Below are 115343 nucleotides of genomic sequence, written 5' to 3'. Positions count from 1 at the left end.
CCGCCGGCCGTTTTCTGCCACTCGTAAAAGCCGTCGGCCGGAATCAGGCATCTCTTTCGCTCAAAAGGGATGCGATAAGCGGGCTTGTCCAACAGCGTTTCGCCGCGGGCATTGATCATCCGGCTTCCTATCCCGGGATCTTTGGCCCAGGACGGGACCAAACCCCATTTCAGCTCGCCGAGCCGAAGGCGGGTCCCGTCATGGATAATGGATAAAACCATTTGCGTCGGCGCAATATTATACTGCGGCCGGTGGTAAGCCACGGCATATCCGGGATCGAGCTCATATCTGAGCAGCAGCTCCTCCAGCGATACGACCAGCGTAAATCGTCCGCACATAGGGCATCTCTCCTCATTAACGCCGGCCCCCTTCGGTGCTGCCGAAAGCAGAGGAAGGGGGGGCGGCATACCTTTCCTTTAGTTTACCGCTACACGTCCGATTCCGCCACCGCACCGATGATTTGGTCCAAAGGAATCCATTGGGGGTAATCGTCTTCGTGTTCTTTTATCCGGATTTGCCGCCGGACGGGATCGATCCGAAGCACCCGGCCCGTAAGCCGGATATCTTGCGGATCGCCAAAAAGCGTAATCGTCACGCGTGAGCCGCCGTATAACGCCCCCGTCAACACCGCGGCCATTTCCTCGGCGGCCTGCGGGTCGATCAGCGGGGGCGTCCGGCGCACGAGCCGCTGCTGGTGCCGGATATACGCTTCCCGGTGTTCCGGCAGCATCATCCGGGACGACTCGAATAACCCGTTGCCTTGAAGTTTTTTGCTCATTTGTAATGTCCTCCAATCCGAAGCGAGCGATCCTGCGCCTGGCCGGCCGCTTGAAGCGAGGAGGCGCGGAGGATCGCGGTTTCGCCGAACCTGCTTTTGATCCCGTCCGTCGCGCGTTCCAAATTCCGCTTCCGGTCCCGGTCTCCGAACAGCGTCAGCTGGGTCAGGGAGTCCGGGCGAAGATCGGTTAAAGAGATCCCGATTTTGCGGACGGGAAGGCCGTTCCAATGGCGCTGGAACAGCAGGCAGGCGGCATCGTAAATTTCGTCGGTAATGTTCGTCGGGTCCGAAAGCTTCATCTGCCTTGAAAAACCGGTGGGACGGTCAAAGTCCGCCCCTTGACAGCCCACGCTGACGACAAAACCCATCAGCCCCTTTTCCCGGCAGCGCCGGCCGACCGCTTCGCATAACTCGAGCAGCACCACCCGAAGCTCTTTCCAGTCCGCGTAATCGCGCGGAAGCGTCATTTGATGGCCGACGCCCTTTTGCTGCTGCAGCTGGCTATGGGGCGTGACCGGGGAAGAATCCATGCCGCGCGCGATGCGCCACAGCACTTCGCCGTTGACGCCCCAACGTTTCGTAAGCCGGGGCAAAGGCGTTTGGGCCAGATCCCCGATCGTATGGATGCCCATTTTGTACAAATGGCGGGTCATCCGCGAACCGACCATGAACATTTCGTGCACCGGTTTGGGCCACAGCGTTTCGGGCAGTTCCTCGCGCTTCAGCGTGAAGATGCCTCCCGGGTTCTTTTTGGCGAACAGATCGCAGGCCATTTTGCTGAGCACCTTGCAATCGCTGATGCCGACCCGCACGTACACCCCGGTTTCCTGCATCACCTGGTTTTGGATCCGCTGGGCAATCTGCTCGGGGCTGCCGAACAGCCGGAGGCTGCCGGTCACGTCCAAATGCTGTTCATCGATGCTGTACGGCTCCACCAGATCGGTAAAAGATTGATAAATCTCGGTAATATGCAGGGACACGCGGATATATTCCGCCATGCGCGGGCGAACGACGACGAGATCCGGGCATTTTCGAAGCGCGTCCCCGAGCCGCTCGGCGGTCGTGACGCCGTATTTCTTGGCAAGCGGGCAGGCGGCGAGGATAATGCCGGACCGGCGGGCCGGATCCCCGGATACGACCAAAGGCTTGTCTTTGTATTCGGGGTGGGCCGCTTTTTCGACACTTGCGTAAAAGGACTGGCAGTCGGCCAGCATAATGACGCGTTTTTTGGACTCGTTCATGGGACTCGCTCCTTATCCTTTGGAACTACACAGGAACACATGTTCTTATTTTATAACAATAACGGAGAATTATGCGCTTTTCAACCGGAATTATTTGCAAAAATCTTCTTCGCTTTCATTACATTTCAACTTCAACCCCTCATGTTTTCCTAGTCAAAAAGAAGCGAAAACGCCGTTTCGGCATCCCCAAAAATAACCGGATAGTCATACCAGTTATTTCCGTTATTATCCATTTCAAAGACGAATTGGGACCCGCGGTCCCGCCCGGGACTCGTTTCTTATTTTCAAAAATACGCTGTTTTCCAAAAATGTTGTCGTGGCGCGGGTTTGCGGCCGACGCTTTATCGGACTAAGGTATCAATTTTGTAATCTTTATGGATAAAGATGTTAAAACGACCACAACTTTAGCAATTTTTCAACGTATACATAACCACTCGCCGCTTGGAGCCGGGAATCCTGCAGCCGTTTCGCGATCGAATGGCGCACCGCCGCAACCGATCGGCAGCCGCGGAATTTTTTGCCCGGCCGCAAGGCGGGATAGGTCGCCAGGTTATGAAAATTCCTTCCAGCAGCCTAGTTTACAGATCGGAAAACTTCGTTAAGAATTGAATTATGACAAAAATTGAGAATGCCGGGCCAAGAAAAAGGTCAAAGAAATCGAGGTGGGAATTTTCAGGCGATGATCACACGCAGAACGCTATTCATCTGGATCACGGCAGCCGCCGTTCTCATTGCCGGCGTTTTGGTTGCCGGATTTGCGGCCACCAAAACGCCGGCCATGGCATACAAGGATCAGGATGGAACCCGATTCACGTTTAAAACCGACGGCGACCGTTTTATGCGATACGAAAAGGATGGCGGCTGGAAGGAAATGTTCGTGAAGGGCGTCAACCTGGGCGCGACCGTCCCGGGCCATTTTCCGGGAGAGCTTCCGGCCACGGAGGAAGATTACCTTCGCTGGTTCAAGCAGATCGACGAGATGGGAGCCAACGTCATCCGCATCTATACGGTGCACCAGCCCGTGTTTTATTCGGCGCTTGTGAAATACAACAAAGACAAAGGCAGCGATCCTTTGTATTTCATCCAGGGGATCTGGTCCCCGGAAGAACAGCTGATCGAACGGCAGGACGCCTACGCGGACGATATCGGAAAACAGTTCAAGGACGAGATCAAAAAGGCGGTGGCAGCCGTATACGGCGACGTGGCCGTTTCGCCCAAGTACGGAGCTTCCAGCGGGGAGTATACCGCGAACGCCGGCAAATATTTGATGGCCTGGCATGTCGGAACCGAATGGGACCCGGGAATGGTCAAAAACACCAACGAAAAGCACGGCGGCGTCCCGGTGTACCAAGGCAGCTACTTTGCCGGAACGAAAGACGCCTCGCCTTTTGAAAGCTGGCTGGCGGAACTGCTTGACTATACCGCCGAGCAGGAAAAGCAGTATGGATGGGAGCATCCGGTGACGTTCACCAACTGGGTCACGACCGATGTGCTCAGCCATCCGGGGGAACCTCTTTTCGAGGAGGACATGGTGAGCGTGGACGCGAGACACATTCAGCCTACCGGATGGAAAGGAGGCTATTTTGCCGCATATCACGCTTATCCGTATTACCCGGATTTTTTCCGGACCGATGCCTCGCTGCAGACAATCAAAGACCAGCAGGGGAACTTCAACACGTACAAAGCTTATCTGCGTAAACTGAAGGCCCAATTCAAGGACATGCCGGTCATGATTACCGAATACGGGGTGCCGTCGTCGTTAGGAGTGTCCCATTTCGGGGCCGGCGGCCGGGACCAGGGAGGACATAACGAGCGGGAGCAGGGAGAAATCGACGCTTCGCTCACCCGGGATATTTACGACGAAGGTTATGCCGGAGCCATTTTGTTTATGTGGCAGGACGAGTGGTTTAAAAAAACGTGGAATACGATGCCTTTCGAAATTCCGGCCGACCGGCGGGCATATTGGATCAACGTGCTGACGAACGAAAAAATGTTCGGCTTGCTGGGCATGGTTCCGGGCAAGGAGAAACAGATCGTGATCGACGGCAGCTTAAGCGACTGGGACGGGCTCCCGCAAGGCGAAGTGAAGCATTGGCAGGGCAAGATGGAAGGAATCCGGGACATGCGGATCACGCATGACGAAGGCTATCTTTATCTTGGCATCCGGCTGGACAAAAACTTCGATCCGGCAACGACCAAACTTTATATCGGCTCGGATACGATCGCGGGCGGAAACGAACCTTCCGCAGCGCAGCTTCCCGGCAAAAAGCTGGAGGGAGGCGCGCCGGAAACGCTGATCGAAATCGGAAAAGACGGCGAGTCGCAGGTGGAGATCGCGGCCGACTATGATTTTCATGCCAGGTTGTACGGCAAGGAAGGCTACTGGATGCTGCCGGAGACGAAACCCGGACAGGACAAGCCGTTCCATCCATGGAAGCTTGCGATCAGCCTCCAGATGAACCCGCCGGATACGCGGTTTGCGCATCCGTTTATCGACCAGACCATCGGAATGCTGAGAAGGGGGACGACCGACCGCGGCAAGGCCGAGTTCGATTCGTTGACTTCGTGGCAGTACCGCGGCAACGAAATAGAGATGCGTATCCCTTGGATGCTTCTCGGCTTCGCCGACCCGAGCTCCCTGCAGGTGATCGATTACCGTCCGCTTAAAGACAGACGTGCCTTCAGCACCGTTACGACGGAGGGCATCCGGCTCATTCCGTGGCTCGTCGAGCAGGGCGGGAGCAAGGTCAGCTGGCCGGGCGGCGCGGCGAAGACGCTGAACGTCCGGGACATTGCCCCATATACCTGGAAGCCTTGGGACACGGTGCATTACAGCGAGCAGCTGAAGCAAAGCTACGACGCGATGAAAAAAGTATACGCCGAGCTTGGCGGCAAAAAATGAGCGAAGCGCGGAAGGAGCGTTTACTTAGAGAAAAGCCGAGTGGAGAAGCTGTCTTGCCAACCATGCGGCGGCAAATGGGATAGGATGAAATCAATGGAGGAGGAGGACCCGTAAACATGTTCTCGCATTTATTCGTCGCATATGTGTTTATCTACGTATGCCTCGGGCTGATCGGCCTCGGAATCATGCTGCTGGTTCAGATGAAAATCTCTCATAACAGGGAACAGCAGCGAAGGGAATATTACGAGCAAAAACATCACGATTATTTCGTCTACGTCCAGGCCCATCTTGGGGACGATGCGGAATTGAAGCTGCCTCCCGGCAAGTTGAAGCCGCTGGAGAGGAGCGTGATCCAGGACAAGTTCATCGAATGGATCGAGCAGTTCAAAGGCGATTACCGGAACCGGCTCATCCGGCTTTGCAGGGAAGCCGGATTCGTCGAAGCGGATCTGAAGGCGCTCGGCAGCTTCCGGTACGGCCGCAGGCTTGCGGCGGCTTACCGCCTCGGAGGCATGCGTGCCGAAGAAGCGGTGCCGGGACTGCTGAAAATGCTGCAAAAAGGCAAATACAATTCGATTTCGATCATTATCGCGCGTTCGATCGCCAAAGCCGCCAACCGGCCGGAGGACCTGCTCGACATGCTGCGCAGCCTGCTTTCGCACGGCAAGCCGATTCACCACCTGGCCGCCGACATCCTGCTGGAAACGAAACTCGATGCCGGCAGCATCCTGTTGAAGCTGCTCGACGATCCCGATCCGGGCCTTGTGAAGGTTGGACTGGTCGCGATGTGGGGGCAGGCGGTTCCCGAAGTCATGCCGGTGCTCGGCAGGCTGGTCGGCGCGAAGGAAAAGGATGTGCGCGCCGAAGCCGTCAAGCTGTATCTCAGCACGAATCCTGCGCTTAAGGATGAAACGATCGTGCAGCTGATGACGGACCGCGATTGGGAAGTCCGGGCGGAAGCGGCCAAGGCGCTGGGGCAGCTGCATGCCGCGGGCAGCATCCCGCTGCTGGTCAAAGCGCTCCAGGACGCCAGCTGGAAGGTGCGGCACAACAGCGCAGAAAGCCTTGCGGCTCTAGGCGAAGCCGGATTCGAAGCGCTTTGCCAGGCGGCCGTCACCGGAACGGGAATCCAGCGCGAGGCCGCGCTGCACCGGATCGGGCTGGTGATGGAAGCCGAGCAGAAACACGGGGCGATCGAGCAGATGGTGGCGTACAACAAGAAGCGGCTCATCCACGACCGTTACTTCGGCGTGAAGCAGCCGGTCAAACGAGTGACGGGCGTAGCCGCGGTAGGAGGGGATTACACTGCTTAGAGATACGTTGCTGGTCTACGGCACGGTAGCGATTTATTATGTCATGTTCGTCAATATTTTGTACTTCGCGATTATGGGATTATCCTACCGGAGCATCGGAACCATCGCCAAAAGGGCCAAATATTCGAGTTACCAAACGCTGTCCGGCTCCGAGCTGGTGCCGTCGGTATCGCTGCTCGTCCCGGCCTATAACGAAGAGCTGACGATCATCGAAAACGTCTACTGCCTCATGACGCTGAATTATCCGACGTACGAGGTCATCGTCATCAACGACGGATCGAGCGACGACACGCTATCGGTCCTGATCAAGGAATTCAAGCTCGAAAAGATGCATAATCCGGAGATCCGGGGGACGATCGAAACGCAAAACGTGAGAGGCATTTACCATAATCCCGATTATCCGCATCTCTTTATTATAGATAAGGAGAACGGGGGCAAAGCCGACTCGCTCAACGCCGGCATCAATTTCTCGCATTATCCGCTTATTTCTTCGATCGACGCCGATTCGCTGCTTGAAAAGGACGCTTTGATCCGGATGGCGCGCATGTACATGGAAAATCCGGAGGAGACCGTGGCCATCGGCGGCGACGTCCGCATCGCCAACGGCTGCCTGATCGAAAACGGAGCGGTAAAACGAGTGTCGCTGCCGCGAAAAATATGGCCGATGTTCCAATCCATCGAATATTTGAAGGCATTCCTCGGCGGACGGATCGGCTGGAGCCGGATGAACGGATTGATCATCGTCTCCGGCGCGTTCGGCCTGTTCCGAAAGGACTATGTCATCGCCGTCGGCGGCTACCGGGGCGGTTATCCGGGTGAAGACATGAACATCATCATCAAGCTTCACCGGTACATGCTAAGCCACAAAATTCCTTACAAAGTGGCGTTTTGCCCCGAGGCGGTCTGCTGGACGCAGGCGCCGGACACGTACAAAATCATCTCCAACCAGCGCATGCGCTGGGGACGGGGAAATCTCAAAAACATGATCGAAAACCGCGGGATGTTTTTGAACCCGAAATACAAAATCATGGGTCTCATCACGATTCCTTATAACGTGTTGTTCGAAACCCTAAACCCTTATTTCAGAATCACGGGCCTGCTGGCTCTTGCGGGATATACGCTTTTGGACATGACGCATTGGCGCATACTGCTGACTTTCATGCTTTTGAATTTTCTGAGCGGGTATTTGCTGAGCGTAGGGGCTGTCATTTTGGAGGAAATAGCCTTCCGCCGTTACAAGAAGCTTTCCGACCTGTGGAAAATGCTCCTGTTTTCGGCCCTCAAATTTGTCGGCTACCATCAGCTTGGCGTGCTGTGGCGCGTTCAGGGGCATATCCAGTACCTCCGGAAAAACAATTCCTGGGGCACGATGACAAGGCAAAGCTGGAAGGAAGAAAGCGAAACGGCCTCAACCGCGTGATTCGGGCAATACCCAAACGCTTCCGTTTTTCTCAAATGATTAAGAAAGGTGGTCATCGATAATGCCGGAGTCCTTAACATTAGAACGAAAACAGCAAGAGGGTCTGTATCACAACCTCGAAGAGCGTCTCAACAAAACTTTCCCGGAGCTGTGCGGCGTGATGTTCCTGTATTGCCCCGGTCCTCCGCAGCTGGAGAGTTTGGTGAGTGAATTTTTGCGGCAGGAGACGGGAAGCGATATCGAAGTGCTGAAAGACGCCTCCACGTCCACGCTGGCGGTTTTGCTGCCGGGATCGACCCTGAATCAGGCCCACTATCAGGCGCTGCTGCTTAAGCGGCATTTGGAGGAAACGGTGCCGGAGGCGGATCCGAGGATCACGCTTACCGTGTTTCCGGGACAGGTAGACCCGACGCCGGGCGTGCTCAAGCAGATGGCCGAGTCCGCAAGGCTCGGCCCATCGTCCGATATTCATATTTTTACGAAAGAGGAAGCCGCTTCGGAGCCCGGGCGCATTCTCATCGTCGATAACGACGATACCATCCGCGAGTTTCTGACGATTCGCCTCAACATGCAGGGGTACGAAACGCTGGAGGCGCTCGACGGCACGTCGGCGCTGGAGCTGATCGAAAAATGGGAGCCGGACCTCGTGCTGACGGAGCTGAACCTGTACGGCATCGACGGCCTGCCCTTCATTAACCAAATCCAGAAGCTGCCCGTGGAAAACACGCCGAAAATCGTCGTGCTGACGGAGCAGCGCGTGGAACGGACGATCAGCCAATGTTTCCAGCATGGAGTCGACGATTACATTACCAAGCCATTTTCCCCGGTCGAGCTCGATGCCCGCATACACCGGTGTTTTCAATAAATGGGGGACGATGACAAGGACAAGCCGTTTTTGCATCGTTCAATAAAGATTTTAAGCATGACGAAAATTACATCATATGGAGGTTGAATGCTAGTGAATCAGGAATATGAGCAACTGTTGAACGCGATCGAAAACAAAAAGGCCGTGCTTGGCGTCGTTGGTTTGGGTTACGTCGGGCTTCCGCTCGCCGTCGAAATGGTCAAGCAAGGGTTTACGGTCATCGGCATTGACGTCGACCCGTCCAAAATCGAAAAGATCTACCACGGGGAATCCTACATTACCGACATCTCTTCGGAAGATTTGAAGGCATGCGTCGCCAGCGGCCGCTTCAAGCCGACGACCGATTACAGCATGATCACGGTGATCGATGCGCTCAGCATTTGCGTTCCGACGCCGCTCAGCGAAAATCAGGATCCGGATACGTCCTACATTACGAGCGTGGTCGACCAGATCAAGCTGCATATGAAAAAAGGATTGCTGATCACGCTGGAGAGCACGACCTACCCGGGAACGACCGAAGAGCTGATCCAATACGAAATCGAAGCGCTCGGCTATCGCGTGGGCGAGGACTTTTTCCTCTGCTTCTCGCCGGAACGCGTCGATCCGTCCAATACGCGCTTTAACACGTTTAATACGCCGAAAGTCATCGGCGGAACGACCGAGGCCTGCCTGACGCTCGGCACCGCCCTGTATTCCAAATACGTGCAGCAGGTCGTGCCGGTCTCGACGCCGAAAGTGGCGGAGATGTCCAAACTGCTCGAAAATACCTTCCGCAGCGTCAACATCGCGTTTATCAACGAAATGGCGATGATGTGCGACCGGATGGGCATCGACATCTGGGAAGTCATCGACGCGGCCGCGACCAAGCCGTTCGGATTCATGCCGTTTTATCCGGGTCCGGGCATCGGCGGCCACTGCATCCCGCTGGATCCGATGTACCTGTCCTGGAAAGCGAAAGGTTTCCGGTTCTACAGCAAATTCATCGAGCTGGCGCAATCCACGAACGACAACATGCCGTATTACGTCATCAGCAAAACGTCGACCATCCTGAACGAATACGCCAAGTCGATCAAAAAATCGAACATCCTGGTGCTCGGCATGGCCTACAAGCCGGACATCAGCGACCTGCGCGAATCGCCGGGACTCGAGGTGTACGAGCTGTACAAGGAAAGCGGGGCCAACGTCGAATATTACGATCCGTTTGCGACCAGCTTCCGCGACAAGCATGGAGAGACGGTCCATAGCGTCGCGTACGATCTCGAAAAGTTCAGAAGTTATGACTGCATCGTGCTGATCACGAACCACAGCGGCTTGAATTACGGCGATATCGCGTCCCTGGGCGTGCCGATTCTCGATACCCGCAACGCGTTCAAAAACTTCAGCGAACCTCATATCTACAAAATCGGACATTCCGTCCAGCATGTCCAAGAGCCGGATATGGCTTTGATCGTGTAATGACAAAGGAGGGGAGGATGGGAGAACAGTTCCATGCAAAAGCGAAACCTCGGATCGTCCTGGTCGTCTGCTTCTTGCTGCTCCTGCCCTTCCTGTTTACATCGTCTGCGATGGAAGAACAAAAAGCAACCTGGTTGTGGGACGCGTCATTGATCGAACATCCGGAGCCGATCCTGGACTTCTGCCGGGAGCAGGGAGTCGGCGTGATCTTTTTGCAGATCCAAAAAAACGTGAAGGATGAGCGGTACGGCCGTTTTATCGCCGCTGCCCGCGAGGCCGATATTTCGGTGCATGCCTTGGACGGCAGGCCGGAGTGGGCCTACGAAAAGCAGGGCGGGGAAGCGGAAAAATTCATTGACTGGGTTCTCGACTACAACCGCCATGCTCCGGCGGAAGAACGGTTCGCGGGCATTCAATTCGACGTGGAGCCGTATCAACTGAAGCGCTGGGAGCGGGATCAGGCCGGCGTCGTGGAAGAGTGGAGCCGAAACATGCAGGAATGGACGGACAAAGCACGCGAAGGCGGGCTTTACATGAGCGCGGCGGTGCCGTTTTGGCTCGGGAAAATCGAGACGGAAGACGGCAGGGGGTTAAGCCGGTGGATGCTGGAGCGTTTTGACGCCTTGGCCGTGATGTCCTACCGCGACAGCGGCACCCAAATGGTGGATCTTTCCCGCGGGATGCTGAACGAGGCCGACAGGCTCGGGAAATCCGTCTGGATCGGCATGGAGCTGGGAGAGACGAAGGAAGGGGATCACGTAAGTTTTTTCCGGAAGCCGGTGACGGTCATGGAGGAAGAAATGAAAAACGCCTACCGTCTCAGCGAAGTCCATACCTCGTTTGCGGGACTGGCCATTCATCACTACGAAGCTTGGATCGAAAAAATCGCCGCGGCGAACCCGAAGCGGGAGCCGGGCAGCAGCATGGGCAATTGACATCAGGACAACAGGAAAAAGCGTATTCTGTGGCACGTTCATAGGATACGCTTTTTTGCATGTTGCGTTTATTCGTCGGGATGCTCCCGGCTTATTTTTTGCAGGAGATGGACGAGCTGATCTTCTTCTTCCGGGGTCAGATGATAGGCGATCTTCCGGTTGTGTTCATCCAAAATGGATTGGAGCACGGGCAGCAGCTCCTTCGCTTTGGCTGTCGGGAACAGGAAATGCGAGCGCCGGTCTTTAGGATCGGGCTGGCGCGTAATATATCCGGACTGTTCCAATTGCTTAATGGAGCGGGCCGTCGTGGCTTTATCGAATTTCAGCTGATGGGTCAGCTGGTCCTGGGTGATGCCGGGATGATGCAGAATCGACTTGAGGAAGCTGTGTTGCCCGCCGCTGCCGATGCCGTACGGAGCCAGTTCCTTGGCAAGCCTTTTCTGGTTTTGCCGGTAAAGGTATGAAATTAGCTTGCCGATCGGTTCTTTCATAAGCGGCACCTCTTCCTGATGAGATCCATTCCTGAAAGTTAGTGTATCAAAAACCTGTTGCGCACGCAACTAATATGGGGTACACTGGTACTGTCAATTAGTTGCGTGCGCAATTAATTGACGCAGATGACGACCAGGAGGGCGCATATGGGTTCATTGGAACGTACGTACCAAGAGGATGCGAACATCCAGAAGAGACGCTGGATCATCCTTATTGTTCTTAATTTGTTTACTTTTATGTCCACGCTGGACGGGAGCATCGTGAACATTGCGCTGCCCGTCCTCTCGAAGGAGATGGGTCTGCCGATCGCCCAGATCGAATGGGTAACGACGGGTTACCTGATGGCAATTTGCTGCTTCATCCTCTTTTTCGGAAAACTGGGGGATATCGCCGGCAAAATTCGCATATTTAAAATCGGAACGATCATATTTATCGTCGGGTCGTTGTTATGCGGACTCAGCCATACGCTGCCGTTACTGATCATTTCACGGGTCGTTCAGGCTTTGGGCGCTTCCATGACGATGGCGAACAGCCAAGGCATACTGACCGATATTTTTCCGGCGAAGGAGCGGGGCAGGGCGCTCGGACTCATCGGTACCTTCGTGTCCCTCGGAAGCATTGCGGGACCAAGCCTCGGGGGAATCATCATTTCCTCTTTAGGCTGGGAATATATTTTTTGGGTGAACGTGCCGGTCGGGCTCATCGCGATTGGGATGGAAGGTGCTTCCGGCCGATCTGATCCGGGTCAAAGCGAAAATCGACGCACCCGGCAGCTCGTTGTTCGCCATGTTTATTATAACGCTGTTTGCCGGCCTTTTGCTCGGGCAACAGGCGGGGTACGGCAATTTGTGGATCATCGTTTTGCTTGCAGCCGCGTTGATCGCATTGGTATGGTTTATACGGGCCGAGCTGAATCGCCCGAACGGGCTGGTGGATCTGTCGTTGTTCAAAAATCCGCTGTTCTCGGTCAGCATTTTATGCGGATTCCTCGTATTTACGGCGAATTTCTGTTTTAATATCATCGCGCCGTTTTATACCCAGAACATGCTGAATCTGTCGCCTTCTTCGGCGGGTTTCATGATGATGTTGTTCCCGATATGCATGGTGATCGTGGCGCCTCTCAGCGGCGCCTTATCCGATAAAATCGGCTCCGAGCTGTTGACCTTTGCCGGACTGGTCGTGATGGTCGTGGCCCAGTTCGGGCTCGCCTGGCTTCACGAAGGCAGCTCGCTTGTCATTGTCGGCGTCTGGATCGCCATGCTTGGCATCGGCAGCGGTTTGTTCCAATCGCCAAACAATTCCCTGATCATGTCCCAGGTGCCGCGCACCCAGCTCGGCTCTGCAGGGAGCGTCAACTCGCTTGTCCGGAACGTGGGCATGGTCGTCGGCATTACGGTGGCGACGACGATATTGTTCCATGTCATGAGCGCCAAGGCCGGGCATCGCGTGACCGGGCTTGTTCCCGGGCGTCCGGACATTTTCCTCCACGGAATGCACGCCGTGTTTATCACTTCAGCTAGTATTTGTCTCGTTGCCGCCGTATTGACCGGCTGGCGAATGTTCCAGGCGAAAACGGCCAAACAGGCGAAACAACCGGCTGCCAAGCATTAAATCCGAAGCGGCGCTTCCGGGCATGCGGATTTCGGGACGCTGCCGCGGGTGGAACGGGCGTCCAGCGGAACTTGCGTGCAGCTTATGCTAAATGGGGCGAGCCCCCCGGTTTAACTTAAAAGCCCCTGCGGTTGCAGGAGCTTTTTTTCTTTCGCCTGAACAAATCTTTTCCCCTCGGCGGTCGAGAAGCCGGTTGGCCAGTTCGGCTCCGAAGCCGTATTGCCGGAGGATGATCCTGCCGTTATCCCGGCTCGGGGCCGATCCCCAAATAAACGCATAGCTCGCAAGCCGTTTCCGCTTTGACGTAAGACCACAGCATAAAAAAGCGCCGCTGGTATCCCCGGCACAAATAGAGGGCTTCCATTCCTTTTTCGTTCCGGGTTTCCTCGTATACCCGAATGCCGCGGGCCCGCATCGCCTTGCGGATCTCCGCCAGCCGTCGCACCGCTTTTTGCTGAACGCCCGACAAACCGCGGATATACACCTCCGGCAGCTTGAGGGCGAGCGTCTTCAGCGTCCGGATGTCCCGTTCCAGCACATCCAGCAAAACGACGTGCAGCATATAGCTTTTGACAAGTACCGAATCTTCTTCGTCCGGCACGGGGGGGAGAGCGGATGCTTTCATGAGAGCACTTCCTTGCATCACGAATAGGAACGCATGTTCTATTTATATTCATGTTACGCGAAAAGGATGCATTCCGGCAACAACCAAATCTTTGAAATGAGGCCGGATTTTTTTTGGTATAATAATACCCATTGGCAGTCCGGGCCAGAAGCTATCCATTACGAAACCGGGGAGGATGACATCTTATGATTTTGCATAAAGGGGAAGTATTATTCCATCAGGGGGACAGCGGCGAATATTTGTACCATATCAAAAGCGGGCTTTTTAAAGTGACGCGCCTGCACAAAAACGGGAACATGGTGCTTTTTAACATCTTGTATCCCGGGGAAACGGTGCCGCATCATTCCCTCATTACCCCGAAAGAAACCCACGGATCGGCCATTGCCCTTATGGACAGCGAGGTAGAGCGGATCGTGGCGGAGGATTGGTACCGCGAATTGCGGGAGCATCCGGAAAAAGCGCTGGAAATCGCGCTGCTGCTTCAGGAAAAGGTGCGGTTCATGCAAAAAAGGCTGGACCACCTGACGGTAGGGACGCCGGCGGAGCGGCTGGCGCTATTGACCGAATGGCTGAACGATTATTCGCACGGCGTGCATTTCACCGACCTGCTGACGCAGGAGGAAATCGGGCAGCTGATCGGGGTTCGGCGGGAGACGATCAACCGTTTGTTAAGGGGGCATTAGCGGATGCTGCATCACGTGGAAATCAATGTATCGGAGTTGGGGCGGAGCCGGGAATTTTGGGAATGGTTTTTGACGCGGCTCGGTTACGAGCTTTATCAGGATTGGGATCAGGGGTTCAGCTTCAAGCACGGGAAAACGTATCTCGTATTCGTGCAAACGGAGGAGCGGTTTTTGGACGCCCCGTACCACAGAAAAGCGACAGGGCTCAACCATCTGGCTTTTCATGCGGAATCCCGCGCCGAGGTCGACGAGATGGCTTCTTTGCTGAAACAAAAGGGCGTCAAGCTGCTGTACGAGGACCGTTATCCCTACGCAGGGGGGCCGGAGCACTACGCGGTTTTTTTCGAAGATCCGGACCGGATCAAGGTGGAGTTTGCGTGCTAAAGGATGAAGACGCCTGGCGTTTGAGGGACCTCACAAAATCCGAACCGGGCACATATACTGGGGTAACCGGATGTGCAGAAAGGAGATCGCTCCCATGGGTTACCCCCCGTATCGGGCATGGTATGCGCCTTATCCGTATCCCCGCCCGGCCCGCGTCTGGGCCCGCGAATATCCGCAGGTCAAAACGGAAATTTTGAACCGGTCCCTGCAACACACCTACGGGCTGATGGAGGACGGTTACAAGGTTTTGAACAAGCTGTCCGAACATTCCTTTGCGGTTCAGGTCATGAGGGCCGCCCAAACGGGAAATAAGCAGGAGGTCGACCGGCTGATGAAGTCGATCGGCGCGTCGAACCCCGTGCAGACCGATTTTTCCCCGAGCGGGATCGGTATTACGCTGGGTTCGCCCCAGCCGACCGCCTGCTGCAAATTAGCCGTATTTTTGAAGTGGGGAGAAGGCTAAAAAAGAAAGGGATATTTGCCCTCCTGGAGGAGCAAATATCCCTTTTCGTTTTACAGCGTGCCGGCCGGGCCGAAAAATTCGTAGTGGATCCGTTCTTCCGGTACGCCCCACTCTTTCAGCGCCTTGTTCACCGCGCTCATGAACGGAACCGGTCCGCAGAAATAGAAGTCCGAATTTTGCGATACAATTTCCTGAAGCCAAGGCAGGTCGATGTATCCGGTTTTGTGGCAGAAGCCCTGGCCAAGCGGTTTTTCGTAGCAAATGTAGGATTTCAGGTTGTCGTGCGAAGCATCCAGCTGCTCGATATGCTCCCTCATGGCGTGGAAGCTTTCGTTGATGGCCGCATGAATGAACGTTACCTTTCGTTCAGGCTGCTCTTTCAGAACCGTCTCCAGCATGCTGACCATCGGGGTCAGGCCGACGCCGCCGCTGATCAGCACAAGCGGGATCGTCTGGGTCATATCCAGCGTAAACGTGCCTGCAGGCGCGCTGATTTCGAGCACGTCGCCTTCCTTCACTTGATCATGCAGGTAAGTGGAAACAACGCCTTCGGGTTTTCCCGGCGCTCCGCCTTCCCGTTTCACCGAAATCCGGTACGCGTCTCCGCCCGGAGCGGCGGACAGGCTGTAATGGCGGATTTGCGCGTAAGGCTGATGTTCAGGCTTCACGCGCACGGTAATGTATTGTCCGGGAAGATAGCCGGAAATCGCCCCGCCGTCCTGCGGCTTCAAATAGAAGGAGGTGATGACGTCGCTTTCCTTCACTCTGCGTTCGACGACGAACGGACGGAATCCGGCCCAGCCGCCAGGAGCGTTTTCGGCCTCGCGGTACATTTCGGCTTCGACGCCGATAAAGGCATCGGCGATGACGCCGTACGCTTCGGCCCAAGCATTCATGATCTCAGGCGTGGCCGCATCGCCCAGCACCTTTTTGATGGCTGCAAGCAAGTTTTCGCCGACGATCGGGTAATGCTCGGGTTTTACGTTGAGCGCCCGGTGTTTTTGCGCGATCTGTTTTACGGCAGGCAGGATGTCTTCCAAACGGTCGATATGCGCCGCGGCCGCATACACGGCGTTGGCCAGCGCCGTTTGCTGTTTTCCTTCCCGCTGGTTCGCGTGGTTGAATATGTTGAGCAGTTCGGGATGGTTTTCGAACAGCAGTTGGTAAAAGGCGGTCGTAATGGCTTTTCCGTGCACTTCCAAGACCGGAACGGTCGATTTGATGATGTCGATGGTTTGTTTCGTCAGCATAACGAATTCCTCTTTTCTTGATTATGTGTCGTGCTTTCTTCTTAAGTATAGGAAAGGCGAAACAGGCGAATGGTGATTCTGGTCACATCAAACATTGACAATGTGTGAACATCGGAACAAGAGAAAAAGGAGGAAAAAGTGGAAGTTATATGGAAATTTCGAACGATTTACTTACCCGGCTGTTTAGCAACGGTCCGAAATGTGTTATAATAAAAATGTAACCAAACAAAAAAAGAAAGGATCAGGATACCATGTGTCCCCGAAGGAACCATCCCCAAAGGACGATTTGGAAACGTTATGATCTCTCTTACACGTAGCTCCCTTTCGTAGAGAAAAGTCACCTGGACAACCAAGGACGAATGACAAACTCTGCGAAAGAAGGAACTTCACATGCGAAGGACCAAGTCCCGCAGGTCCCGTACTTATCGCAGAGGTTTGCCAGACTCCTGACTAACCTACGACGATAAGAGGGAACCTGTATGAGAAAGAAAGACCATTTGATTTCTAAGTTTTCATCCATTGCAATGATGCTTTTCGGAACTTTTTTGCTGGCTTTTGCGTATTTTCACATCAATTTTCAAAATCATCTATCGGAAGGCGGATTTGTCGGCTTGTCCTTGCTCGGCAAATACGTGCTTGGGGTCAATCCGGCGCTGAGCACGCTGCTGCTGGACATCCCGGTCATTTTGATCGCCATGTTTTTGAAAGGCCGCAAGTTCGTCATGAACACGCTGCTTGCGACGTTATCGTTTTCTATTTTTTACGAACTTTTCGAACGTTATTCGACGCTGGTCATCGACCTGCGCGATAATCTGCTGCTGGCGGCGCTGTTGTCCGGACTGGTCACGGGGTTTGCCACAGGACTGGTTCTCCGATTTGGGGGAGCTACCGGCGGAGATGATATTTTGTCGCTGCTCATTAGCCGCTGGAGCGGGCTTAAGGTAGGTACCGTATTTATTCTATTGGATGCCGCCGTATTGCTGCTGTCCCTGTTTTACATGCCGCTGAAGGAAACGCTGTTTACGATTTTGGCGGTAGGCATCGCCGGGCAGACGATCACGCTGACGGTTTCGTTCCGCAAGGGAAAAACGGTCGATCCCGTCGTTCCCGAACCGGCTGCTGCAACGCCCAAAAAGGCAACCAAGCCCGTTCATGCGGTGCGGAGTGCTCACTGACGGATAACCGTCCGATTCTTGAAACAAGGATCGGGCGGTTTTTTGTGTTTTTTAAACGAAACGGTGATCAACGGGCAAAAACTTTTTCCCTGATGCCGATCGACATTCGGCTGGAAAGAGTTGTGCCCGCAGGAATCGTGGGTTGGCCAGCTCGGGGCCGGGTGATGGAGTCATTCCGCAGTTAGTGATTTGTTTGACCATGAACGAATCCGTGGTATGGCACGCAACATGACCCAATTCATTAGGGGATTCTTTATGGTGAATCGTTTCAACATCGTCTTGGATGCTTCCACTTCACGAAAGGCATACTTGCTCATCTCCTCTTGGTAAGAAGCGACGGCCTTCTCAAGCGGCGTGCCTTCGATTGCGGCAGTTTTCAGCTTTTCGGCGAGTAGGGCCGCATCGCGCAAAGCGGTGTTGCCTCCGTGCGATCCAGTGGGGGGCATGACATGTACCGCGTCTCCCATAAAGGCGAGTCGGGAGACCGGCCACGCAGCCGGCTTTTTTGCCGCTTTAATGGTTACCGCCATGGTGTAATCGAGGTCGGATTGCTCCACGAAACGGCGCAGCACGGGGTGAAAGTCTTGGGCAGCCTTCAATGCAAGTTGTTGCAGCATCTCCGAGCGAGGTTTTCCTTGAGGTTCCGGAAATTGCTCTTTTGGCAAGAGAAGTGCCCACATCACATAATCGTCGGTAATTGGCGGTATTTGATCCATTCCAAAGCGTGGAAAAGCAGTCTGCGGAGACTCGCGGAAGTTCATCGTGGTAAAGAAGAAGCCGCGACTCGAGGGGCCGATGGCAAATACTCCGCTGGTTTTCAGCGGGCGGGGAACGATCGAGCGGCCGTTTTGGAAAAGCAGCGTGCGGCCGTAAATCGCCCAACGATCGGTATCCTCCGGTTCGCAGTCCGGCAAAAAGGATTGGCGCAAAGCTGAATTTACGCCATCGGCACCGACCACGAGCGAAGCATGGACACGGCTTCCGTCCGAAAAGTGAAGCGTTGCCCCATCGGATGTCGTCTCGGCACGGACCGCCGCTTTGCCGTAGTGCACCCGATCCCGAAGCCCTTCGAGCATAATGGTGCGAAGCGTTTGGCGATCGGCTTGCCGCGGTGTTCGCAAATCCGTGCCGCTCGGATCACCTTGAAAAGCGAAACGGAATACCTCGCCAAGGTTCTGATTGGTTATCCGCATGTATCCAATCTCGGCGGTAGGCGAAGTGGTGGCCAGAAACAGCTGGAATAAATGAGGAGGCAGGCAGCGCTGAAGTCCCGCGATTCCGTGTTCGTCAAGAGTGATCCGGTATCCTTGGCGGCGGGCATGCGGCGCCGGATCACGTTCATAAATCTGCACGTCGAATCCGGCTCGAAGCAATGAATGGGCCAAGCACAAGCCGCTTATGCCAGCGCCGGCGATGGCTACTGAAATTTTGGACATGTTCGTACATCCCCTTTTTAATTTTGCTTTTCAGCAAATGAATGATAAAATAGTATTGAATCATTTATTTTATCTCATGAGATAAAATAATATTAAACGGAGGATGATACGAATGTCAAGAAATCAAATCATACATATTCTTTCGGAAGAACTGCGCGATAACAGTACGGCAACGATCCTGTTTCATGAGGCCATTGCCGCGAAGCTGGGGCTAAATTCCACCGACCACAAATGCTTGGACGTCATATTGAAAAACCAGCCCCTCACGGCGGGGCAGCTTTCCGCTTTGACCGGATTGACGACGGGTGCCGTCACAGGGGTATTGAACAGGCTGGAGCAGGCGGGATACGTCTCCCGAGTGCAAGATCCCCAAGACAAAAGACGTGTCGTTATTTGCATCGACCAGGAGAAGGCGGCAAAAGATATTGTTCCGCTCTTTGAGTCCTTCGGAAAAGATTTGGATCAAATGTTATCGAGATACGATGATGCGGAACTTGAAAACATTCTCGATTTTATCAGACAATGCAATTTCTTGTTGAAGGATTTCACGAAAAAAATGAATATATGATGTGCAGATGCCTTATGCCGGAAGTCGGGAAGAATGGTCGGGGGATAATCAAAGGAAGGGGCTTTCATAAAAAATGGATAGGGAGAGGCATGTGCCGTCCTACCCTATCCATGCGTGATTTATTCAAACAATACCTTATATTCCCCGTAACCCTGCTCCTCGAGTTCTTCCTTCGGAACAAAGCGCAGCGCCGCGGAGTTGATGCAGTAGCGAAGGCCTTCGGGGCCCGGACCGTCGTCGAATACGTGACCGAGATGCGAATCGGAGCTTTTGCTGCGGACCTCGGTGCGAACCATCATATGGCTCAGGTCGAGCTTTTCCTTGATGCTGTAATCGCGGATCGGGCGCGTGAAGCTCGGCCAGCCGCAGCCGGAATCGTATTTGTCCCGCGAGCTGAACAGCGGCTCGCCGGATACGATGTCGACATAAATGCCTTCGCCGTGGTGATCCCAAAACTCGTTTTGGAACGGGGGTTCGGTCGCGTTGTTTTGCGTCACTTCGTATTGCAGCGGCGTCAGGCGCTGCTTCAAATCGGTTTTGTCTGTTTTCGGGGCCCATACCTTTTCCAAAAAGTCTTCCCGCCCGGAGCCTTTGCGGTAACGTTTGTAATGTCCCGGGTTCTTTTTGTGGTAATTCTGATGGTATTCCTCGGCCGCATAAAACGGTTTGGCCGGCAGGATCGGCGTCACGATCGGCTTGTCGAAGCGTCCGCTTGCCGCCAAAGCCGCTTTGGACGCCTCGGCCAACTGGCGCTGCTCCTCCGTATGATAAAAAATCGCCGTTTGGTAAGATTGCCCGCGGTCATGGAATTGGCCGCCCGCATCGGTAGGGTCGATTTGCTGCCAATACAGCTCCAGCAGTTTTTCGTAAGGGAAAATGTCCGGGTTGTACGTAATCTGCACCGCCTCGACATGTCCCGTCGTATCCGAGCATACCTCTTCATAGGTAGGGTTCTCTTTATGTCCGCCCGTATAACCCGATACAACCTCGACGATGCCGGGCAGATCTTCAAACGGGGCTACCATGCACCAAAAGCATCCGCCTGCGAAGGTCGCTTTTTCCTGATGTGCCGCTTGTATTTCGCTCATGATATCACTCCGCTTTCATCTATTTTTCGTAAATCCAATCGTATTGAAACAATAACCTTATACAATGATTATAATCGATATGGCGCACGAAAACCAAGGACCCCCTTTAAGCGGATGGGAGCTTTTTGCGTTTGCGGTAAAGGTGCAGCATCAGTCCAAGCAGCAGCACGTAACCCGCGAACACGAGGACGGAGCCGAGCGGGTGTTTGGTCCCATTGCCGCCCAGAAACGCATAAACCAAAATGCCGGGAAGTTTGCCGAGGCCGGAAGCGGCCGTATACGTCCAAAAAGGGATCGAGGCGACGCCTGCGAACACGTTTACGGCCATTTGCGGAAGGACCGGGATCAGCCGTCCGGCGGCCACGCTCATGAAAGGATGGGCTTCAACCCAGGCGGTAAACGACTGCAGCATGCCGAATTTGTTCAGGTATGTCCTGGCCTGCTCGCGCAGCACCGTCCTCGAAAGGGCGTAAATGACGCTCCCTGCGATCATCGTCCCGAGCCAGCTCACGGCGGCGGCCCAGAACGTGCCGAAGGAAAAGCCGAGGGCGGCAATGACCAGTTTGTAAGGGATGACCGGAAACAGGGCGACCAAGGCCGAAAGGCAGACGAGCACAGGAAAGGAGCCGTGCTTCTGCATGTAATTTACGATGTCGCTCCGGTAGATCAAGGCGATCACAAGAACCGCCGCGTACAGGGCGGCAAGCAGCCATTTTTTCATCGGTTTCCTCGCTTTTAGGGATTCGTTTCATCCATCATATCAAATGTGGAAAGAAAATATAAAACAAACTATAGCCATGTTCCAAACCGTCTGCTATAATGATCTCAACAAATGAATAGTTCCCAAAGGGGAGTAGCTCATGCAATAAAGTCGTCATTACGGGATAAGGATCCCCGGCTTTATTGGCAACATAACGTTGTTTTGCGAGACCTTTGCCTGATTTTCATTAGGTAAAGGTCTTTTTTGGTGAAAAAAAAAAGCGCCGTTTGCCTAATGAAGGTAAGGGCGCTTTTTTCATGCGGCGGACTAGTCATAGCAATCATTTTATTCGGGGAAAGGCATTTCCCTACAAAAAGAAAGGTGGAAGGAAAATGGAATTGTTAACCATGGCTTTTTGGACGGCGCTGCTGTCCATCGTCATCATTGACCTGGTGCTGGCCGGAGACAATGCCATCGTCATCGGTCTTGCCGCGCGCAACGTTAGAAAAGAAGATCAAAAGAAAGTGATCGTGTGGGGGACGGTCGGAGCGATCATCATCCGGGTCATCGCCACGCTGCTGGTCGTTCAATTGCTTTTGATCCCGGGCCTGCGGCTCGTCGGCGGGCTGGCGCTCGTCTGGATCGCTTATAAGCTCCTGATCGACGAGAAAAAGCATGATATTTCGGCGGGCAACCAGATGTGGGCGGCGATTCGCACGATCATCATCGCGGACGCCATGATGGGGCTGGACAACGTGCTGGCCGTTGCCGGCGCCGCGCACGGGGATTTCCTGCTCGTCATTATCGGTCTGGCCATTTCGGTGCCGATCATGGTGTGGGGAAGCACGCTGATCGTGAAGCTGACGGAACGTTTCCCGGTGATCATCACGATCGGGTCGGCCATTCTCGCCTGGACCGCTTCGAAAATGCTGGTGGAAGAACCGCTGGTCCACGATCTTTTCGCGAATGCGGTGCTGAAGTACGGTTTCGAGCTGGTGGTGGTTGCCGCGGTCGTGCTGCTGGGACTCTGGTCGAAAAAGAAAAAAGCGGAGGCTGCCAAAGGCCGGGCGGTCGGCATGAGCTGAATCGTCTTTCCTGTTCAGTTTCTTTCAACGAAAAGGTATAATGTGTAACGATCCTTGTTTTGCTAAAATCGCAAGAAGGACGTTGCGCATGCGTAAAACTACCGCTTAGCGGCGGGTTACCGCAAGGGGCGTCCAAAAGGCGCAGGACCGGTAATCCCGCCGCTTTTGCCGTCATGGAGGATAACGAAAGGCTTACGGCCTGGCGGCTTGGATAAAAACGAAGGGGAAATGCAAAAAATGAACGAATACCGCAAACAGGTTGAAGAAGGCATCGTGGAAAGCTACCGTCAGGACGAGGATATGATGATCCTTGTGTTCGCGCAGTGGTGCGTCAATGAAGGTCTCGATCCGGAAGAGCTGTACGGAAAAGCTTATCCGCAGCAGCAGAGCAATGAACGGCTGAAGCGGGTCCTGGAGCTGACGGTGCCGAAGGAGGAGGCCGGCCCCATCCCGGACGAAACCGTCCTTGGCGTGTTATCGCTGTTCGGCAACGAGGATTTGGCTTTCGTCGTATCCGAGGCGATCTCGAACCGACCGCCGCGAAAATGAATCGAAGCGGCGTCGCCGCCTAGACGGGCCTATGTTAAAATTGGTAAAAGCGGACTGTGAATAATCGATAAAAGCGGGGATGCAAAAATGAAAATCATTGTTGTGGGAGCAAACGGCACGCTGGGGAAGGCCATCTGCGATGAGCTTTCTCCGAAGCATGAGATCATTTCCGCCGGCCGGAGCGCGGGCGACGTGACGGTCGACATCACTTCGCCCCAAAGCATCCGGGCGATGTACGAACAAACCGGACGCGTCGATGCCGTCATCTGCGCCGCGGGCGATGCATATTTCGGACGTTTGGAGGAACTGACGCCGGAACGCAACGAAATCGCCATTCTGAGCAAGCTGAAAGGGCAGATCAACTTGGTGCTGCTCGGGCAGGATTACGTGAACGACCGCGGCAGCTTTACGCTGACCACCGGCATCATTATGGATGACCCGATCGTCGGCGGGGTTTCTTCGGCAATGGCGGGAGGAGCGGTCCGGGCATTCGTTCAGGCCGCTGCCATCGAGCTGCCGCGGGGGATCCGGATCAACAACGTAAGCCCGAACGTGCTTGAAGAATCGATGGACAGCTACGGGCCGTTTTTCCCGGGTTTTGAACCGGTTCCGGCGGCACGGGCCGCCAAAGCATACCGCAAAAGCGTCGAAGGCGCGCAAACCGGACAAACCTATAGGGTGTATTAATCAGGGTCATGTTTTGAAACGAATCCACTGAGCGGGTATAATAAAATTCATCGACTGGGCGGATAGAGCACCCAAAGAGTCATTTCAAAGAAGAAGCAATCTCCCTGCTTGGCGAGGGCGAGGAGATTGCTTTTTTTACTATTTTATGCCGAAACAGCCTTCATGTCCCTGCGCTTCGGACGTACTGCAGCCGCGGAAAGAACCCTCCAGGTTCATGCATAAAGCGGCGGCGGATCCCATGCAAACGAAGCGTGGAAACCTTCGGAGATCGAAGCATCGCCGGGATAAAGAAATAGGTTGTGAACTTGTGCTACACTGTAAACAGGAGGGATTCATATGATATGTAACCGGAGCGCCCCGATCGGTCCGCCGCGTTTCGGCACTGCCGTGCATGCCCTGATCTTGCTGGCCAAATGCGAAGGAATGCTTTCCAGCGCGGCCATTGCCTGCGATGTCCAGTCGCATGCGACGTTCCTCCGCAGGGTATTGGCGCAGCTCACGCATGCCGGTATCGTCGAAGCGAGGGAAGGACGGAACGGGGGATACTATCTGAAGCGCCGTTCGGATCAAATTACGCTGGCGGATATTTTTTTGGCTGTCCAATCGGATTGCACCGAGCAAGAGGTCCGAGAGGAATGCGCACCGGGCCGGCAAAAGCTCGAAGCCATTATGGAAGAAGTGCAGAAGCAGACCGTCGAACTGCTTAAACAGCATACGTTAGCCGATTTGATGCAAGAATAATTAAAGGATTGCAATGTGAGCCGAAACGTTATATACTGTTGTCATTAAAGTTGCAGTTGGAAAGTTCGACTGCATTTTATTTTAAGATATACTGTGCCTGTACTGAGCACAGTAACAATGAGGAGGAGAGAAGCATGTCCGTTTCACCATCGACCCAAACGGTAGAGCAGCAGCAGTTTTTCAACGTTATTCAGGATCGGCGGTCCGTCCGCAGCTATGATCCCCAAGCCAAAATTTCGCGGGAGGAAATGAACGAAATCCTGCAGCAAGCCACGCTGGCTCCTTCGGCCGCCAACCTGCAGCCGTGGCGGTTTCTCGTCATCGACTCGCAGGAGTTGAAGCAAAAACTGCTTCCGATCGCCAACGACCAGCAGCAAGTGATCGAGGCTTCGGCCGTCATTGCGGTGCTTGGGGATTTGGAGGGCTATAAGTTGGCCGATAAAATTTACGGCATGGCGGTCGATGCGGGTTACATGCCTGCAGAGACGGCTACATCGTTCGTGGAGCGCTATCAAGGGCTGTTTAAGAGCATGCCCCGGGAGACGGTTCGCCAAAAAATATCCATTGACGCCGGATTGGTATCCATGCAGCTTATGCTGGTCGCTCGCGCTAAAGGGTATGATACGGTCCCGATGGGCGGCTATGACCAGGCTAAATTCGTAGAAGCGTTCGATATTCCGGAGAGATACGCTCCCATTATGCTGATCGCCATCGGCAAGGCGGCGAAGCCGGGACACCCGACGGTAAGATTGCCGATTGAGGACGTCGCTTTCTTCAACGAAATGCCTAAGGAATAACAAAATACAACTATCAGCCATTGGAATCCAATGCCTTTGTAAATAAAGCTCCCCTGCCTACTGCCGGGGAGCTTTCCTGCTTGAGCAAAATTTCCTTTTTCTTCTGAACGGTCGAATCCGCCTTCAAATCTGCTCGCGGCTTTCCATCCGGTATTCCTTCGGCGATTTCCCGAACCGGGAACGGAATACGCGGTGGAAATACGTATAATTCGCAAAGCCCGAAGTTTCGGCGATATTTTCGAGGGACATCGGGCTGAAAATGATTTTCTCGCGGGCCATGTCGAGCCTGACGTCAAGCGTATATTGCATAATGCTTTTGCCGAACGCCTCCTTGAACAGGTGCACCGCGCGCGATACGCTGATCCCGACGTGGGCCGCGACATCCTCCAGCTTAAACGATGAAGAGGCGTTTTCCTCGATGTAGTGCTTGATCCGGTGAGCCAGGTACGTTTTCGGGGTCGTGGATGGATGCTCCCGCAGAAGGCGGTCCGTCTCCAGACATAAAATGCGCATGTAATACCCCGAGATTTCGGGAAAAGGATTGGAGATTTTGCGCTGCTCCAGCACGATTTGCCTGAAAAGGCCGATGATCGTTTCGTTGAGGGGGACCCGGATTTTCGTCGGGCGTTTTTGCCGGTTCCACCATTCCTCGATCCAGCTGCCTCCGAAAAAGATATGGTAATCCCCGCTTTCGACCGCAAGCTCGTTTTGGGCGTTCAGCTCCTCGTCGATTTTCAGCTCATACGGCTCGTCCGGCGAAAAAAGGAGCAGATCCCCGGCCTCGACGGGCACCATCTCCCCGCCGACGCGGGCCCGGCATCTTCCGTCCGTCTGCAGGCGCATCAAATAATTTTTGACCCCGTTCATTTCGCTCATGTAAAAGGGTTTGTGGTGGAATGAAAATCCTGCCGTATAGATATGAACCGATTGATCCGTAGACATAAAACTAACTCCTATAGCGTAAGTGGCTTGTCCGCAGGGAACCGCCGATTTTGGTTCGGGAAAAATCCCGGTCAAAAAAATAATGACCAGATTGTTCATGTTTTAATCATATTATTCATTTTAATATAAACGAATTCGGAATACCATGGGTACTAGATTGTTGATTCAACCTTCTACCTCATGAAGGAGTGTGAAGCATGGACACCAAAATGAAAGCAGGCATCGTCGGCTGCGGCAACATCAGCGCCATTTACCTGGAGAACCTGAAAAAAAGCCCCGTTGTCGACGTGGTGGCCTGCGCCGACGTGGTGCTTGAACGCGCCGCGGCCCGGGCGGAGGAATACGGGATTGCAAACGCATACACGGCAGCCGAACTGCTGGCCGACCCGGAGATCGAGCTGGTCATTAACCTGACCGTTCCGGGGAGCCATGCCGAAATCGATATCGCCGCGCTGGAAGCGGGCAAACACGTGTATGCCGAAAAACCGCTGGCCGTCTCGCTGGAGGATGGTAAGCGCATACTTCAGACCGCCGATAGCAAAGGTCTCCGCGTCGGCAGCGCGCCGGACACGTTCCTCGGATCGGGGATTCAAACGGCCAAGGCGGCCATCGAAGGCGGCATGATCGGCAAGCCGGTGGCGGCCGCAGCCTTTATGATGAGCGGCGGGCCGGAGGGCTGGCATCCGGATCCCGAATTTTTTTACGCCCCCGGCGGCGGGCCGATGTTCGACATGGGGCCGTATTATTTGACGGCGCTGGCGGAGCTGCTGGGTCCGATGGACCGGATCAGTTCTTCGGCCGGCGCTCCGAGCGCGACGCGAACGATCGGTTCGGGACCGAAGGCCGGCCAGCAAATCCCGGTGCTTACGCCGACGCATCTGGCCGGAACGATCGATTTCAGGCAGGGCGCCATCGCCACCGTGATTACAAGCTTTGACGTCAAAGGCGGCGCAAGCCTGCCTTGGCTCGAAATATACGGCACGGAAGGGACGCTCATCCTTCCCGATCCGAATTTCTTCGACGGGGACGTCAAGCTCCGCCGCAGCGGATCGACCGAGACCGAAACGCTGGCTCCGGCATTCGAATGCGGAAGAAACGAGCGGGGGCTTGGCGTGAACGACATGGTTGCGTCGATCCGGGAAGGCCGCGGCCATCGGGCGAGCGGAATGCTCGCTTACCATGTGCTTGAAGCCATGCATGCATTCCATACCTCTTCCTTGAAGGGCGAGCATGTAAAGCTGGAAAGCACCCTGCCTTGAAAAATAAAAAACAGGAGTGAGGCAAACATGTTGAAGCTGGGCTTGCAACTTTATACGGTTCGTGAGCAAATGGAGCAGGATTTTGAAGGGACGCTGAAGAAAGTAGCAGAGCTCGGATATCAAGGCGTGGAATTCCATACCTTTTTCGGGCGCCCCGCGTCCGAGGTGAAAGCGCTTCTCGACCAGTACGGCCTGGTCGCGCTCGGCACGCATACGGGTTACGACCGCATGCTGAATGCCCTCGACGAGGAAATCGCCTACAACAAAGAAATCGGCAATACCCGCCTGATCGTCCCGTATCTCGGAGCCGAAGACCGCCATTGGGATGAAGTTTTTGCGAACCTGGAACGCATCGGACAGCGGTGCGCCGAGCAGCAGGTTACGCTGCTGTACCATAACCACGACTTTGAATTCACCGAGAAGATCGGGGACCAAACGGTATTCGACGCGATGTACGAAAACGTTCCCGAATCATTGCTCCAGATCGAGCTGGACAGCTGCTGGGTGCACTTTGCCGGCTACGACCCCGTCCGCTACATCGAATCTTATGCGGGACGCCTTCCGGTGGTGCATTGGAAGGATGTCCGCAGACAAGAGGACGGTTCCCCGCTGACGGTGGAGCTGGGCCAAGGCGAAGTGGACTTGAAGGCCGTGGCCGAAGCCGCGGACAAAGCGGGCGCGGAATGGATCGTGGTAGAGCAGGATTTCTGCCAAAATCCGCCGCTCGAAGCCATTGCGAAAAGCATGGAATGGATTAAAAACTACGCAAAAAATGGAGGACCTGTTCATGTCTAACACAACCCAAACCTTAAAAATCGCAATCATCGGCTGCGGAGGGATCGCAAACGGAAAACATATGCCGAGCCTCGCGAAGCAGCCGCAAGCGCAAATGGTGGCCTTCTGCGACATCGTGAAGGAACGCGCGGAAAAAGCGGCCAAGGAGTTCGGCACCGAAGACGCGAAAGTGTATACCGACTTCCGTGAGCTGCTCAAAGACGAAAGCATCGACGTCGTTCATGTATGTACGCCAAACGATTCCCACTCGGTCATCACCGTAGCGGCCCTGGAATCCGGCAAACATGTTATGTGCGAAAAGCCGATGGCCAAAACCGTGGCGCAAGCCCAGGAAATGCTGGACGCGGCGCGCCGCACGGGCAAAAAGCTGACGATCGGCTACCAAAACCGCTACCGTGCCGACAGCCTGTATTTGAAGCAGCTTTGCGAAGCCGGCGAACTCGGCGACATCTACCTGGGCAAAGCGTTGGCGATCCGCCGCCGCGCGGTTCCGACTTGGGGCGTCTTTTTGGACGAGGAAAAGCAAGGCGGAGGCCCGCTTATCGATATCGGTACGCATGCGCTTGACCTGACGCTGTGGATGATGGACAACTACAAACCGAAAAGCGTGCTCGGTTCCTCGTTCCATAAGCTCGGACAGCGCAAGGACGCGGCCAACGCCTGGGGACCATGGGATCCGGAGCAATTCAAGGTGGAAGACTCCGCTTTCGGCTTCATCACGATGGAAAACGGCGCAACGATCATTTTGGAATCCAGCTGGGCGCTTAACGTCGTGGAAACGGGCGAAGCCAAAACGATCCTTGCAGGCACCGAAGGCGGCGCGGACATGAAGGACGGTCTCCGCATCAACGGAGAAAAGCTGGGACGTTTGTACGACACCAACATCGATTTGCAGGCAGGAGGCGTGGCGTTCTACTCCGGCACGGCCGAAAGCGAGTCGGATCTGGAGCAAAGACTGTGGATCGAGGCGATCCTGGAAGACAAGGAGCCGATCGTTAAACCTGAGCAGGCTTTTGTCGTAACGCAAATTCTGGAAGCGATCTACGAGTCCGCCAAAACGGGTAAAGCCGTATATTTCGAGTAATCTTCAGAGGTTCATTCATACATCTCGACTCACCGTTCCCCATGCAGACGACCTGCCTGGGGTTCGGGCTTCGTTTTACGCAAGTTGAAAAGCTTTTCAAAACCGGAAGTTATTGAGGCAACCTTAATTTGAAACCCAACGCATAAGGAGGAGTTTACTTTGAAACTAGGCGTATTTATGGTATTGTTCGGCGGTCGCAAGCTGGAGGATGCGCTCGATTACGTGGCGTCCAAAGGTCTGAAGATGGTAGAGATCGGAACGGGCGGAAATCCCGGCAAAGCGCATTGCAATCCGGCCGAGCTGCTCGAAAACGAAGCGAAGCTGAAAGAGTTCAAACATGCGGTCGAATCCCGCGGCCTGACGATCAGCGCGCTCAGCTGCCACGGCAACCCGCTTCATCCGCAAAAGCATCTTGCCCAAGCGGATCATGAGGATTTCGTCAATTCGGTGAAACTGGCGGAGAAATTGGGCGTGCAGGTCGTCAATACGTTCTCCGGCTGCCCGGGGGACCATGAAAACGCGAAATACCCGAACTGGCCGGTCGCTCCTTGGCCAAACGATTTTCAGGAAATTTTGGCTTGGCAGTGGGAAAACAAGGTCATTCCGTATTGGACGGAACAAGCGAAATTTGCCGCCGACCATAACGTAAAAATCGGTTTGGAACTGCACGGCGGATTTTCGGTGCATACGCCGGCAACGCTGCTTCGTCTGCGCGAAGCCGCAGGCGAGGCGATCGGCGCCAACCTTGATCCGAGCCACATGTGGTGGCAGGGCATCGATCCGGTTCAGGCGATCCACATTTTGGGCCGCGCCGGCGCGATCCACCATTTCCACGCCAAAGACACCGTCATCGATCCGGTCAACGTCAACCGTTTCGGTTTAACGGATATGCAGCCGTACACGAACATGCTGGACCGCGCTTGGCAATTCCGCAGCGTAGGTTACGGCCACGACGTCAAAACCTGGGCGGACATCATCAGCGCGCTGCGTCTCGTCGGATACGATTACGCGGTCAGCATCGAGCATGAAGACGGCCTGATGTCCATCGAAGAAGGTTTCTCCAAAGCGGTGGCCAATTTGCAGCAGGTATTGATCGAAGAGTCGCTTGGCGACATGTGGTGGGTATAAGGAGGAAAACAACATGATCAACGTAACCATTTGGAACGAGTTCGTCCACGAAAAAATTCACGATGCCGTCAAAGCCGTTTACCCAAACGGCATCCACACGGCGCTTGCCCAAGGCATCCAGCAGGACGGTTTTGCCATTGAGACCGCCACGCTGGAGGAACCGGAGCACGGATTGACCGAAGAAGTGCTGAACCGGACGGACGTGCTGATTTGGTGGGGACATATGGCCCATGACAAGGTCAGCGACGACATCGTGGCGCGCGTCAAACAGCGCGTTTTGGACGGCATGGGATTGGTCGTGCTGCATTCCGGGCATTTCTCCAAAATCTTCAAGGCTTTGATGGGTACGTCCTGCGATTTGAAATGGCGCGAAGCGGAGGAGCAGGAAATCATCTGGAACGTGAATCCGTCCCATCCGATCGCCGAAGGCATCGGCGAAAAGATCATCCTCGACCATGAAGAGATGTACGGCGAATATTTCGACATCCCTACGCCGGACGAAATCGTGTTCATCAGCAATTTCGAAGGCGGCGAAGTATTCCGGAGCGGATGCACCTTCCGTCGCGGGCGCGGAAAAATTTTCTACTTCCGTCCCGGACACGAAACGCATCCGACCTATTTCCATCCCGGGGTTTTGAAAGTGATCGCCAACGGCGTCAAATGGGCGGCTCCGGCTCCCGGCGAAGCGTTGCGTTTCGGCCATTCCCCGCAGCCGGTAAGAGAGTTCGCGAAAGGGTCCGTGGTGTAGCATACGGAAGGCGACGTCTCACAAGGCGGAAGAAAACGGCGGCAGCTGATGCTGCCGTTTTTTCGTTGGCGGGCGGCGGCCGATCCTGCGATTTGGGAAGGATTTTCAAGCCTGGATTCGGATCTGCGAGTTTTCTTTTGCAGGCGAATGTGGTAAAATTGATACATACTAACTTAATGTAAGCTTTCATGAGACATTAACTGTTTGCATGGATCCTGTAAAGAGGTGAGAACATGAAGGATCAGGATTTCAGTATGTGTCCGCGGTTTGAAACGGCTTTTTCCGTATTGGGAAAGCGTTGGAACGGGCTCATTATCTATTCGCTGATGAACGGACCGAAACGGTTCAAGGATATATCGCATATCATTCCATCCATGAGCGACAAAATGCTGTCCGAACGTATGAAAGACTTGGAAAATGAGGGCATCTTGGAACGCCATGTTTATCCCGAAACGCCGGTTCGGATCGAATACGAACTGACCGAAAAAGGAAAAGCGCTGCAGCCGGTAATGGACCAGGTTCAACATTGGGCCGAACAATGGGTCAAACTGGATTGAGCTGCCTAATCTCAACCGTGACGATAAACCTTCTCTAAATTTTAGAGGAGGTTTTTGGCGTTGGACAGGCGTTTGGCGTCGTGTCGATATTTCGCGAAACCTGGATTTTTATGTTATTTTTAGGTTAAGACTTGCACCTTCCGGCGGCATCTGTAGTATAATTGGTAAATAAACTGCCTTTTCGGCGCTTAAGGAGGCGGAGAACGATGAGAAAAATAGTACTTTCCCAAGCGATAAGGTATGGAAAAGAGGATGTCAACGAACTTGAAAGCGCTTCTATTAAAGTGCGAAAGATTTACGATAAAACGATCTCGATGCTGGCGCAGCATGTACCGGATTCCGTGCGGAAGTATTGGGCCTGCCCGAGGCCTGCTCAGGAACCGTACTCCGAAGGCGGAGAACATGGCGGCACGGTGTTTCAAAAGTGGATTCAGAGCCCGTCCGGCTGGAAGTGCATCGGCTGCGAGCGCCATTACGTAGAAAGCCTGGATGCTCCGGGAGGGAAGGAGCGGCAGGGCAAACGCGAATACGTTTTTCATAACGGCAGTCTTCAAAGCATGATGCTGCAGCTCCTCATTTGGTCGCAATTCGAAGAAATATCGTTGTTCCATCCCGTTTTAGGCGATGCCCCCTTTTACGACGACGAAGAGATGGAGGTCATCTCTGCTTATTTCGTGCCCACGTACGTCACCCCGATTCCTTTCGAACAATCCGGCAAACCTTTCAAAAAACACAATACGCGGATTCCGGTCTATCAGGAACTGATTTCCGCGCCTCCGTTGCTGCTTCATCTGGACGGCGAAGTTCTGGAGGGGACGTGGATGACGGGCGTTTATGTCGACCGCGGCCATTTCCTCGGTTTAGGGCCTTATTTGAAAAATACGGATGGGACGAGAACGTTCATGCAGGCGCTGATCCATTGAATTTTTGGTCTAAACCTGTCTAACCCCTGTCGAAAACGCTCGCTTGACTATGTTAAAATAGAGTTCTCAGGATGAGGACTCTATTTTGGTTCATAGAAGCCAACGACGTTAATGCACCATGCAATGAATAAACAAAGGTGGTGCCCGGAATGGGGAACAGCTTCAAAAAGGCAATCGTTTTCATCGCCGTCCTGTCGGTGATCCTGGCGGGATGCGATGGCAGCAAATCCAAAGATTCGGCGGGCGTGGCATCCGGAGAAGCCTTTTCGCCGATATTGATTTCCGAAAAAGACGATTTTTTCTCTCCGGACACGATCCGCGACATCGAAAAATATTTGGAGCAGGGAATCTCGATCCGGGAATGCTTGAAAAAAAGCGGGATCGTGACCTTCGCGGAGGACGGAAGCATCCTTTCGATCAGCCAGGTCTCGCTGTCTTCGGCCTTCGCGTGGGGGATCGAGCTCAACGACAAAAAGCTTGGAAAGGACAAGCTGGATACGGTGCTCAAGGAAAACGACGAGCTTGGCATTTCCATCGAACCGACGGATCCCAAAGCGAAGGAAGTCAAATATTCCGTGCTGAAAATCAACGGCGGAACCATACAGCCGTCGATTTCGCATACGTACATCCTGCCGTACGCCGAAAACGAAAATGTGCGCGACATACTGATGGGGACCGATTTCGTCGAACTGACGGTCAACAAACGGATGGTTCATTCCGTGAAGGGCTACGTATCCAAATCGGTGGAAAAATGGGTGATCAAAGTCAACGGCAAGGAACTTGCCGAGGACGGTTTCGACATGAAGCTGTCGCCGCGGGACGAAGTGGAAATCAAGCTGGACCGGGCCTAGCGGCGGCTTCATCGGCGCGTCCGGTCGGTGCTGCAACAAATACATAAACGTGGGACGGGGGTGTTGCGAACATGCTGATGAACGAAAAAATCAAGGCGACGGAGGTGGAGCTGACGGGGCTAAACGGAGAACCCCTCGGCATTATGCCCACCTCCGAAGCGCTGGCCATGGCCAAAAAGCTTAAAGTCGACTTGGTCTGCACCTCTTTGATGAGCAGTCCTCCCCCGTGCAAGCTGATCGGGGCGGGAGACGCCAAAAGGGAAAAACAGCAGGCGAAAGCGGCGGAACGCGGGATGAAGGTCAAAGAGATCCGGCTGACGCCCCAGATCGAAGAGCATGACTACGAAACGAAGCTGCGGCAGGCGGAAAAAACGTTGAAGTCCGGCAATGCCGTTCTGTTCGTCATCCGGATCAAAGGCAAGGAAGGGGCGGCCGCGAAGGAGCTTCTGGAGCAGCTGATCACGGATCTGAAGGAGGCGGGAACCAAAACGTCGGGAATCCAGCTGAGCGGAAAACAGGCTTCCGTGCAGCTCAATCCGCGCTAAAACGGATTACCCGCAAAGGGTTCGCGCCCAGTTGTTCATGGCCGAAACGTCGGACCGGACAAAGGGTCGTCAAAAGACATGCCGTCATAAAAAGGGATGTACGCAAGCGGGAACTGGTCATAGCCCCGTCAAGTAGACAATAAAAAAAGAGAAATTTTCATTAAGCGGCGACTTTTTCCCGAAATTCAATCGGGGAGAGGTTGCCGAGTTTGTTTTGGAAACGTTCCTTGTTGTAAAACGAAATGTACTCCGTAATTTGGACCCTTGCTTCCTCTAAATTTTGAGGCTTCTCCAGATACAACTTTTCGGTTTTAAGATGAGAAAAGAAAGACTCGACACAAGCGTTGTCAAAGCAGTTCCCACGTCGGGAATGGCTCCCTGTGAGTCCTTTCTCTTCCAGCAGTTTGGCATAGCTTTGTGTCGTGTATTGAAACCCTTGGTCTGAATGGAGTAAGGCAGGTCCACACTGGAGTCTCTTCACGGTATCCGTGACCAGTTTTAAATCATTGCGCTCGGAGAGTTCCCAGGACACAATTTCGTTGTTGTACAAATCCATGACAACCGAGAGGTAGGCAAACTCATGTCCGATCCGGACATAGGTAATATCAGTCACGAGCTTCTTCTGAGCAGCCCCGGACGTGAAATCCCGATTTAAGACATTACGAAACAGCACGGACGGTTTTCGGCCAGCAAATGGACGTTTTTTGCGAATCACGGAACGAATATGAAGTTCTCTCATCAAGCGTCGAACTTTCTTGTGATTCACCACAAACCCTTCTTTAGCTAGAGCCGTGCGCATCCGTTTGTAGCCGAAATACGGACGAAGTCGATGAATGCTCAGGATATGTGCCTTTAGATCTGCATCTTGATCTGCCCGTTTCACTCTGAGGACAATATTCTTCTTCCATTTATAGTAGCCTGCACGTGAAATTTCAGCGATTCTGCACAGCCAAGTCACGGGAGCCCACTTGCTTACTTCTCGAATGGACTGGCACCGGGCTTCGAAATCCAACTTCCCTCCCCGTGCAAATTCGGATTGAGCTTTTTTAGATATTCTACCTGCGCTTTCAAATACGCATTTTCTTCTTCTGCGCTACTAAAATGCTTCTTCGTCCAACGTCCTCGGTAATCCTTAAAGCTCTCTCCGTTTTGGCTTTTACGAACCCAAGTGATGATTTGGGTCTCACTCTTGATTCCGAATTTCTCCATGATTTGACTGTACGTCCAGCCTTCTTCGACTCGCAGACGGACGGCTTCTTTCTTTGTTTCTTCACTATATCGATTAAAGGTTTGCCCTTTCTTCGCTGGCATACAAAAATCCCCTCCGGTTTCCAGTGTTTGAGTTCATTGTAACATGATCTCTTTTTTCACTGTCTACCATGAGGGGATGATACCAAACGAAAACCGGCGCACATCCCTTTTATTATTGTTTCATCTCCCGCCAGCCGTCGAAATCGTGAACGGCGATGCCGGCGTAGGAAGGATGGTTTTTAATCATGTCGTGAAGTTTGGCGATCTGCTCGTTCATCGCGTCGGCTCCTTCCTCATGGAACGTCAGGAAATCGCCTTCGCGGCTGGGGTTGGTTTCGACGGCGGCCAAGGCCGTTTTGCCGAGGGCGGCTGCCTCCTTGAACGTGTCTTCGGCGATGCCGGCGATGGCTTGGGCCGTGTCGCGGTAAGACATGACCGTGACCGAGTCGAACTGCCCGATCATAAAGCGGTCGAGCGGCGTCTTGCCGTCCGAAGCCGTGCCGTTGCCGAGCCAGAACGGGATATCGGCTGAAAGCGGCAGCTTCATGCGGTCCGCTTCGGTTCGAAGGTATTGCACGTTGCTTTCCCACTGCTTGATGACGTCGGGGCGGTTTGTTTTCCACTCCGGAAGCAGATGAGGTTCGATGTCGACGTGAATGCCGCGAAATCGTTCGCCAGCTTCCGCCGCTTGTTGGTAAGTTTGCACCCAGGCCACAAAATCCGCGATCTCTTGCCGCTTCCACGCAAGTCCCCATTCCGGGGCGCCGCCCAGCGCATCCACTTCGATGCCGAGGCCGGCCGCTTGCTTGATGAATCTCTGATAATCAGAGGCGGGGATGTCGGGGTTCACTTGCAAATAAACGAGGTTCACGCCATGTTCGCCGAGAAACGACAACACCTCCCGCGGGTCCCGCCGGATCCAGTCGGTAGTCCACAGCCAGGTGGCTTTTTGGTGCATCGGCTGCGCCGCAGCCTCCGGAGCGATTCCGGGAGGAGACGACAAAGCCGTGCTTTGCGCCGTACCCGATGCCATCGAACCTATGAAGGTAATGACCATCAAAATCCGCCGAATCCATGTTTCTGCCATCATGTTATTCACTCCTTATCCGACCTGTAGGCCCAATCCTCGATGTTTCCTTTCGTTTTTGAAGGGATAAGAGGATTCGGGCCTGTAAGTTCAGCGCCGGAACCTGCGGGATAGTCCTTCCGGGGCAGATTCGGTTCTCCGGTCCTTCAGGCGCCGAACGATGATCGGTTGATGTTGTAGGAAGATATGCGCAAGTAAAATAAGACTTAAGAAATGCGCAACATGATGTTCATCGGTTCTTTTATCTGAAAGATTTATAGGTCTTTAGGATTAAAAACGGGGATGAGGAGCCCTTGTGATGACATATTTAGCCGTTTTGAGGAAAGGAAGCTAAACAGGCTCAGACATGATTCAGTTAGGAGACATATGGGTCGTTTTGCATATGGAAAAGCCTCCGGAGACCCGACGCGGTCCCGGAAGCTTGGAGATGACGTATCGCGGATATCGGCTGCCGCCTGCCGGTCAAATGCGGCAAATTTCTTTCGGGCACAGCTCGCAATGGCAAATATCCTGCAGCATTTCAAGATCTTTGATGACGATCAGGCCGTTTTCATACTCGATTGCGTTTTTTTTGCGGAGATCGCCGAGCAGGCGGTTGACGCTTTCGCGCGTCGAACCGATCATGTTGGAAAGATCCGTATGGGTGATTTTTTTGTTGATCAAAATGCCGTCGCCACGCTCTTCGCCGTACGTGTTGCTGAGCCGGATCAGCGTCGAGCAGAGCGCGCCCGGCTTGCCGTACATCATCAGATCGCGGAATTTGGTCTGGGTCAGCCGGTGATGGATGCCCATCCATTTCATGAAATCGAGCGCAAAGTCGCAGTGCTGGCAGATCAGCGATTCCAGGTCTTTGTGATCGATGACGCCGACGACGCTTTCTTCCATCACTTCGGCGGTATAGGTTTGCTTATGGCTGAAAAAGGGGTCGGCATGGCCAACGATGTCCCCCGCCTGGTACATGTACAATATCAGCTCTTTGCCTTCATCCGTGGATTTGGTCAGCTGGACGCGTCCGCTTTTGACGTAATAGAGCTTATCCGAGCTGTCGCCTTCCCAAAACAGATGGGAGCCTTCGGGTACGGTACGGTCATGCATGACAGCCATCAGCCGATCCAGGTTTTGTTCGGAGAAGCAGCTTGCATTCCCGCGGGTTTCGATCACGTTCAGTTGGTTGCTCATACTCGTTATCCCCTTTATCTCTTTCATTTTTAAAATAAATTTTAAGTAAATTATAACCTGAAAAATTTGGTTTTTGGGGGTTTTGAAGCCCGAAAAAGTGTCGAAATTCCGAATTTGTGATTATTTTCACTTTATCGTGTGAAAAACATCACCTCCGGGCCTTACCCGGTTTTGTTATGATCGGGCCAGAGAGAAAAGTTTTCAAAAAACCCCGGAAGGATGAGAGACATGGCTGTTAAAAAAGAACCCGCAGCAACACCGAAACCGGCGCCGGAAGCGTATATCCAGACTCTGATCGACAGAGCCAACGAGGCGCAGCAAAGTTTCATGGACATGACGCAGGAGCAGGTGGACGAGGTCGTTCAGGCGATGGCCCTGGCGGGGCTCGACCAGCATATGCGGCTGGCCCGGATGGCCGTCGACGAAACCGGCAGAGGCGTATATGAAGACAAAATCACTAAAAACATGTTTTCCACCGAATACATTTACCACAGTATCAAATATGAAAAAACGGTAGGCGTCATCGAAGATAACCCGTATGAAAGCTATCAAAAAATCGCCGAACCCGTCGGCATCATCATGGGGATCACGCCGGTGACCAACCCGACGTCCACGACGATGTTTAAGGCGCTGATTTCGATCAAAACCCGCAACCCGATCATTTTCGGCTTCCACCCGTCGGCGCAGCAGTGCAGCCGAGAAGCGGCGAAAATCATGCTGGAGGCGGCGGTAAAGCACGGAGCCCCGGCCGGCTGCATCCAGTGGATCGAAGAGCCGAGCATGGACAAAACGAACGCGCTGATGAACCATCCCGACGTGGCGCTCATTTTGGCGACGGGAGGTTCGGGCATGGTGCGCGCCGCCTACAGCTGCGGCAAACCGGCTCTTGGGGTCGGTCCGGGCAACGTGCCTTGCTTCATCGAAAAATCGGCGGATATCGACCAGGCGGTCACCGACCTCATTTTGTCCAAGTCGTTCGACAACGGGATGATTTGCGCATCGGAGCAGGCGGTCATCATCGAGGAACCGATTTTTGAGGCCGTCAAAAAGAAAATGGTCGCAAACGGCTGCTACTTCGTCAATAAGGAAGAAACCGCTAAGCTGACGGCTGGCGCCATCACCCCGGAAAAATGCGCGGTCAACCCGGCCATCGTCGGCCAATCCGCCGTGAAGATCGCGGAAATATGCGGTTTTAGCGTGCCGGCAGGCACGAAAATTTTGGTGGCCGAAATCGAAGGCGTCGGTCCGAAGTACCCGCTGTCCGCGGAAAAACTCAGCCCGGTGCTGGCCTGCTACAAAGTCAAAAACGCGGAGGAGGGCATCCGGCGTGCGGCGGAGGTCGTCGCGTTCGGCGGCATGGGACACTCGTCGGTCATTCACTCGCATAACGAGGAAGTGATATCGGCGTTCGCGGACCGGCTGCAGACCGGACGGATCATCGTCAATTCGCCGTCGACCCACGGGGCGATCGGGGACATTTACAACACGAACCTGCCTTCGCTGACGCTCGGCTGCGGGTCGTACGGCCGGAATTCGACGTCTTCGAACGTCACCGCGGTCAATCTCATCAACATTAAAAGGGTGGCGCGCCGTACCGTGAATATGCAATGGTTCAAAGTACCGGATAAAATTTATTTTGAAAAAGGGGCAACGCAATATTTGGCCAAGATGCCGGACATCAGCCGGATCGCGATCGTGACCGACGAGATGATGGTGAAGCTGGGATATGTCGAAAGGGTCGAATATTTCCTGCGCCAGCGCCAAAATCCGGTCGTCATCGAAGTGTTTTCGGAAGTGGAGCCCGATCCGTCGACGGCGACGGTGGACAGGGGCACCGAGATGATGAGACGGTTCCAGCCGGACTGCATCATCGCGCTCGGCGGGGGCTCGCCGATGGACGCGGCCAAAGCGATGTGGCTGTTCTACGAATATCCGGACACCGATTTTTCGAACCTGAAACAGAAGTTCATGGACATCCGCAAACGGATCTACAAATATCCGCGCCTCGGGCAAAAGGCCAAATTCGTCGCCATTCCGACGACCTCGGGCACGGGATCGGAAGTCACCTCGTTTGCCGTCATCACGGACAAAAACCAAGGAAACACGAAATACCCGCTTGCGGACTACGAGTTGACGCCGGACGTCGCGATCGTCGATCCGGAGTTCGTGTACACGCTGCCGAAAACGGCGGTGGCCGATACGGGCATGGACGTGCTCACGCATGCGATCGAAGCGTATGTCTCGGTGATGGCTAGCGATTATACGGACGGCCTGGCGATCAAAGCGATCCAGCTCGTCTTCCAGTACCTTGAAAAGTCCGCGCTGACCGGCGACAAGATCGCCCGGGAGAAAATGCACAATGCCTCGACGCTGGCCGGCATGGCTTTCGCCAACGCGTTCCTGGGCATCAACCACAGCCTGGCGCATAAATGGGGCGGGGAATACCATACGGCCCACGGCCGGACCAATGCGATCCTGATGCCGCATGTCATCCGCTACAACGCGAAAAAACCGAGCAAGTTCGCGTCGTTCCCGAAATATTCGCATTTCGTCGCCGACGAGCGGTACGCGGAAATCGCGCGCATTTTGGGATTGCCTGCCCGCACGACGGAAGAAGGCGTAAACAGCCTGATTCAGGCCATACGGAAGTTGAACAAGGCGCTTGGCATTGAGGAATCGTTCCAGGAGCTCGGATTTGACGCCAAAGCGTTCGAAGCAAAGGTCGATTATTTGGCGGACCGCGCCTTCGAGGACCAATGCACGACGGCGAATCCGAAGCTGCCGCTCGTGTCGGAGCTGGCGGACATTTACCGGAACGCGTTTTACGGGCGGTTCGAAGAATAAGCGAAGCGGGAGCCGGCGGCGGATCGGGGAAGCGGGACGTATTTGCTTGATGACCGCGCCGCCCGCCTATCCCCGAACAGGCTGCCGCCCAATGCGGCCCGCATCCTTTGCAGGCGCGTCGAATCGACCTTCCCCTTAGGAGGACCGCCTGCAAAGTGATGTTTATCACAGCCGTTTTGCCGGAAGTTTTTTACACTGGACTTGTAAACGGGGATTTTGTCAAACATCCGAAAAAACGACTTTCGGTCCGCGATTTGATTTATGGAAGCGAAATCGTTTCGTTCCATAAAATGTACCCGGAAGCGGCTGCCATCGGATGCTGCAAAATCCTGAAGCAAGACCGCCGCATCGAGGAGAGCAAGCAGCATAAAAGCAGGATCAGATAGAGCAAGACAATAGCAAGATCAAATTTTCAATTAAGTGAAATAAATCACAAAAATTCCATCGATGCGGCATTTATATCCTCAAAAACGGAGGGATTCCAATGTCTGTGCTGGAACAAGACGTACACACCATGCCAACGGGCTGGCGGGGGTTCAAAAAAGGGAACTGGATGCGCAAAGTCAACGTGAACGACTTTATCGAGCGGAATATCCGCCCGTACCTGGGGGACGAGGGATTTTTGCAGGGGCCGACGGACGATACGACCGAGCTGTGGAAGATCGTCTCCGATCTGACGAAAAAGGAGAGGGAAAACGGCGGCGTCCTGGACGTCGACGTCCATACGCCTTCCACGATCCTGTCCCACGGGCCGGGATATTTGGACAAAGACAAGGAGCAAATCGTCGGCGTCCAGACCGACGCTCCGTTCAAGCGGTCCATTCAGCCGTTCGGCGGCATCCGCATGATGGTGGATGCATGCAAAGCGTACGGGTTTGAACTTCCGCAAGAGCTGATCGACCTATTCACGAACATCCGCAAAACCCATAACCAGGGCGTCTTTGACGCATACACGACCGAGATGCGGGCTGCGCGCAAAGCGGGCATCATCACGGGCTTGCCCGATGCTTACGGCCGCGGCCGGATTATCGGCGACTACCGCCGCGTTGCCTTGTACGGCGTCGATTTCCTCGTTGCGCAGAAAAAACAGGAGCTGCTCGAGCTTGAGGTGGACGCCATGGAAGAAGACGTCATTCGCCTGCGGGAGGAATTGTCCGAACAAATTCGCGCCCTCGGCGAGCTGAAGCGGATGGCCGAAATGCACGGATACGACATTTCCAAACCGGCGCAAAACGCCAAAGAAGCTTTCCAGTGGCTGTATTTCGGTTATTTGGCTGCCATCAAGGAGCAAAACGGCGCCGCGATGTCGCTTGGCCGCGTATCTTCGTTCCTCGATATTTACATCGAACGGGATCTGGAGGAAGGCACGCTGACCGAAACGCAGGCGCAGGAGCTCGTCGACCATTTCGTCATGAAGCTTCGCATCGTGAAATTTCTCCGGACGCCGGACTACAACGAGCTGTTCAGCGGCGACCCGACCTGGGTGACGGAATCGATCGGCGGGATGTCGGTCAACGGCCAAACCCGGGTGACGAAAAACAGCTTCCGTTTCCTGCATACGCTGTACAATTTGGGACCCGCGCCCGAACCGAACCTGACGGTATTATGGTCGGAGAAGCTGCCGGAAGCCTTCAAAAAATATTGCGCGAAGGTATCGATCGAGACCAGCTCCATCCAATATGAAAACGACGATCTGATGCGCCCGATCTACGGCGACGACTACGGAATCGCCTGCTGCGTATCCGCGATGCGGATCGGCAAGCAAATGCAGTTTTTCGGGGCGCGGGCCAACCTGGCGAAATGTTTGCTGTACGCCATCAACGGCGGCGTCGACGAAAAGTCCGGCGCGCAGGTCGGACCGGAATATCCGGCGATCACCTCCGAGGTCCTCTCGTACGACGAAGTGGTCAAACGGCTGAAGCCGATGATGGAATGGCTGGCAAAACTGTACATGAACTCGCTGAACGTCATCCATTACATGCATGACAAATATTGCTACGAACGCATCGAGATGGCGCTGCACGACCGGGACATCCTCCGTACGATGGCCTGCGGCATCGCAGGGTTGTCCGTGGCGGCCGATTCGCTGAGCGCGATCAAACACGCCAAGGTCCGGCCGGTCCGCAACGAACAGGGCATCGCCGTCGATTTCGAAATCGAAGGGGAATACCCATGCTACGGCAACAACGACGACCGGGTGGACCAAATCGCCGTCTGGCTGGTGGAAACGTTCATGAGCATGATCCGCAAACATAAAGCGTACCGGAACGCGCTGCCGACCCAATCGATTCTCACCATCACGTCGAATGTCGTATACGGCAAAAAAACCGGAACGACGCCGGACGGCCGAAAAGCGGGCGAGCCGTTTGCGCCTGGCGCCAATCCGATGCACGGACGGGACAAAAAAGGGGCGCTCGCTTCCCTCAGCTCGGTAGCCAAACTGCCTTACGAGGAAAGCCTGGACGGCATCTCCAACACGTTTTCCATCGTGCCGAAAGCGCTCGGCAAAGAGCCGGAGACCCGCAAATCGAACCTCGTATCGATGCTTGACGGATATTTCGGCAGCAAGGCGCATCATTTGAACGTCAACGTATTCGACCGCGAGCAGCTCATCGACGCGATGGAACATCCGGAAAATTATCCGCAGCTGACGATTCGCGTGTCGGGTTACGCCGTCAACTTCGTGAAGCTGACCCGGGAGCAGCAGCTTGACGTGATCAACCGCACGTTCCACGGATCCATGTAAGAAACGGGATAACAGGCGGGCTCCGGGCCTGCCGGAACCGATAGCGGATGCGGAAAGGGTGACTTCAATGATCAAGGGACATATCCACTCCATGGAAACCTTCGGGACCGTCGACGGGCCGGGCATCCGCTTTGTTCTTTTCATGCAAGGCTGCCTGCTGAAATGCCAATATTGCCATAACCCGGATACGTGGGCGCTGGACGGCGGCAAAGAAATGACGGTGGAAGAAGCGTTGTCCGAAATCGAGCCGTATTTGCCGTATTACCGGGCATCCGGCGGAGGCCTCACGGTTTCCGGCGGCGAACCTACGCTGCAGTCGCATTTTGTGGCGGAACTGTTTCAGGAAGCGAAAAAACGCTGGAACCTGCACACCGTGCTGGACAGCAACGGATTTAACGAAGCGGAGCGAATCCGCCGGCTGCTGGACGTCACGGACCTGGTGTTGCTGGACATCAAGCATATCGATGACGCCAAGCATATCCGGCTGACGGGCAAATCCAACGAACGAACGCTGCAGACGGCGAAGTGGCTGTCGGAGCACGGGCGCAGCATGTGGATCAGGCATGTATACGTTCCCGGCATCCACGACGACGAGGAGGATTTGCTCCGGCTCGGCCGTTTCATCGGCACGCTCCGCGGCGTCGAAAAGTTCGAAATCCTTCCTTACCACCAGATGGGCGTCTACAAATGGGAGGCGCTTGGCAAAACTTATCCTTTGCATGGTGTCCCGAGCCCTACCGACGATGAGGTCGAGCGGGCCTACCGCTTGATCGAAGCGGGGCGCAAGCAAACCGGAATCGGTTAACCGGGCCGGACCTGAAGAGCTCTTTTCTGCAAAAGAAAAGGGCTCTTTGTTCGATTTCTGCCGGGGGCAAGGCATTCGAGGAGGGGGCATTTTTGCGAAATTTCAAGCCCAGTAGAGATTTTTATCCCCAAAATAGCAGATTGTTGCACTAACCTTGATGTATACTCATTCTTATAATGAGAATTGAGAGATTTAAGGGGGATCAACGATGAAGGTCAAGAGAAGCTTGATTCTTTTGATATCGCTGTGCTTCGCTGCTTCATTCGTGTTGACGGCCTGCGAGAACGGAAGCTCGCCCGCGAATGAAAACGCATCCAACGGCAAGGGGGCCAAAACCGAAAAAAAGGCCGAACCCTTCGATCTGACGCTCCGTCACACCCAGGTCGGCAAAGACAAAGAGAAACGGTTTGCCATCCTGAACGACGTGGTCAAAAAGGTGGAGGCCGAAGTCGATGGGCTGACCTTCAGGCTGGACGGCGTCGATTCCGACGTGAACCGCAAGGAAAAACTTCGCGGCGAGATGGCGGCAGGCAATCCTCCCGATATTTTCGACCTGTTCGGCAGCCCCGATTCCGCGATGTACGCCAAACAGGGGAAGCTGCTGGATTTGACGCCCATCATCGAAGAATTGGGCATCAAGGACAAATTTTCTTCGCTGGACGCCTTTACGTACGAGGGAAGGGTGTACGGCCTGCCCATCGGCGGATCGGGCGAAGGTTTTTATTACAACAAGGCCTATTTCCAAAAAAAGGGCTGGAAACCGCCGGCCACGTTCGCGGAGCTGGAACGCATGCTGGCCGAGATCAAACGGGACGGCAAAACCCCGATCGCTGCCGCGTCCAAAGCCGGCTGGATTCCGCTGATGATCACCAACCATCTCTGGTCCCGTTACGCCGGCCCGGACATCACCGCGAAGTTTGCCACCGGAGAAGCCAAGTGGACCGACCCGAACGTCGTGAAGGCATTCGCCAAGCATAAGGAATGGAAGGACAAAGGTTACTTTACCGAAGGCGAGCTTGGTTTGGAGTATCCCGAATATACGGCCCAGTTTACGAGCGGCCAAGCGATTCTGATGTACGACGGCACCTGGAAATCGTCCGTGTTCAAGCAGGGGGAATCGGGGGCCGCGATGTTCGGGAAGGTGGGATTTTTTAATATGCCTCCGGTGGAGGGCGGCGTCGGGGACCAAACCGCGCTGATGCTGAATTTCAACAACGGTTACGGCTTTTCGGCCGCCGTCGCCAAGGATCCCCGCAAAATCGCCGCCGTAAAGTCCTTCATCAAAAACATGTTCAACGAAGACATGCAAATCCGCGGGCTCGTCGAAGACGGCGTGCTGCCGGCGATGAAGCTGGATGCGGCCGTGCTGGCTTCAAGCATCAACGACAATCTGATGAAGGAGATCGTTGACGTGATCGAAAAAGCCGATACGAAGTTCCCTGCGTTCGACGCCCTCGTTCAAGCCGACGTCACCTCGGAAATCAGCAACGTGCAAATCCAGAAGCTGATCAGCGGCCAAACGACGCCGGAGAAAATGGCCGAAGCGCTGCAGAAGGTGCAGGATGACGCCAATCAGGCGGCGGAATCCGCCAGGTAAAGGACCGTTTTTGCGGTTTGCCGGCACCGGCGTTGTCAGCGGCATGCCATGCCGCAGCGATCAAGTTACAGACTGCTGATTTTTGCAAAATACCGGATTTTGCAAATCTTGAGAAATGGAAGAGTGTCCATGAATTTGCGCAACAAGTTGTTTACGGCATTCGTCGTATTGATCATCGTGCCGTTATGCATACTGGGCGTCGTCACGTATATCGTATCGTCGCATTCGATCGAGGAAAAATACAGCCGCCAAACCGAATATTCGCTCAAATCGATCAGCTACAGCATCGGCACGGTGCTGCGGCAGATGGACAACGTGACCGACAACGGCATCGCCACCTCCGTTTTCCATATGGCGCTGGCCGCCAAAGACCCGTCCAAACAGGATTTGAACGAGGAGCAGCTCAGCCTGAACAACAGCCAGCGGAATTTCCGCAACCTGCTGTATAACCATCCCGCGATCAGCTACGCTTTTCTGTACAATTTGCACGGCGCCGTCGTGTCCGTGTTCACCAAGGAAAACTTCAAGACCATGCCTTTCGAGGATTTCAAAAAGCAGCCCTTGTACCGGGAAGTGTTGGAACTGAACGGGGTGCCCAAATGGATCGCGCCGCACGAGTATCCGGAATTGACCGGAACCGAACCGGTTTTTACGCAGATTCGCCTCGTCAAAGAGCTGAGTTATTTCAAAAACATCGGCATTCTGGTCGTGCAAATCAAAAACTGGGACATCGAGTCGATCTTCCGCAATTTGTCGCCGACGCAAAACATGCAGTCCACCCAGTTCCTGCTCGTCAACGACGACGGCCTCATTTTGTACGACCCGAACAAAACGCTGGAAGGAAAGCCGATCTCCTCCGTCATGAAAAAAACGGTCCGGTTCGGCTCCGGGTACCAGAGCTTCAAAACGGATTTCAACGATGAAAAAAGCATCGTTTCGATCTACCATATGGAGGATTATTCCTGGAACGTGGTCGCGGTGACGTCCTGGGCTTCCTTATCCAAGGAAACGCTCGTGTTTGCCCAGTGGTTCATCGGAATTACGCTGCTTTGCCTTCTGGCAGCCATCACGTTCAACATGGTGTTCATGAGAAGGATTACCGGCTCCATCGGGGTGATCGTCCGTTTCATGAGAAAGGTCGAAGGCGGCGATTTCAACGTTCAGGTCGAGGACCGGGGCAAGGATGAGCTGCATATTTTGGCAAAAGGCTTCAATGATCTGGTCGGCCAAATCAACAGCCTGTTCAAGCAGATCAAAACCGAGCAAAAGCAGAAAACGCAGGCCGAGCTGCGCGTGCTTCAGGCCCAGATCAAGCCGCATTTCCTGTTTAACACGCTGGAGTCGATCAACGTGCTCGCGATCCAGAACGAGGGCGTCAAGGTCAGCGAAATGGTGCACAGGCTGGGCAATATTTTGCGGATCAGCATTCAGGATAAGGAGGAAATTCCGCTCGACCAGGAAATCGAGCATTTGCGGAGTTATTTGGAAATCCAGAAGTTCCGGTTCGACGACCTGTTCGATTACGAGCTGGACATTCCGCCGGAACTCAGCCGGCGCAGCGTGCTTAAGCTCACCCTTCAGCCGCTCGTGGAAAACTGCATCCAGCACGGCTTCGAAGGCATTGCCTATAAAGGCCATATCCATGTTTCCTGCTGGACGGACCGGGGCCGCTTCATTTTGCAGGTACAGGACAACGGCATCGGCATGAGTCCGGAGCAGCTTCGGAAATTCGTTTACATGAAGAACGACAAGGAAGAGGAATCCGGCCGCAACGGCGATCAGGATCGGCATATCAATGAAGAGCGGAGGGGGCTGGGCGTAAGGAGCGTGGCCGACCGGATCCGGATTCATTACGGGGAGTACTACGGATTGTTCATTTGTTCCTCGCTTTTGACGGGAACGATCATTCAGTGCGTTTTGCCTGATGCCGAATGGAGGGAAAAAGATGATCCTTAACGTCATGCTTGTCGATGACGAGGCGCCGATCCTCAACAATTTGAAAAGCATCATTCCATGGAAGGAAATGAACATGCAGGTGCTGGCCGCCCGCAGCGGCAAAGAAGCTTTGGAGCTGTTCGACATCCACAACCCGGACATTATTTTATGCGACATCCGCATGCCGGTCATGGACGGATTGACCCTGATCGGGGAACTCCGGGAGAGGGGCTCCAAAGCGGAGATCATTTTGCTTACGGGTTACCAGGAGTTCGAATACGCCAGGGCCGGGATCAAATACAAGGTCCGCGACTACATCTGCAAGCCGATCCATTACAAAGAGCTCGAAAACACCATCCGGGCCGTCGGGGAGCAAATCGTTCAGCAGCGGTTGAAGGATCCTTTCCAGCAGACGGTATCCCGCATCGAGGAGACGGAAGGGCAGCAGAGCGCGAGGAAAAACCCGCAGCAGCTCATGGCCGAAGCCGTGGCGTACATTGCAAGCAAGCTGGATACGGATTTGGGGATCGAAGAGCTTGCCGGGCATCTGGGAATCAGCTGCAGTTATTTCAGCCTCCTGTTCAAAAACCATCTGGGCATGACCTTTGTGGAATACGTTACCGGAAAACGCATCGAGGCCGCGAAATATTTGCTGCTCCACAGCGACAAAAGCATCACGCAGATCGGCGCCGGCATCGGCTACCATGAGCGGCGGTATTTTACGAAGGTGTTTCAGCGGCATACCGGCATGACGCCGTCGGAATTCCGCGATCAGGCCAGAAGTATCCCCATGGGCTGATTTCCGTTATGATAGAAATGTTGGAAAAGCAAGGATTGCATCAAAGCGTTTGGTTGGAACTTATTTTTACGTTAATCAAAGGGAGTGCAGAGAAAAATGGATCTATCTACAATGACGCTGGAGCAAAAAATCGGCCAAATGTTCATCTGCGGATTTCATTCGTTGGTACCGGACGACCAGATCAAGAAGCTGATTCAGGAGCACCATTTGGGGGGAGTCATCTATTTTCGCCGGAATATCGGCGACCCCGAGCAGGTAGCGAACCTTTCGGCTTCGCTGCAAAAGCTTTCCGCGGATCAAGGGAACCTGCCCTTGTGGATCGCCATCGACCAGGAAGGCGGCATGGTGGCGCGGATCGACCATAAGAGAGTGAGCCGGATTCCCGGCAACATGGCGCTGGGAGCCACGGGCAACCCCGATTACAGCTATGAGGTATCGCGGGTCAGCGCCGAGGAACTGCTTCAGCTTGGCATCAACATGAACTTTGCCCCGTGCCTCGACGTCAACAACAATGCCCGCAATCCGGTCATCGGCGTCCGGTCCTTCGGGGAAGATCCGGAGCGGGTCGCCGAACACGGGGTGGCCGTCATCAAGGCGTTTCAGGAAAAGGGGCTGTCCGCAGCCGCCAAGCATTTTCCGGGGCACGGGGACACCAACGTCGACAGCCATATGGGACTGGCAACGGTTGAGCATGATTTGGACCGTTTGCAGCAGGTTGAGCTGAAGCCGTTCATCGAAGCGATCCGAGCAGGGGTCGACGTGATCATGACCGCCCACGTCATTTTCCCGGCCATCGAACCGGAGCGAATCCCGGCCACGTTGTCCAGATCGGTGCTGACCGGACTGCTGCGCGAGGATTTGGCCTACGACGGCATTATCGTGACCGATTGCCTGGAAATGCATGCGATCGCCAAATTTTTCGGCATCGGGGAAGGAGCGGTCAAAGCGATCGAGGCCGGAGCGGACGTCGTGCTCGTCAGCCATACGCTGAACGATCAGATCGAAGCGATCGAAGCCATCAAACATGCCGTGCGGACGGGAAGAATCAGCGAAAAAACGATCGACGCCGCCGTGACGCGCATTTTGGCGCTCAAAAACAAACGGCTGGCCGGCCTGAAAACTTCGGATGCGCCCGCACCGGCGGTATTTGTCGAGAGACACGAAAAACCCGAAGTGGACCGCCTTTTAAAGGAAATTTCCCTGAAGAGCGTAACGCTCGTCAAAGATCGCGGGCAGCTGCCGCTTCAAGCCGAAGCGCCGGTACTGGTCATTTGGCCCGAATTGCGGTCCGAGACGCAGGTCGACGAGCCATGGACGGAGTTCGTCACCCTTGGGGACGCATTATCCAGCCATCTGGAGCAAGTTCAGGAAATCGTCGTCAGCGCCGAGCCGGATGAGCAGGAGATCGAACGGGCCCTTTCCGCCGCGGCGGGCTTCAGCCAAGTGGTTCTGGTGACGTATACGGCGGGAAGCGCGCTGCCCGAAGGGCAACGCCTGCTGGCCGAGAAGCTGATGGAGCAGAAACATGACAAGCTGGTGGCCGCTTCCACCCGGAATCCGTATGATCTGAACGAAATTCCGTCCATGCCGGCTTATCTGTGCTGCTACGAAAACACGCCTTATTTCATGGAAGCGCTGGCGTCCGTGTTGGCGGGAAAAAGCAAAGCCGAAGGCAAACTTCCGGTCAGCCTGGATTTGCAGGGCGCTCACTAAAGCAACCGACAATACTTTAATAGTAGTCATGGACATGATTGACGGAGGGTTCCTTCATTCCGGGAATCTTCCGTTTCGTTTTTTGGGAACCCTGCGTCTTGTATTGTTTTTAACAAGTTGAGCAGGATATTTTTGCGGAAAATTGGCCATAAAACGAGAATTGTCCTATTTGAAAGATAAGCCGTTTGACATTTTTCTTATTTTGCTTGAAAACGGTTAGAAACTTTTTAACGGAAACTGCGTCTAATACTATGTCTGTTTGAGGGCGAGATAGAAAAATGGGAGTGTAAAGGAGTCTCTGTACATGAATTTCAAGAAACTGACAATGATTGCTGTGTTAGCTGCGGCGCAAACGGCGCTTGTCGTTCCGGCCGCCGGCGCGGAAGGAGCGGGCACAGGTTCAATCGAAACGGTTCAAAACTTCACCATGAATGCAGCTGACGGCGCGTCTGGCGTCCAGCAGGACGGCGGCCAAGCAGCAGGAATGGCAAGCAATTCCCTCAGCGGGGATCAGAAAAACGAAGTTGCAGGAAAAGAACAAGCAGTAACGGAAGGAACAACAAACCAGGCAACAACAAATCAAGGAACGACAAACCAGGGTACGACAAACCAAGGGGCAACCGGCCAGAGCACGCCGGGCACGACGAACGGAACTCCGGCGGATAACTCCGGCAAAACGGAAGATGCCCAAACAGGCAATGTTCAACCAGGGGATGCCCAAACCGATCCGGCGTCGCAGAACGGAAGCAAGAATGCTTCGGACCCGACCGGAGAGCAGGGTGACGATAAATCGACCGGTGACGTGAACGGCCAAACCGGAACCGTAACGGATCAAGGCCAATCCGGGGGAACTCCGGTAACGTTCTCCGATCCGCTGCAAGCAGGTCCCGATCAGCTGATTCTGATGATGAACAGCAACAAAATGTACCAGAACGGAAAGCTGTATCTTGCAGGCCAACCGATGGCCGTCAAAAACGGGGTTTCCTACGTGGCCATCCGGGCTATGGTAGAGCGTGCAGGACTTAAGCTTACATACGACAACAAAACAAAAGAAACGATTATCATGAAAGACGGGAAGGAACTCCGCTTCAAAACGAACAGCAACGTGTATCGCGTTGACGGCGTTCCTACGAATATGAAAGGCCCGGCGTATCAGCAAAAAAACGTGTTTATGGTTCCGTTGACCTCCATTACTCAAGCGCTGAACATTCCATATACGGTCGATCAGCCGAATAAGAGAGTCATTTTGACGTTGTCCTCGAAGCCGGTTGCCGCGTTTACCGTATCGCCTAAGGATATTTTCGCGGGAGAAACGACGGTGACGTACACGACCCAAACGAAAGTTGCGGACGGACGGGAAATCGTGGATGAACGTTGGGAAGGCAAGGAGGACGTATTCCAGGAGCCGGGTCAACACACGATTACGCACTACGTGCAAGACTCGAGCGGACAATGGAGCGAACCTTACACGGTTACCGTCAACGTCCTGAAGCCGAACGAACCGCCGGTCGCCAACTTTACGACCGATAAAGAAGAATATAAGATGGGCGAAAAAGTAACGATCACCGATCTGAGCACCGATGACGAGGATGCGATCGTAAGCCGCGAGTGGCTGAACGGCCGCAAGGCATTTTTTACGCCGGGTCCGGTGACCATCCGCTTGATCGTGACCGACAAACATGGCGCGACCAGCGAGTTCCAGAAAACGATCAACATTACGAACGAAACGCTGTATACCGAAGATCAGTTCAACAAGCTGTTTACGGACGTAGGGGACAAATTTACGTTTGACGGCTCCCAAGTTCCGTCATGGAAAAACCTGCAGTACCAGATTTCCTCGGAAGCGTCGACCCTGATCCGCAGCAACAGTCCGGAAACCGTATATCAGGAAGGAATCCTGTATCGCGAAACCGGCCTTGGCGCTACCCGTTTCATGATTCACCACGTCAATTCGACCGGTAAAAACATGAAGCTGTACGTGATCGCGACCAACACCTATACGGATGCGCCTGCGCAATTGACGTTTGAGAATTTCGGCATGGGCGGTCCTAACCCGTATCCGACGTTGACCGGCAAGGTTTCGACGGAGCGTTATTTCCAAACGATGCAAAACCAATCGGCCCGTCAGGTCGTCACCCTGGCGCCGGGCGAAAGCAAGGTCATCATGCCGGACATCAGCAAAATCAAAATGAAGCAAGGGGATACCATTTCCGTGCTTTCCGATGCATTCAGCGATCTTCCGATCCAGTACACGTTCATCATGATCGACGAAAACAAGGATCCGCTGAAAACACTGCCGTTTTTGACGAACCTGGAGCGGGACGTTCATAACCGCGGAACCTATCCGGACTCCACCCGTTTGATCCGGTATGACGATGTTGTCGGCGATACTCCGTCCCGTCTGGTGCTCGGGGATGACAATCAGGATCCAAACCTGAGAGGTCTGGATGGCATCTATGGAACGGAAGCCTCGAACGCGGGCAACTTCGGCGTCTTGTATAAAATCACGTTAAGCCGGGTAGCTCCGCATACGTTGATCACGCTGAATCCGCGCGGAGGTTTGTACACGGGCGTGGTGCTGGTGAACGGCCAGCCTGTACAGGTTGCCAAAAACGTGTCCGTCAATGCGCCGCATGAAGCCAGCGTATTGTACCGCACGGGTAACGGCGAAGAAAACGTGGAAATTTGGTATACCGCTGCCTCGGGCAGCAACCTGCCGATCAACTTGCTGTTTACGCCGCTGCCTGAAGTCAAAACGCCTTAAGGCGTATAGTTGGTCAATTCAACGAAATCCGATCATTTCAGATGAAACCGAAAACTGCCTTTATATCCGATGATATAGAGGCAGTTTTTGCAATCAAGGGGATCGTGTATCCCTAACCTAAACAGGATCGATTTAAGCGTCGATATGGATCAGAGGAACGGGGGAAGACGTATGAAACGGTTGATCGTTATGTCCGGCGTTTTGGCCATTGCTTTTTTGTTAACGGCGGCGGCCGTACGTGCCGACGAACACGGTTCAGGGAACCGGAAAATCCCGGGAGAAGAAGTCGCATCCGTTAAGCTGGTGGGCGGAAAACCCGGGGATGAACTGCGGGGAACGATTTGGACGAAGGATGACCCGATCATCGCCCAAATGACGGGGTGGCTTCAAGCAGCCGAACCTGTCCCGGGTCAAACGGAATATGGGCGGCACGGTTACCCGATGGCTGCCGAGCTTACGACCGAACATCAACAAAAGATGAGGGTTGAGCCGGCGTATGATTGCGTTTCGGTTACGAATCCGGACGGCAGCGGCATGAAGACCTGCACGCCGGCGGAAAACGAAATCGTCGTCAGCCGCGGCCAAGAAAAACAAAGGGTCATTTCCCCGGAAATGTACGAATGGCTGCTTGCCGGATATCAATACGAACATCGCGCCGCCGAATAGATAAAATCCCCAAGGTCATTTTTGAAAATTCACAAAAAAGCCTTCCCGTCATGTAATGGGAAGGCTTTCGTGCATTTAAAAAGGTTGCTTTTTAAGAAATCGTAGCCGGATCATTCAAGGCTGAAGGCGATTTAGCCTTATGAGCTTCGGCTTCGCCACAGCAAATAAATGAAAAACGGAGCGCCCACCGCCGAAGTGAAAACGCCGACCGGAATGTCGAGCGGGGGGACAAGGTTCCGGGCCAGCAAATCGGCGAGAACGACGATCAAGGCCCCGCATAAGGCGCTTGCCGGAAGCAGCGAGCCGTAGGAAGATCCGATCAGTTTCCGGGCGATATGCGGCGACAGCAGCGCAACAAAGCCGATGGCCCCGCCGACGGAAATGCCTGCCCCCGCCAAACCAACCGCAATAAAGATGAGCATCGTCCGGTCTTTTTCGACGCTGCTCCCCGCGCCGGCCGCAAGGTCGTCGCCAAGCTGGAGCATGTTGATGCGGCGGGATAACGCCAGGCTTAACAGGCCTAACACGATAAACCACGGCAGCAGCATGTTGACGTGCTTCCAGGAGCTGCCGTATACGCTGCCCAGCAGCCAGTTAAAAGCTTTTTGCGCGACGTCAGTCGGGCCGGTCACCAGAAGCATGGTCGACAGCGACGAAGCGACGGCCCCGATTCCGACCCCGACAAGCACCAGCATCAAAGGGTTGACTCCTTTTTTCCACGACAGGAAATAAATGAGCAGGGTCGTCAAGGTCGCTCCGATGAAGGCTGCCGGAGGCAGCCAAAAGATGCTTGCCGAAGGAACCAGGGTAATGATGGCCGTTGCCGCAAGCGAAGCGCCGCTGGTTACCCCCATGACGTCCGGGGAAGCGAGCGGATTGCGGATCAACCCCTGCGTGATGGCGCCGGACATGGCCAGGCATGCTCCGACCATGGCTCCGACCAACACCCGCGGCAGGCGCAGCTTCTGCACGACCACGACGTCCAATGCATTGCCTTGTCCGAAAATGCCCTGCACGACGGCCCAAGGGTTTACGTATTTCGTGCCAAAGCCGATGCTTACGATGACGGCAAGCAATAGCAAAACGGCGAGGCTGGTCAAGACGGTTATTTGTTTTCGGCTGGTCAGAAAGGAAATCCGGCTGCCCCTCATCCGAATGGCGATCGGTTCTTTGGATTTATCGGAACGGCTCATTTTTTTAACAGCCCCTTTCTGGCAGCGTGAATAAAGAAAGGAACGCCGATGATGGCAGTCATGACGCCGATCGGGATTTCCCGAGGCATGGCGATGAAACGTGCCGCGATGTCGGCGAGAAGCAATAAGATGCCGCCCATCGCCGCGCTGTACGGAATCAGCCAGCGGATGTCCTTGCCGACGACGGTTCGCGCGATGTGGGGGATGACGAGACCGAGAAAACCGATCGGGCCGGCCACGGCAACGGAGCTGCCTGCCAGGACAACGATCAGCACGCCCATCGTAAGCTTGAGCAGCGCGGTTTTTTGCCCAAGGCTTTTGGCGACGTCGTCGCCCAGCATCAGCGTGTTGACCGAAGAGCTGATCAGGATGGAAACCACCCATGCAGCAAGCATATACGGAAGCAGGCGAAGCAATATATCCAGGCTTCTGCCTTCGACCGATCCGGACATCCAGAAGAGGACCTCTTCCATCGCGCGCCCGCTAATGATGAGCATGCCGTTGGTCATGGAACTGCAAAACGCGGTGATGGCCGCGCCGGCCAGCGTAATTTTCAGCGGCGTGAGCCCTTGCCGCCCGGCGGAGCCGAGCACGAAAACGAACAGGCAGCTGACGCCCGCGCCCATGAAGGCGATCCAAGTAAAAGAAGTGAGCGAGCTGACCCCAAAAAGCACGAAAGAAGCGACCACGAACAGGGAAGCTCCCGCATTGATGCCGAAAATGCCCGAGTCGGCCAGCGGGTTTTTGGTCAAGGATTGCAGCAGCACCCCGCAAATGCCGAGGCTGCCTCCGACAAACGCCGCGATCAACGCCCTGGGCACCCGGACTTCGCGCACGATCAGATGCTCCGTGCTTCCGTTGTAGGACGTGAATGCCTCCCATACTTGACGCCAAGCGGTGGCATGGACGCCGAACAGGATGCTGGCCGCGACGCAGAGCAGCAGGAGGATGATCCCGGCGACCAATCCGATCCATTTATATGTAGTTTTTTGCAGCCAAACCGTCTGCAAGGCAGATCCCTCATTCCTATCAGGCAAATAAACAACATCTAAAAGTGTAAGGGGAGGGATGAAACTTGTCAATGAATATCATTCTCATTTGAGGCAGGCAATGAAAGGGGATTCGCATACGGAAGTCCGATGTTTTCTCTCCGTTGTTGACAAGCCAAAGCGTTATCGATTAGGATAAGATTCGATACTGATAATCATTATCAGAGAATTCGAAGGGGAGACATAGATCATATGAAAAAGTGGAACGGAATCATACTTATGCTTCTGGCAGCGGTACTCGTTTTGTCCGCCTGCGGCAGCGGCAGCGGAAATACCGCGGGCACGGGAAGCGAAAGCGGAAATAAAGAGGCGGAGCAAAGCACGGACAATGCGAAACGCACCGTCGAGACGATCATGGGCAAGGTCGAAGTGCCGGCTCACCCGCAGCGTGTCGTCGTTCTGACCAACGAAGGCACCGAAGCCCTTTTGTCGCTTGGGATCAAACCCGTCGGAGCCGTTAAATCCTGGACCGGGGATCCATGGTATCCGCATATCAAGGACCAGATGCAGGGCGTAGAAAACCTGGGCGAAGAAGGCCAGCCGAACGTGGAGGCCATCGCCGCATTGAAGCCGGACCTCATTCTGGGCACGAAAATGCGCCAGGAAAAAATCTATGACCAGCTGTCCGCGATCGCGCCGACCGTCTTCTCCGAGACGCTGCGCGGCGAGTGGAAGGAAAACTTCAAGCTGTGGGCGGATGCCGTCAATATGAAGGACAAAGGCGACGAAGTCCTGGCCGCATACGACAAGCACGTGGCCGACCTGAAGGCGGAACTCGGCGACAAGCTGAAAACGAAAGTGTCCATGGTCCGTTTTATGCCGGGCAAAGCCCGTATTTATTACAGCGACACGTTCTCGGGAATCATCCTGAATGAGCTTGGGTTCGCCCGTCCGAAAGCCCAGGAAAAACAAGGTTTCGCCGACGACGTAGGCAAAGAGCGCATCCCGGAAATGGACGGCGACATTCTGTTCTATTTCACGTATGAAACCGGCGACGGCAAAGGAAGCGAAATGGAAAAAGAATGGACCAACGATAATCTGTGGAAAAACCTCGATGTCGTGAAAAAGGGCAATGCCCATAAAGTCGACGACGTCATCTGGAACACGGCAGGCGGCGTTCTCGCGGCAAACCTGATGCTGGATCAGCTGAAAACTTATTTCGTAAAATAAAGAAAAAAACATTCAGAAAGTCGACAAAAAGAGGCTTTCCCGAAGAGCAAGCCGCAGCTTGCCGCGGGGGAGCTTCTTTTTTTTGTTGCGGGACGGATCCTGCTTCAAACGTTCTTGCTTGGGCAGCGGAAGCAGGTGCTTCGATTGACTGTCATGCCGTTTTGAGGCATTATTAAAAGTATTAACATGCCGCAAAATTCGATCGATTTTGAGGAAAGCGGCAAAAGCGAAGACAATGCTTTTTGCGTTGATCTCGACGGGAGGATGAGCGTAATGCTTTCGACGGACCAGATCATTAACGCCATGTCGGAACAGGGACTGCGCATTACCGACCAGCGGAAGACGCTCGCCGGATTGTTTGGCGAACATGCGGGGTATTTGTCGGCCAAGGACGTTTATGAGTATATGTGCAAAAAATATAGCGGTTTAAGCTTTGATACGGTATACCGGAACCTCAGGGTCATGCAGGAGCTTGGCGTCCTGGAGCAGGTCGTCTTTGAAGACGGCATCAAATTCAAGGCCAGCTGCAGCGAGGATCACCATCATCACCACATGATCTGCCTGCAGTGCCAGCGGACGTATCCGATCCATTTCTGCCCCGTGCAATTTACGGATGCTCCCGAACAATTTCAAGTCGTGACGCATAAATTCGAAGTGTTCGGATATTGTAAGGACTGCCAGCATGCCGTGCCGGACGAGGCGGGCTCCGGTGCCTCCAAAACCGCCGGAGGGCGATAAGATGGGCATTTCCCGGAAAGCGGTTCAAGGCCCGATCCGGTTCTACCGCAAATTCATTTCGCCGCTCAAGCCGCCGACCTGCAGGTTTTATCCGACCTGCTCGGCTTACGCCTTGGAAGCGATCGAAGTGCACGGGGCCTTAAAAGGCTCCTGGCTGGCGGCCAAACGGATCGCCAAATGCCAGCCGTTTCACCCCGGTGGACTGGATCCGGTCCCGCCGCGCAAGGAAAAAGGCGGCAATCACGGGAGCAGCGCCGGACGCCTCACTTGACTTTGGCAGGTTCGGTTCAGTATATTAAGGAATATATGGCATTTCCGACGAACGGATGAGTAAGAAAATGTCCGCTTAGCTCAGAGAGCCGGGGGAGCTGCAAACCGGTCTAGGCGATTTTCCGAAGATGGTCCCGGAGGAACTGCTTTCGAGCGGAGCGGACGTTGACGTCCGGCTGCGTAAGGATGCGGCGTGTTCCAGCGTTAATGGATGGTCACTGGCGGCTGCCGGGAACCGATGGAGCCTGTCTTCCGGGAGGAAGCGGGGAAATTGGGTGGTAACACGTGAGAGAACTCTCGTCCCATAGCGGGGCGGGATTTTTTTGTTTTACAGGGATTTTGCGAAATCCAAAAAGCGACTTTGCCAAATCCTGATTCAGGAAAATATCAGTATGTGGAGGATGACAAACCTATGTCCGAAAAAAAGACGTTTTATTTGACGACGCCGATCTATTACCCGAGCGACAAGCTGCATATCGGCCATGCCTACACGACGGTGGCCGGCGATGCCATGGTCCGTTACAAAAAGCTTCGCGGCTATGACGTGCGTTATTTGACGGGAACCGACGAGCACGGGCAAAAAATCGAACGCAAAGCAGCCGAAGCGGGCAAAACGCCGCAGCAGTTCGTCGACGATATCGTGGCGGGCATCAAGGAGCTGTGGAAAAAACTCGACATCTCCAACGACGATTTTATCCGCACGACCGAACCGCGCCATACGAAAGTCGTGCAGGAAGTGTTTGAACGCCTGCTTGCGCAAGGCGACATCTACAAAGGCGAATACGAAGGCTGGTATTGCACGCCGGACGAGTCCTTTTTCCTGGAAAGACAGCTCGTGGACGGCAAATGTCCGGACTGCGGACGTCCCGTGGAGCGCGTAAAAGAGGAAAGCTACTTCTTCCGCATGAGCAAATACGTCGATCGTCTGCTTCAGTACTACGAAGAGCATCCGGATTTCATTCAGCCGGTTTCCCGCAAAAACGAAATGATCAACAATTTCATCAAGCCGGGTCTTGAAGATTTGGCCGTTTCCCGGACGACCTACGAATGGGGCGTCAAAGTCAAAAGCGATCCGAAGCATGTCGTTTACGTATGGATCGATGCCCTGCTGAACTATGTCACGGCGCTCGGCTACGGCTCGGAGGATACGTCGTTGTTCGATAAATATTGGCCTGCGGACGTCCATCTCATGAGCAAGGAGATCGTCCGTTTCCATACGATTTATTGGCCGATCATTTTGATGGCGCTGGATCTGCCGCTGCCGAAAAAAGTGTTTGCGCACGGCTGGCTTTTGATGAAGGACGGCAAAATGTCGAAATCCAAAGGCAACGTCGTGGACCCGGTGACGCTCATCGACCGCTACGGCCTGGACACGCTGCGTTATTACCTGCTTCGCGAAGTGCCGTTTGGCGCGGACGGAACCTTTACGCCCGAAAGTTTTGTGGAACGCGTCAATTCCGATTTGGCGAACGACCTCGGCAACCTGCTGAACCGTACCGTTGCGATGGTCGACAAATATTTCGACGGGCGGGTGCCTGAGTACAAATCCGGCGTCACCGCATTCGACGGCGAGCTTGAAGATGCAGCAAAAGCCGTATATCAAAAGGTCGAAGAAGCCATGGAAAACATGGAGTTTAGCGTCGCTTTGACGGCGATCAGCCAGTTCATCAGCCGCAGCAACAAATACATCGACGAAACCCAGCCTTGGGCGCTCGCAAAAGACGAAAGCAAACGCGGCGAATTGGCTTCGGTCATGACGCATTTGGTCGAAAGCCTGCGCATTGCCTCGATTCTGCTGCAGCCGTTCCTGACCCAGGCGCCGCGCAAAATTTGGGAGCAGCTGGGCATTCAAGAAGGCGAACTGACCGCGTGGGACAGCGGAAAAACATTCGGTTTGATTCCGGCCGGCACGCAGCTGGTCAAAGGCAATCCGATCTTCCCGCGGCTGGATGCGGAGCAGGAAATCGCCTATATTAAGGAAGCGATGACCGGCGGCGCGCCTGCCGCAAGCGAAGCGGAAACGGCTAAAGCCGAAACGCCGGCCGCGGCGGAAGCGCCGGAGCTCAAAGAAGAGATCGGCATCGAGGACTTCGCCAAAGTCGAGCTGCGCGTCGCGCAGGTCATCGCCGCCGAACCCGTCAAAAAAGCCGACAAATTGCTGAAGCTCCAGCTCGACCTTGGCTTCGAACAACGCCAGGTCGTTTCCGGCATCGCCAAATTTTATAAGCCGGATGAGCTGGTCGGACGGAAGGTCATCTGCGTGACGAACCTGAAGCCGGTCAAGCTGCGGGGCGAGCTGTCGCAAGGCATGATTTTGGCGGCCTCCCAAGGCGACCAACTGACCTTGGCCACCGTGCCTGACGGCATGCCGAACGGAGCCGTAGTCAAGTAATCGGCCCCAAACGGTCTGAACAAGAGTATATCTAGGGAATAATAAGACGGAGTACCTTTGCAGCCATAAGGTATTCCGTCTTTTTTTGCCTGGGTGTTGACAAGTTTTCAAAGCCCATTCTATAATTTGTTAGTAAAAATTACGATTAAGGAAGGTTTTAGTCAGGTGAAAAAAACATGGAGGCTTAGAAGCGGGGCGGTCGGGCTGATCGTGCTGATCGTCATGCTGGCGGCAGGCTGCGGTCCGCAGAGCCAAGGGAAAATCGTTGAAGGCAAGGTCAATGTGGTGACTACCTTTTACCCGATATACGAATTTGCGAAAGCGATCGGCGGCGAAGACGCCAACGTCATCAATTTGCTGCCGGCGGGCGTCGAACCCCATGATTGGACGCCGCGAAGCCAGGACATCGTCAATACGTCGAAAGCGCAGCTGTTTTTTTATAACGGCGCCGGACTGGAAGGATGGGTTCCGCAGTTTTTGAAGGGGCTGAACCGGGACAGCCAGGTGAAGGCTTACGAGGTCAGCCGGGGCATCAAGCTGATCGAAGCAAACGAAGAGGACGAGCATGAACACGAGCATCAGGAAGGCGCAGGGCACAGCCATCAGCATCATGTCGATCCGCACACGTGGGTAAGCCCGAAATCGGCGCTGATCATGGCGGAAAACATGAAAAACAGTTATATTGAAGCCGATCCGGCCCACAAGGATGCTTATAACGAACGTTATTTGAATTTGAAGAAACGTCTTGAAGAATTGGATCGTGAATTCGCCTCCCAGCTCGGCAAGATGCCGCGCAAGGAGATCGTCGTGTCCCACGAGGCTTTCGGTTATCTGGCGCGGGATTACGGTTTGACGCAGCATGCCATTATGGGCCTTTCTCCCGATGCGGAGCCGCGTTCGCGGGATTTGCTGGAGCTGTCGAACCTCGTGAAGGAAGAAGGAATCCATTATATCTTTTTCGAAGAGCTCGTTTCCGATAAACTGGCCAAAACGCTGGCTTCCGAAACGGGGGCGGAAGTGCTCGTGCTGAACCCGGTCGAAGGTTTGACCGAAGATCAGCTGAAGCGCGGCGACGATTATTTTTCGCTCATGCGCAATAATTTGGCGAATCTGATTTTGGCGCTGCAGGAATAGGAGATTCCGGCAGCGATTCCTATGAGAAAGGTGGAGATCCACTATGTTTACGCCGAACCTCGAAGATTGCCATCAGCCCGTGGTGGAACTGGAGCATGTTTCTTTTTCCTACCGGGGCCAGCAGGTCATCTCCGATTTAAGTTTTTCAGCCAAAGAACGGGATTTCGTCGGCATTATCGGGTCCAACGGCGCGGGCAAATCGACGCTGCTCCGGATGATCGTCGGGCTTTTGCCTGCGGGGGACGGGCAGATCCGGCTGTTCGGCCAGCCGATCCGCAAGTTCAAGGACTGGGAGCGGATCGGTTACGTTCCGCAAAAAAACGCGTTTAATCCTTTATTCCCGGCCACGGTGCGCGAGGTCGTGATGTCGGGCTTGTACAATAACAAAACGCTGTTTAGAAGAGTCGGCAAAAGCCAGCAGCAAAGATGCGACGACGCGATGGAGGTCATGGGCATCGAATCGATCGCCGGCAAAAAGATCGGGGAGCTGTCCGGAGGCCAGCAGCAGCGCGCCTTTCTGGCAAGGGCGATGATCAATCGTCCGGATTTGCTCATTTTGGATGAGCCTACCGTCGGCATCGACGCCAAAACCCAGGCCGACTTTTTCGAGCTCGTCACGCATATGCACCAGCATCACCACATGACGTTCCTGATGGTTTCGCATGATATGGGGATGGTCGAAAGTTACCTGGGCCAAGAGCCCAAACAGCAGAACGGCAGCATCAATTTTTACGTCCGGCATTCCCATGATATTCAAAATTGCGAGGTTCCGGATTTGCAGCATTCGTTGTCTTGACCCGGAGCCGAAAGCAATTTGCGAGAAGGAGTCGTTTGAATGGTTATCGATATTATGCTAAGTGATTTTTTTCAGCGGGCGCTTGCCGGGGGGATCTTGATCGGCATTACCGCTCCGCTGATCGGGATATTTTTGGTGCTGCGCAGGTTATCCATGATCGGTGATACGCTTGCGCACGTCACGATTGCCGGGGTGGCGCTCGGTTTTTTGATCGAGGTGTACCCGCTTGGCGCAGGCCTTGTCTTTGCGGTTGTCGCGTCGTTTGCGATCGAAAAGCTCCGGAAAGCTTATAAAAGCTACGCCGAGCTGTCCATTGCCATCATCATGTCCGGCGGCGTCGCGCTGGCTTCTTTGTTTTTTACGCTCGGTATGGGTTACAATACAGATGTGATGAGTTATTTGTTCGGAAGCATTTATACCTTGGATACGCAGGATTTATACGTGGTCGGTGCCGTTACGGTGGTCGTGGTCGCGGTGGTCGCCCTGTTTTTCAAAGAGTTTTTCCTGCTCAGCTTCGAGGAGGACGCCGCAAGCGTCAATGGGCTGCCGGTGCGTTTGCTTAACATGCTGATCACGGTTTTGACCGCGCTCGTCATCAGCACGGCCATCAAAATCGTCGGGGCGCTGCTCGTGTCGGCTTTGCTGACGATACCGGTCGCCATCAGCCTGCTGATCGCGCGCAGCTTCAAATCCTCCGTCATCTTATCCGTGGTCATTTCCGAAATCGCCGTCATTATCGGGCTCGTCATCGCCGGCATTTGGAATTTGGCGCCTGGGGCCACCATCGTGCTCCTGCTGATTCTGCTTCTCGTGTTAACCATGGCCGGCAAAAAAGGACTTTCGGTTTAACCTAGATTAGGGGGTACGGCCTTGTCGAACTTGAATATCGGTATCGCGTTTTTGGCGGGACTGGCTTCTTTCATTTCTCCTTGCTGTCTGCCGCTATATCCGTCCTATTTGTCTTATATTACGGGCATGTCGGTGCAGCAGCTTAAAACGGAGCAAAACAAAAGGGAAGTCCGGTTCCGGACGATGACGCATACGCTCGCATTTATTTTGGGTTTTTCGGTAGTGTTTTACACCCTTGGGGTGAGTGCAGGTTTTTTAGGCAGCTTTTTTTACAACAATCGGGATCTGATACGCCAGCTTTCCGCCATTTTGATCATTTTGATGGGACTTTTCCTTATCGGTATCTTTCAGCCGAAGTTTTTGATGCGGGACTATAAAATGGATCTGAAATTCAAGCCTGCCGGATACATAGGTTCCTTTATTTTCGGCATCGGGTTTTCCGCCGGATGGTCGCCTTGCGTCGGACCGATTTTAACTGCAATTATTGGGCTTGCCGCAACTCAGCCAGGTTCGTGGTTTTCGCTGATTACGGCTTATTCGCTCGGGTTTGCGATCCCGTTTTTCGTGCTTGCGTTTTTTATCGGGTCGACCCGCTGGATCGTAAAATATTCCGGCATCATGATGAAAATCGGCGGCGCGTTGATGCTGCTGATGGGCGTGCTGCTGTTTACGAACCAGATGACCAAAATCACGATTTGGCTGCAGGCGATCACGCCGGAATGGATGAAATTCTAGCCGAACCATCGTTCGAAGCGGAGGGAAAAACAATACGCTCTGTGCCGAAACCGGCGCAGGGCGTCTTTGTTGTTCCTTCGGGCAATCGGGCATCAAACAGCGCCTGCGGTCAAACGCTTCAGAAGCTTCCTGCAGCCGTTTTTTCAGAGATCATACCCCAACGGTCGGGGCAATGGCGAAACCAGGCGGTAAAGCGGCGCTCGCGCCTTTCAGGCCTTACAACGGGGGAGGTTCTCGTTTCTCTCCGCCATTTCAGGCTTTGGCTTCCTCCATTTTGCATCATGTTGACGTAGACACGCACCGACGCTTGGCCGCCGGCGTAATTTGAAGAGGGGATGGCAGCGCCCGATGATGCTGGAAGGATTCGATTCATTTTTGGGCTTTTGGAATAGTTCGGTGCATCCGGCTAAAAATAAACAAGGCCCAGGCAACGAACGGCTCGGCCTGCGCAGCGTTTTGGCGGCTTCGTGTTCGCTTGGTTCCCTCCGGCATTTTCGGTCCGGGACGGCGTCCGGTTTACGAGGCGTGAAGCGGTTTCGGGGCCGCCATAAGAAAAGCGGCGTTCCCCGGCGGGACTTGCCAAGTGATCTCGGAAACATGTATCATTACAAGAGCAGGTATTTAGTGTCATGCTTAAAAAGAGAAGAGAGGGAAGAAGATGCCAACGCCCAGCATGGAGGATTATTTGGAGCGCATCTACAAGCTGATTGACGAAAAAGGATATGCTCGCGTTTCGGACATTGCCGAAGGCCTGGAGGTTCATCCTTCATCCGTAACCAAAATGATTCAAAAACTGGATAAAGACGAGTATCTCATCTACGAAAAATACCGGGGACTCGTGTTGACCAGCAAAGGCAAAAAAATGGGAAAACGCCTGGTTGACCGCCATAAACTCTTGGAAGAGTTTTTGACCATGATCGGCGTGTCCGATGAGCATATCTACACCGACGTGGAAGGGATCGAGCATCATTTAAGCTGGGATTCCATTACGCACATCGAAACGCTTGTAGAATATTTCCGCCGGGATGAGCAGCGTCTTCAGGAATTGCGGAACATTCATAACGAACTAGTGGGCGATTCGTAAAAAAGGCATCTGTCCCTTCTTAAAGAGACGGATGCCTCTTCGTTTTTGGAAGAAGCCCATACAGCACAAGGCAGACGCCGGCCTTTTCCGGCGCGGTGCTCTATGCCTGCAAATCTATTATTTGTGGAGGATTCGTAGAATGAGGTTTTGGAAGTTTCAACGATGGATGGTTCTGGCACTTGTATTGATCCTGATGTTACCCGTCGCCAACGTTCAAGCAAAATCCTCGAAGCCGCCGATCACGATCACATTGGACGGCAACCCCGTCGCCAGCGACGTAGTGCCTTACATCATACCGAAAGTTTACGTGACGATGGTTCCGCTCGGGGTCATCAGCGAAGGTTTGGGAGCAAACGTCAATTGGGAGCAGACCACGAAAACGGTCACGATCAACCAGAACGGTTCGTCGATGTCGCTCACAAACGGCAAAAAAACGGCGCAGGTCAACGGCGCCGACGTTGCGCTCGATGCTTCCGTCCAAATCAAAAACGGCAGAATCATGGTGCCGCTGCGTTTTATCGGCGAAAACCTGGGACTGCAGGTGTTATGGAACCAAACGGCGCAAAACATCGCCTTGATTTCGGGCGCATACATACCTGATCCGGCCGTTCCCGGCAATGGAGGCGGGCAGCAGGCGACGGATCTGCGCGGGGCATGGATCTCGACCGTGACCAATCTCGATTGGCCGACTGCGAAATCCTATGGAAAAATAGATCAGCAAAAGCAGGAGTTCACCGCGATGCTGGACAAACTGCAAGCGATAGGCATCAACGCCGTGTTCGTTCAGGTTCGTCCTGCAGGCGACGCATTGTACCCATCGGACCTGGTGCCATGGTCCAAATATTTGACGGGAACGCAAGGCACGGACCCCGGCTACGATCCGCTGGGTTTCATGATTGAAGAAGCGCATAAACGCGGCATGCAGTTCCATGCCTGGTTCAACCCGTTCCGGGCGAGCATGGACTCCGCCACAAGCAAGCTGGCGGCGAATCATGTGGCGATCCAGCATCCCGACTGGATCGTGAAATCGAACAATCAGCTGATCATCGATCCCGGCCTTCCGGAAGCCCGGCAGCATGTCATCGACGTCATCATGGAAGTCGTCAATAAATACGACATCGACGGCGTTCACCTCGACGATTATTTCTATCCGACAAGCGGAACGTTTAATGACGATGCCGCATTTGCCGCGTACAACACGGCAGGGCTTTCGAAAGCGGACTGGCGGCGCGGCAACATCAACGATTTCGTCGAGCGGCTCGGCCAATCGATCCATGCGGCGAAACCTGCGGTTTCCTTCGGGATCAGCCCGTTCGGCGTATGGCGCAATAAAGCGAAGGATTCGACCGGTTCGGATACGAATGCAGGCATCACCGCATACGACTCCTATTACGCCGACGTCAGAACCTGGATTCAAAACCGCTGGATCGATTATGTAGCTCCGCAAATCTATTGGAGCATGTCGTTCAAAAACGCCCAATACGACAAGCTCGTCGATTGGTGGTCCCATGAGGTGGCGGGCACCGGGGTTGACCTGTACGTCGGCCATGCCGCCTATAAGCTGGGCACTTCGGAAGCCGGCTGGCAGAGCGCCCAGGAGATCATCAATCAGTTGAAATACAATGCGCAGCACGACGAAGTCAAAGGCAGCATCTTTTTCAGGGCGGCCAACCTGATTAACAACCCGCTCGGACTCGTTCCGGCATTGACCGCGTTTTATCAGCAATAATATCGTTCATATGAAGTCATGAATCGACCCCCGTTCTCATACATTATGTTGAATAGATGAGGACGGGGGTTTTTCCTATGCTCATTAATGCGGTATTTGAGGGCGGCGGCGTCAAAGGAATATCGCTTGCGGGAGCCGTTAAAGCGGCGGAGGACGCGGGAGTGGTTTTTAACCGGGTGGCGGGGACCTCTTCGGGGTCCATCGTGGCGGCCCTGCTTGCCGCCGGGTTTACGGCCGGCGAAATGAGCGAAATCATCAAAACGACCCCTTTCCAATCCTTCCTCCACCGCGCCCCTATTTTCAACGCCAAAATCATCGGTCCGGCCGTCCGCCTCTTGCTGAAGAAAGGGCTTTATTCCGGCGAAGCACTCGAATATTGGATTCATCACATATTAAGATCGAAAGGGATCCGCACGTTTTCGGATCTGCCTGCAGGCAAGCTGATGATCATCGCCTCGGATATCACGAACGGCAAAATTTTGGTCCTCCCCGGCGATCTGGCGAAGCTTGGCATCGATCCGGCCGCGTTCGAAGTGTCCAAAGCGATCCGGATGAGCACCAGCATTCCGTATTTTTTTGATCCGGTCATTTTGCGGATGTGCGGAAAAGCCGCCCGCGGCAAAGCATTCAAGGACCAGTTCGTATATGTCGTCGACGGCGGGCTGCTCAGCAACCTTCCGCTGTGGCTGTTCGACGATTCCGCGGAAAACTTCGGGCAGCCTCCGATCCAAACGATCGGTTTTCAAATGGTGGGACGCAGCTCGGGCAGGCCGCATGTGATCCGGGGACCCATCAGCATGCTGACGGCCATGTTCGAAACGATGTTGTCCGCGCATGACGAGCGGTATATCGAGCAGGTGAACCGTTTTCGGACGATCAAAATTCCGACGCTGGGCGTAGGCACGACGCAGTTCCACATCACCCCGGAGGAAACGATGGAGCTGTACGAATCGGGAGTGCAGGCGGGAACGAAGTTTTTTGCGAGGTTCAAGGGATCGGGATCATAAACCGGCAGAGCCGGGGGCTATCCCAGGGCTGAGAGAGGCATTTAGGGACCTGCCTAAAAATAAAAGGCGTTCATCTTCCTGGGGGGAGGATGAGCGCCTTTTGTTTGCAGTTTCGCGGATGCTCCGCCGTATAACGGAGGGAGTCAATGATATTTGGGCTGCTGGTCATCGTTTTTGCCCTTGGAGCCTTCAATGACCTGAAAAGGATAATGCTTTCTTTTGCCATTCGATTGGGAACGTTTTGCCGCGGCCACCTTTTCCATCGTTCGGGCGGAAGGTTTGACCTTCGGTTTTTTGCGGTAACGGGCAGGGGGAAACTTATACAGCAAAAATACGACGCCTATTACGCACAACGGAACGAGAATGTTGCCAAGGCCGGAGCCGCCGGAAAAAACGATATTGACAATCCCGAGTACGGCCAAACCGATGGCGATCCAAAAAATCAGAGCATGCCTTTTCATTTTATCCTCATCCTTTCAGGGGATCCAAGACTCCTGTTCTGACAGGCTGGTTCGTTTCAGGCGCTTTTTCCATCTGCGCGTCCAGCTCGAGCATCCGTTTGAAGGAAGCGATGGAAACTTCCACTTGATCGTCCTTCGGCTCTTTGGTCGTCAACAGCTGCAGCCACAAGCCAGGGTATCCGAGGTACCGGAGCACCGGCACGTCGCGCAGCGCGTTGGTCAATTTCAAAAATTCAAAAGAGACGGCAATGACGACGGGGAGCAGAATGATCCGCTGCAGCACGCGCTGGGTCATGTTATCCCACGGCACGAGGGAATAAATCAGCACGCCCAGGACGATGGTGAGCATCATGAAGCTGCTTCCGCACCGGTAATGAAGGCGGCTGTGCTTTTGCACGTTCGCCACGGTCAGCTCTTCGCCGGCTTCGTACGTCGTGATCACTTTGTGCTCCGCGCCGTGGTATTGAAACAGCCTTTTGATGACGGGAGTTTGGGAAATTCCCCAAAGATAAGCGAGCAGGAGCAGCAGTTTGATGACTCCTTCTATCAGATTATGCAATATATAGTTCTCGAACATCGCCCCGAACAAAAATTTTTCCAAAAAGACGGGGAGCAGCGTCAGCACCAGCTTGCCGACCACGAAGGAGAGCACGCCCACGGCGGAAACGCCGATAATCATGCCGAGGCTCCATTTGGATTCTTCCTTTTGCTTCAGCTTTTCGCGTTCTTCGGGTTCGAGCGTATCGTCCGCAAAAGCATCCGCCGAATAGTTCAAATGTTTCGTCCCTTTGGCGCTCGAATCTATAATGCTTACGATACCGCGCAAGAGCGGAATTTTGCGCAGCTTCCGGATCCAATCCTTGTCCTGCTTGGGTACTTCCAAAAACGTAATCTCTTGATTTTTCCGACGCACGGCTGTCACATTGACATATTTGCCGCCAAACATCACGCCTTCGATGACAGCTTGGCCGCCGTAGCTGACGGGTTTCGATTGTTGCGACAACCAGTTCACCTTCCCTGGATAGATGGATTCAGGATTTTCATTGCATCCCGTGATTGGCTTCCGACTTCCAAAGCGGGATTCCGCACGAAAGTCGGGGTTGATTATTACCATTGTATCGAATTTCAGGTCCGATTTCTAGTTGGTTTAGGCTCGAGGGAAATGAACCATACTAAGGAAAACAAAAGGAGACAGACGAAGATGGCATCTTATGTTGCACCGTTTCGCCAAAAGTCGCAGGAAGGCCCGACCAACCCGCTTACGTTTGGACTCGAACTCGGATGTTTTGCGGGATTCATCTGGGGCGCGATCCATTGGCTGTTTTATACGCTGAACTTTACGAAGGTGATTCCGGGATTTCTGGGGGGGCCGTTTTTTCACCACGGGTTCCTGAAAAGCGGGGCGGGACAGCTTGCCGGCTGGCTGATGTTCATCGCTCTCTCGGCGATCGCATCCGTCATATACGTGCTGTTGTTCCGCAAACTCAAAGGGCCGTGGCCCGGGATCATCTACGGGATCGTCTGGTGGTGCGTCATTTTTGCCGCCGCCGGGCCGCCGCTACATATGACGAAGCCGCTGAACCAGCTCGGCTGGAATTCCATCGTCAGCGAATTTTGCCTTTTTTTGCTGTGGGGACTGTTCATCGGCTATACGATCGCATTCGAATTTACGGATGAACGCATGCGGGAACCGAAGCGGGCAAAGGCTTAAAGCAACCAAAAAAACTTCTCAAGTAGACATTCCCTATGTTAAAATAGCAGATGGTTATTTGACAGTAAGGGTGGGAATACCATTTTGAGAACCATTTGGGTGATCAACGGACCGAATTTGAACCTGCTGGGGCTCCGGGAGCCCGGCGTGTACGGATCCCAAAGCCTTCAATCGATTGAGGAAGGCCTGAGCCGAAAAGCCGAAGCGCTCGGCGTGACGCTCAGTTTTTACCAATCCAATCATGAAGGCGACATCATCGACCGGATCCACGGAGCCTTGGGGCAAGCCGACGGGATCGTCCTGAATCCGGGGGCGCTGACCCATTACAGCTACGCCGTCCGCGACGCCATCAGCTCTGTCCGGATCCCGACGGTGGAAGTGCATTTGTCGAACATCCACGCCCGGGAGGAATTCCGCCATACATCGGTCATTGCTCCGGTGGCTGTCGGGCAAATCGCCGGATTCGGGGCTGTCAGCTACGAGCTGGGATTGATAGCCTTGCTTCGCCACTTGGAGGGCCAGGGACAATAAGCCGCTTTCCTTTTCCATGGACGAAGCTCGCGAGAGAGAGGAGACGAACGAATGAGCAAAGATCGTGTGCTTAAATTGCGTGAAGCGATGCAGCAAAAAAATGTGGAGGCACTTTTCGTTACGAGTGCGATCAACCGGCGTTATTTGACCGGATTTACGGGCTCCTCGGGCTATTGTTTGATTACGATGAACGATGCTTACCTGCTGACCGACTTCCGTTACATGACGCAGGCGTCCGAACAAACGAAGGATTTCCGGGTCGTCGAACACGGGCAGCGGGTGATGGATACCGTGAAGGAACTGCTGGCTGCCGCAAACGTCGGCAAGCTTGCGTTTGAACAGGATGACGTCACGTTCGCCGCCTACAGCGCTTATGCCGAACAGCTTAAACCTGCGGAGCTGGTGCCGGTTTCCGGCCTGGTCGAGCAGCTTCGCATCATCAAGGATGCCGAAGAGCTGAAGGTGATGCAGCGGGCCGCGGATCTTGCGGACGCGACGTTCAAACACATTTTGGACTTTATCAAACCGGGCATGACCGAACGCGAAGTCGATCTGGAGATGGAATTTTTCATGCGCAAAAACGGCGCGACCAGCTCCTCGTTCGATACGATCGTCGCTTCGGGAGAACGCTCCGCGATGCCGCACGGCGTGGCCAGCGGGCGCGTGATCGCGGGGAACGAGCTGATTACGTTCGATTTCGGCGCGCTGCTGGACGGATATTGCTCCGACTTGACCCGCACGATCGCGATCGGCAAACCGGATCCGAAGCTGAAGGAAATTTACGATATCGTGCTGGAAGCCCAATTGCATGCGGTTGCGAACATCAAACCGGGCATGACCGGGCGGGAAGCCGACGCGCTGGCGCGCGACATCATCGCGAAATACGGCTACGGCGACCAATTCGGCCACAGCACGGGGCATGGACTCGGCATGGAAGTGCATGAAAATCCGCGCCTGTCCAAGCTGAGCGACGATATCCTGAAGCCGGGCATGGTCGTGACCGTCGAACCGGGCATCTACATACCGGGCCTTGGCGGCGTGCGCATTGAAGACGATATTGTGATCACGGAAACGGGAAATGCTGTCTTGACGCATTCGCCGAAAGAATATACCGTATTACCGGCGTGATTGAAGCAATATATACTTAATTTTAGGAGGCATTTTTGTGATTTCAGTAAACGACTTTAAAACAGGACTAACGGTAGAAGTGGATGGCGATATTTTTACCGTTCTTGAATTCCAGCACGTAAAACCGGGCAAAGGCGCGGCGTTCGTCCGCTCCAAACTGAAGAACCTGCGCAACGGCAACACGGTTGAGCGCACGTTCCGCGCCGGCGAAACGATCGGCCGCGCGATGATCGAAAACCGCGCCGTTTCGTACCTGTATGCAAGCGGACAAGACCATGTATTCATGGATAACGAAACGTATGACCAGTTCAGCCTGGACAGCAAACAACTGGAATGGGAACTGAACTTCCTGAAAGAAAACATGATCGTAAACATCGTCAGCTATCAAGGCGAAATCCTCGGGATCAACCTGCCGAACAGCGTCGAGCTGAAAGTGGTTGAAACCGAGCCTGGAATCAAAGGCAACACCGCGACGGGCGCAACCAAAAACGCCAAGGTCGAAACCGGCCTTAACGTTCAGGTGCCTCTGTTCATCAACGAAGGCGACGTGCTTCTGATCGATACCCGCGAAGGCAAATACATTTCCCGCGCGTAACGTTTCGGCAGAAACAAAGAAGCGGTTTAATTACGGATTCCCCTCACGAACGGTGAGGGGGATTTTTATATACGCGGCCGCCGCAAAAAAAGTCTACCTACCCGATGAACTTTCGTATTATACTATGTTAAAGCGTAAAAAGACATTTGCATCAATCCATCTCGGTTTTCATGGGCTGTTTGGGCCGATGACGCCATGGATTGGCTTAAATCGGGATTGTCGCAACACTCGATCTCAATCGACATGATCCGGCATGGATCGGAAGGGCGATCGTTCGGATGTTGCGCGATCCTCAAACGAGTGGGGAGTGAATCGAAGTTGTCACTGTACGTCATGAAATTCGGAGGAAGTTCCGTAGGGGATACGGAGCGAATGAAGCGCGTAGCCAAACGCATCGTCGAAAAACAGGATGAAGGGCATCAATGCGTCGTGGTCGTTTCCGCGATGGGGGATACGACGGACGATCTCATTGACCAGGCAAAGCTGCTGAATCCGAATCCTCCGGCACGGGAAATGGATATGCTGATGACGACGGGGGAGCAGATTTCCATAGCCTTGTTGTCGATGGCCATTCACGATCTGGGGCGGAGCGCCGTTTCGCTGACCGGTTGGCAGGCCGGATTCCGGACCGAACCCGTGCACGGAAAAGCGCGGATTACCGATATTTCGCCGGAGCGGGTCATGTCCGCCCTAAATGAAAACCACATCGTCATCGTTGCGGGCTTCCAAGGGATGACGGAAGACGGGGAAATCACGACGCTGGGCCGCGGCGGTTCGGATACGACCGCGGTTGCGCTGGCTGCGGCGATCAAGGCGGACGTGTGCGAAATATACACGGACGTGGACGGCATTTATTCGACGGATCCTAGGATCGTCAAATGCGCGCGCAAGCTTGCGGAAATTTCCTACGACGAAATGCTGGAGCTTGCCAATTTGGGGGCGGCTGTCCTGCATCCGCGGGCAGTGGAATACGCCAAGCATCACAACGTCCAGCTGGTGGTCAGATCCAGCTTTAACTATAACGAAGGCACAGCGGTTAAGGAGGAAACAAGCGTGGAACAGGGAGTTGTAGTAAGCGGCATCGCGTATGACAAAAACGTGGCAAGAATCAGCATCCTCGGCGTGGAGGACGTTCCGGGCGTGCTGGCCCAAGTATTCGGAGCGCTTGCCGAAGCGCAGATCAACGTCGACATCATCGTGCAAAGCGGCGTGCAGGACGGCAAAGCGGACTTTTCCTTTACGACGTCGCTGGCCGAATGCGATCTTGCGCTGGAGGTCATTCAAGGCCTCAGATCGAAGCTGCCGTACCGTGACGTCACCTCTGAACGCGACCTGGTGAAAGTTTCGATCGTCGGAGCGGGCATGATCAGCCATCCGGGCGTAGCCGCCCAAATGTTCGACGTCATCTCGCAGCAAGGCGTCAGCATCAAGATGGTCAGCACCTCGGAAATCAAAACGTCCTGCGTCATCGAAAACGGCAACCTGGAGCAAGTGGTGCGTGCTCTCCATACCGCTTACAACCTGGATACCGACGCGCAGGTTTACGTCGGCGGACCGCAAGTCAGACGTTAAGGATCGATTCCGTTTTAGGATACTAATGAAGAAAAAATATAGAAAAAAGGCCTGAAGCAGAAGCTTCGGGCCTTTTTTTGTTCTCGGGTCAGCAGGGAGCCTTCGCGTATAACGGCGTCAGAATCAAATCGTTTTTGGCGATGGGAACGACCGGCACGGTATCGATTCCGGTGCAGTATTCCACGTCATGGGCATATCCCAGCTTGACCAGCTGTTTGGCGGACGTTCCCTCCATGACGGTTTCGTACAGATTGGCGCGGCATTGCCTGTAGGCGAGTTTCATGGCCAGCCCCAAATCGTTCAGGCGGAGCGGGCCGTCCACCATGGATTCCATGGCATCGATAATCATGCCTGCGCACAACCCGTCCTCCAGCGAAAACTCGTTTCTGCAGCCCGAGCATAGCAGGATGACGTCGCGGTCGAAGGCCGCGAGCGCCGAAGCGACGGCCGTGCCGTTGATGAAGGAGGCCGCCAGAAGTTTGGCTGCCCGCTGCGATTTGAGAAGCCCCCTTGTTCCGTTCGAGGTCGTCAGAACGACAAGTTTGCCCGCAACTTCTTCCGTCATGTAATCGTGAGGGGAATTGCCTGCCTGAAAGCCGGGAATCTTCTTGTAATATCGTTCTCCGCCGACAAAGGTATGTTCGCTTTTTTTGCTTTGGGCTTGGGGGACGGTTTCAACGGGAAGCAGGCCGCAAGCGCCCTTGGCCAACGCCGTGATCATCGTGCTGGTTGCACGCAGCACATCGATGACGGCAGCGCTTTTCTGAATAAAATCCTCCGATCTGATATCGTCCACATTGGCAATCACATCCACCCGCATGGGTCAAATCCTCCTTAAGCCCTTCACTTTATGTGTCCCAATCTCTATCAGCATGTTTTTGCGCGCAGAGAATTGCAACTTCAAAACTAATATATGCAGCAGGCGCGGAAATGTTCCGAACGCTTTTCTCGCAAAACATAACTAAAAAGAGAGACTGCGGCATATCCATATAAAAGATGAACATTTCAATTCAAGGAGGTTTCCCGATTGGACAAGTTCGTGTTAAGTATGGCTACGCTGCGCATGCTCTCCGGCGGCATCGAAATTGCGGCGGCATTGTTCATGTTGAGGCTCGCCCAGGTTGATAAGGCGCTGGCGATCAATTCGCTCCTGGCTTTCGTAGGGCCGACCGTGCTGATCCTGACCACTTCCATCGGCCTGATCGGCCTTGCCGACAAGCTGTCATGGGGCAAGATCGCCTGGATATTCGTAGGGGTTTCCTGTCTCTTAATCGGAATTTTAAAAAAATGATAGATTCGGTCGTCATAATTTTGAAGTACAAGCATAAACATGTGGTATAAAAAACATCTACTAGTCTATAAACGAAAAGCTCACGGACTTAAGAGAAGACAGCTTGGGGGTGGTCGTATTACGAATCCAAACTGGCTAGAACTGTTTCCCGACCGGATCAAGTCCATCCTGCTAAGATTGCCGAGGGAACTCCTCGGGAAGCTGGAAGAGGTTCGGATCCGCGAAGGTAGGCCGCTGGAGGTGAATGAATCGGGCGGGCACCGCTTCGTCACCGAAGAGGGGCAGCCGACGCTGGACGGGGACAAGGCGTACAGGCCCAGCCGCGACGATAGCCGCAGGTTTCTCGATCTGATCAGCAACCATTCCTTATATACCCTGGAGGAGGAACTGCGGAAAGGTTTTATTACGGTCCCGGGCGGGCACCGCATCGGGCTTGCCGGAAGAACGGTCTTATCCGGAGGGAAAGTGGAGCATATCCGGGACATCAGCGGATTCAACATCCGGATCGCCCGGGAAGTGAGGGGGGCCGCAAACGCCATTCTGCCGTTTCTGTACGACGAAAGGGAGCGAAGAATGAAACACGCGCTGATCCTTTCGCCGCCGCAGCACGGGAAAACGACGCTGCTTCGGGATTTGGCAAGGCAGATCAGCTCCGGCGGCATGGAGGCGCCGATTGCGAAGCCCGCGGGCATGAAGGTCGGCATCATCGACGAACGTTCCGAAATTGCCGGCAGCGTGCACGGGGTGCCAAGCTTCGATGTCGGCCCGCGGACCGACGTGATGGATGCGTGCCCGAAAGCCGAAGGCATGATGATGATGATCCGTTCGATGTCGCCGGATGTCCTCATCGTGGACGAGATCGGCAGGGAAGAAGATGCCGAAGCCGTCACCGAGGCGCTGCATGCGGGCATATCCGTCATCGCTTCGGCTCACGGCAGCGCCCCGGAGGAACTCCAAAACCGCCCGGCGATGAAACGGCTGATGGACAACCGGATGTTCGAAGTTTACGTCCTGCTTCACCGCAGCCGCGGCAAAACGGCATTCCGGATCATGGACCGGCAGATGCGCTTGCTCCAGCTTCAGGCAAAGGGGGAAGCCAACCATGCTTAAGCTTTTCGGGGCCGTGCTGATCCTCCTGGCCGGAACGCTTGCAGGATTTCACCAGGCCGCCCGGTTTGCGGCAAGGCCGAAGCAAATCCGCGAACTCATTCTTGCGATGCAAAGGCTCGAAACCGAAATCTCGTACGGCTTTACGCCGCTTCCCGATGCGTTCCGCAGATTGGCCGGGCAGCTCGGGGAACCGCTGCGGAGCATCTTCAAAAGCGCGGCGAACCATATGGCGTCGGGGAGCGGAAATACGGCTCAGGAAAGCATCCAGCGCTCCCTGCACGACCATTGGAAGCGGACCGCGATGAAAGCGCCGGAGCGCGATATTCTCCATCAGCTCAGCTTTACGCTTGGGACAAGCGACAGGCAGGATCAAATCAAGCATATTGCCTTGGCCGCCCAGCAGCTGAAGCATGAAGAAGCACTGGCAAGAGACGAGCAGGCGAAATACGAAAAGATCAGCCGGAGTCTCGGGCTATTGGTTGGAGCATTGATCGTCATTTTGATCTTTTAGCGAGGTGCCAAGGAATGAACTTTGAAGTGAACGCAATTTTCCAGATTGCGGGAATCGGCATCATCATTGCGATGATTCATACGGTACTCAAGCAAATGGGAAAAGAAGATATGGCTCATTGGGTGACGGTCATCGGCTTTGTCGTGGTGCTGTTCATGGTCGTCCGGCTGCTCGATAACCTGCTGCAGGAGATCAAAACCATTTTTCTGTTCCATTAGGGGTTGCTTATGGAAATTATACAGGTGGTGGGTCTTGGACTCATAGCAACGATTCTGATCCTGATCGTCAAAGAGCAAAAGCCGATGTTTGCTTTTCTGCTGGCCGCCGCGACGGGCGTGCTGATCTTCATGTTCCTGATGGGCAAAATCAGCACCGTCGTTTCGGAGCTGGAGCGGATGGCCAGGTCCTCCGGCGTCGAACTGATCTACCTGAAAACGATCCTGAAAATCATCGGCATCGCCTATATCGCCGAATTCGGAGCTCAGGTCGTGCGTGACGCCGGGCAGGAGAATATCGCCTCAAAAATCGAATTGGCAGGCAAAATGCTGATCATGGTCCTTGCGGTACCGATCATCGGCATCATCATCGAAACCGTGCTGAAATTGCTGCCAGCGTAGGAGAAAGTGGGAATACCCATGCTTTTAAAACCGCGCCGGGATACACGGCATTTGATCCTTTTTTTCATCCTGTTTTTGCTCGCGGGGACAACCCGGGTTTTCGCCGATTCCCCGGCCGAAGAGTGGATCAAGCATCAAGCGGAGTCGCTGCCGAAGGACCAGGTCGAAACCTACTGGGAAAGCCTGATGAAGGATTACGGCGGGTTTTTCCCGGATCAAAAAGTGCCTTCCTTTATGGATATCCTGCTTCCCGGAGGAGAAGGCTTCAGCGTCAAAAGCGTTCTGGCGGCGTTAGGTTCCTTCATGTGGCACGAAGTGCTGTACAACGGGAAGCTGCTCGTCACCATCGTCATGCTGAGCATCATGAGCATGATCCTGGAGACGCTGCAATCGGCGTTCGAACGAAAAACCGTCAGCAAGGTCGCTTACGCATTATGTTACATGGTCATCATCGTCCTGGCGATCAACAGCTTCAACGTGGCGATCGGTTACGCCAAAGAAGCGATCGACCGCATGATCGATTTCATGATGGCCATGGTGCCGCTGCTGTTCGCGCTTTTGGCCTCCATGGGCAACGTCATCACGGTTTCGGTCACGCATCCGCTCATCATTTTTATGATCAACACCGTCGGCACGCTCATCCACACGCTGATCTTCCCGCTTCTGTTCTTTTCGGCGGTGCTTCATTTGGTCAGCTCCCTTTCCGACAAATACAAGCTGACGCAGCTGGCCAACTTGCTTCGCAACATCAGCGTAGGGTTTCTCGGCGTACTGTTGACCATTTTTTTGGGCGTCATTTCGGTTCAGGGCATCACGAGCTCCGTGACGGACGGGGTGACGATCCGGGCGGCCAAATACGTGTCCGGAAGCTTCATCCCGGTGGTGGGGAAAATGTTCGCCGATGCAACGGATACCGTCATCTCGGCTTCGCTGCTCATCAAAAACTCCATCGGTTTGGTCGGCGTCATCATCATCCTGTTCCTGTGCGCGTTTCCGGCAATCAAAATATTGGTGCTCGCGTTGATCTACAAGGTATCCGCTGCCGTCATGCAGCCGCTCGGAGACTCGCCGATCACGACCTGCCTGGAAACGATCGGGAAAAGCATGCTGTACGTGTTTGCCGCGCTGGCCGTCGTCGGACTGATGTTTTTCCTGGCGATCACGATCATGCTTACGGCGGGGAACGTCACCGTCATGATGAGGTAAGGAAGGAGGCGTAAGATGGCCTGGCTGAGCAGTTGGCTGAAAGAAGTGATTATGGTGGTTCTGCTGGCCTCCTTCGTGGATCTCATCCTTCCGAGCCGCTCCATGGAGCGTTACGTCAAGCTGGTGCTGAGCCTGCTGATCCTGCTCACGCTCCTCGGGCCGCTGATCAAAATACTGACCGATGCGGCGGACATCAAGATCGCGGCCGTGTTTAACGGCATGAACCAGAGCCACGAGGCCGGAGGAAAAGGCAGCCTGCAGCAGATCATGGACGAAGCGAAGCAGCTGCAAACCCGGCAGCAGAAGCAGTCCCTCGAATGGGCGGCACGCGAAGTCGCCGCGAAGATGAAAGACCAGATCCGCAAGGAAAGCGGGGAGCAAGGCGCGGACGTGGCGGTGGTCCTGGCGATGCCGGAGGGGACGGCGCAGGACGCGAACCAGAGCCCCTATATCAAAAACGTGACCGTCACGATAAAAGCAGGGCCCGCCTCGGAAGAAACGGCTGCCGCCCCGCCGGCGTCCGGCGAAATCCGAATCGATCCGGTGCTCCCCGTGCAGATCGAAATCGGCGGCCCGCCAAAGGAAAATCCAAGCGGCACGGAATCGGGACAGGAAGCGGCGGCGAGCAGCGAGGAGAACGGCGGCGCGAACGCGGAAGCCATCAAACGAATCATCGGAAGCGAATGGGGAATCGACCCGGAGATCATCGCCGTCCGAAACGGAACAGCCGAAAACGGGAAGCTATAAAAAGAGGTGATAAACGTGGGGAAATGGTTCAAGAAACTGGAGCAGTGGATCGGAGGCGGAGGGCAGGGCAGCGGCAGCAGGATCAACACCTTCCGCTGGCTGATCATCGTCGGCCTGATCGGTGTGGCGATCGTCCTCTTCAATTCCTTCGTCAACGTCAAAAAGCTGGATAACGAAAACATCGGCCGCGAACCGCCGGCGCAACCGACCGTCAACGAAAGCTCCCCGGAGCACGGCGGGGAAAGGAACGCCTTCAGCAGCATCGAAGAAGACGCCGAAAACAAGATGAAGGAGATCCTCGAAAAAATCGTCGGAGTGGGCACCGTTGACGTCCTGGTCAACGTGGATTCGACGGAAGAAGTGGTTTACCAGAAAAACATAAAGGATTCGCAGCAGCAATCGGACGAAAACGACGCGAACGGAGGCAAACGCCGCACGACGCAATATACGCGGGACGGGGAAGTGGTTACATACGAGCAGTCAGGCACCCAGGCCCCGATCGTTACGAAGAGGGTGAAACCGCAAATCCGCGGCGTCCTGGTCGTCGCCAAAGGCGCCGAAAACGAGGTCGTCAAACAGCTGATCGTCGATGCGGTCGAAAAAGGGCTGAACGTTCCGGAATACCGGATCTCGGTCGTTCCGCGCAAACAGGGGTAGGCAGCAATTCAAATAATGAGTTCAAATTTGAGGAGGATTTAACGAATGAACAGTAAAAGACAAACGATTTGGTTGGTGTCCATGCTGAGCTTGATGGTTGTGTTATCCGCTTACTACCTGTTTACGGAGGACTCGGGATCGTCGAAAACGCCGAAAACCCCGGTTGCCGACAGCCAGCAGGTGAGCGGCGCGGATAAGTCGTCCGCCAAGGAAACGGCGTCCAAGACGACGACGGAAAGCGGAGTGGAAGTAACCGAAGTGATCACCGACGGCAAAGTCAACGAGAATGCGGCCGCCGCCAAAACGGACGCAGGAAGCGCGGATGCTTCCAAGGAAGCCGCCAAGGACACGGCCAAGGACACGACGAAAGACGCGGCGAAGGATGCTTCAAAAGAAAGCAGCGACAAAACGACGGCTCAGACGGACGGCAAGGACGCCGCTTCCAAGGATGCGGCCGCAGAGGAAAAAACGGCTTCGAAGGGAAAAACGGATAACGGCAAGGAAGCGCAAGCCGGAAAAAGCGACGATGAAGTGCTGAAGGAAGTGGCTGCCCAAAAAAGCTCCGCCTCCAGCCTGTTCGACTCCTACCTGATGGAACGGGACCAAAAAAACGAGTCCAAATATAACGATCTGCTGGCTGCCATGAACGACATGAGCAAGGATCCCGCTGAAACCGCGAAAGCAAGCGAAGAACTGAACGCGCTGGAAACGAAAACAGAAAAAATCAAGGGCATCGAGGAGGAGCTGGAGCATAAATATTCCTTCGCCAACGCGTTTATCAAAGAAGAAAATGATAAATACCAAGTGCTTGTCCTCAGCGACAAACCGGACGTGAAGCAGGCCGTCAGCATCGTTGAACTGGTGATGAAAGAGCTGAACGTCACCCAGGACAAAGTGAGCGTTCAATACATGGCGCCATAAGATGCGGTAAGCACGGAATATGTCGAAAGAGTCCGGATTTCCCCGGACTCTTTCCATTTTGCTTGTTTATGATATAATACTTATCGTTATGTGTATGTATGTCCGGAAGCTTCCGAAAGCTTCCCTCGAAGGAGTGAATTGTACATGTTGAAGTTAAGCGAGATTAAAGAGTTGATACAATTGGTCGATCAGACCTCTGTACATGAACTGGATATTGAATTGGAAGGAACTCATTTAACGATCCGCAAAGCAAACAAAACCGAGGTTGTTGCAGCGCCGTCCGTACCTGCGCAGTACGTTCAGGTTCCGCAGCAGGCCGCTCCCCAATTCCAGAACCCTGCTGCGGCAGCGGAAGCCGCCCAGCAGCCGGCAGCCGAAGCGAAAGCAGCCGATCCCAACCTACATAAAATCGTATCCCCGATGGTCGGCACGTTCTACAGATCGCCTTCCCCTGAAAAGGGCCCGTTCGTGAACGTAGGGGACAAGGTCAATGAAAAAACGGTCGTCTGCATTCTTGAAGCCATGAAGCTGATGAACGAACTCGAAGCCGAAGTGAAAGGCGAAATCGTCGAAATTCTCGTGGAAAACGGACAATTGGTTGAATACGGGCAGCCTCTGTTTCTGGTGAAAACGGAATAACACCGCATTCGAAAGGGAGGTTATCTGCATGAAATTCCAAAAAATCCTGATCGCCAACCGCGGCGAAATTGCCGTCCGTATCATTCGCGCTTGCCGAGAGCTGGGCATTTCGACGGTTGCGGTCTATTCCGAAGCGGACAAGGATGCGCTTCACGTCCGTCTTGCGGACGAAGCTTACTGTATCGGACCTACCACGTCCAAAGACAGCTACTTGAACATTACGAACATCATGAGCGTGGCGACGTTGACGGAGTGCGACGCGGTACATCCGGGTTACGGATTCCTTGCCGAAAACGCCGACTTCGCCGAAATTTGCGAATCCTGCAACATTACGTTCATCGGCCCGTCGGCGGATGCCATCAACAAGATGGGCGATAAATCGGTCGCCAAGCAAACGATGAAAGCGGCCGGCGTGCCGGTCATCCCCGGCTCGGACGGCTTGGTCGAAAACATCGAGGAGGCCGTGATGATCGGCCGGGATATCGGTTATCCATTGATCATCAAAGCGACGGCCGGCGGCGGGGGCAAAGGCATCCGCATCGCCGAAGACGAAGAAACCCTGATCAAGCAAATCACGGCCGCTCAGCAGGAAGCGCAGAAAGCCTTCGGCAACGCAGGCGTTTACCTGGAGAAGTTCCTCACCGGCATGAAGCACGTCGAAATTCAGGTGATGGCCGACAATTACGGGAACGCGGTCCATTTGGGCGAACGCGATTGTTCCGTGCAGCGCCGCAGACAAAAGCTCGTCGAAGAATCCCCGTGTCCGGTGCTTTCCCCGGAAGTGCGCCAGCGCATGGGCGAAGCGGCCGTTCGCGCCGCGCAGGCCGTAAACTATTCCGGCGCGGGCACGCTCGAGTTTTTGCTCGGACCGGATGGTCAGTTTTACTTCATGGAAATGAATACGCGCATCCAGGTGGAGCATCCGGTGACCGAGATGGTTACGGGCGTGGATTTGATTAAAGAAATGGTTTCGGTGGCGGAGGGCAATCCGCTTTCCTTTAACCAAGACGACGTCGTGATCAGCGGCAGCTCCATCGAATGCCGCATCAACGCCGAAGATCCGGATCGGAACTTTATGCCTGCTGCAGGAAAAATCCAGTTTTACTTGCCGCCGGGAGGACCGGGCGTGCGGGTTGACAGCGCCGCTTATCAGGGGTATACCATTCCTCCGTATTACGATTCGATGATCGCGAAGCTGATCGTATGGGCGCCGACGCGCGACGAAGCGATCGCCAAGATGAAACGCGCGTTATCCGAGTTCGCCGTGGAGGGAATTCACACGACGATTCCTTTCCATATGAAGCTTCTGGATCATCCGACCTTCAACAGAGGCGACTTCGATATCAAATTTTTAGAGGAAAACGAGATATAAGCCTCCGCGGACGTTTGTCACGAATCGCCCCGAATGTTATAGTATGAGTGATTATGCGGCGTCCAGAAAGGTGTGCTTCTTATCCATCTTATCCGAAAGGTGTGTTAAGCCATAATGAGCACGGAACCGAATGAGTTTGAACGTACCGAAATCGGCGAAATCCAGATTGCGCCCGAAGTCATTGAAGTGATTGCGGGACTGGCGACCGTCGAGGTCAAAGGCGTAGCCGGCATGAGCGGCGGTTTTGCCGGAGGCATCGCCGAGCTGCTTGGACGCAAAAACCTGTCCAAAGGCGTAAAGGTGGAAGTCGGGCAGCGCGAAGCGGCCGTTGACGTTTCCGTTATCATCGAATACGGGAACCGGCTGCCTCAAGTCGCTACCGAAATTCAGCGCAACGTCAAACGATCGATCGAAATGATGACCGGCTTGAACGTCGTGGAAGTGAACGTGCATATTCATGACGTTCATTTCAAAAGCGCCGAAAGAACGGAAGAAATCGATTTGACGCAACAACGCGTGAAATAAGAGATGACCGAAGGAATGAGCCCTGGAAACATGCCGTGCTTCCGGGTTCATTCCGTATCCGTAACCCCCGACGAACGTCGAGGGTTTACTCTAATTTAAGGAGGCTGCGCCGTTCGTGGCTAAAATACTGGATAGATTTTTGCTCTTTATTTACAGCTTGAGCATCGGAATCATAAGCGTATTTGCCCTCCTCCGGTTAAGCGGCTTGGTTCCCGGTTTGGGAGAATACATGGATGCGTCCACACTGGAAATCACGCTGCTGGTCATTGCCGCCGTCTTGTTTTTGCTTAGCGTCCGATTTTTCTATATCTCGATCCGCCGAGATCGTACGCAAATTCCTTCGATCGACCAACGCACCGAATACGGGGACATCCAAATATCGGTGGAAACGATCGAGAATTTATGCCTGAAGGCGGCAGCCCGCATCCGGGGAGCCAAAGATTTGAAGGCGCGGATCCGCGTGTCCGAAGCCGGGCTTGAAATCAAGATCCGGGCGGTGGTCGAAGGCGACGTTTCGATTCCGACCATGACGACCGACATTCAAAAGCAGGTACATGATTATCTTCAGGAGACGACGGGCATTCCGGTATCGAATGTGGCGGTATATATCGCGAATGTGGCCCAGTCGACGGCCATGAAGAGCAGAGTGGAATAGGGGTGGTCTTCCATGGCATTCTTGAAGGAAGTATGGGAGAGTCACAGAGGACGGATCGTCGGCATCGCCGGCGGAATTTTCTTTGGTTTTATTTATTTGATCGCGGGATTTTGGGATATGTTGTTCTTTGCATTGGTTGTGTTCATAGGATATGCCGTCGGCAAGCGGAAAGACTTGCGCATGGAGTCCGTTTTTCGCTGGGATGAGATGCGGAAATGGCTTTCCGAGCGCTGGCGCCCTTTTAAATGAACCGTGATATGCTTTCTCCGGAAAAAAGAGCTGCAGCTTCATAACGCCCATTTTCTGGTGAAACGTATCGCGGTTTTTTTGCGGAAATGCTTTGAAAAACCTTTGCCATAGGAGATTGCAACAATCCGCAGTAACCCATAATAAAGATAAGTGCCATAAATGACAGGTTCAGGAGGAACAAAATGAAAAGACGTTTGGCAAGGGAAATCGTCGTGCAAAGTCTGTACCAAATGGAAATGAATGAAGTGGGCAGCGAAGAAGCCGTCAATATGCTGCTGGATGAGGCCGCCGAGGAAAACGATACGGAACGCGTCATCACGAACGGAATCGAGCTGAAAAATTACGTGCTGACTCTGGTCAACGGCGTATGGAGCCAGAAACAAGCCATCGACGGCCTGCTCGAAAATTATTTGAAAGGCTGGCAAATCAGCCGTTTGTCGCGGGTCGACCGGCAAATTTTGCGTTTGGCGGCTTACGAGCTGCTCTATTCGAGCGACGTTCCGGCGAAAGTGGCCGTCAACGAGGCGATCGAGCTGTCCAAACATTTCGGCACCGAGGAATCCGGCAAATTCGTCAACGGCGTGCTGGGGAACATGATCCGCGAAGTGGACAAGCTGAAAAACACCCTTTCCTGACCTTGCCGCTTCCGCTTGGCGTTACCGAAGCCCACATATCGATTTGACCATTCTAATTACGGGGGAGAGAGTAAAATGACAGCAACCATCATCAGCGGAAAACAGGTATCCGAAGAGATCCGGGGCAGCATCGCCGGCGAAGTGCGGGCATTGGCGGCCAAAGGCGTCGTTCCGGGCCTCGCCGTCGTGCTGGTCGGGGAAGATCCGGCATCTCAGGTGTACGTTCGGAACAAGGAAAAAGCTTGCCACGATTTAGGGTTTTACTCCGAGGTTCACCGCCTGCCCGCCGAAACCTCGCAAGCCGATTTGCTTGCTTTGGTGGACCGGCTGAACCGCAAGGGCGACATCGACGGCATCTTGGTGCAGCTGCCCCTGCCCGGACATATCGATGAAAAAGCCGTGATCAACGCGATTGCCGTAGACAAGGACGTCGACGGTTTCCACCCGGTGAACGTCGGGAACCTCGTCATCGGCGACGACAGCCTGCTTCCGTGCACGCCGGCCGGCGTGATCGAGCTTATCAAACGGGCGGGGATCTCTTTGTCCGGCAAACATGCGGTCGTCATCGGACGAAGCAATATCGTCGGCAAACCGGTTTCCCTTCTTCTTCAGCGGGAAAACGCGACCGTGACGATGTGCCATTCCCGTACGGAGCGGATGGCGGAAATCGCGCGCCAAGCCGATGTGCTGGTCGTTGCGATCGGCCGTGCCAATTTCATTGACGCCAGCTACGTGAAACCCGGAGCCGTGGTCATCGACGTGGGCATGAACCGGCTCGAAAACGGCAAGCTTGCGGGAGACGTCGACTTCGAAAGCGTGAAGGAAGTGTCCGGTCCGATTACGCCTGTGCCGGGCGGCGTCGGTCCGATGACCATTACGATGCTCATGCAGAACACCCTCATCGCGGCAAAGCGCCATCACGGGCTTGTGTAAGCGGGGGCATGGCCATGGAACCGCAGCGAATTTTATCGATCAAGGATTTGAACCGGTATATCCGGATGAAGCTCGACTCGGACCGCCTGTTGTCCGACGTGTGGATTCGCGGCGAAATTTCGAATTTCACGCACCATTCGAGCGGGCATATGTACTTTACTTTGAAGGATGAGGGCAGCCGGATTCGCGCCATCATGTTTGCGTCCCATAACCAAAGGCTGCCCTTCAAGCCGAAGGAAGGCGCCAAAGTCATTGCCCGTGGCAACGTCACGGTATACGAACGCGATGGTCAGTACCAGTTTTACGCGACGCATATGCAGCCGGACGGCATCGGCAGTTTGTATTTGGCATTTGAGCAGCTGAAAAAAAAGCTCGAAGAAGAAGGGCTGTTTGCCGCGGAACGCAAAAGGCCGATTCCCGAATTCCCGGAGACGGTCGGCGTCATCACTTCGCCGACGGGCGCGGCCGTACGGGATATCATCATTACGCTCGGACGGCGATATCCCCAAGCGAAGGTGGTGCTCTATCCGGTGCTCGTGCAGGGGAAAGGAGCGGCCGCATCGATCGTTCGCGCCATCCGCAGCATGAACGAGATGGACGAGGCGGACGTGCTGATCGTCGGCCGCGGCGGCGGTTCGCTCGAGGAACTGTGGGCGTTTAACGAGGAGCCGGTGGCACGGGCGATCCGCGAGTCGCGGATCCCGGTCATATCCGCCGTAGGCCACGAAACGGACTTTACGATCGCCGATTTTGCGGCCGATCTCAGGGCCGCGACGCCGACGGCGGCCGCCGAGCTGGCGGTTCCCCATGCGGCCGAGCTGCAGGATCGTTTGCGCCAATTCGAGCGGCTGCTCAAACAACTGCTGCTCGACCGGGTCAAACGCAGCCGCCAGCAGCTTGCGTCGCTGCAGCGTTCCCCGGTGCTCATGCACCCGCGGCGATATTTGCTGCAGCATGCCGAACGCTTGGACATGCTGCATATGCGGTTAAACGGCAGCATGCGCGCGGCGCTGAACCAGAGCCGCGAGAAACGGCTCCGGATTCACCACGGCCTGATGCGGTACCATCCGCAGGAACAGCTTTCCTACGCCAAAAAACGAAACGAGGCGAGCCGCAAACAGCTGGTTGCGCTGATGCAGTCCATTTTGAAGCACAAACAGTCGCAGCTGCGCGAATCGGTGCGCCATCTGGACGCGTTAAGCCCGCTGAAAGTGATGGCGCGGGGATACAGCCTCGTATACGACGAAAAAGAGCAGCATCTCATCAAATCTATAAACGACGTACAGCCTGGGGATTTGGTCCAAATCAAAGTAAGCGACGGTCAGCTTTCATGCCAGGTATGGGGAATGAAGGAGGATGGGCAAATTGACGGAAAAGGAAAATGAATTGAAATTCGAAGACGCCATGATCCAGCTCGAGGATATCGTCGGTGAACTCGAACATGGCGACGTGCCTTTGGAGAAGGCGATCGAGCTGTTCCAGCAGGGAATGAAGCTTTCGCAGCTTTGCAGCCAGAAGCTGGAGCAGGTGGAACGGAAAATCGAAATGATCGTGGAAGAAAACGGCGAATTGCGCAAAAAGCCTTTCGGCAGCCCGCTCGATCCGGATGGCGGTGACTCGATTGACTGAACGTGCCTCCTTCAGGGAATATCATCAGAACATCATCGAGCGGGTCGCGACGCGACTGGAGGAGAGCCTTCCCGCGCAGTGGCAGATCCCGTCTTCGCTGCGGGAGGCGATGCTTTATTCTTTGATGGCCGGCGGTAAGCGGATGCGGCCGCTGCTCGTCATGGCTGCCTGCGAAGCGCTGGACGGCAATGCGGATGCGGCGCTTGACGCCGCGTGCGCGGTCGAGATGGTGCACACCTACTCCCTCATTCACGATGATTTGCCCGCGATGGACAATGACGATTACCGTCGGGGCAAACTGACGAACCATAAAGTATTCGGCGAAGCGGCGGCGATTTTGGCGGGCGATGCGCTGCTTACCCACGCTTTTTATTTGGTGGCCCGGTTGTCACAGGTCCATGGCGTTCCGGCCGAGCAGGTGGTCAACATCACCATGGATTTGGCGGAGCTTGCGGGGCCGAAAGGCATGGTCGGCGGCCAGGCGGCCGATATGGAAGGCGAGCAGGGGCTGACCGAGTTGTCCCAGCTTGAATACATCCATCTTCACAAAACGAGCGATTTGATCACGTTTTCGCTTCTTGCCGGGGGAAGGATCGCCGGGGCGGATGAACAAAAACTCGAAGCGCTCCGCACGTTCGGACAAAAGCTCGGGCTGGCGTTCCAAATTCAGGACGATATCCTCGATATCGTCGGCGACGAGGCGAAACTCGGCAAAAAAACGCAGAGCGACATGAAGCAGGAAAAGGTAACATATCCCTATTTTATCGGGCTTGAAGCTTCGCGGGGCGAGGTCGAAAGATTGACGGCCGAAGCGAAATCGGCGGTGATCGAAGCCGGCTTGGCCGACCCGTCGCGCCTGCTGGAGATCGCCGACTACCTGATGAATCGCGATCATTGACGCCTTGCTTAGGATTGCGTAAAGTTTTGTGATATAATGACGAAAAGAATCGTCTTTCTGCAAGGAAAGCGCTAACCATATATATAATGAAAAGAGGCTTTTTACATGGAAGCCGGACTTGAAGAAATTATTCCATTCTATAGAGGAAAGCGGGGAGATTGTCGTGCTGCTTCCACAAATTAAACAGCCAGAACAAATCAAATCTCTATCGGTTGAACAATTGGGCCTTCTTTCGGCTGAAATCCGTCGATTTCTGATCGAAAAGCTGTCCGTGACGGGAGGTCATCTGGCTTCAAACCTGGGAGTGGTGGAACTCACGCTGGCCCTGCATTACTGTTATGACAGTCCACGTGATAAATTCATTTTCGACGTCGGCCACCAGGCCTACGTCCATAAAATGTTGACAGGGCGCATGGACCAATTCGATACGCTGCGCAAGTACAAAGGATTGTGCGGGTTCGTGAAACGCAATGAAAGCGAGCACGACGTGTGGGAAGCGGGGCATAGCAGCACCTCGCTGTCCGCAGCGATCGGCATGGCCGTCGCCCGCGACTTGAAGGGCGAAAAAAACAAGGTCATCGCCGTCATCGGCGACGGCGCTTTGACGGGCGGCATGGCTTTCGAGGCGTTGAACCATATCGGCCATGAGCAAAAAGATTTGATGGTCGTCTTGAACGACAATGAAATGTCCATCGCACCGAACGTCGGGGCCATGCATAATTATTTGAGCAAAATTCGTTCCGACCGCCATTATTTGCGGGCGAAGGACGAACTCGAGGTGCTGCTCAAAAAAATTCCGGCCATCGGAGGCATGCTGGCTAAAACCGGTTCCCGCCTGAAAGACAGCCTGAAATACATGATGGTGCCGGGCGTGCTGTTCGAGGAGCTCGGGCTTACGTATCTCGGCCCTGTCGACGGGCATGACATCCAGAAGCTGATCGAAACCTTCAAACAGGCAGATAACGTGCGCGGCCCGGTATTTGTCCATGTGTTGACGACCAAGGGCAAAGGCTACAAGCCGGCCGAAGCCGATTCCCATAAATGGCACGGCATTTCGCCGTACAAAATCGAATCCGGAAAAGAGCTGAAGTCCGTCGGCAATCCGATGTACACGGACGTCTTCGGCAAAACGCTCATCGAGCTCGGGGAAAAGGATCCGCGCATCGTGGCGGTGACCCCGGCCATGCCGAAAGGTTCGGGGCTGATCGAATTCAGCGAAAAATTCCCGAGCCGAATGATCGACGTCGGCATCGCCGAACAGCATGCGGCAACGATGTGCGCGGCTCTCGCAATGGAGGGGATGAAGCCGGTGTTCGCCGTCTACTCGACGTTCATGCAGCGGGCGTACGACCAGATCGTCCATGACATTTGCCGCCAAAACGCCAATGTCATGTTCGCCATCGACCGCGCCGGTTTCGTGGGAGCCGACGGCGAAACGCATCAGGGCGTGTTCGACGTGGCTTTCTTGCGCCATATTCCGAATCTCGTGCTGATGATGCCGAAGGATGAAAACGAGCTGCGGCACATGATGAAGACGGCGCTGGATTACGATGACGGACCGATCGCGTACCGCTATCCGCGGATTAACGGGCTGGGCGTTCCTTTGGACGAAAAGCTTGTGCCGATACCGATCGGCTCCTGGGAAACCGTTCGCGAAGGCGAAGGTTACGCCGTTTTGGCATCGGGTCCTATGGTGCAGGTGGCGCTGGAAGCCGCCGAACAGCTGAAGCGGGAAGGCATTAACCTGCGCGTGGTCAACGCGCGTTTCCTCAAGCCGCTTGACGAAGAGATGCTGATCGAACTCGCCGACAGCCACACGAACATGATCGTGCTGGAAGAGGCCAGCGAAAAAGGCAGCCTTGGCAGCGCCGTGCTCGAATTTTACGCTTCCAAGCATATTTTTGATACGAGAGTGTCCTTGATGGGCGTGCCGGACCGTTTTATCGAACACGGCAGCGTCAAAGAACAGCGCCAGGAAACCGGATTGACCGCCGAGAACGTATGCGCGGAGATCAAAAAGCTGATGTCTCTGCATGCATTCGGGATCGGAAAAACCGGGTACTCCTCCTAGGCGGAACGTACAGTCAGGAGATAATCATGAATTCGCCAAAAGAACGGATTGATGTCCTGCTGGTGGAGCAGGGATTTTACGATAGCCGCGAGAAAGCCAAGGCCGCCATCATGGCGGGCCTGGTGCTCGCCAACGAGGAACGCATCGAAAAAGCGGGCATGAAGGTTCCGAGGGACACGGTCATCCGCGTCAAAGGAGCCGTTCATCCGTACGTAAGCCGCGGCGGATTAAAGCTGGAGAAAGCCATTCGGACATTCGGCCTTGATCTGGCGGGCAAAACGATGCTGGACATCGGCTCCTCCACGGGCGGATTTACGGATTGCGCCCTTCAGCACGGGGCCGCATACGTTTACGCGATCGACGTGGGTTCGAACCAGCTGGACTGGTCCCTGCGCAACGACGAGCGCGTCTGCGTGATGGAGAAAACCAATTTCCGTTATATGACGCCTGAAGATTTGAAAGGACCCGCGCCCGATTTTGCGAGCATAGACGTATCCTTCATTTCGCTTCGGATCATTTTGCCTCCGCTAAAGGCGCTGCTGCAGCGCCCCGGGGACGTTGCGGCGCTCATCAAGCCGCAGTTCGAAGCCGGAAGGGAGAAGGTCGGAAAATCGGGCGTCGTCCGGGAGGCGGCCGTTCATCGCGAAGTGCTCGTGAACATTTTGAGCTTTGCCCATGAACTCGGATTCGAGCTGAAGGGGCTGACGTATTCGCCGATCACCGGCGGGGAAGGCAACATCGAATTTTTGGCCCACTGGCATGTGAGCGATCAAGAGGGCGGTGCAAACGAGACATCCACCGAAGAGTTTGAAGCCGTGCTGCAGCCGCTCGTCCATGACATCGTGGCGGAAGCCTCGCATACGTTTACGGGAAACTCATCCAAGGGATGAGTTTCTTTTCGTTCATGACCGAAGATTCGCAAAAAGTGAATTGAGAAGAACGTATGTTTGGTATATAATGGACTTGAAATTGATATTTATGCGGTTCATTCACGGTTATAAAGGATTTTCTTCCGGCTGCCGCGAAATAAACCATCGAGGTGATCGAAATGGAGGAACGGGCGGATTGGCTCGTCATGCTTCTTATTGGATTGCTGTTGTTGGTTTGGATCGCGCACGGGCTTCGGACGTGGCTCTTTAGGCCCCTTCCCGCCCGCGTGCCGGACATGCCCATAAATGAGAATATCCCTGATCATCCGGCGGTGGACATGCTGGAGAATGCAGGTTATGAAGTGCTGGGCGGAAAGATCAAAATCCCGCTGCTGTTCGATGTGGACGGGGAAGATTTTCACAGCCGGCTCTTCATCGATTTTATCGCAAGAAATGACGAGAACGTTCTTTATCTGGTCAAGGTGGCCCGAAGCCGGCTTCCGATGGAATGGACGGGCAGTTCGATCCGGGACAGGCTGCTTCCTTATTTTCTCCTGTATCCGGGCTGCGGCGGCGTGTTATACGTCGACGTGGACAACGACGAGGTTGCCTGCATCCATTTCGACTGGGATGAAGAGGACGCTAATGGATATGATGAATAAATATAAGCTTTTACCAGGAGGTATGTATGAAAGGACAACGACATATTAAAATCCGGGAAATCATTACCCAGCAGGATATCGAAACCCAGGACGAGCTGGTCGCAGCGCTGCGGGCCGCCGGCTTTCAGGTGACCCAGGCGACCGTGTCCCGGGACATCAAAGAGCTGCTGCTCATCAAAGTGCCGATGGACGACGGAAGATACAAATATTCGCTCCCGACCGACCAGCGCTACAATCCGCTCCAAAAGCTGAAACGGGCTCTCGTGGACAATTTCGTGCATATCGATTACACCAACAATTTGGTGGTCATGAAATGTTTGCCCGGGACGGCGAACGCGATTGCGGTTTTGCTCGACAACATGGAATGGAACCAGATCATGGGCACGATTTGCGGCGACGATACGATCTTGATGATTTGCCGCACCAACGAAGACAGCGAAAGCTTGGTCGAATTGATCATGAGTTATATTTCATAAGGGAAACCGGGCAATATTTATGGGGGGATTGAATCCATGCTGCTGACATTAAGTATTCGGAATTTGGCCGTCATCGAATCGGTCGACGTGTCTTTTCATGCGGGCTTTCATGTTCTTTCAGGGGAAACGGGGGCAGGGAAATCGATTGTCATCGATGCGCTGGGGCTCATCGCGGGCGGCCGGGGTTCGGCCGAGCTGATCCGCTACGGCTGCGACAAAGCCGAAATCGAAGCGAGCTTCGAGCTGCAGCACAATCATCCCGTATGGGCGTCGCTCGAGCAGATGGGCGTGCAGGCCGATCCCGAGGAGCATTTGATCATTCGCCGGGAGGTGAACCAGCAGGGGAAAAGCACGGCACGGATCAATGGGCAGCTCGTCAATTTGACGATGCTTCGCGAAATCGGGGAACAGCTGATCAACATCCACGGCCAGCATGAGCATCAAAACCTGATGCGGGCCGACCGCCACTTGCATCTTCTCGATACGTACGGCGAAGCCGTCATCGGTCCGATCAAAAGAACGTATCAGGAGCAATATGCCTCGTTTTCAAAAGTCGAAAAGGAATACAAAGAGCTGATGATGAACAGCCAAAAAACGTATCAGATGCTGGATTTGTACCGTTTTCAGCTGGAGGAAATTTCGGCGGCTGCCTTGAAATCGGGCGAGGATGAATGGCTGATGGAAGAACGGGTCAAGCTATCCCATAGCGAGAAAATGATGGATTCCGTATCGGGCGCATACGACCTCGTTTTCGGCGAGAAGGGACTGGGTGCCGTCAGTACGGCGGTATCGCGCCTCGAGGACGTGGTGCAATACGACGAAAAAGAGCTGAAGCCCATTTTGGAGCAGCTGCAGTCGGCGTATTACCAGCTGGAGGACGTCGCTTTTCAGCTTCGCAACTACCGCGACGACATCGAATTTAATCCCGAACGGCTGGACGAAGTCGAAGAACGGCTGGACTTGATTTCTTCCCTGCGGCGGAAATACGGGGAGAGCGTGGACGAGATCCTGGCTTACTACAACAATATTTTGCAGGAAACCAGCGCGCTGGAAAACAAGGACGAACGTTTGGAGGAACTTAAAACCCGGCGCGACGAATTGCTCGCGGCGCTGATCGCAACGGCCGAGGAGCTCAGCGAAGCCCGCCAAATGTGCGCGGCCGACCTGGCCGGCCAAGTGGAAAAGGAGTTAAAGGACCTTCATATGGAACGGACTTCGCTTCAAGTTCGTTTCGACCGGATCGAGGATCCTAAAGGCGTGGAAGTCGACGGCAGAAGGATCAGGCTGACGCGGCAGGGCATCGATACCGCCGAATTCATGATCTCGCCCAACCCCGGCGAACCGCTGCGGCCGTTAAGCAAAATCGCTTCCGGCGGCGAACTTTCCCGGATGATGCTGGCGATGAAAAGCATTTTTGCAAGGCATGACCGGATTCCGGTGCTTATTTTCGACGAGGTGGACACGGGGGTCAGCGGAAGGGCTGCACAATCGATCGCCGAAAAACTGGACAAACTCGCCGAAAACTGCCAGGTATTCTCCATCACGCATTTGCCGCAGGTCGCTTGCATGGCGGACCATCAATATTTGATCGAAAAAAACATCGAAGGCGAACGGACGATGACGCATGTGGAGGAGCTTTCCGACCAGGGGCGCGTCGAAGAGCTTGCGCGTATGCTTGGAGGCGTCGAAATTACCGAAAAAACGCTCCATCATGCCCAAGAAATGTTGAAGCTGGCGGAGGAACGGAAGGCCGTCAAAACCGCACCAGCGTAATGATTGACAGTAATAAAAGACTTGGGGCAGGGCAATCTTAAAGGTACGCAATTGGCGACCACCTTTTTCGTCAAGCGAAAGAAGCAAAAGGGAGCGTGACAGCCATTGAACTCCAGCCTCAGGAATAAAATGCTCGGTCTTTTCATTGTCTTCTTTCTGGTTTTTTTCAGCACGACAGCACCTGTCAAAAGTTTTGCGTCGATTCCGAACGAAATCAGGATGTTTGCCGGCGATCAAAGCTCCTTTCAGCTGGCGATGCCGGTGGAAGCACAAGCTACGGTGGACCGTCCCGATGTGCTTCAGCTGAACGGTTCCGCCGCTTCATCGCTGAAGGTTTCTCCGCAGCATCCGCTTCAGCTGATGCCCCAACAGAGCGGAAGCGCCAAATTAACGTTGAAGTTGTTCGGCAAAATTCCGTTCAAAACCGTGAATGTCCACGTCATACCCGGTCTGAAAGTGATCCCCGGCGGTCAAACGATCGGCGTTAAAGTCAAATCGGCAGGCATTCTGGTGGTGGGGCATCATCTGGTGCACGTGGATCCGACAACAAGAGTATCCCCCGGCGAAAACGCCGGAATTCAGTTAGGCGATTTAATGACGCATTTTAACGGCGAGCCGTTGAAAGACATGTCAAAAGTCGCCCGAATCGTCGAAGAAGCCGGGATGAGCAAAAAACCTCTGGAAATCACCTTCAAACGGGGCGAAAAGATCATGAAAACGAAATTAACCCCGGCGTTTGACCAGAGCGAGCAAAAATGGAGACTTGGTCTTTATATTCGCGATTCCGCCGCAGGTGTCGGCACTTTAACCTTCTATGCTCCGGAACAGGGTGTTTACGGCGCTTTGGGCCATGTCATCACGGACATGAATACGCAGACCCCAATCACGGTGGGCAGCGGTGAAATTTTGCAATCCAGCGTCACCTCGATTTCCAAATCGCAGGACGGGGAACCTGGAGAAAAAAGAGCTCATTTTTTAAAGGGCGGCAAAGTACTGGGCAACATTGAACGCAATACCCATTTCGGCATTTTCGGAAAGATGAATCAGAATCCTGATTACAGCCTTTATAAAGAAGGAATTCCCGTAGGGTTCGCGCAAGACGTCAAAGAAGGGCCCGCCGAAATTTTAACGGTTGTGGACGGGCAGCAGGTCGAAAAGTTCAAGGTGGATATCGTTCATGTCGCGAAACAGGATGCACCGGCTACCAAAGGGTTGGTCATTCGCATTACCGATCCCAAGCTGATCGAAAAGACGGGGGGGATCGTGCAGGGCATGAGCGGCAGCCCGATCGTTCAGAACGGGAAGCTGGTCGGAGCCGTCACCCACGTCTTCGTTAACGATCCAAAGTCCGGTTACGGATGCTTCATCGAATGGATGCTGCAGGATTCCGGCGTCATACCTCAAAGGGATACAATGAATCTTAAGGCGAGTTAGCCTTAAGATTTTTTGTCGTTTTTGGCAGAAAATGCGTGAATTTTGAATAAAAATATTTATTATAAATCAACTTCAAAAAAAAATAAACAAAAATAATTTTCGACAGAAGGAATTTAAATGGGGATGTCGAAAAGTATTTCAGACGAAAAAAAATTGGATTTTGATTCTAAGGAGGAAGCAGCCAGTGCAAAAAATCGAGGTTTTGTTGGCAGATGACAACCGTGAATTTACGAATTTGCTTGCTGAATACATTACGGAGCAAGAAGATATGATGGTAACTGGAATCGCCTATAACGGCGAGGAAGTCCTGAATATGATCGGTGATTCGCGAAAAATTCCGGACGTACTCATTTTGGATATTATCATGCCTCATCTTGATGGCTTGGGTGTTCTTGAACGATTGCGGGAAATGAATTTGTCTCCACAGCCGAAGATCATTATGCTGACTGCTTTCGGCCAAGAGAACATCACGCAGCGAGCGGTTCAGCTTGGGGCATCGTACTACATTCTTAAACCGTTTGACATGGAGGTTCTCGCAAGCCGGATTCGTCAACTGGTCGGCGGACAAAACGTGACGGCCGGAAACGTAAGCATGGCTTCGACGATCAAATCCAATGTCGTTCCGATGGCCAAAGGCAAAAATTTGGATGCGAACATTACGTCCATCATACATGAAATCGGCGTGCCTGCGCATATTAAAGGATATCAATATTTGCGCGAAGCGATTACGATGGTGTACAACAACATCGAAATTTTGGGCGCCATCACCAAAACGCTTTATCCGGCCATCGCCGAAAAATTCAAAACGACGCCTTCCCGCGTCGAGCGCGCCATTCGCCATGCGATCGAAGTAGCCTGGACGCGCGGCAACATCGATTCCATCAGCCACTTGTTCGGCTACACCATCAACATCAGCAAATCCAAGCCGACCAACAGCGAATTTATCGCCATGGTGGCCGATAAGCTGCGGATTGAGCATAAGGTGAGCTGAAAGGATAACTAAAGACGGATTCCATGTTTCACGGAAATCATATATTTTAGATTTAAAGAGACGCCTTACTTCAGAAAGGGCGTCTTTTTGTGTTTTTTTTTAGCAACATGAAGCGGTGAATCTAGTAAAAATGTTAAAGCGTACGGGGTCGTTTTTTAAATTCTAGGATCCTGTATACATAACCCCTCTTCATATCGTTATTAGAATGGAAAGGAGCGGATCATAATCGATGACGAGTTGATAAGACAACTGCTTCATAGAGGCAAAGTCATTAAACACTATTTGGTGCGGATCGGTGCAAACCCTTCGGATGCGGAGGAAATCGTGCAGGACACATTGCTCAAGGGCATAACGCATATCGATTCCATCAAACCGGCAAAGTTCATGTCCTGGCTTTTTAAAGTCGCGACGCATAAATATTATGACCTGTACAGGAAGGAAACCCGGCGAGGAAAAACGGTATCGTTCGAGCTTTTATCATTCATGGATGAGTCATCACCGGAAGATCGTTATTTGCGAAAGGAAAAAAGCCTGGGGGTAAAGGAATTGCTGAACCGGATTCCGCAAAAGTACAAACAGATGCTGATCCTGAAGTACGATTTGGGTTTGAGCTACGACGAAATCGGCAGATTATTGAACGTAAAAACCGAGCGGGTCAAAACCGACTTATACCGCGCCCGAAACATGTTCAAAAAAATGTATGAAGGAGAACGACAAGATGAGCAATGATTATTCCGAGGCTGTGGAGCAGGACAGTGAGCAGCATTTTCGAAATCTTTTGAAAAAAACGAAAAGGAAATCGATGTTGCGAAATATTATTATTTCCGTCTTGAGTGCGATGGTTGTAATTGTCGGGCTGCTCATTGCGGACAAAATGCTCTTATCACGCAGCGCGAAACAAGCCCTTACCGATCTTTATCACTATCAATTAATTTCGTCTCCTAATGTTCTTCTTGGCGAAAGCCAATCACTTGATAGCGTGTTAGGAGGAACGGCAATCTATCGGACATATAAAGTCATCGAAGGCGTGCCGCTGCCATGGGCCGAGGTGAAAGTCCATTACAATGTTTTTGGCGAATATGGGCAATTTGTCGGCGGATATTCTCCATTAAACGTTAAAGATCCAGACATGGAGAAATTGAATATGGCAAGACCTTATAACGTCATGAACGGACAGAGAGAACTGTTGTTTTTTCACCCGGAAGTGCATTATCCCGATTTGCTGAACGAGTTGAACAAGCTGGATCAGATCGATTCCGGGAAAAAAGTGGAGATGGCTATCTCGCTCGATCATGCCTACACGGCAAACGAAATCCGCGATATGCTTCCTTCCGGTGTACATGCCCGTTGGTTCTGGGTTGATACGTACACGCCCGAATACATCAAATTTATGAACGGCCCGCCGGCCCTGCCTCTCATCAGTCCTAACGTATATGGCTATGCGGCCTACGCCGATCAGGAGGACACATGGGAAAATGATGAGGGCAAATTTATCGAATACATTAAAGAAGGATTGAAGCTGAACGGAAACTATGATTGGGAATACACGCAAATTTTCAATCAATTAAGAGGCGGCAAAAAAGAGCCTGCCAAAGACGATGTGCGTTCTATCGGCGTTGTCGTGACGGGGAGTCCGGAAGCATTGCGGGCTTTACAAGGCAAAAAATACGTACGTGCCGCGGTTCTAGGGGCTATAGCAGAAAATTATTAATGTAGCAACTTAATGGCGGAACATAAGGAACGCTCAACCTGAAGGCATCTTCTTAGGCAGAGCGTTCTTTTTTATGCTCCGGTCGAAGCATCTGATGAGCCATGATTTTGTTCAAGCTGTTCTAAACGTTCCTTAAGTTTTGAAGTTATGATTGGAATCCGCGACGAATCGGGAGGATCTGCGCATTTTCATAGTGGGCTTTGGCTTCTGATATGCGCATCTGGAGCGCAAAAAATAGACAAAGGTGATGTCGCAGAGCGAATCTGCCGATATCATCAAACATTTGACAATAGTTTCGCCGCCTGGCACCAAGGATGTCATTTCGTTTCCCCTTTCCAATGGATGCTGGATCATATATGCTGATCTTACAGCATCGCGGCTCAAATCGAACGGATCATTCATAAGGGGTTGCCGTTCAGGTATTTGCTTTTATTCGAATTTTTTTGGCCTTTTCTGGTATAACTATGTAATCATGAGAAAAGAATCCGAAGGGAGTCTGTATATGAACCGAGTATTTGTCATTTCGGACCATCATTTTGGGCATCAAAAAATCATCGATTTTGAGTCGAGACCGTTTGCATCCGCAGAAGAAATGGATGACTATATGATCCGCCAATGGAATGCGGTCGTCGCCAAAAACGACAGGGTGTTTCACCTCGGCGATTTCTCTTTTTACAATAAAGAAAAAACGAAAGCGATCGTGGAACAACTGAACGGACAAAAATTCCTCATTCTGGGCAACCATGACCGGGGGCGGAGCAAAACTTGGTGGCTGGATGCCGGTTTTGACGAGGTCAGCGAATATCCTATCGTCTACGAATCCTTCTACATTTTGTCCCACGAACCTCTCTACATGAATAAACATATGCCTTACGTCAACATTCATGGACATATTCACAGCCAGAAATACGAAGGATTGCATTACTTTAATGCCTGCGTGGAGCACTTCGATTACAAGCCGGTTGCTTTCGAAGATATCCGCAATTCCTTGGCCGCCAAAGAGGAACAATAAGGAAATAAGTCTATATTCATAAACGCGTCCCCCGGATATGGTCCAAAGGTTACAATTTTTTGGCTGGATAAGCTCTTGAAAACAACATAATATGAAGATAGAGATGCTGGCTTGCAATGAAGCTGTGCGACCAAAGAGAGGAGCTTCACGTTGACGAGCAAAAAATGGATCATTGCGGCAGCCGCAGTTATCGCCATATGTTCTGCGACTTCGATATTCACCTTAGCCAAGGATAATGCTATAAAACAAGGTTATTCCGCTGCGGAGCCGGTGGCGTCTCACGCCGTCCGACAAGCGAACGGAGAAGTTTCGCAGCTTTTGCGGGACGATGCCGGCCATGATACGATGAATAATCAAGACCATGCCCCCCAATCGGAAATTGAAACGCCCGAGGAGACCATCGCCGAATCCGACGATCACATCATACATATTACAGGAATCCAAACAAACGAGGGAACTTACGACCATCTAAAACTTGAAACACCGGCGTTCAGCCGCAGCCTACCCGGTTATAACGTAACGAATCCGACCTATGCACCGCAAATCATTTGCGAAGACGTGAACGGGGACGGCAACAAGGAGTCCGTCGTTATTTTGACGACCGGATACGGCACCGGAGTTTACCGCTCCGACGTTGTTGTGTATAATTCAGAAGGCGACAGGATACCGGTAGAAGATGCCAACACGGCGTTTTTGAAGCAGTTTGACGGGAGTTTTAACGGCCAAGGGCTTACGCTGAACGTTCATGGGCAATCGTATCAAGTTCCATATGCGCTCATTTTAACGGATCGTACCCGGTTGAACGGGCGGCCGCAAATCGGAAGCATCATGCAATATGCCGTTACGGGCGGCGTGTTAACCGCTACGACTGCGGTGCAAATTTCGCCAGCGGAATTCGTGGGAGACCTGGCAGTCACATATACGTTCAAAAATGGCCGGCTGCAGGCCGGGAGCGCCACCTTCGAACTGTATCCGGAATACAGCTCCTAAACGCAGGAAAGGAAGTATATGAAATCATCAAGAATTACATACGTATTTATGGCCATGCTGGCGGGCATGTTTTTGTTCGTGTTTTCGGGATGCTCCGTCGGTTTGCCGGACACCGGGACGCCGGTTTCCACGGCAGGACAGAAGCTGAAAGTGTATTTTCTGGACGTGGGGCAAGGAGCTTCGCAGCTGCTGGTGACGCCGTCGGGAAAAACGATGCTCATCGATGCGGGGAATAATGATAAAGAACAAGTGATGCTGGATTACATGAAGCAGTACCATATTTCCAAGTTGGACGTCGTGATCGGAACGCATCCGGATGCCGACCATATCGGCGGGCTCGACAAAGTGATCGACCAGATCCCCGTCGAAACGATCTACATGCCGAAAGTTCAATCCAATACCAAAACGTTCGAATCCGTATTAAAATCGATCAAAAATAAAGGGCTGAAGGTCAAAACGGCAAAAGCGGGCCTGTCTTGGGACCTCGACGATGAGGTGCACGTGGACATGCTGGCGCCGACCCGCAGCTATGACGATTCCAACAACATGAGCGCCGTCGTCAAGGTCACCTACGGACAGACGTCGTTCCTGTTGACCGGCGATGCCGAAAGCGCAAGCGAAAAAGACATGATCGCCTCGGGGGCGGATTTGCAGGCGGACGTGCTGCTTGTAGGCCACCATGGCTCGAATTCTTCGACAACCTTGAGTTTTTTGAAAAAAGTAAATCCGAAATATGCCGTGATCCAGGTAGGAAAAGGCAACACCTACGGCCATCCGAAAAGCGCGATTTTGAGCCGCCTGCAGAAGCAGGGCGTTGAGGTGTTCCGCAATGACCGACAAGGAACGGTTGAAGTCGATTCGGATGGCAGCTCGATTCAGATTTCCACGGAAAGGTAGTGGGACATATGAAAAGCATGACCGGAATTATCGAAGGTTTTGAAGGCGAATTTTGCAAGATCGAGCGGGATGGACATGTGGAAGCCGTGCCCAGGAAGAAAGTGGACGTCACCGCGAAAAGTGGCGACGTGGTCGAATGGAACGGTGAACAATGGATTCCGAACCGGGCTTTAACCGCGCAACGCACCAAGGAAATCCGAACATTGATGGATGACGTATGGGACGATTAACACAGAAAAAAACCACCTGAGAAGGTGGTCAGGCTGTCGAGAAAGTCTCGACAGCCTTCTTTATGTTTATTTATTTTAAGACAGCACCGCGTTAATGTTGTATAATATAGATAACTACTCATGAACGGATGGTGTCTTGAATGCTGAGATCTAATCGGGAAAAACAACAAAGCTACGAATTCGTGTCAATTGAAGAGCTGGTTCCACAGGATCATTTGCTGCGGAAAGTGGACAAGTATATCGACTTCTCCTTTATTGACGATAAGGTTCGTCCTCTTTACTGCGCAGATAACGGGCGGCCAGCCATTGATCCGGTCGTTCTGTTTAAGATGATTTTTCTCGGTTATTTTTATGGCATTCGCTCCGAACGCCAGTTGGAACGCGAGATTCAAACGAATTTGGCTTACCGCTGGTTTTTAGGTCTTGGTCTAACCGATAAAGTCCCAGACCACTCCACCATTAGCTGGAACCGGCGGACTCGATTTAAGGATACTGACATTTTCCAGGAGATCTTTGACGAAATCGTCCTCCAAGCGATCTCGCACAAAATGGTGGGCGGGCGTGTGCTCATTACCGATTCGACTCACGTAAAAGCCAATGCCAACAAGCACCACTATACCAAGCAGGAAGTTCTGCAAAACACCAAGGACTATATTGACGAACTCAATGAGGCTGTGACGGAGGACCGCAAAGCGCACGGAAAAAAGGCCTGAAAGTACGAGAGGAAGTGAATGGAACCAAAGAAATTAAAGTGAGCACCACCGATCCTGAAAGTGGCTATATGATTCGCGACGGTAAGCCAGAGGGGTTCTTTTATCTCGACCACCGGACGGTGGATCTTAAATACAATCTCATTACCGATGTCCATGTCACGCCAGGAAATGTCCACGATTCGGTTCCGTATTTGTCGCGATTAGACCGCCAAAGAGAACGTTTTGGATTCAAGGTTGAAGCTGTAGCCCTGGATTCCGGTTATTTAACTACGCCCATTTGCCGAGGTTTACAGCAGCGAAAGATTTTTGCCGTTATTGCACACCGGAGATTTCATCCGAAGCAAGGTTTGTTTGCCAAATGGAAGTTTACTTACGACGCTGAAAGTAACACTTATATCTGCCCGGAAAAACACCAACTGACGTACCGGACTACCGACCGGAAGGGTTACAGGCAGTATGCGTCAGACCCGGAACATTGCAAGACCTGCCCGATGCTTGCGCAATGCACTCATTCCCAGAACCACCGGAAGGTACTGACCCGACATGTCTGGGAAGACAGCAAAGACTGGGTGCGAAATAACCGGCTAAGCCGAGACGGCAAGCAGTTGTACCGCAAACGAAAAGAAACGATTGAGCGAAGCTTCGCGGATGCCAAAGAGCTCCATGGGTTTCGCTATTGCCGTTTGCGCGGACTCTCAAACGTTACGGAACAAGCGTTGATGACGGCCGCCGTGCAGAACATGAAGAAGATGGCGATCCACCTGGATCGCCTGGAAAAGAGGGGGTAACCCTTCTTTTTTAGCAACTGCAAATGAAAACAAGAGAAACCCAACGTCTACAAGACGTGGGTTTCTCGACAATCTGACCACCTGAGAAGGTGGTTTTTTTCTGTGAAATCAATTATTCAACGATCAGTTTGCCCTTCATATCGCTGTGACCCGCACCGCACATGACGGAGCAATCGAAGTCGAACGTGCCGGCTTTGTCTGCCGTAAATTCTACGGAGCCGTCCTTTTGCAGGTTCACGTTATAGTCTGGAATTTCCAAACCATGCGCACCGTCGGTGTTTTTCAACGTGAGTTTCACTTTTTCGCCTTTTTTCACTTTGATTTCGTTTGGCGAAAATTCAAAGCTTTTGGCGTTGACGGTAATTTCTTTCACGTCTCCGCTAGCGGAAGAAGAAGAATCGCTTGCGTTGCCGGAGCTGGAATCGTTATTGCCGCATGCGGCTAACACCGTGGCGGAAAGAGCTGCGACGGCGATCAGAGAAAAGATCTTTTTCATTTCTATGGCCTCCCCTTTTTGGTTAAAGATTGTTTAACCATTTACAAAAGACGAGTTTACGCTTCTCGTTTGCCGCTGTCAATGCCATTTTCTTGAAGAGTCCCCTGGCATCAAATCACTGCACTTTATGGGGAGGCACGAAACAATGCCGGCAGCGCGGCTCATAATCGTCGGAATCGCCGATCAGAATGATCGAGCCGAGCGGCGCCGGCTTGCCGTTGACGATGCGTTGGGTGAAAACAGCCTCGGGGCTGCCGCAAACGGCGCAAAATGCGGTGAGCTGCTGGATGTCATCCGCCATCGCGAGCAGGCCGCCGATATAACCGAATTCTTTTCCCCTGTAATCCATGTTCAGGCCGTCGACGATGACATGTTTTCCGCGGTAGGCGAGTTCCTCGACCAATCCCAATATCGGTTTATTGAAAAATTGCACTTCATCGAATGCGACGACATCCGCATCGGCCGTTTCTTTATAAATTCGGGCAAGAAGCTCGTCCGTCAGATGCCTTGGAATGGAAATGGCCGGGAGACGGTAGCCGATCCGGCTGACGATTTCATCCTTGGCGTAACGCTGATCTTCCGCCGGCTTATAGGCAACCAGCTTTTTCCGTCCATATTGCACGAGTTTTTGGCATCTGCGGATCAATTCACCCGATTTTTCGCTAAACATGGGGCCCGTGATTACGGTAATCCGTCCTTTATTCACCTTTATGCTCCTTTCCCGCTTAAAAACCAGGTATTTTCATCGCTGGATGAAAAGTCACGAAAAATAGCGGCTTTTATAGAGTACCATAATCTGTTGGGGGTGGCTATAGACATTTGGGACGCTGGCGTTGGCCCGGCGGAAAGTGGTAAGGTTAAAGAGATGAGTACATATGCACACGGAGGAATGTCGCGATGAAAGAGAAATTGGTGGAATTCCGGGAGAGAATATCTGCGTTATCGCCGGAGCTTGAACGGATTCCGGAAACCAAACAGTTGATAGAAGAAATGCTGCAGGAGATGAACGAGCTTCACCGGCAAAATCACGCGCTACGGAACAGGATATTAAAGAGCTCCAGCAAGGAATCGCGAATGTCGAGCAAACTGCGGGACGCCTTATATGAATGACTATGCGTAACCCCGGCTTCGCTTTGAAACATGGCTGCCGAGAATTCCCGAGAGGTAATTTGGCGGAACCGATACACACAATCCCCATTGCCGCTATATGCTGTTACAAGGTAGAACGAGAACTGTCGGCGGGGTGATGAGATGAGCCGTTCCAAGAAAAAAACGTCGCGCAAGGCCCAGGCATTGCCGAAAAAACGGCTCCTGCGAACCTCGGCGCGGCCGAAATTGAGCCCGCAGCAGATCGCTGTGATCGGAGGGCTCCTTTCGGGTTTTTTTGTGGTGGAATCCTTGATTTATAACCGCAACAATGAGCTGAAGGTCATTTTGACGAGCACGACGTTGACGGACTATCCGGTGCTTGGCAATAAAGAGAGGGAAGAGCGGGAAGACGAGGCACTGGAGCTCATCGCCAGCGAATCGGATAACGGATCGAATGAAACGGCTTATCCCGCCCGTAAAATATAGCAAACCCCGCCTTGAATCGCAGCTTGGCGGGGTTTTGTCATCGTCTTATTATGAGGTTGGCTGGGCGGGCGGCTTGGGTTTGCGTTTCTCCTTAAACCTGGGTCCGACGTAATTCCGCTTGCGGTCCCGGTACAAAATCCATCCGCCAAGAAACGTCATGCCGGCAAGGAACAAGAGAAGGCCAAGCAAAAAATGCCCCCATTCAAAGGAAGGATGGGCGACGCTTGCATCCCCATGGACCGAATAAAACGCAAATACGGCGTCTTTCATAAATAAAAAACCTGTCACCGCCATCAATCCGGGGATGACGAGGATTAGAATGGCAATAAAGCGGGAAATGACTAATTTCATACGGAATATCCCTTTCTGTCATTCGATTTTGCTTAATCCTATCATACCGTTTTCAAGAACTTCTGTCCATTTCGCCGGGGGTTTGTTTGTAAAGGAGGAAAAAGAGAGTAAAATAGAAAAGATAAAACATCACGGTGTTCCCGGGTGAGGGAGACCGTTCACGACAAACGATCAGCATGGATAAAAATTTATGGATAAATGTGGGGGATGGACATGACAATAACATGCGATGTGGCGGTGCTCGGCGGAGGAACCGGCGGATACGTGGCGGCGATCCGGGCGGCGCAGCTCGGCAAACAGGTTGTGATCATTGAGGCGGACAAGCTCGGAGGGACCTGTCTGCACCGGGGCTGCATCCCTAGCAAATCATTGCTGCGCAGCGCCGAGGTGTATGCCGAAATCCGCGACAGCGAAAGTTACGGCATCGAGACCGCGGGCGCGACGCTGGTGTTCTCCAAGGTGCAGAACCGGAAAACGGCGATCGTCGACCAGCTTCACCAAGGGGTGCAGTACTTGATGCGCAAAAACAAAATTCAGGTGATCCATGGCAAAGGGCGCGTCACCGGCCCGTCGATTTTTTCGCCAAAAAGCGGCGCGGTAGCCGTTGAACTGGCGGACGGCGAAATGGAGACGGTGGTTCCGGCGAACTTGATTATCGCAACCGGATCCCGTCCGCGCACGCTCCCGGGCCTTGAGCCGGATGGCCGCTACGTGCTGACGAGCGACGACGCGCTTCTTCTGGAAGAGCTGCCGGAATCCATCATCATCGTCGGCGGCGGCGTCATCGGCGTCGAATGGGCTTCCATGCTTAGCGATTTCGGAGTCCGGGTGACCGTCGTCGAAGCGGCCGACCAGCTTTTGCCGGCCGAGGATCAAGACATCGCCCGGGAGCTGCAGAAGCTGCTGACCAAACGCGGGGTTGCCGTTCATACGGGAAGCACGGTACAACCGGATACATACCAGGCCAAGGATGGACAGGTCACCATCGGCATGCGCAAAGGAGAGCAAAACGAGACGTTAACCGCTTCGTGCATACTGGTGTCGGTCGGCCGTCAAGCCAACGTGGAGAATATCGGGCTGGAGAACACGGATGTGCGCGTGGAACGCGGTTTTATTGAAGTGAACAAATTTTTGCAAACCGGGGAATCGCATATTTACGCCATCGGGGACGTGATCGGAGGCCTGCAGCTGGCCCATGCCGCAAGCCATGAAGGCATTGCGGCGGTCAATCATTTGGCGGGAGAACCGGTTCACCCCGTCCAGCCTCATTTGATTCCGCGCTGCGTATACACGCGGCCGGAGGTTGCCAGCATCGGCATTACGGAGAAGGAAGCCCGCGAGAAAGGCCATGAGGTCAAAGTCGGCAAATTCCCGTTCCAGGCGATCGGAAAGGCGTTGGTTCACGGCAGCAAAGACGGGTTTATTAAGGTTGTGGCTGATGCTAATAGCAACGATATTCTCGGCGTACAGATGATCGGAGCCCATGTGACGGATTTGATCAGCGAAGCCGCTTTGGCCCAGCTGCTGGATGCGACGCCATGGGAGGTTGGCCAGCTGGTGCATCCGCATCCGACGCTTTCCGAAATCATCGGCGAAGGCATGCTGGCCGTGGACGGATTATCCATCGGCATGTAACGCCCCGTTGCTGGACATCGTTTCAGCCCGAGCAAAAAATTAAAAACCTTCTTTTCTTTTTGGTGCGGAAAGGATTATAATAAAGTTAACCCAAGTCTTAGTACCAGGTTTTAATATCAGGTTAAGAATTTGGCCTAAGGCTTTATTAATAAGGAGGTACCTACCATGAGCGAACAAGGTACTGTTGGAACAGGGCATGAACATGAGCAGCTTGGACTCAGCAACGGACAAGTGATTGACATGTACAGATATATGCTGCTCGCACGCAAATTCGATGAGCGCAATTTGCTGCTGCAGCGCGCAGGCAAAATCAATTTCCACGTTTCGGGGATCGGGCAGGAAACGGCACAAGTAGCGGCCGCCTTTGCGTTGGATCGCGAGCGGGACTATTTCCTGCCGTATTACCGCGATTACGGGTTCGTCATGGCCGTAGGCATGACGGCGCGCGAATTGATGCTGTCCTCCTTTGCGAAAGCGGGAGACCCGAACAGCGGCGGACGCCAGATGCCGGGGCATTTCGGCAGCAAAAGGCTGCGCATCGTGACCGGGTCCAGCCCGGTTACGACACAGGTTCCCCATGCGGTCGGCATCGCGCTTTCCGCAAAAATGAGAAAGCAGGATATCGTTTCGTTCGTTACTTTCGGCGAAGGCTCCAGCAACCAGGGCGATTTTCACGAAGGCCTGAACTTCGCGGGGGTTCACAAACTTCCCGTCATCGTAATGTGCGAAAACAACCAATATGCGATTTCGATTCCGGCGCACAAGCAAATCGGCGGCAAAGTGAGCGACCGCGCGCTTGGGTACGGATTTCCGGGATTCCGGGTCGACGGCAACGACGCGCTTGCGGTTTATAAGGCCGTCAAGGAAGCCCGCGAGCGGGCGGTCCGCGGCGAAGGGCCGACGCTGATCGAAGCGATGATGTACCGCCTGTCCCCGCACTCCACCTCCGACAACGATTTGGCTTACCGGACGAAAGAGGAAGTCGAGGAGAATTGGAAAAAGGACGGCATTGCCCGTTTCAAAGCCTATTTGATCGGCTGCGGCATTTGGGACGAATCCAAAGACGCCGATTTGCAGGAGCAAATTTCGCTCGAGATCAAGGACGCGACCGAATTTGCGGACAACGCGCCTTATCCGAAGCCGGAAGAAACGCTGCTGCATGTCTATGCGGACGATCGTGAAGAGGGGGAAAAGGCATGGCAGTAATGGAATATATCGACGCGATTCGTCTCGCGATGAAAGAAGAGATGGAGAAGGACGAATCCGTATTCGTTCTCGGCGAGGATGTGGGCGTGAAAGGCGGCGTGTTTACGACCACCAAAGGTTTGATCGAGCAGTTCGGCGAAGACCGGGTGCTTGATACGCCGCTGGCCGAATCCGCCATTGCAGGCGTAGCGATCGGGGCAGCGATGGTCGGCATGAAGCCGATCGCGGAAATGCAGTACTCCGATTTCATGCTGCCGGCTACCAACCAAATCATTAACGAAGCGGCCAAAATCCGCTACCGCTCCAACAACGACTGGAGCTGTCCGGTCGTCGTCCGGGCGCCCATCGGCGGCGGAATCTTCGGGGGGTTGTACCACTCCCAATGCCCGGAATCCATTTTCTTCGGGACGCCGGGCCTTAAGATCGTCGCTCCGTTTACGGCTTATGACGCAAAAGGGCTGCTGAAAGCCGCGATCCAGGATCCCGATCCGGTGTTGTTTTTCGAAAACAAAAAATGCTACAAAATGATCAAAGGCGACGTGCCTTTGGATGACTATACCGTGCCGATCGGCAAAGCGAATGTGCTCCGCGAAGGGGCAGACATTACCGTCATCGGTTATAGCATGCCGCTGCATTTTTGCATGCAGGCTGCCGAAGAACTCGAAAAAGAAGAAGGCATTACCGCCCATATCCTGGATCTGCGCACGCTGCAGCCGCTGGACCGCGACAGCATCATCGAAGCAGCCCGCAAGACGGGCAAGGTGCTGATCGTCCACGAGGATAACAAAACCGGCGGCGTCGGCGCCGAGGTGGCGGCCATCATTTCCGAGGAATGCCTTTTCGACCTGGATGCGCCGATCATGCGCTGCTGCAGCCCGGACGTGCCGGCCATGCCGATCAGCCCGCCGATGGAGAAGTTTTATATGCTGAGCAAAGACAAAGTGAAGGAAGCCATGCGACAATTGGCAATCTACTAGGGGAAGCTTAGGGGTGAAAATATGTCTGAAAATCAAAAGTTAACCGATGTGGTGATGCCGCAGCTGGCCGAATCGCTGGTTTCGGCGACGATTGCCAAATGGCTCAAGCAGCCGGGAGAAAAAGTCGAACAGTACGAGCCGATCTGCGAGGTCATGACCGATAAAGTCAATGCGGAAATTCCATCGACCATCGATGGCGTGATGGTGGAGTTGATCGCGGAGGAAGGCCAAAACGTGAGCGTCGGCGAAATCATCTGCCGCATGGCCGTCGCCGGCGGGGCTCCGGCTTCCGCCGAACCAACGCCGCAAACGGCTTCGGCGGTTTCGAACGTTACTTCCGCCGCTGCCGCAGGCGATCAGTCCATGAGAAACCGCTATTCGCCGGCCGTGCAGACGCTCGCCGCGCAGCATGGCGTCGATCTGAACCAAATCCAGGGAACGGGAATGGGCGGCCGAATCACGCGCAAGGACGTTCTTGCGTACGTGGAAAAGGGAGGGGCTGCTCCGCGGCAGCCGCAAGCTCCCGAAGCAGCGCCTGCCCGGGCGGAAGCTCCGTCGCCGTTCAAGGATTTGCCGCACGCCGATCCGGCCGTCACGCCGGAGCAATACATTCCGGTTCAGCCGGTATCCGAAAGAAATTCCGGCCTGCATATGTCTGAATCGCCGAAAATTCCGCCGATCGAGGTGGAAAGAGGCGAACGCGAAACGCTGATTGACGTGACGCCGCTCCGCAACGCGATTGCGACCAACATGCGCCAAAGCGTATCCGAAATTCCGCATGCATGGACGATGGTTGAAGTGGACGTGACCAACCTCGTGCTGCTCCGGAACAAACTGAAGGATGAATTTAAACGGCGGGAGGGGTATAATTTAACGTATCTGGCGTTTTTCCTGAAAGCCGTCGTCAATGCGATCAAAGATTACCCGATCATGAACTCCGTTTGGGCCGTCAACAAAATCATCGTAAAACGCGATATCAACATTTCGCTGGCCGTAGGCACGGAGGATTCGGTCATGACGCCGGTCATCCAAAGGGCGGATCAGAAAAATATTGCGGGCCTGGCCCGGGAAATCGAAGAGCTTGCGACCAAAACCCGTCAAGGCAAGCTGAAGCTGGAGGATATGCAGGGAGGCACCTTTACGGTGAACAACACCGGTTCCTTCGGGTCCATCCTGTCGTATCCGATCATCAACTACCCGCAGGCCGCCATTTTGACGTTCGAATCGATCGTGAAACGTCCGGTCGTCATTAACGACATGATCGCGGTGCGTTCGATGGCCAACATTTGCTTGTCGCTGGATCACCGGATTCTCGACGGCGTCATCTGCGGACGGTTCCTGCAGCGGGTGAAGGAAAACATCGAAGCGTATACGCTGGATACGAAAGTGTATTAAGAAAGTGCATGAAAAGGCAGTCATTCATCATCTGGAGAGGACGTGATTTCGGTATGGGCAAAGAACTTCATGTTTCCTATACGCCGATGATGGGTTATGATGCAGCATGGGATTTGCAAAAATCGATCGTAAAAAGCATTGACCTTGGAGAGCAGCAGGATACCCTGCTGCTTTTGCAGCATCCGCCAACCTATACCATCGGATCCCAAAGACATCCGGAGCATTTGCTGCTCAGCAAGGAAGAACTGGAGGAAAAGGGCATCGGTTTGTTCGAAATCGACCGCGGCGGCGATATTACATACCATGGGCCGGGCCAGCTGGTCGGATACCCCTTGCTTGTTTTGGAGGGGGAAGGGCTGGATTTGCACGCTTACTTGCGCAACCTGGAACAAGTCATCATCAATTACTTAAAGCACCATGGCATCGACGCCGGCCGCAAGCCCGAATATACGGGCGTATGGGTCGGGGACTTGAAGGTATGCGCCATCGGGGTCAAATTCAATAAATGCCGCAGGCGCCGGGCATTCGTCACCAGCCACGGCTTCGCTTTCAACATTAAAGCGGGCATCGAAACGCAGGGCTTTTCCGGAATTATTCCTTGCGGCATCCAGGAATACGGCGTGACATCGCTTGAAGGTTGTACCGGCAAGACGTTTATCGTGGAACAGGTTGCCGAGGAGATCGTGCCTTTTTTTGCGGAGGTTTTTCGTTACGAGGCGGTCGCCGGCACCGTCCCGGGTTCGGCCCGCTGAATCAGCGGGCGATCAGGGATTCGACCACTCCGAAAATGACGGAGCCGAACATGGCGAACAGCATCAGGTAAACAAACACGCGAAACCATTTCTTGTTTTGCATAGCTACTCCTTTTTCGATAGATGATGTATTAGCTTGGATAACATGTCATTTTGATGTTAGGACAGCTATGTTTATTGTAACTTAAACGCAGGGAGAGAGGAAAGTCCAATGATCAGACAAGACCGTTTGGTGGAAGAATTCATGGAGCTCGTCCAGGTGGACAGCGAAACGGGGCATGAGGAAGAGATCGCGGAAGTCCTGAAAAGAAAATTTTCGGATCTCGGGCTGAGCGTGACCGAAGATGACTCGAAGAGCAGAACGGGCCACGGGGCGGGGAATTTGATCGTCACCATGGCAGGCACGCCGGGTGTCAAAGCTCCGAAGCTGTTCTTTACATGCCATATGGATACGGTGGCGCCCGGCAAAGGAATTCAGCCGCAGCTCGGCGCGGACGGTTGGATCACAAGCGACGGCACGACGATTCTCGGTTCCGACGATAAAGCGGGGATCGCCGTCCTGTTCGAAGCCATCAAAGTCATTCAAGAGCAGAACATCGAACACGGACAAATCCAGTTGGTCATTACGGCCGGAGAGGAATCGGGCCTGCTGGGGGCCCGCTGCATGGATCCGAAATATTTGGATGCGGACCTTGGCTACGCCATCGACTCCAACGGGGAGATCGGCGCCATTGCGGTAGCCGCTCCGACGCAGGCGAAAATGAAGATGAAAATTTTCGGCAAATCGGCCCATGCGGGCGTAAATCCGGAGGACGGCATCAGCGCGATTCAGGTGGCTTCCAAAGCGATCGCCCGGATGAAGCTCGGACGATTGGACCATGAAACGACGGCCAACATCGGAAAATTCGCCGGCGGCGGCGCGACCAACGTCGTTTGCGATTACGTCGAAATCGACGCGGAAGCCCGCAGCATCGTGCAGGACAAAGTCGAACGGCAAATCGAACATATGCGCGAAGCGCTTGAAAGCGCCGTTCAGGAATGCGGCGCGACCTGCGAATTTATCAGCGAAATCGTCTACCCGGCGTTCAACTTCGACGAAAACGACGACGTCGTGAAGCTGGCGCAGCGGGCCATTGCCAATATCGGTCTTCCGAGCCGCACGTTCCATTCCGGCGGCGGCAGCGACGCGAACATTTTTAACGGCATGGGGGTACCGACCGTCAACTTGGCGCTTGGTTACGAGAACATCCATACCACCAAAGAACGAATCCGCGCGGCGGACATGGTCAAAGCGGCGGAAATGGTCATCAGCATTGTCCGCGAGACGACGAAATAAGGCCCAACCAACCAAAGGCTGTTACCGGCCGGCATGCCATGCCGCGGTAACAGCCTTTTTTAACGGGCCCCTCTCTTCTTGCGGCCTAATGCAGCATAACGGCGGAAGACGCTCCGTGATTGCGCATCTGGGCAGGAGTCCAGCGGGTATGCCATTCCGTAATATTCAAAATGTGCAGCGCGCGGGTAATGTTGTTCAGATAACGTTCGATTTGGAGAAAATGCTCGCTGCCGACGATCGTGTTTTCGAGCCGGGCCATCAGCGATTTTTTCGTTTGCTGCAAATAACAGGAGGCCGCGCCGAACCTCGAAGCCGAATGGTTGGGATCCGTGTTGTAAATGGCCTCAAAGATGGAAGCCGCCGTTTCGTAATTCCCTTCGTCGTATTGGATTTCCGCGGCGATGAAGCAAAGTTCAAGGGAAATCTGGCTGCGGTCGTACAAGGGAAGCTGTTCCATCCCGGCGATCCGCGAAGCGGCAAGCTCGCGGTATCCTTGCTTGTACAAGGTATAAATGAGCTCATGGTATTCATGCTCCGTCGGACTGGACAAAATAGCCAAAGCTTCTTCCACTTTGCCGAGGGCAATGGCGGTTTTGGCGGTTTCCAAAGCTTCGTAGCGTGATAAAGCAGGCATGCCGATATCTCCTCCGTTCTTACCATGCAGGCACAGTTTGCATACATGGATGGCTTCCGCGGTTCTGATCCTATGCCGGGCAGTAATCAGAAGCACGCGATCTTGCTGCATGGTTTTTCGTGATAATAGGAAAAGCGCTTCTTTGAATTGGTTTATATATATTAAGCATAAAATGTATTGGGCCAGGTTTCTGTCGGTATACCTTTCAGGAGGGCTTAGGGATGCATAGAGTTCGGCGGCGGAAGCAAAAGCTCCTAGCGCCCAAAGCGTTTCCGCTACATGAAGCGCCGGATCTTCGATGAATTCGGAGGCGACCGCGGTTAACCGGATCCGGAGATCCCCGTCGCTTATTTCCGACCGGCGGAGAAGCAATCCGATTTCCGCGAGTGCTTCCGGGATGTGCCGCTTCCTTGCGAGACATTCGCGGAAAGCCATTCCTGCTTCATGATGGCGGCCCAGCTGCCTCAGCAGCCTGCCGTATTCCATCCAGCACAAGGATTCGTCGAATGAAGGATCCGCCGTTTTCTCGCCGGACCTGGTGATCGAAAGGGCTTTCTCGAAACACGAAAGAGCAGCGGCATCCATTCCGCGCGTGCGATACCATAATCCTGATTTGTAATGAACCGAAGAAGATTCAGGTTTGGTTTGAAGCAGGGACAATGCTTGGTCTTTCTTCATACGAGACCCTCCGTTATATAAAACAACGCAAATATGAAATGGTTATAGGGGACGAGCAAAAAAAACGAGAAAATCCAAAAAACCATGACAATTTTCACATTTATTTATATCTTTGCCATATTCGGGATTACCGCGATACGGCATCCGTGCGTCTTAAGGCCGCTTCTCTCCCGAGTATCGCGCTTAGAGGGGCGCGGGGTTCGGTTTCTTTCATCCACTGTTTCAGCATGATCCGGATCTGCCAGGCTTGACCAACCATATGGATCGAGGTCTCCGTGCGGTAGCTCTTCATAAGGGGCTCTCCTTCTTTCCTGCGTGAAGTTTGTTATAATAACACCATATGTGTCAGTCTGTTCAAACATGCTTGTTTTTAAAATATAGGGCTTGCAAATTTCATAGAAACCATAGAGAACGTTTGCAAAGCCGGATCAAGGAGAGAGACGCTTTGAAACCAATTTCATATTCGAATCCAAAACTCGACGAAGTCACGGTTTCCACGAAACCCGTATTTGAGGGCAATATCATTTCGCTCCAAATCGACACGGTCAAGCTGCCGGACGGCGGCACGGCTTCCAGGGAGATCGTGAGGCATCCCGGCGCCGTGGCGGTGCTGGCGATCCATGACGACAAAATCATTTTGGTCGATCAATACCGGCAGGCCATGGGGCGCTGCGAGCTGGAAATACCGGCCGGGAAGCTCGAAAAAGGAGAAGATCCGCTTGAAGCGGCCAAACGGGAGCTCCAGGAGGAGACGGGGTATACATGCCAACAAATCCGGCTGCTGCATTCGTTTTACACTTCGCCGGGTTTTGCGGACGAGTTGATCCATTTATATGTAGCGGAAGGGCTGGAAAGCGGGGAAGCCGTACCGGACGAGGATGAATTTCTCGAGCTTTACGAGCTGACCTTGCAAGAAGCGCTGGAGGCCGTGAAATCGGGGAGAATCAGCGATGCCAAAACGATCATGGCGGTTTATGCTTGGAAGCTGCAGCAGCTGACGGGAGAGTTCCGGATATGACGTTACCTGACGGCAGCATGACACCAGGAGATCCCCGCCCAACATTGAAGGAATTTTATGCCGATTTGCACATCCATATCGGTCGGACGACTTCCGGACAGGCCGTAAAAATAAGCGGAAGCAAGGACTTGACGTTCGCGAACATCGCCAAAGAGGCCGCCGGCCGCAAAGGCATGGATTTGATCGGCATCATCGACTGCCATTCGCCCGAAGTGCAAAAGGATATCATCGACTGCCTGGAATCCGGCGAAATGACGGAACTTCCCGGCGGCGGCATCGCCTATCGCGGAACGACGATCCTCTTGGGCAGCGAAATCGAAATCTATGAGGAAGGAAAAGGCGCTGCGCATCTTCTGGCCTATTTTCCGGACCTGGCGGTCATGAGTCATTTCACCGGTTGGATGGCCGGGCATATGAAAAACGTCAATCTGAGTTCCCAACGGATTTACGTGACGGCGCGGAAACTGCAGGAG

At 53.8% G+C, this 115343-nt stretch carries 118 protein-coding genes and 1 pseudogene (2 of these 119 running past the window's edge); 95 read left to right on the top strand and 24 right to left on the bottom strand.

The annotated features are described in order from the left end of the window. From KI367_RS01220 to KI367_RS01210, 3 genes are all read right to left on the bottom strand, one after another. Positions 1-338, bottom strand: partial view of an SOS response-associated peptidase gene (locus KI367_RS01220; RefSeq protein WP_212947025.1) — the 5' portion only. It extends 337 nt beyond the left edge of the window; the window shows 338 of its 675 coding nt (coding positions 1-338); it begins with the start codon at positions 336-338; the stop codon falls past the left edge of the window. 89 nt (positions 339-427) lie between these two features. Beyond that, positions 428-778 carry a YolD-like family protein gene (locus KI367_RS01215; RefSeq protein ID WP_212947023.1) on the bottom strand — a complete coding sequence of 117 codons (351 nt, stop codon included), beginning with the start codon at positions 776-778 and terminating at the stop codon, positions 428-430. Beyond that, positions 775-2019, bottom strand: coding sequence for a DNA polymerase IV (locus tag KI367_RS01210; protein ID WP_212947022.1), 1245 nt, complete (start codon positions 2017-2019; stop codon positions 775-777). Before KI367_RS01210 ends, KI367_RS01215 begins: the two co-directional genes overlap by 4 nt. A gap of 679 nt (positions 2020-2698) precedes the next feature. On the opposite strand from KI367_RS01210, the gene KI367_RS01205 reads away from it, so the two are divergent. The 6 genes from KI367_RS01205 (at position 2699) to KI367_RS01180 (ending at position 10909) form a co-directional block, all read left to right on the top strand. After that, a complete protein-coding gene (locus KI367_RS01205; protein ID WP_212947020.1) occupies positions 2699-4921 on the top strand; it encodes a hypothetical protein in 2223 nt (740 codons plus the stop codon). Positions 4922-5037: 116 nt separating this feature from the next. Next, positions 5038-6234: a HEAT repeat domain-containing protein gene (locus tag KI367_RS01200; RefSeq protein ID WP_212947018.1), complete on the top strand. Its 1197-nt coding sequence runs from the start codon at positions 5038-5040 to the stop codon at positions 6232-6234. Between the two features lie 43 nt (positions 6235-6277). Next, the gene (locus KI367_RS01195) at positions 6278-7654 is read left to right on the top strand and encodes a glycosyltransferase family 2 protein (RefSeq protein WP_212947439.1); all 1377 of its coding nucleotides are present in this window, start codon (positions 6278-6280) and stop codon (positions 7652-7654) included. A gap of 61 nt (positions 7655-7715) precedes the next feature. Continuing rightward, the gene (locus KI367_RS01190) at positions 7716-8519 is read left to right on the top strand and encodes a response regulator (protein ID WP_212947017.1); all 804 of its coding nucleotides are present in this window, start codon (positions 7716-7718) and stop codon (positions 8517-8519) included. Positions 8520-8612: 93 nt separating this feature from the next. Next, positions 8613-9974, top strand: coding sequence for a nucleotide sugar dehydrogenase (locus KI367_RS01185; protein ID WP_036707709.1), 1362 nt, complete (start codon positions 8613-8615; stop codon positions 9972-9974). A 17-nt stretch (positions 9975-9991) separates the two neighbouring features. After that, positions 9992-10909: a hypothetical protein gene (locus KI367_RS01180; RefSeq protein ID WP_036707710.1), complete on the top strand. Its 918-nt coding sequence runs from the start codon at positions 9992-9994 to the stop codon at positions 10907-10909. A gap of 68 nt (positions 10910-10977) precedes the next feature. Here the strand turns inward: KI367_RS01180 and KI367_RS01175 are convergent, their stop codons facing one another. Continuing rightward, the gene (locus KI367_RS01175) at positions 10978-11400 is read right to left on the bottom strand and encodes a MarR family winged helix-turn-helix transcriptional regulator (protein ID WP_036707713.1); all 423 of its coding nucleotides are present in this window, start codon (positions 11398-11400) and stop codon (positions 10978-10980) included. Positions 11401-11547: 147 nt separating this feature from the next. On the opposite strand from KI367_RS01175, the pseudogene KI367_RS01170 reads away from it, so the two are divergent. Further along, positions 11548-13012: pseudogene (locus tag KI367_RS01170) on the top strand (MFS transporter). Between the two features lie 241 nt (positions 13013-13253). Here the strand turns inward: KI367_RS01170 and KI367_RS01165 are convergent. Beyond that, on the bottom strand, positions 13254-13637 hold the full coding sequence (locus KI367_RS01165) for a YhjD family protein (RefSeq protein ID WP_212947015.1): 384 nt from the start codon (positions 13635-13637) through the stop codon (positions 13254-13256). A 185-nt stretch (positions 13638-13822) separates the two neighbouring features. On the opposite strand from KI367_RS01165, the gene KI367_RS01160 reads away from it, so the two are divergent. The 3 genes from KI367_RS01160 (at position 13823) to KI367_RS01150 (ending at position 15167) form a co-directional block, all read left to right on the top strand. After that, positions 13823-14320, top strand: a complete 498-nt coding sequence (locus KI367_RS01160) for a Crp/Fnr family transcriptional regulator (RefSeq protein WP_212947013.1) — start codon at positions 13823-13825, stop codon at positions 14318-14320. A 3-nt stretch (positions 14321-14323) separates the two neighbouring features. Further along, on the top strand, positions 14324-14704 hold the full coding sequence (locus tag KI367_RS01155; protein WP_212947011.1) for a VOC family protein: 381 nt from the start codon (positions 14324-14326) through the stop codon (positions 14702-14704). 94 nt (positions 14705-14798) lie between these two features. Further along, positions 14799-15167 (top strand): YuzC family spore coat inner layer protein, encoded by a 369-nt coding sequence (locus KI367_RS01150; RefSeq protein WP_052146833.1) that lies wholly within the window; start codon positions 14799-14801, stop codon positions 15165-15167. A 50-nt stretch (positions 15168-15217) separates the two neighbouring features. Here the strand turns inward: KI367_RS01150 and hmpA are convergent, their stop codons facing one another. Next, entirely contained in the window at positions 15218-16417 is a 1200-nt protein-coding gene (hmpA, locus tag KI367_RS01145) for an NO-inducible flavohemoprotein (RefSeq protein ID WP_212947008.1), read from the bottom strand. Positions 16418-16896: 479 nt separating this feature from the next. Between hmpA and KI367_RS01140 the strand changes: the two genes are divergently transcribed. Then, positions 16897-17592, top strand: coding sequence for a YitT family protein (locus KI367_RS01140; RefSeq protein WP_052146834.1), 696 nt, complete (start codon positions 16897-16899; stop codon positions 17590-17592). A 170-nt stretch (positions 17593-17762) separates the two neighbouring features. Here the strand turns inward: KI367_RS01140 and KI367_RS01135 are convergent, their stop codons facing one another. Continuing rightward, positions 17763-19028: an FAD-dependent oxidoreductase gene (locus KI367_RS01135; protein WP_212947006.1), complete on the bottom strand. Its 1266-nt coding sequence runs from the start codon at positions 19026-19028 to the stop codon at positions 17763-17765. 112 nt (positions 19029-19140) lie between these two features. Here KI367_RS01135 and KI367_RS01130 point away from each other — a divergent pair, with 112 nt between their 5' ends. After that, entirely contained in the window at positions 19141-19596 is a 456-nt protein-coding gene (locus tag KI367_RS01130; RefSeq protein ID WP_036707719.1) for a MarR family winged helix-turn-helix transcriptional regulator, read from the top strand. A 119-nt stretch (positions 19597-19715) separates the two neighbouring features. Here KI367_RS01130 and msrA read toward each other — a convergent pair whose 3' ends face one another. Together msrA and KI367_RS01120 are read right to left on the bottom strand one after the other, a co-directional pair. Further along, on the bottom strand, positions 19716-20684 hold the full coding sequence (gene msrA / locus KI367_RS01125) for a peptide-methionine (S)-S-oxide reductase MsrA (protein ID WP_212947004.1): 969 nt from the start codon (positions 20682-20684) through the stop codon (positions 19716-19718). A gap of 106 nt (positions 20685-20790) precedes the next feature. Then, positions 20791-21405: a TVP38/TMEM64 family protein gene (locus tag KI367_RS01120; protein WP_212947002.1), complete on the bottom strand. Its 615-nt coding sequence runs from the start codon at positions 21403-21405 to the stop codon at positions 20791-20793. A 371-nt stretch (positions 21406-21776) separates the two neighbouring features. Between KI367_RS01120 and KI367_RS01115 the strand changes: the two genes are divergently transcribed. From KI367_RS01115 to KI367_RS01095, 5 genes are all read left to right on the top strand, one after another. Then, positions 21777-22469, top strand: a complete 693-nt coding sequence (locus KI367_RS01115) for a TerC family protein (RefSeq protein ID WP_212946998.1) — start codon at positions 21777-21779, stop codon at positions 22467-22469. 237 nt (positions 22470-22706) lie between these two features. Then, positions 22707-23018, top strand: coding sequence for a protein YxiS (gene yxiS, locus KI367_RS01110; protein ID WP_212946996.1), 312 nt, complete (start codon positions 22707-22709; stop codon positions 23016-23018). A gap of 87 nt (positions 23019-23105) precedes the next feature. After that, positions 23106-23705 (top strand): short chain dehydrogenase, encoded by a 600-nt coding sequence (locus KI367_RS01105; RefSeq protein ID WP_036707722.1) that lies wholly within the window; start codon positions 23106-23108, stop codon positions 23703-23705. Positions 23706-24041: 336 nt separating this feature from the next. Next, on the top strand, positions 24042-24446 hold the full coding sequence (locus KI367_RS01100) for an RrF2 family transcriptional regulator (protein ID WP_212946994.1): 405 nt from the start codon (positions 24042-24044) through the stop codon (positions 24444-24446). Positions 24447-24580: 134 nt separating this feature from the next. After that, on the top strand, positions 24581-25243 hold the full coding sequence (locus KI367_RS01095) for a nitroreductase family protein (protein WP_212946991.1): 663 nt from the start codon (positions 24581-24583) through the stop codon (positions 25241-25243). A 123-nt stretch (positions 25244-25366) separates the two neighbouring features. Here KI367_RS01095 and KI367_RS01090 read toward each other — a convergent pair whose 3' ends face one another. Further along, positions 25367-26185, bottom strand: coding sequence for an AraC family transcriptional regulator (locus KI367_RS01090; RefSeq protein ID WP_036707724.1), 819 nt, complete (start codon positions 26183-26185; stop codon positions 25367-25369). Between the two features lie 197 nt (positions 26186-26382). Between KI367_RS01090 and KI367_RS01085 the strand changes: the two genes are divergently transcribed. The 9 genes from KI367_RS01085 (at position 26383) to infC (ending at position 34075) form a co-directional block, all read left to right on the top strand. Next, positions 26383-27444 carry a Gfo/Idh/MocA family protein gene (locus KI367_RS01085; RefSeq protein WP_212946989.1) on the top strand — a complete coding sequence of 354 codons (1062 nt, stop codon included), beginning with the start codon at positions 26383-26385 and terminating at the stop codon, positions 27442-27444. A 27-nt stretch (positions 27445-27471) separates the two neighbouring features. After that, positions 27472-28239 (top strand): sugar phosphate isomerase/epimerase family protein, encoded by a 768-nt coding sequence (locus KI367_RS01080; protein ID WP_212946987.1) that lies wholly within the window; start codon positions 27472-27474, stop codon positions 28237-28239. Continuing rightward, positions 28232-29323, top strand: coding sequence for a Gfo/Idh/MocA family protein (locus tag KI367_RS01075; RefSeq protein ID WP_036707727.1), 1092 nt, complete (start codon positions 28232-28234; stop codon positions 29321-29323). Before KI367_RS01080 ends, KI367_RS01075 begins: the two co-directional genes overlap by 8 nt. 159 nt (positions 29324-29482) lie before the next feature. Next, a complete protein-coding gene (locus tag KI367_RS01070; RefSeq protein ID WP_036707730.1) occupies positions 29483-30451 on the top strand; it encodes a sugar phosphate isomerase/epimerase family protein in 969 nt (322 codons plus the stop codon). A gap of 13 nt (positions 30452-30464) precedes the next feature. Next, a complete protein-coding gene (locus tag KI367_RS01065) occupies positions 30465-31199 on the top strand; it encodes a ThuA domain-containing protein (protein WP_212946982.1) in 735 nt (244 codons plus the stop codon). Positions 31200-31432: 233 nt separating this feature from the next. Further along, positions 31433-31756: a winged helix-turn-helix transcriptional regulator gene (locus tag KI367_RS01060; RefSeq protein ID WP_036707732.1), complete on the top strand. Its 324-nt coding sequence runs from the start codon at positions 31433-31435 to the stop codon at positions 31754-31756. A gap of 206 nt (positions 31757-31962) precedes the next feature. Continuing rightward, on the top strand, positions 31963-32679 hold the full coding sequence (locus tag KI367_RS01055; RefSeq protein ID WP_036707735.1) for a hypothetical protein: 717 nt from the start codon (positions 31963-31965) through the stop codon (positions 32677-32679). Positions 32680-32828: 149 nt separating this feature from the next. Continuing rightward, positions 32829-33530 (top strand): hypothetical protein, encoded by a 702-nt coding sequence (locus KI367_RS01050; RefSeq protein WP_212946981.1) that lies wholly within the window; start codon positions 32829-32831, stop codon positions 33528-33530. Between the two features lie 71 nt (positions 33531-33601). Next, the gene (infC, locus tag KI367_RS01045) at positions 33602-34075 is read left to right on the top strand and encodes a translation initiation factor IF-3 (protein WP_036707739.1); all 474 of its coding nucleotides are present in this window, start codon (positions 33602-33604) and stop codon (positions 34073-34075) included. Between the two features lie 160 nt (positions 34076-34235). Here infC and KI367_RS01040 read toward each other — a convergent pair. From KI367_RS01040 to KI367_RS01030, 3 genes are all read right to left on the bottom strand, one after another. Next, positions 34236-35386 (bottom strand): IS3 family transposase gene (locus KI367_RS01040; RefSeq protein WP_156124785.1). Its coding sequence is split into 2 segments (ribosomal slippage): positions 34236-35125 and positions 35125-35386, totalling 1152 coding nucleotides; the frame shifts between segments, so codons are not numbered across the junction. A 112-nt stretch (positions 35387-35498) separates the two neighbouring features. Next, positions 35499-36416: a hypothetical protein gene (locus tag KI367_RS01035; protein WP_212946980.1), complete on the bottom strand. Its 918-nt coding sequence runs from the start codon at positions 36414-36416 to the stop codon at positions 35499-35501. Between the two features lie 459 nt (positions 36417-36875). After that, positions 36876-37592: a Crp/Fnr family transcriptional regulator gene (locus KI367_RS01030; protein WP_036707741.1), complete on the bottom strand. Its 717-nt coding sequence runs from the start codon at positions 37590-37592 to the stop codon at positions 36876-36878. 228 nt (positions 37593-37820) lie between these two features. Here KI367_RS01030 and adhE point away from each other — a divergent pair, with 228 nt between their 5' ends. The 10 genes from adhE to KI367_RS00980 all read left to right on the top strand — a co-directional run bounded on the left by adhE (position 37821) and on the right by KI367_RS00980 (position 53461). After that, positions 37821-40436, top strand: coding sequence for a bifunctional acetaldehyde-CoA/alcohol dehydrogenase (adhE, locus tag KI367_RS01025; RefSeq protein WP_212946979.1), 2616 nt, complete (start codon positions 37821-37823; stop codon positions 40434-40436). Between the two features lie 155 nt (positions 40437-40591). Then, entirely contained in the window at positions 40592-40822 is a 231-nt protein-coding gene (locus KI367_RS01020) for a hypothetical protein (RefSeq protein ID WP_212946977.1), read from the top strand. A gap of 98 nt (positions 40823-40920) precedes the next feature. Next, a complete protein-coding gene (pflB, locus tag KI367_RS01015; RefSeq protein ID WP_212946976.1) occupies positions 40921-43182 on the top strand; it encodes a formate C-acetyltransferase in 2262 nt (753 codons plus the stop codon). A 67-nt stretch (positions 43183-43249) separates the two neighbouring features. Further along, complete coding sequence (gene pflA / locus KI367_RS01010; RefSeq protein WP_212946974.1) at positions 43250-43987, top strand: pyruvate formate-lyase-activating protein; 738 nt, start codon at positions 43250-43252, stop codon at positions 43985-43987. Between the two features lie 208 nt (positions 43988-44195). Continuing rightward, positions 44196-45584 carry an extracellular solute-binding protein gene (locus KI367_RS01005; RefSeq protein ID WP_036707747.1) on the top strand — a complete coding sequence of 463 codons (1389 nt, stop codon included), beginning with the start codon at positions 44196-44198 and terminating at the stop codon, positions 45582-45584. Between the two features lie 129 nt (positions 45585-45713). After that, the gene (locus tag KI367_RS01000; RefSeq protein ID WP_212946969.1) at positions 45714-47540 is read left to right on the top strand and encodes a cache domain-containing sensor histidine kinase; all 1827 of its coding nucleotides are present in this window, start codon (positions 45714-45716) and stop codon (positions 47538-47540) included. Further along, positions 47530-48318, top strand: a complete 789-nt coding sequence (locus tag KI367_RS00995; protein WP_306433211.1) for a response regulator transcription factor — start codon at positions 47530-47532, stop codon at positions 48316-48318. The genes KI367_RS01000 and KI367_RS00995 overlap by 11 nt, the downstream gene beginning before the upstream one ends. Positions 48319-48414: 96 nt before the next feature. Then, positions 48415-50031 carry a beta-N-acetylhexosaminidase gene (gene nagZ, locus KI367_RS00990; protein WP_212946967.1) on the top strand — a complete coding sequence of 539 codons (1617 nt, stop codon included), beginning with the start codon at positions 48415-48417 and terminating at the stop codon, positions 50029-50031. A 304-nt stretch (positions 50032-50335) separates the two neighbouring features. Next, positions 50336-52795: a stalk domain-containing protein gene (locus tag KI367_RS00985; RefSeq protein WP_212946965.1), complete on the top strand. Its 2460-nt coding sequence runs from the start codon at positions 50336-50338 to the stop codon at positions 52793-52795. 171 nt (positions 52796-52966) lie between these two features. After that, positions 52967-53461 carry a hypothetical protein gene (locus KI367_RS00980; RefSeq protein ID WP_212946960.1) on the top strand — a complete coding sequence of 165 codons (495 nt, stop codon included), beginning with the start codon at positions 52967-52969 and terminating at the stop codon, positions 53459-53461. Positions 53462-53598: 137 nt separating this feature from the next. Here KI367_RS00980 and KI367_RS00975 read toward each other — a convergent pair whose 3' ends face one another. Beyond that, positions 53599-54654: a FecCD family ABC transporter permease gene (locus KI367_RS00975; RefSeq protein ID WP_212946958.1), complete on the bottom strand. Its 1056-nt coding sequence runs from the start codon at positions 54652-54654 to the stop codon at positions 53599-53601. After that, a complete protein-coding gene (locus tag KI367_RS00970) occupies positions 54651-55664 on the bottom strand; it encodes a FecCD family ABC transporter permease (protein WP_052146841.1) in 1014 nt (337 codons plus the stop codon). Before KI367_RS00970 ends, KI367_RS00975 begins: the two co-directional genes overlap by 4 nt. A gap of 231 nt (positions 55665-55895) precedes the next feature. Here KI367_RS00970 and KI367_RS00965 point away from each other — a divergent pair, with 231 nt between their 5' ends. From KI367_RS00965 to KI367_RS00915, 11 genes are all read left to right on the top strand, one after another. Next, entirely contained in the window at positions 55896-56873 is a 978-nt protein-coding gene (locus KI367_RS00965; RefSeq protein ID WP_212946956.1) for an ABC transporter substrate-binding protein, read from the top strand. Positions 56874-57146: 273 nt separating this feature from the next. After that, complete coding sequence (locus KI367_RS00960; RefSeq protein WP_036715689.1) at positions 57147-57611, top strand: Fur family transcriptional regulator; 465 nt, start codon at positions 57147-57149, stop codon at positions 57609-57611. A 1-nt stretch (position 57612) separates the two neighbouring features. Further along, a complete protein-coding gene (yidD, locus tag KI367_RS00955; protein ID WP_036715687.1) occupies positions 57613-57882 on the top strand; it encodes a membrane protein insertion efficiency factor YidD in 270 nt (89 codons plus the stop codon). A gap of 411 nt (positions 57883-58293) precedes the next feature. Next, positions 58294-60273: a methionine--tRNA ligase gene (gene metG / locus KI367_RS00950; protein ID WP_212946954.1), complete on the top strand. Its 1980-nt coding sequence runs from the start codon at positions 58294-58296 to the stop codon at positions 60271-60273. 222 nt (positions 60274-60495) lie between these two features. Continuing rightward, positions 60496-61407: a metal ABC transporter substrate-binding protein gene (locus KI367_RS00945; protein WP_212947429.1), complete on the top strand. Its 912-nt coding sequence runs from the start codon at positions 60496-60498 to the stop codon at positions 61405-61407. Positions 61408-61450: 43 nt separating this feature from the next. Continuing rightward, positions 61451-62203 (top strand): metal ABC transporter ATP-binding protein, encoded by a 753-nt coding sequence (locus KI367_RS00940; protein WP_212946952.1) that lies wholly within the window; start codon positions 61451-61453, stop codon positions 62201-62203. Between the two features lie 39 nt (positions 62204-62242). Further along, a complete protein-coding gene (locus tag KI367_RS00935; RefSeq protein ID WP_081992869.1) occupies positions 62243-63052 on the top strand; it encodes a metal ABC transporter permease in 810 nt (269 codons plus the stop codon). 21 nt (positions 63053-63073) lie between these two features. Continuing rightward, entirely contained in the window at positions 63074-63787 is a 714-nt protein-coding gene (locus KI367_RS00930) for a cytochrome c biogenesis CcdA family protein (protein ID WP_212946951.1), read from the top strand. A gap of 658 nt (positions 63788-64445) precedes the next feature. Further along, positions 64446-64871 carry a transcriptional regulator MntR gene (gene mntR, locus KI367_RS00925; RefSeq protein ID WP_036714291.1) on the top strand — a complete coding sequence of 142 codons (426 nt, stop codon included), beginning with the start codon at positions 64446-64448 and terminating at the stop codon, positions 64869-64871. A gap of 139 nt (positions 64872-65010) precedes the next feature. Then, positions 65011-66600, top strand: a complete 1590-nt coding sequence (locus KI367_RS00920) for a family 10 glycosylhydrolase (protein ID WP_212946949.1) — start codon at positions 65011-65013, stop codon at positions 66598-66600. A 77-nt stretch (positions 66601-66677) separates the two neighbouring features. Continuing rightward, complete coding sequence (locus KI367_RS00915; RefSeq protein ID WP_212946947.1) at positions 66678-67607, top strand: patatin-like phospholipase family protein; 930 nt, start codon at positions 66678-66680, stop codon at positions 67605-67607. Positions 67608-67750: 143 nt separating this feature from the next. Here the strand turns inward: KI367_RS00915 and KI367_RS00910 are convergent, their stop codons facing one another. After that, positions 67751-68068 carry a hypothetical protein gene (locus KI367_RS00910; protein ID WP_212946945.1) on the bottom strand — a complete coding sequence of 106 codons (318 nt, stop codon included), beginning with the start codon at positions 68066-68068 and terminating at the stop codon, positions 67751-67753. A 7-nt stretch (positions 68069-68075) separates the two neighbouring features. Beyond that, complete coding sequence (locus KI367_RS00905; protein WP_036714294.1) at positions 68076-69071, bottom strand: DUF1385 domain-containing protein; 996 nt, start codon at positions 69069-69071, stop codon at positions 68076-68078. A 198-nt stretch (positions 69072-69269) separates the two neighbouring features. Here KI367_RS00905 and KI367_RS00900 point away from each other — a divergent pair, with 198 nt between their 5' ends. From KI367_RS00900 to KI367_RS00880, 5 genes are all read left to right on the top strand, one after another. After that, positions 69270-69779 carry a YqhR family membrane protein gene (locus tag KI367_RS00900; RefSeq protein ID WP_212946943.1) on the top strand — a complete coding sequence of 170 codons (510 nt, stop codon included), beginning with the start codon at positions 69270-69272 and terminating at the stop codon, positions 69777-69779. A gap of 84 nt (positions 69780-69863) precedes the next feature. Continuing rightward, the gene (gene aroQ, locus KI367_RS00895) at positions 69864-70310 is read left to right on the top strand and encodes a type II 3-dehydroquinate dehydratase (protein ID WP_036714296.1); all 447 of its coding nucleotides are present in this window, start codon (positions 69864-69866) and stop codon (positions 70308-70310) included. A gap of 51 nt (positions 70311-70361) precedes the next feature. Beyond that, positions 70362-71438, top strand: coding sequence for a M24 family metallopeptidase (locus KI367_RS00890; RefSeq protein ID WP_212946942.1), 1077 nt, complete (start codon positions 70362-70364; stop codon positions 71436-71438). Positions 71439-71475: 37 nt separating this feature from the next. After that, positions 71476-72033 (top strand): elongation factor P, encoded by a 558-nt coding sequence (efp, locus tag KI367_RS00885; protein ID WP_036714300.1) that lies wholly within the window; start codon positions 71476-71478, stop codon positions 72031-72033. Between the two features lie 318 nt (positions 72034-72351). After that, a complete protein-coding gene (locus KI367_RS00880) occupies positions 72352-73605 on the top strand; it encodes an aspartate kinase (RefSeq protein ID WP_212946940.1) in 1254 nt (417 codons plus the stop codon). An 88-nt stretch (positions 73606-73693) separates the two neighbouring features. On the opposite strand, the gene KI367_RS00875 is transcribed toward KI367_RS00880, so the two are convergent. Then, positions 73694-74425, bottom strand: a complete 732-nt coding sequence (locus KI367_RS00875; RefSeq protein WP_212946938.1) for a 2-phosphosulfolactate phosphatase — start codon at positions 74423-74425, stop codon at positions 73694-73696. 207 nt (positions 74426-74632) lie between these two features. On the opposite strand from KI367_RS00875, the gene KI367_RS00870 reads away from it, so the two are divergent. From KI367_RS00870 to KI367_RS00710, 33 genes are all read left to right on the top strand, one after another. Continuing rightward, positions 74633-74896: a YqhV family protein gene (locus KI367_RS00870; protein WP_373316190.1), complete on the top strand. Its 264-nt coding sequence runs from the start codon at positions 74633-74635 to the stop codon at positions 74894-74896. A 117-nt stretch (positions 74897-75013) separates the two neighbouring features. Continuing rightward, positions 75014-76006, top strand: a complete 993-nt coding sequence (spoIIIAA, locus tag KI367_RS00865) for a stage III sporulation protein AA (protein ID WP_505860634.1) — start codon at positions 75014-75016, stop codon at positions 76004-76006. Continuing rightward, positions 75999-76517: a stage III sporulation protein SpoIIIAB gene (gene spoIIIAB, locus KI367_RS00860; protein ID WP_036714302.1), complete on the top strand. Its 519-nt coding sequence runs from the start codon at positions 75999-76001 to the stop codon at positions 76515-76517. Before spoIIIAA ends, spoIIIAB begins: the two co-directional genes overlap by 8 nt. 14 nt (positions 76518-76531) lie before the next feature. After that, entirely contained in the window at positions 76532-76735 is a 204-nt protein-coding gene (gene spoIIIAC / locus KI367_RS00855) for a stage III sporulation protein AC (protein WP_036714303.1), read from the top strand. Positions 76736-76744: 9 nt separating this feature from the next. Next, the gene (gene spoIIIAD, locus KI367_RS00850) at positions 76745-77134 is read left to right on the top strand and encodes a stage III sporulation protein AD (protein ID WP_212946935.1); all 390 of its coding nucleotides are present in this window, start codon (positions 76745-76747) and stop codon (positions 77132-77134) included. An 18-nt stretch (positions 77135-77152) separates the two neighbouring features. After that, complete coding sequence (gene spoIIIAE, locus KI367_RS00845; RefSeq protein ID WP_212946934.1) at positions 77153-78340, top strand: stage III sporulation protein AE; 1188 nt, start codon at positions 77153-77155, stop codon at positions 78338-78340. A 15-nt stretch (positions 78341-78355) separates the two neighbouring features. Then, on the top strand, positions 78356-79087 hold the full coding sequence (gene spoIIIAF, locus KI367_RS00840) for a stage III sporulation protein AF (protein WP_212946931.1): 732 nt from the start codon (positions 78356-78358) through the stop codon (positions 79085-79087). A gap of 15 nt (positions 79088-79102) precedes the next feature. Further along, a complete protein-coding gene (spoIIIAG, locus tag KI367_RS00835; protein WP_212946929.1) occupies positions 79103-79744 on the top strand; it encodes a stage III sporulation protein AG in 642 nt (213 codons plus the stop codon). A 45-nt stretch (positions 79745-79789) separates the two neighbouring features. Continuing rightward, positions 79790-80665, top strand: a complete 876-nt coding sequence (locus KI367_RS00830) for a SpoIIIAH-like family protein (RefSeq protein WP_212946928.1) — start codon at positions 79790-79792, stop codon at positions 80663-80665. Positions 80666-80809: 144 nt separating this feature from the next. Further along, entirely contained in the window at positions 80810-81304 is a 495-nt protein-coding gene (accB, locus tag KI367_RS00825) for an acetyl-CoA carboxylase biotin carboxyl carrier protein (protein ID WP_212946926.1), read from the top strand. A 28-nt stretch (positions 81305-81332) separates the two neighbouring features. After that, positions 81333-82676, top strand: a complete 1344-nt coding sequence (gene accC, locus KI367_RS00820) for an acetyl-CoA carboxylase biotin carboxylase subunit (RefSeq protein WP_212946925.1) — start codon at positions 81333-81335, stop codon at positions 82674-82676. 114 nt (positions 82677-82790) lie between these two features. Beyond that, a complete protein-coding gene (locus KI367_RS00815; RefSeq protein WP_212946924.1) occupies positions 82791-83201 on the top strand; it encodes an Asp23/Gls24 family envelope stress response protein in 411 nt (136 codons plus the stop codon). A 115-nt stretch (positions 83202-83316) separates the two neighbouring features. Next, positions 83317-83856: an alkaline shock response membrane anchor protein AmaP gene (amaP, locus tag KI367_RS00810; protein ID WP_212946922.1), complete on the top strand. Its 540-nt coding sequence runs from the start codon at positions 83317-83319 to the stop codon at positions 83854-83856. Positions 83857-83868: 12 nt separating this feature from the next. Next, the gene (locus tag KI367_RS00805) at positions 83869-84105 is read left to right on the top strand and encodes a DUF2273 domain-containing protein (RefSeq protein ID WP_212946921.1); all 237 of its coding nucleotides are present in this window, start codon (positions 83869-83871) and stop codon (positions 84103-84105) included. 182 nt (positions 84106-84287) lie between these two features. Beyond that, positions 84288-84740: a transcription antitermination factor NusB gene (gene nusB, locus KI367_RS00800; protein ID WP_212946919.1), complete on the top strand. Its 453-nt coding sequence runs from the start codon at positions 84288-84290 to the stop codon at positions 84738-84740. 75 nt (positions 84741-84815) lie between these two features. Beyond that, on the top strand, positions 84816-85673 hold the full coding sequence (folD, locus tag KI367_RS00795) for a bifunctional methylenetetrahydrofolate dehydrogenase/methenyltetrahydrofolate cyclohydrolase FolD (protein WP_212946917.1): 858 nt from the start codon (positions 84816-84818) through the stop codon (positions 85671-85673). Between the two features lie 14 nt (positions 85674-85687). Beyond that, entirely contained in the window at positions 85688-87058 is a 1371-nt protein-coding gene (gene xseA / locus KI367_RS00790) for an exodeoxyribonuclease VII large subunit (protein WP_212946916.1), read from the top strand. Continuing rightward, positions 87039-87302 carry an exodeoxyribonuclease VII small subunit gene (gene xseB / locus KI367_RS00785; protein WP_281422473.1) on the top strand — a complete coding sequence of 88 codons (264 nt, stop codon included), beginning with the start codon at positions 87039-87041 and terminating at the stop codon, positions 87300-87302. The genes xseA and xseB overlap by 20 nt, the downstream gene beginning before the upstream one ends. Further along, positions 87280-88200 (top strand): polyprenyl synthetase family protein, encoded by a 921-nt coding sequence (locus tag KI367_RS00780; RefSeq protein ID WP_052147316.1) that lies wholly within the window; start codon positions 87280-87282, stop codon positions 88198-88200. Before xseB ends, KI367_RS00780 begins: the two co-directional genes overlap by 23 nt. A 163-nt stretch (positions 88201-88363) precedes the next feature. After that, positions 88364-90271: a 1-deoxy-D-xylulose-5-phosphate synthase gene (gene dxs, locus KI367_RS00775; RefSeq protein WP_212947428.1), complete on the top strand. Its 1908-nt coding sequence runs from the start codon at positions 88364-88366 to the stop codon at positions 90269-90271. Between the two features lie 26 nt (positions 90272-90297). Next, positions 90298-91161: a TlyA family RNA methyltransferase gene (locus KI367_RS00770; RefSeq protein WP_036714319.1), complete on the top strand. Its 864-nt coding sequence runs from the start codon at positions 90298-90300 to the stop codon at positions 91159-91161. 158 nt (positions 91162-91319) lie between these two features. Then, the gene (locus KI367_RS00765; protein WP_036714322.1) at positions 91320-91802 is read left to right on the top strand and encodes a hypothetical protein; all 483 of its coding nucleotides are present in this window, start codon (positions 91320-91322) and stop codon (positions 91800-91802) included. Between the two features lie 26 nt (positions 91803-91828). Beyond that, positions 91829-92278 carry a transcriptional regulator AhrC/ArgR gene (gene ahrC, locus KI367_RS00760; protein WP_036714325.1) on the top strand — a complete coding sequence of 150 codons (450 nt, stop codon included), beginning with the start codon at positions 91829-91831 and terminating at the stop codon, positions 92276-92278. A 36-nt stretch (positions 92279-92314) separates the two neighbouring features. Continuing rightward, positions 92315-94051: a DNA repair protein RecN gene (recN, locus tag KI367_RS00755; RefSeq protein ID WP_212946914.1), complete on the top strand. Its 1737-nt coding sequence runs from the start codon at positions 92315-92317 to the stop codon at positions 94049-94051. 105 nt (positions 94052-94156) lie between these two features. Then, positions 94157-95485, top strand: a complete 1329-nt coding sequence (gene spoIVB / locus KI367_RS00750) for a SpoIVB peptidase (protein WP_212946913.1) — start codon at positions 94157-94159, stop codon at positions 95483-95485. Positions 95486-95669: 184 nt separating this feature from the next. After that, on the top strand, positions 95670-96476 hold the full coding sequence (gene spo0A / locus KI367_RS00745; protein ID WP_212946912.1) for a sporulation transcription factor Spo0A: 807 nt from the start codon (positions 95670-95672) through the stop codon (positions 96474-96476). Between the two features lie 237 nt (positions 96477-96713). Then, positions 96714-97205 (top strand): RNA polymerase sigma factor, encoded by a 492-nt coding sequence (locus tag KI367_RS00740; RefSeq protein ID WP_197070049.1) that lies wholly within the window; start codon positions 96714-96716, stop codon positions 97203-97205. Beyond that, positions 97195-98187, top strand: a complete 993-nt coding sequence (locus KI367_RS00735) for an anti sigma factor C-terminal domain-containing protein (protein WP_212946910.1) — start codon at positions 97195-97197, stop codon at positions 98185-98187. The genes KI367_RS00740 and KI367_RS00735 overlap by 11 nt, the downstream gene beginning before the upstream one ends. 502 nt (positions 98188-98689) lie before the next feature. After that, positions 98690-99199 (top strand): metallophosphoesterase, encoded by a 510-nt coding sequence (locus KI367_RS00730; protein WP_212946907.1) that lies wholly within the window; start codon positions 98690-98692, stop codon positions 99197-99199. A gap of 150 nt (positions 99200-99349) precedes the next feature. After that, positions 99350-100189, top strand: a complete 840-nt coding sequence (locus KI367_RS00725) for a hypothetical protein (RefSeq protein ID WP_212946905.1) — start codon at positions 99350-99352, stop codon at positions 100187-100189. Between the two features lie 18 nt (positions 100190-100207). Then, positions 100208-101086 (top strand): ComEC/Rec2 family competence protein, encoded by an 879-nt coding sequence (locus KI367_RS00720; protein WP_212946903.1) that lies wholly within the window; start codon positions 100208-100210, stop codon positions 101084-101086. 8 nt (positions 101087-101094) lie between these two features. Beyond that, positions 101095-101316, top strand: a complete 222-nt coding sequence (locus KI367_RS00715) for a DUF3006 domain-containing protein (protein ID WP_246536502.1) — start codon at positions 101095-101097, stop codon at positions 101314-101316. Between the two features lie 140 nt (positions 101317-101456). After that, positions 101457-102817 (top strand): IS1182 family transposase gene (locus KI367_RS00710; RefSeq protein ID WP_212946901.1). Its coding sequence is split into 2 segments (ribosomal slippage): positions 101457-102024 and positions 102024-102817, totalling 1362 coding nucleotides; the frame shifts between segments, so codons are not numbered across the junction. A gap of 112 nt (positions 102818-102929) precedes the next feature. On the opposite strand, the gene KI367_RS00705 is transcribed toward KI367_RS00710, so the two are convergent. Together KI367_RS00705 and KI367_RS00700 are read right to left on the bottom strand one after the other, a co-directional pair. Next, complete coding sequence (locus KI367_RS00705) at positions 102930-103313, bottom strand: cupredoxin domain-containing protein (RefSeq protein ID WP_212946899.1); 384 nt, start codon at positions 103311-103313, stop codon at positions 102930-102932. 115 nt (positions 103314-103428) lie between these two features. Next, complete coding sequence (locus tag KI367_RS00700) at positions 103429-104019, bottom strand: thymidine kinase (protein WP_212946898.1); 591 nt, start codon at positions 104017-104019, stop codon at positions 103429-103431. 191 nt (positions 104020-104210) lie between these two features. On the opposite strand from KI367_RS00700, the gene KI367_RS00695 reads away from it, so the two are divergent. Further along, positions 104211-104423 carry a hypothetical protein gene (locus KI367_RS00695; protein WP_036714512.1) on the top strand — a complete coding sequence of 71 codons (213 nt, stop codon included), beginning with the start codon at positions 104211-104213 and terminating at the stop codon, positions 104421-104423. 141 nt (positions 104424-104564) lie between these two features. Next, a complete protein-coding gene (locus tag KI367_RS00690; RefSeq protein ID WP_036714515.1) occupies positions 104565-104888 on the top strand; it encodes a hypothetical protein in 324 nt (107 codons plus the stop codon). A gap of 48 nt (positions 104889-104936) precedes the next feature. Here KI367_RS00690 and KI367_RS00685 read toward each other — a convergent pair whose 3' ends face one another. Then, positions 104937-105239 (bottom strand): DUF2627 domain-containing protein, encoded by a 303-nt coding sequence (locus KI367_RS00685; RefSeq protein ID WP_036714517.1) that lies wholly within the window; start codon positions 105237-105239, stop codon positions 104937-104939. A 213-nt stretch (positions 105240-105452) separates the two neighbouring features. Here KI367_RS00685 and lpdA point away from each other — a divergent pair, with 213 nt between their 5' ends. The 5 genes from lpdA to lipB all read left to right on the top strand — a co-directional run bounded on the left by lpdA (position 105453) and on the right by lipB (position 111204). Further along, the gene (gene lpdA, locus KI367_RS00680) at positions 105453-106874 is read left to right on the top strand and encodes a dihydrolipoyl dehydrogenase (RefSeq protein ID WP_212946896.1); all 1422 of its coding nucleotides are present in this window, start codon (positions 105453-105455) and stop codon (positions 106872-106874) included. Positions 106875-107039: 165 nt separating this feature from the next. Further along, positions 107040-108080, top strand: coding sequence for a thiamine pyrophosphate-dependent dehydrogenase E1 component subunit alpha (locus KI367_RS00675; RefSeq protein WP_212946894.1), 1041 nt, complete (start codon positions 107040-107042; stop codon positions 108078-108080). Continuing rightward, on the top strand, positions 108071-109057 hold the full coding sequence (locus tag KI367_RS00670) for an alpha-ketoacid dehydrogenase subunit beta (protein WP_036714519.1): 987 nt from the start codon (positions 108071-108073) through the stop codon (positions 109055-109057). Before KI367_RS00675 ends, KI367_RS00670 begins: the two co-directional genes overlap by 10 nt. Before the next feature lie 21 nt (positions 109058-109078). Next, positions 109079-110452: a dihydrolipoamide acetyltransferase family protein gene (locus tag KI367_RS00665; protein WP_212946892.1), complete on the top strand. Its 1374-nt coding sequence runs from the start codon at positions 109079-109081 to the stop codon at positions 110450-110452. 53 nt (positions 110453-110505) lie between these two features. Next, positions 110506-111204, top strand: a complete 699-nt coding sequence (gene lipB / locus KI367_RS00660; RefSeq protein ID WP_212946890.1) for a lipoyl(octanoyl) transferase LipB — start codon at positions 110506-110508, stop codon at positions 111202-111204. Between the two features lies 1 nt (position 111205). Here lipB and prli42 read toward each other — a convergent pair whose 3' ends face one another. Beyond that, the gene (prli42, locus tag KI367_RS00655; RefSeq protein WP_156124714.1) at positions 111206-111307 is read right to left on the bottom strand and encodes a stressosome-associated protein Prli42; all 102 of its coding nucleotides are present in this window, start codon (positions 111305-111307) and stop codon (positions 111206-111208) included. Between the two features lie 108 nt (positions 111308-111415). Here prli42 and KI367_RS00650 point away from each other — a divergent pair, with 108 nt between their 5' ends. Next, positions 111416-112540, top strand: a complete 1125-nt coding sequence (locus KI367_RS00650) for a M20/M25/M40 family metallo-hydrolase (protein WP_212946888.1) — start codon at positions 111416-111418, stop codon at positions 112538-112540. A gap of 85 nt (positions 112541-112625) precedes the next feature. Here the strand turns inward: KI367_RS00650 and KI367_RS00645 are convergent, their stop codons facing one another. After that, entirely contained in the window at positions 112626-113852 is a 1227-nt protein-coding gene (locus tag KI367_RS00645) for a hypothetical protein (RefSeq protein ID WP_212946886.1), read from the bottom strand. Positions 113853-113979: 127 nt separating this feature from the next. Beyond that, positions 113980-114144: a Z-ring formation inhibitor MciZ gene (mciZ, locus tag KI367_RS00640; RefSeq protein WP_212946882.1), complete on the bottom strand. Its 165-nt coding sequence runs from the start codon at positions 114142-114144 to the stop codon at positions 113980-113982. Between the two features lie 153 nt (positions 114145-114297). On the opposite strand from mciZ, the gene KI367_RS00635 reads away from it, so the two are divergent. Then, positions 114298-114870 (top strand): NUDIX domain-containing protein, encoded by a 573-nt coding sequence (locus tag KI367_RS00635; protein WP_246536501.1) that lies wholly within the window; start codon positions 114298-114300, stop codon positions 114868-114870. Further along, positions 114867-115343, top strand: the 5' end (the start) of a protein-coding gene (locus KI367_RS00630) for an endonuclease Q family protein (RefSeq protein WP_036714527.1). It continues 759 nt past the right edge of the window; the window shows 477 of its 1236 coding nt (coding positions 1-477); the start codon lies at positions 114867-114869; the stop codon falls past the right edge of the window. The genes KI367_RS00635 and KI367_RS00630 overlap by 4 nt, the downstream gene beginning before the upstream one ends.

This window comes from Paenibacillus cookii (assembly GCF_018333375.1).
In the GTDB taxonomy this organism is placed as follows: domain Bacteria; phylum Bacillota; class Bacilli; order Paenibacillales; family Paenibacillaceae; genus Paenibacillus_AQ; species Paenibacillus_AQ cookii.
The sequence above is the reverse complement of the archived record's forward strand: the minus strand, read 5'-3'. Positions and strand labels throughout refer to the sequence as shown.

What these genes read in the sequence shown, in the direction of transcription:
- nusB (WP_212946919.1), top strand. Translation starts at nt 84,288, where the DNA reads ATGAAAAGACGTTTGGCAAGGGAAATCGTCGTGCAAAGTCTGTACCAA.
- KI367_RS01175 (WP_036707713.1), bottom strand. Translation starts at nt 11,400, where the DNA reads ATGAAAGAACCGATCGGCAAGCTAATTTCATACCTTTACCGGCAAAAC.
- KI367_RS00690 (WP_036714515.1), top strand. Translation starts at nt 104,565, where the DNA reads ATGAGCCGTTCCAAGAAAAAAACGTCGCGCAAGGCCCAGGCATTGCCG.
- KI367_RS00715 (WP_246536502.1), top strand. Translation starts at nt 101,095, where the DNA reads ATGAAAAGCATGACCGGAATTATCGAAGGTTTTGAAGGCGAATTTTGC.
- KI367_RS01195 (WP_212947439.1), top strand. Translation starts at nt 6,278, where the DNA reads ATGTTCGTCAATATTTTGTACTTCGCGATTATGGGATTATCCTACCGG.
- KI367_RS00735 (WP_212946910.1), top strand. Translation starts at nt 97,195, where the DNA reads ATGAGCAATGATTATTCCGAGGCTGTGGAGCAGGACAGTGAGCAGCAT.
- KI367_RS00975 (WP_212946958.1), bottom strand. Translation starts at nt 54,654, where the DNA reads ATGAGCCGTTCCGATAAATCCAAAGAACCGATCGCCATTCGGATGAGG.
- KI367_RS01190 (WP_212947017.1), top strand. Translation starts at nt 7,716, where the DNA reads ATGCCGGAGTCCTTAACATTAGAACGAAAACAGCAAGAGGGTCTGTAT.
- KI367_RS00815 (WP_212946924.1), top strand. Translation starts at nt 82,791, where the DNA reads ATGAGCACGGAACCGAATGAGTTTGAACGTACCGAAATCGGCGAAATC.
- KI367_RS01075 (WP_036707727.1), top strand. Translation starts at nt 28,232, where the DNA reads ATGTCTAACACAACCCAAACCTTAAAAATCGCAATCATCGGCTGCGGA.
- KI367_RS00945 (WP_212947429.1), top strand. Translation starts at nt 60,496, where the DNA reads ATGCTGGCGGCAGGCTGCGGTCCGCAGAGCCAAGGGAAAATCGTTGAA.
- KI367_RS01215 (WP_212947023.1), bottom strand. Translation starts at nt 778, where the DNA reads ATGAGCAAAAAACTTCAAGGCAACGGGTTATTCGAGTCGTCCCGGATG.
- metG (WP_212946954.1), top strand. Translation starts at nt 58,294, where the DNA reads ATGTCCGAAAAAAAGACGTTTTATTTGACGACGCCGATCTATTACCCG.
- xseA (WP_212946916.1), top strand. Translation starts at nt 85,688, where the DNA reads ATGGAACCGCAGCGAATTTTATCGATCAAGGATTTGAACCGGTATATC.
- hmpA (WP_212947008.1), bottom strand. Translation starts at nt 16,417, where the DNA reads ATGCTGACGAAACAAACCATCGACATCATCAAATCGACCGTTCCGGTC.
- mntR (WP_036714291.1), top strand. Translation starts at nt 64,446, where the DNA reads ATGCCAACGCCCAGCATGGAGGATTATTTGGAGCGCATCTACAAGCTG.
- msrA (WP_212947004.1), bottom strand. Translation starts at nt 20,684, where the DNA reads ATGAGCGAAATACAAGCGGCACATCAGGAAAAAGCGACCTTCGCAGGC.
- KI367_RS00935 (WP_081992869.1), top strand. Translation starts at nt 62,243, where the DNA reads ATGGTTATCGATATTATGCTAAGTGATTTTTTTCAGCGGGCGCTTGCC.
- KI367_RS01080 (WP_212946987.1), top strand. Translation starts at nt 27,472, where the DNA reads ATGTTGAAGCTGGGCTTGCAACTTTATACGGTTCGTGAGCAAATGGAG.
- KI367_RS00910 (WP_212946945.1), bottom strand. Translation starts at nt 68,068, where the DNA reads ATGAAAAGGCATGCTCTGATTTTTTGGATCGCCATCGGTTTGGCCGTA.
- KI367_RS00645 (WP_212946886.1), bottom strand. Translation starts at nt 113,852, where the DNA reads ATGAAGAAAGACCAAGCATTGTCCCTGCTTCAAACCAAACCTGAATCT.
- KI367_RS01180 (WP_036707710.1), top strand. Translation starts at nt 9,992, where the DNA reads ATGGGAGAACAGTTCCATGCAAAAGCGAAACCTCGGATCGTCCTGGTC.
- yidD (WP_036715687.1), top strand. Translation starts at nt 57,613, where the DNA reads ATGGGCATTTCCCGGAAAGCGGTTCAAGGCCCGATCCGGTTCTACCGC.
- KI367_RS00670 (WP_036714519.1), top strand. Translation starts at nt 108,071, where the DNA reads ATGGCAGTAATGGAATATATCGACGCGATTCGTCTCGCGATGAAAGAA.
- KI367_RS01050 (WP_212946981.1), top strand. Translation starts at nt 32,829, where the DNA reads ATGGGGAACAGCTTCAAAAAGGCAATCGTTTTCATCGCCGTCCTGTCG.
- KI367_RS00650 (WP_212946888.1), top strand. Translation starts at nt 111,416, where the DNA reads ATGATCAGACAAGACCGTTTGGTGGAAGAATTCATGGAGCTCGTCCAG.
- KI367_RS00765 (WP_036714322.1), top strand. Translation starts at nt 91,320, where the DNA reads ATGGAGGAACGGGCGGATTGGCTCGTCATGCTTCTTATTGGATTGCTG.
- KI367_RS00675 (WP_212946894.1), top strand. Translation starts at nt 107,040, where the DNA reads ATGAGCGAACAAGGTACTGTTGGAACAGGGCATGAACATGAGCAGCTT.
- KI367_RS00915 (WP_212946947.1), top strand. Translation starts at nt 66,678, where the DNA reads ATGCTCATTAATGCGGTATTTGAGGGCGGCGGCGTCAAAGGAATATCG.
- yxiS (WP_212946996.1), top strand. Translation starts at nt 22,707, where the DNA reads ATGAACGAATACCGCAAACAGGTTGAAGAAGGCATCGTGGAAAGCTAC.
- KI367_RS00830 (WP_212946928.1), top strand. Translation starts at nt 79,790, where the DNA reads ATGAACAGTAAAAGACAAACGATTTGGTTGGTGTCCATGCTGAGCTTG.
- KI367_RS01090 (WP_036707724.1), bottom strand. Translation starts at nt 26,185, where the DNA reads ATGTCTACGGATCAATCGGTTCATATCTATACGGCAGGATTTTCATTC.
- KI367_RS01135 (WP_212947006.1), bottom strand. Translation starts at nt 19,028, where the DNA reads ATGTCCAAAATTTCAGTAGCCATCGCCGGCGCTGGCATAAGCGGCTTG.
- nagZ (WP_212946967.1), top strand. Translation starts at nt 48,415, where the DNA reads ATGGATCTATCTACAATGACGCTGGAGCAAAAAATCGGCCAAATGTTC.
- KI367_RS00695 (WP_036714512.1), top strand. Translation starts at nt 104,211, where the DNA reads ATGAAAGAGAAATTGGTGGAATTCCGGGAGAGAATATCTGCGTTATCG.
- KI367_RS01095 (WP_212946991.1), top strand. Translation starts at nt 24,581, where the DNA reads ATGTCCGTTTCACCATCGACCCAAACGGTAGAGCAGCAGCAGTTTTTC.
- KI367_RS01065 (WP_212946982.1), top strand. Translation starts at nt 30,465, where the DNA reads ATGATCAACGTAACCATTTGGAACGAGTTCGTCCACGAAAAAATTCAC.
- prli42 (WP_156124714.1), bottom strand. Translation starts at nt 111,307, where the DNA reads ATGCAAAACAAGAAATGGTTTCGCGTGTTTGTTTACCTGATGCTGTTC.
- KI367_RS01100 (WP_212946994.1), top strand. Translation starts at nt 24,042, where the DNA reads ATGATATGTAACCGGAGCGCCCCGATCGGTCCGCCGCGTTTCGGCACT.
- KI367_RS00875 (WP_212946938.1), bottom strand. Translation starts at nt 74,425, where the DNA reads ATGCGGGTGGATGTGATTGCCAATGTGGACGATATCAGATCGGAGGAT.
- KI367_RS00940 (WP_212946952.1), top strand. Translation starts at nt 61,451, where the DNA reads ATGTTTACGCCGAACCTCGAAGATTGCCATCAGCCCGTGGTGGAACTG.
- lpdA (WP_212946896.1), top strand. Translation starts at nt 105,453, where the DNA reads ATGACAATAACATGCGATGTGGCGGTGCTCGGCGGAGGAACCGGCGGA.
- KI367_RS01115 (WP_212946998.1), top strand. Translation starts at nt 21,777, where the DNA reads ATGGAATTGTTAACCATGGCTTTTTGGACGGCGCTGCTGTCCATCGTC.
- KI367_RS01005 (WP_036707747.1), top strand. Translation starts at nt 44,196, where the DNA reads ATGAAGGTCAAGAGAAGCTTGATTCTTTTGATATCGCTGTGCTTCGCT.
- KI367_RS00980 (WP_212946960.1), top strand. Translation starts at nt 52,967, where the DNA reads ATGAAACGGTTGATCGTTATGTCCGGCGTTTTGGCCATTGCTTTTTTG.
- spoIIIAC (WP_036714303.1), top strand. Translation starts at nt 76,532, where the DNA reads ATGAACTTTGAAGTGAACGCAATTTTCCAGATTGCGGGAATCGGCATC.
- KI367_RS01205 (WP_212947020.1), top strand. Translation starts at nt 2,699, where the DNA reads ATGATCACACGCAGAACGCTATTCATCTGGATCACGGCAGCCGCCGTT.
- KI367_RS00920 (WP_212946949.1), top strand. Translation starts at nt 65,011, where the DNA reads ATGAGGTTTTGGAAGTTTCAACGATGGATGGTTCTGGCACTTGTATTG.
- spoIIIAF (WP_212946931.1), top strand. Translation starts at nt 78,356, where the DNA reads ATGGCCTGGCTGAGCAGTTGGCTGAAAGAAGTGATTATGGTGGTTCTG.
- KI367_RS00780 (WP_052147316.1), top strand. Translation starts at nt 87,280, where the DNA reads ATGGCGGTGACTCGATTGACTGAACGTGCCTCCTTCAGGGAATATCAT.
- KI367_RS00985 (WP_212946965.1), top strand. Translation starts at nt 50,336, where the DNA reads ATGAATTTCAAGAAACTGACAATGATTGCTGTGTTAGCTGCGGCGCAA.
- pflA (WP_212946974.1), top strand. Translation starts at nt 43,250, where the DNA reads ATGATCAAGGGACATATCCACTCCATGGAAACCTTCGGGACCGTCGAC.
- KI367_RS00995 (WP_306433211.1), top strand. Translation starts at nt 47,530, where the DNA reads ATGATCCTTAACGTCATGCTTGTCGATGACGAGGCGCCGATCCTCAAC.
- accB (WP_212946926.1), top strand. Translation starts at nt 80,810, where the DNA reads ATGTTGAAGTTAAGCGAGATTAAAGAGTTGATACAATTGGTCGATCAG.
- spoIIIAE (WP_212946934.1), top strand. Translation starts at nt 77,153, where the DNA reads ATGCTTTTAAAACCGCGCCGGGATACACGGCATTTGATCCTTTTTTTC.
- KI367_RS01155 (WP_212947011.1), top strand. Translation starts at nt 14,324, where the DNA reads ATGCTGCATCACGTGGAAATCAATGTATCGGAGTTGGGGCGGAGCCGG.
- KI367_RS00665 (WP_212946892.1), top strand. Translation starts at nt 109,079, where the DNA reads ATGTCTGAAAATCAAAAGTTAACCGATGTGGTGATGCCGCAGCTGGCC.
- KI367_RS00805 (WP_212946921.1), top strand. Translation starts at nt 83,869, where the DNA reads ATGGCATTCTTGAAGGAAGTATGGGAGAGTCACAGAGGACGGATCGTC.
- KI367_RS01200 (WP_212947018.1), top strand. Translation starts at nt 5,038, where the DNA reads ATGTTCTCGCATTTATTCGTCGCATATGTGTTTATCTACGTATGCCTC.
- KI367_RS01120 (WP_212947002.1), bottom strand. Translation starts at nt 21,405, where the DNA reads ATGAAAAAATGGCTGCTTGCCGCCCTGTACGCGGCGGTTCTTGTGATC.
- KI367_RS00890 (WP_212946942.1), top strand. Translation starts at nt 70,362, where the DNA reads ATGAGCAAAGATCGTGTGCTTAAATTGCGTGAAGCGATGCAGCAAAAA.
- KI367_RS01085 (WP_212946989.1), top strand. Translation starts at nt 26,383, where the DNA reads ATGGACACCAAAATGAAAGCAGGCATCGTCGGCTGCGGCAACATCAGC.
- KI367_RS01165 (WP_212947015.1), bottom strand. Translation starts at nt 13,637, where the DNA reads ATGAAAGCATCCGCTCTCCCCCCCGTGCCGGACGAAGAAGATTCGGTA.
- folD (WP_212946917.1), top strand. Translation starts at nt 84,816, where the DNA reads ATGACAGCAACCATCATCAGCGGAAAACAGGTATCCGAAGAGATCCGG.
- pflB (WP_212946976.1), top strand. Translation starts at nt 40,921, where the DNA reads ATGTCTGTGCTGGAACAAGACGTACACACCATGCCAACGGGCTGGCGG.
- KI367_RS01105 (WP_036707722.1), top strand. Translation starts at nt 23,106, where the DNA reads ATGAAAATCATTGTTGTGGGAGCAAACGGCACGCTGGGGAAGGCCATC.
- KI367_RS00965 (WP_212946956.1), top strand. Translation starts at nt 55,896, where the DNA reads ATGAAAAAGTGGAACGGAATCATACTTATGCTTCTGGCAGCGGTACTC.
- KI367_RS01160 (WP_212947013.1), top strand. Translation starts at nt 13,823, where the DNA reads ATGATTTTGCATAAAGGGGAAGTATTATTCCATCAGGGGGACAGCGGC.
- KI367_RS01000 (WP_212946969.1), top strand. Translation starts at nt 45,714, where the DNA reads ATGAATTTGCGCAACAAGTTGTTTACGGCATTCGTCGTATTGATCATC.
- KI367_RS01055 (WP_036707735.1), top strand. Translation starts at nt 31,963, where the DNA reads ATGAGAAAAATAGTACTTTCCCAAGCGATAAGGTATGGAAAAGAGGAT.
- mciZ (WP_212946882.1), bottom strand. Translation starts at nt 114,144, where the DNA reads ATGAAGAGCTACCGCACGGAGACCTCGATCCATATGGTTGGTCAAGCC.
- adhE (WP_212946979.1), top strand. Translation starts at nt 37,821, where the DNA reads ATGGCTGTTAAAAAAGAACCCGCAGCAACACCGAAACCGGCGCCGGAA.
- spoIIIAD (WP_212946935.1), top strand. Translation starts at nt 76,745, where the DNA reads ATGGAAATTATACAGGTGGTGGGTCTTGGACTCATAGCAACGATTCTG.
- KI367_RS00960 (WP_036715689.1), top strand. Translation starts at nt 57,147, where the DNA reads ATGCTTTCGACGGACCAGATCATTAACGCCATGTCGGAACAGGGACTG.
- infC (WP_036707739.1), top strand. Translation starts at nt 33,602, where the DNA reads ATGCTGATGAACGAAAAAATCAAGGCGACGGAGGTGGAGCTGACGGGG.
- KI367_RS01130 (WP_036707719.1), top strand. Translation starts at nt 19,141, where the DNA reads ATGTCAAGAAATCAAATCATACATATTCTTTCGGAAGAACTGCGCGAT.
- KI367_RS01035 (WP_212946980.1), bottom strand. Translation starts at nt 36,416, where the DNA reads ATGATGGCAGAAACATGGATTCGGCGGATTTTGATGGTCATTACCTTC.
- KI367_RS00730 (WP_212946907.1), top strand. Translation starts at nt 98,690, where the DNA reads ATGAACCGAGTATTTGTCATTTCGGACCATCATTTTGGGCATCAAAAA.
- spoIIIAB (WP_036714302.1), top strand. Translation starts at nt 75,999, where the DNA reads ATGCTTAAGCTTTTCGGGGCCGTGCTGATCCTCCTGGCCGGAACGCTT.
- KI367_RS00770 (WP_036714319.1), top strand. Translation starts at nt 90,298, where the DNA reads ATGAATTCGCCAAAAGAACGGATTGATGTCCTGCTGGTGGAGCAGGGA.
- lipB (WP_212946890.1), top strand. Translation starts at nt 110,506, where the DNA reads ATGGGCAAAGAACTTCATGTTTCCTATACGCCGATGATGGGTTATGAT.
- KI367_RS01030 (WP_036707741.1), bottom strand. Translation starts at nt 37,592, where the DNA reads ATGAGCAACCAACTGAACGTGATCGAAACCCGCGGGAATGCAAGCTGC.
- KI367_RS00685 (WP_036714517.1), bottom strand. Translation starts at nt 105,239, where the DNA reads ATGAAATTAGTCATTTCCCGCTTTATTGCCATTCTAATCCTCGTCATC.
- KI367_RS01140 (WP_052146834.1), top strand. Translation starts at nt 16,897, where the DNA reads ATGAGAAAGAAAGACCATTTGATTTCTAAGTTTTCATCCATTGCAATG.
- accC (WP_212946925.1), top strand. Translation starts at nt 81,333, where the DNA reads ATGAAATTCCAAAAAATCCTGATCGCCAACCGCGGCGAAATTGCCGTC.
- KI367_RS01060 (WP_036707732.1), top strand. Translation starts at nt 31,433, where the DNA reads ATGAAGGATCAGGATTTCAGTATGTGTCCGCGGTTTGAAACGGCTTTT.
- KI367_RS00900 (WP_212946943.1), top strand. Translation starts at nt 69,270, where the DNA reads ATGGCATCTTATGTTGCACCGTTTCGCCAAAAGTCGCAGGAAGGCCCG.
- KI367_RS00705 (WP_212946899.1), bottom strand. Translation starts at nt 103,313, where the DNA reads ATGAAAAAGATCTTTTCTCTGATCGCCGTCGCAGCTCTTTCCGCCACG.
- KI367_RS00720 (WP_212946903.1), top strand. Translation starts at nt 100,208, where the DNA reads ATGAAATCATCAAGAATTACATACGTATTTATGGCCATGCTGGCGGGC.
- ahrC (WP_036714325.1), top strand. Translation starts at nt 91,829, where the DNA reads ATGAAAGGACAACGACATATTAAAATCCGGGAAATCATTACCCAGCAG.
- KI367_RS01150 (WP_052146833.1), top strand. Translation starts at nt 14,799, where the DNA reads ATGGGTTACCCCCCGTATCGGGCATGGTATGCGCCTTATCCGTATCCC.
- KI367_RS01210 (WP_212947022.1), bottom strand. Translation starts at nt 2,019, where the DNA reads ATGAACGAGTCCAAAAAACGCGTCATTATGCTGGCCGACTGCCAGTCC.
- recN (WP_212946914.1), top strand. Translation starts at nt 92,315, where the DNA reads ATGCTGCTGACATTAAGTATTCGGAATTTGGCCGTCATCGAATCGGTC.